Origin of the sequence: Streptomyces sp. NPDC003456 (assembly GCF_042878735.1) — a bacterium.
Taxonomy (GTDB): Bacteria; Actinomycetota; Actinomycetes; order Streptomycetales; family Streptomycetaceae; genus Streptomyces.
This window is the reverse complement of the sequence record NZ_JBIAOK010000003.1, coordinates 572,558-687,067: the sequence shown is the minus strand read 5'-3', so window position 1 is coordinate 687,067 and position 114,510 is coordinate 572,558. Positions and strand designations below refer to the sequence as shown.

Annotated in this window: 97 protein-coding genes, 3 tRNA genes and 2 pseudogenes (2 of these 102 only partly in view); 67 read left to right on the top strand and 35 right to left on the bottom strand. The window is 73.9% G+C overall.

What is annotated here, in order from left to right:
* The 4 genes from ACFYWG_RS14040 to ACFYWG_RS14025 all read right to left on the bottom strand — a co-directional run.
* A protein-coding gene (locus ACFYWG_RS14040; RefSeq protein WP_376323303.1) for a TerD family protein crosses the window boundary here: on the bottom strand, positions 1-316 show its 5' portion. It extends 260 nt beyond the left edge of the window; only the first 316 of its 576 coding nucleotides appear in the window; the start codon lies at positions 314-316; its stop codon lies off the left edge, out of view.
* Between the two features lie 119 nt (positions 317-435).
* Positions 436-1,011 carry a calcium homeostasis/redox stress adaptation protein gene (locus ACFYWG_RS14035; protein WP_094058092.1) on the bottom strand — a complete coding sequence of 192 codons (576 nt, stop codon included), beginning with the start codon at positions 1,009-1,011 and terminating at the stop codon, positions 436-438.
* 154 nt (positions 1,012-1,165) lie between these two features.
* Positions 1,166-1,624 carry a peroxiredoxin gene (locus ACFYWG_RS14030; RefSeq protein WP_376323301.1) on the bottom strand — a complete coding sequence of 153 codons (459 nt, stop codon included), beginning with the start codon at positions 1,622-1,624 and terminating at the stop codon, positions 1,166-1,168.
* A gap of 107 nt (positions 1,625-1,731) precedes the next feature.
* Positions 1,732-2,169, bottom strand: coding sequence for a DUF3052 domain-containing protein (locus tag ACFYWG_RS14025; protein WP_333930781.1), 438 nt, complete (start codon positions 2,167-2,169; stop codon positions 1,732-1,734).
* Between the two features lie 414 nt (positions 2,170-2,583).
* Between ACFYWG_RS14025 and aceE the strand changes: the two genes are divergently transcribed.
* Together aceE and ACFYWG_RS14015 are read left to right on the top strand one after the other, a co-directional pair.
* Positions 2,584-5,331 carry a pyruvate dehydrogenase (acetyl-transferring), homodimeric type gene (aceE, locus tag ACFYWG_RS14020; RefSeq protein WP_383503426.1) on the top strand — a complete coding sequence of 916 codons (2,748 nt, stop codon included), beginning with the start codon at positions 2,584-2,586 and terminating at the stop codon, positions 5,329-5,331.
* An 86-nt stretch (positions 5,332-5,417) separates the two neighbouring features.
* Positions 5,418-6,152 carry a potassium channel family protein gene (locus ACFYWG_RS14015; protein WP_389201371.1) on the top strand — a complete coding sequence of 245 codons (735 nt, stop codon included), beginning with the start codon at positions 5,418-5,420 and terminating at the stop codon, positions 6,150-6,152.
* A 109-nt stretch (positions 6,153-6,261) separates the two neighbouring features.
* Here the strand turns inward: ACFYWG_RS14015 and ACFYWG_RS14010 are convergent, their stop codons facing one another.
* Together ACFYWG_RS14010 and ACFYWG_RS14005 are read right to left on the bottom strand one after the other, a co-directional pair.
* The gene (locus ACFYWG_RS14010) at positions 6,262-6,570 is read right to left on the bottom strand and encodes a small hydrophobic protein (protein ID WP_383503422.1); all 309 of its coding nucleotides are present in this window, start codon (positions 6,568-6,570) and stop codon (positions 6,262-6,264) included.
* A 264-nt stretch (positions 6,571-6,834) separates the two neighbouring features.
* Complete coding sequence (locus tag ACFYWG_RS14005) at positions 6,835-8,457, bottom strand: MFS transporter (RefSeq protein ID WP_383503420.1); 1,623 nt, start codon at positions 8,455-8,457, stop codon at positions 6,835-6,837.
* 117 nt (positions 8,458-8,574) lie between these two features.
* On the opposite strand from ACFYWG_RS14005, the gene ACFYWG_RS14000 reads away from it, so the two are divergent.
* From ACFYWG_RS14000 to ACFYWG_RS13990, 3 genes are all read left to right on the top strand, one after another.
* On the top strand, positions 8,575-9,207 hold the full coding sequence (locus tag ACFYWG_RS14000; protein WP_376323292.1) for a TetR family transcriptional regulator: 633 nt from the start codon (positions 8,575-8,577) through the stop codon (positions 9,205-9,207).
* Between the two features lie 73 nt (positions 9,208-9,280).
* Positions 9,281-10,489, top strand: coding sequence for an alpha/beta hydrolase (locus ACFYWG_RS13995; RefSeq protein ID WP_389201368.1), 1,209 nt, complete (start codon positions 9,281-9,283; stop codon positions 10,487-10,489).
* A gap of 66 nt (positions 10,490-10,555) precedes the next feature.
* On the top strand, positions 10,556-11,410 hold the full coding sequence (locus tag ACFYWG_RS13990) for a DUF4429 domain-containing protein (RefSeq protein ID WP_376323902.1): 855 nt from the start codon (positions 10,556-10,558) through the stop codon (positions 11,408-11,410).
* Between the two features lie 80 nt (positions 11,411-11,490).
* Here ACFYWG_RS13990 and ACFYWG_RS13985 read toward each other — a convergent pair whose 3' ends face one another.
* The gene (locus tag ACFYWG_RS13985; RefSeq protein WP_389201366.1) at positions 11,491-12,504 is read right to left on the bottom strand and encodes an aldo/keto reductase; all 1,014 of its coding nucleotides are present in this window, start codon (positions 12,502-12,504) and stop codon (positions 11,491-11,493) included.
* Positions 12,501-12,965 carry a MerR family transcriptional regulator gene (locus ACFYWG_RS13980; RefSeq protein ID WP_385413195.1) on the bottom strand — a complete coding sequence of 155 codons (465 nt, stop codon included), beginning with the start codon at positions 12,963-12,965 and terminating at the stop codon, positions 12,501-12,503. The genes ACFYWG_RS13985 and ACFYWG_RS13980 overlap by 4 nt, the downstream gene beginning before the upstream one ends.
* Positions 12,966-13,163: 198 nt before the next feature.
* On the opposite strand from ACFYWG_RS13980, the gene ACFYWG_RS13975 reads away from it, so the two are divergent.
* Positions 13,164-13,979, top strand: a complete 816-nt coding sequence (locus ACFYWG_RS13975) for a serine hydrolase domain-containing protein (RefSeq protein ID WP_383503411.1) — start codon at positions 13,164-13,166, stop codon at positions 13,977-13,979.
* Here ACFYWG_RS13975 and ACFYWG_RS13970 read toward each other — a convergent pair.
* Entirely contained in the window at positions 13,976-14,647 is a 672-nt protein-coding gene (locus ACFYWG_RS13970; protein WP_389201816.1) for a pirin family protein, read from the bottom strand. The two genes, ACFYWG_RS13975 and ACFYWG_RS13970, sit on opposite strands and share 4 nt — an antisense overlap.
* 62 nt (positions 14,648-14,709) lie before the next feature.
* Between ACFYWG_RS13970 and fasR the strand changes: the two genes are divergently transcribed.
* The 5 genes from fasR to fabF all read left to right on the top strand — a co-directional run bounded on the left by fasR (position 14,710) and on the right by fabF (position 19,639).
* Positions 14,710-15,915 (top strand): fatty acid biosynthesis transcriptional regulator FasR, encoded by a 1,206-nt coding sequence (gene fasR, locus ACFYWG_RS13965; RefSeq protein WP_376323282.1) that lies wholly within the window; start codon positions 14,710-14,712, stop codon positions 15,913-15,915.
* Between the two features lie 89 nt (positions 15,916-16,004).
* Positions 16,005-16,934 carry an ACP S-malonyltransferase gene (locus tag ACFYWG_RS13960; protein WP_389201363.1) on the top strand — a complete coding sequence of 310 codons (930 nt, stop codon included), beginning with the start codon at positions 16,005-16,007 and terminating at the stop codon, positions 16,932-16,934.
* Between the two features lie 15 nt (positions 16,935-16,949).
* A complete protein-coding gene (locus ACFYWG_RS13955) occupies positions 16,950-17,951 on the top strand; it encodes a ketoacyl-ACP synthase III (protein ID WP_376323279.1) in 1,002 nt (333 codons plus the stop codon).
* A gap of 81 nt (positions 17,952-18,032) precedes the next feature.
* Positions 18,033-18,281, top strand: a complete 249-nt coding sequence (locus ACFYWG_RS13950) for an acyl carrier protein (RefSeq protein ID WP_030341284.1) — start codon at positions 18,033-18,035, stop codon at positions 18,279-18,281.
* 86 nt (positions 18,282-18,367) lie between these two features.
* Complete coding sequence (gene fabF, locus ACFYWG_RS13945; protein WP_383503405.1) at positions 18,368-19,639, top strand: beta-ketoacyl-ACP synthase II; 1,272 nt, start codon at positions 18,368-18,370, stop codon at positions 19,637-19,639.
* Between the two features lie 140 nt (positions 19,640-19,779).
* Here fabF and ACFYWG_RS13940 read toward each other — a convergent pair whose 3' ends face one another.
* A complete protein-coding gene (locus tag ACFYWG_RS13940; protein ID WP_376323275.1) occupies positions 19,780-20,274 on the bottom strand; it encodes a DUF3145 domain-containing protein in 495 nt (164 codons plus the stop codon).
* A 257-nt stretch (positions 20,275-20,531) separates the two neighbouring features.
* Between ACFYWG_RS13940 and ACFYWG_RS13935 the strand changes: the two genes are divergently transcribed.
* From ACFYWG_RS13935 to ACFYWG_RS13925, 3 genes are all read left to right on the top strand, one after another.
* Positions 20,532-21,425 (top strand): SGNH/GDSL hydrolase family protein, encoded by an 894-nt coding sequence (locus ACFYWG_RS13935; protein WP_389201360.1) that lies wholly within the window; start codon positions 20,532-20,534, stop codon positions 21,423-21,425.
* A 28-nt stretch (positions 21,426-21,453) separates the two neighbouring features.
* The gene (locus tag ACFYWG_RS13930) at positions 21,454-22,428 is read left to right on the top strand and encodes an aldose epimerase family protein (RefSeq protein WP_389201358.1); all 975 of its coding nucleotides are present in this window, start codon (positions 21,454-21,456) and stop codon (positions 22,426-22,428) included.
* Positions 22,429-22,725: 297 nt separating this feature from the next.
* On the top strand, positions 22,726-23,958 hold the full coding sequence (locus ACFYWG_RS13925) for a pyroglutamyl peptidase (RefSeq protein WP_389201356.1): 1,233 nt from the start codon (positions 22,726-22,728) through the stop codon (positions 23,956-23,958).
* On the opposite strand, the gene ACFYWG_RS13920 is transcribed toward ACFYWG_RS13925, so the two are convergent.
* Complete coding sequence (locus ACFYWG_RS13920; RefSeq protein WP_383503396.1) at positions 23,909-24,736, bottom strand: EI24 domain-containing protein; 828 nt, start codon at positions 24,734-24,736, stop codon at positions 23,909-23,911. The genes ACFYWG_RS13925 and ACFYWG_RS13920 overlap by 50 nt on opposite strands.
* 262 nt (positions 24,737-24,998) lie before the next feature.
* Here ACFYWG_RS13920 and ACFYWG_RS13915 point away from each other — a divergent pair, with 262 nt between their 5' ends.
* Complete coding sequence (locus ACFYWG_RS13915) at positions 24,999-26,144, top strand: serine hydrolase domain-containing protein (protein WP_389201354.1); 1,146 nt, start codon at positions 24,999-25,001, stop codon at positions 26,142-26,144.
* Positions 26,145-26,272: 128 nt separating this feature from the next.
* Here ACFYWG_RS13915 and ACFYWG_RS13910 read toward each other — a convergent pair whose 3' ends face one another.
* Together ACFYWG_RS13910 and ACFYWG_RS13905 are read right to left on the bottom strand one after the other, a co-directional pair.
* Entirely contained in the window at positions 26,273-26,692 is a 420-nt protein-coding gene (locus ACFYWG_RS13910) for an organic hydroperoxide resistance protein (protein WP_376323263.1), read from the bottom strand.
* Positions 26,693-26,788: 96 nt separating this feature from the next.
* On the bottom strand, positions 26,789-27,811 hold the full coding sequence (locus ACFYWG_RS13905; RefSeq protein WP_376323261.1) for an NADP-dependent oxidoreductase: 1,023 nt from the start codon (positions 27,809-27,811) through the stop codon (positions 26,789-26,791).
* Between the two features lie 101 nt (positions 27,812-27,912).
* On the opposite strand from ACFYWG_RS13905, the gene ACFYWG_RS13900 reads away from it, so the two are divergent.
* Positions 27,913-28,362, top strand: coding sequence for a MarR family winged helix-turn-helix transcriptional regulator (locus ACFYWG_RS13900; protein ID WP_376323259.1), 450 nt, complete (start codon positions 27,913-27,915; stop codon positions 28,360-28,362).
* A 559-nt stretch (positions 28,363-28,921) separates the two neighbouring features.
* Here the strand turns inward: ACFYWG_RS13900 and ACFYWG_RS13895 are convergent.
* Complete coding sequence (locus ACFYWG_RS13895; RefSeq protein WP_389201350.1) at positions 28,922-29,836, bottom strand: hypothetical protein; 915 nt, start codon at positions 29,834-29,836, stop codon at positions 28,922-28,924.
* 247 nt (positions 29,837-30,083) lie between these two features.
* Between ACFYWG_RS13895 and ACFYWG_RS13890 the strand changes: the two genes are divergently transcribed.
* The 11 genes from ACFYWG_RS13890 (at position 30,084) to ACFYWG_RS13840 (ending at position 43,499) form a co-directional block, all read left to right on the top strand.
* A complete protein-coding gene (locus ACFYWG_RS13890; RefSeq protein WP_389201347.1) occupies positions 30,084-31,247 on the top strand; it encodes a mandelate racemase/muconate lactonizing enzyme family protein in 1,164 nt (387 codons plus the stop codon).
* Between the two features lie 61 nt (positions 31,248-31,308).
* A complete protein-coding gene (locus ACFYWG_RS13885) occupies positions 31,309-32,313 on the top strand; it encodes a zinc-binding dehydrogenase (RefSeq protein ID WP_376323253.1) in 1,005 nt (334 codons plus the stop codon).
* 162 nt (positions 32,314-32,475) lie between these two features.
* Positions 32,476-33,444 (top strand): hypothetical protein, encoded by a 969-nt coding sequence (locus ACFYWG_RS13880; protein ID WP_389201343.1) that lies wholly within the window; start codon positions 32,476-32,478, stop codon positions 33,442-33,444.
* Positions 33,445-33,585: 141 nt separating this feature from the next.
* A complete protein-coding gene (chvE, locus tag ACFYWG_RS13875) occupies positions 33,586-34,704 on the top strand; it encodes a multiple monosaccharide ABC transporter substrate-binding protein (RefSeq protein WP_383503385.1) in 1,119 nt (372 codons plus the stop codon).
* Between the two features lie 46 nt (positions 34,705-34,750).
* The gene (mmsA, locus tag ACFYWG_RS13870; protein ID WP_383503383.1) at positions 34,751-36,301 is read left to right on the top strand and encodes a multiple monosaccharide ABC transporter ATP-binding protein; all 1,551 of its coding nucleotides are present in this window, start codon (positions 34,751-34,753) and stop codon (positions 36,299-36,301) included.
* Positions 36,298-37,539, top strand: a complete 1,242-nt coding sequence (gene mmsB, locus ACFYWG_RS13865; RefSeq protein WP_383503381.1) for a multiple monosaccharide ABC transporter permease — start codon at positions 36,298-36,300, stop codon at positions 37,537-37,539. Before mmsA ends, mmsB begins: the two co-directional genes overlap by 4 nt.
* Before the next feature lie 56 nt (positions 37,540-37,595).
* Positions 37,596-38,744: an aldose epimerase family protein gene (locus tag ACFYWG_RS13860; RefSeq protein ID WP_389201339.1), complete on the top strand. Its 1,149-nt coding sequence runs from the start codon at positions 37,596-37,598 to the stop codon at positions 38,742-38,744.
* Positions 38,745-38,943: 199 nt separating this feature from the next.
* On the top strand, positions 38,944-40,725 hold the full coding sequence (locus ACFYWG_RS13855; protein ID WP_383503377.1) for a pyridoxal phosphate-dependent aminotransferase: 1,782 nt from the start codon (positions 38,944-38,946) through the stop codon (positions 40,723-40,725).
* A 339-nt stretch (positions 40,726-41,064) separates the two neighbouring features.
* Complete coding sequence (locus tag ACFYWG_RS13850) at positions 41,065-41,733, top strand: DUF4097 family beta strand repeat-containing protein (RefSeq protein ID WP_383503375.1); 669 nt, start codon at positions 41,065-41,067, stop codon at positions 41,731-41,733.
* Positions 41,734-41,745: 12 nt separating this feature from the next.
* On the top strand, positions 41,746-42,711 hold the full coding sequence (locus ACFYWG_RS13845; RefSeq protein WP_389201337.1) for an ATP-binding cassette domain-containing protein: 966 nt from the start codon (positions 41,746-41,748) through the stop codon (positions 42,709-42,711).
* A complete protein-coding gene (locus tag ACFYWG_RS13840; protein WP_389201335.1) occupies positions 42,708-43,499 on the top strand; it encodes an ABC transporter permease in 792 nt (263 codons plus the stop codon). The genes ACFYWG_RS13845 and ACFYWG_RS13840 overlap by 4 nt, the downstream gene beginning before the upstream one ends.
* An 86-nt stretch (positions 43,500-43,585) precedes the next feature.
* Here the strand turns inward: ACFYWG_RS13840 and ACFYWG_RS13835 are convergent, their stop codons facing one another.
* The 3 genes from ACFYWG_RS13835 to ACFYWG_RS13825 form a co-directional block, all read right to left on the bottom strand.
* A complete protein-coding gene (locus ACFYWG_RS13835; RefSeq protein WP_383686012.1) occupies positions 43,586-44,137 on the bottom strand; it encodes a YciI family protein in 552 nt (183 codons plus the stop codon).
* 179 nt (positions 44,138-44,316) lie between these two features.
* Entirely contained in the window at positions 44,317-44,976 is a 660-nt protein-coding gene (locus ACFYWG_RS13830; RefSeq protein WP_376323233.1) for a DUF4360 domain-containing protein, read from the bottom strand.
* A gap of 448 nt (positions 44,977-45,424) precedes the next feature.
* The gene (locus tag ACFYWG_RS13825; RefSeq protein WP_389201332.1) at positions 45,425-45,883 is read right to left on the bottom strand and encodes an RrF2 family transcriptional regulator; all 459 of its coding nucleotides are present in this window, start codon (positions 45,881-45,883) and stop codon (positions 45,425-45,427) included.
* Positions 45,884-46,010: 127 nt separating this feature from the next.
* Here ACFYWG_RS13825 and ACFYWG_RS13820 point away from each other — a divergent pair, with 127 nt between their 5' ends.
* The gene (locus tag ACFYWG_RS13820) at positions 46,011-48,899 is read left to right on the top strand and encodes a beta-galactosidase (RefSeq protein ID WP_389201330.1); all 2,889 of its coding nucleotides are present in this window, start codon (positions 46,011-46,013) and stop codon (positions 48,897-48,899) included.
* Between the two features lie 36 nt (positions 48,900-48,935).
* On the opposite strand, the gene ACFYWG_RS13815 is transcribed toward ACFYWG_RS13820, so the two are convergent.
* Positions 48,936-50,450, bottom strand: coding sequence for an alpha-N-arabinofuranosidase (locus ACFYWG_RS13815; protein ID WP_389201328.1), 1,515 nt, complete (start codon positions 50,448-50,450; stop codon positions 48,936-48,938).
* Positions 50,451-50,797: 347 nt separating this feature from the next.
* On the opposite strand from ACFYWG_RS13815, the gene ACFYWG_RS13810 reads away from it, so the two are divergent.
* The 3 genes from ACFYWG_RS13810 to ACFYWG_RS13800 all read left to right on the top strand — a co-directional run bounded on the left by ACFYWG_RS13810 (position 50,798) and on the right by ACFYWG_RS13800 (position 54,227).
* On the top strand, positions 50,798-51,409 hold the full coding sequence (locus tag ACFYWG_RS13810; protein WP_389201326.1) for a toxin-antitoxin system, toxin component family protein: 612 nt from the start codon (positions 50,798-50,800) through the stop codon (positions 51,407-51,409).
* Positions 51,406-52,635 carry an MAB_1171c family putative transporter gene (locus ACFYWG_RS13805; protein ID WP_383502671.1) on the top strand — a complete coding sequence of 410 codons (1,230 nt, stop codon included), beginning with the start codon at positions 51,406-51,408 and terminating at the stop codon, positions 52,633-52,635. The genes ACFYWG_RS13810 and ACFYWG_RS13805 overlap by 4 nt, the downstream gene beginning before the upstream one ends.
* 191 nt (positions 52,636-52,826) lie before the next feature.
* Complete coding sequence (locus tag ACFYWG_RS13800; protein ID WP_376323221.1) at positions 52,827-54,227, top strand: NAD(P)/FAD-dependent oxidoreductase; 1,401 nt, start codon at positions 52,827-52,829, stop codon at positions 54,225-54,227.
* 66 nt (positions 54,228-54,293) lie between these two features.
* Here ACFYWG_RS13800 and ACFYWG_RS13795 read toward each other — a convergent pair whose 3' ends face one another.
* The 4 genes from ACFYWG_RS13795 to ACFYWG_RS13780 form a co-directional block, all read right to left on the bottom strand.
* Positions 54,294-55,157, bottom strand: a complete 864-nt coding sequence (locus ACFYWG_RS13795; protein ID WP_385413250.1) for an SMP-30/gluconolactonase/LRE family protein — start codon at positions 55,155-55,157, stop codon at positions 54,294-54,296.
* Complete coding sequence (locus ACFYWG_RS13790) at positions 55,154-55,927, bottom strand: IclR family transcriptional regulator (protein ID WP_376323217.1); 774 nt, start codon at positions 55,925-55,927, stop codon at positions 55,154-55,156. Before ACFYWG_RS13790 ends, ACFYWG_RS13795 begins: the two co-directional genes overlap by 4 nt.
* A gap of 150 nt (positions 55,928-56,077) precedes the next feature.
* Complete coding sequence (locus ACFYWG_RS13785) at positions 56,078-57,322, bottom strand: helix-turn-helix domain-containing protein (RefSeq protein WP_376323215.1); 1,245 nt, start codon at positions 57,320-57,322, stop codon at positions 56,078-56,080.
* A 3-nt stretch (positions 57,323-57,325) separates the two neighbouring features.
* A complete protein-coding gene (locus tag ACFYWG_RS13780; RefSeq protein WP_376323213.1) occupies positions 57,326-57,478 on the bottom strand; it encodes a hypothetical protein in 153 nt (50 codons plus the stop codon).
* A gap of 214 nt (positions 57,479-57,692) precedes the next feature.
* Between ACFYWG_RS13780 and ACFYWG_RS13775 the strand changes: the two genes are divergently transcribed.
* The 10 genes from ACFYWG_RS13775 to ACFYWG_RS13730 all read left to right on the top strand — a co-directional run bounded on the left by ACFYWG_RS13775 (position 57,693) and on the right by ACFYWG_RS13730 (position 69,606).
* A complete protein-coding gene (locus ACFYWG_RS13775; protein WP_389201321.1) occupies positions 57,693-58,688 on the top strand; it encodes a DUF3068 domain-containing protein in 996 nt (331 codons plus the stop codon).
* Between the two features lie 258 nt (positions 58,689-58,946).
* Positions 58,947-60,098: a glycosyltransferase family 4 protein gene (locus ACFYWG_RS13770; protein ID WP_376323209.1), complete on the top strand. Its 1,152-nt coding sequence runs from the start codon at positions 58,947-58,949 to the stop codon at positions 60,096-60,098.
* A gap of 113 nt (positions 60,099-60,211) precedes the next feature.
* The gene (locus tag ACFYWG_RS13765) at positions 60,212-60,922 is read left to right on the top strand and encodes a class I SAM-dependent methyltransferase (RefSeq protein WP_389201812.1); all 711 of its coding nucleotides are present in this window, start codon (positions 60,212-60,214) and stop codon (positions 60,920-60,922) included.
* Positions 60,919-65,088: an alpha-(1->3)-arabinofuranosyltransferase family protein gene (locus tag ACFYWG_RS13760; protein ID WP_389201318.1), complete on the top strand. Its 4,170-nt coding sequence runs from the start codon at positions 60,919-60,921 to the stop codon at positions 65,086-65,088. The genes ACFYWG_RS13765 and ACFYWG_RS13760 overlap by 4 nt, the downstream gene beginning before the upstream one ends.
* Entirely contained in the window at positions 65,085-66,332 is a 1,248-nt protein-coding gene (locus ACFYWG_RS13755; RefSeq protein ID WP_389201316.1) for a condensation protein, read from the top strand. Before ACFYWG_RS13760 ends, ACFYWG_RS13755 begins: the two co-directional genes overlap by 4 nt.
* Positions 66,329-67,069 (top strand): class I SAM-dependent methyltransferase, encoded by a 741-nt coding sequence (locus tag ACFYWG_RS13750; protein ID WP_389201313.1) that lies wholly within the window; start codon positions 66,329-66,331, stop codon positions 67,067-67,069. The genes ACFYWG_RS13755 and ACFYWG_RS13750 overlap by 4 nt, the downstream gene beginning before the upstream one ends.
* A 15-nt stretch (positions 67,070-67,084) precedes the next feature.
* The gene (locus tag ACFYWG_RS13745; protein WP_389201810.1) at positions 67,085-67,990 is read left to right on the top strand and encodes a hypothetical protein; all 906 of its coding nucleotides are present in this window, start codon (positions 67,085-67,087) and stop codon (positions 67,988-67,990) included.
* Entirely contained in the window at positions 67,987-68,208 is a 222-nt protein-coding gene (locus ACFYWG_RS13740; RefSeq protein ID WP_376323201.1) for a Trm112 family protein, read from the top strand. Before ACFYWG_RS13745 ends, ACFYWG_RS13740 begins: the two co-directional genes overlap by 4 nt.
* On the top strand, positions 68,205-69,032 hold the full coding sequence (locus ACFYWG_RS13735) for an FkbM family methyltransferase (RefSeq protein WP_385413263.1): 828 nt from the start codon (positions 68,205-68,207) through the stop codon (positions 69,030-69,032). Before ACFYWG_RS13740 ends, ACFYWG_RS13735 begins: the two co-directional genes overlap by 4 nt.
* Positions 68,998-69,606, top strand: coding sequence for a hypothetical protein (locus tag ACFYWG_RS13730; RefSeq protein ID WP_383502648.1), 609 nt, complete (start codon positions 68,998-69,000; stop codon positions 69,604-69,606). The genes ACFYWG_RS13735 and ACFYWG_RS13730 overlap by 35 nt, the downstream gene beginning before the upstream one ends.
* 58 nt (positions 69,607-69,664) lie before the next feature.
* Here ACFYWG_RS13730 and ACFYWG_RS13725 read toward each other — a convergent pair whose 3' ends face one another.
* Positions 69,665-71,035 carry an MFS transporter gene (locus ACFYWG_RS13725; RefSeq protein ID WP_389201309.1) on the bottom strand — a complete coding sequence of 457 codons (1,371 nt, stop codon included), beginning with the start codon at positions 71,033-71,035 and terminating at the stop codon, positions 69,665-69,667.
* 49 nt (positions 71,036-71,084) lie between these two features.
* A complete protein-coding gene (locus ACFYWG_RS13720; protein ID WP_389201307.1) occupies positions 71,085-71,981 on the bottom strand; it encodes a RimK family alpha-L-glutamate ligase in 897 nt (298 codons plus the stop codon).
* Between the two features lie 277 nt (positions 71,982-72,258).
* On the opposite strand from ACFYWG_RS13720, the gene ACFYWG_RS13715 reads away from it, so the two are divergent.
* The 13 genes and pseudogenes from ACFYWG_RS13715 to uppS all read left to right on the top strand — a co-directional run bounded on the left by ACFYWG_RS13715 (position 72,259) and on the right by uppS (position 89,867).
* The gene (locus ACFYWG_RS13715; protein WP_389201305.1) at positions 72,259-73,704 is read left to right on the top strand and encodes an acyl-CoA synthetase; all 1,446 of its coding nucleotides are present in this window, start codon (positions 72,259-72,261) and stop codon (positions 73,702-73,704) included.
* Positions 73,697-75,037 carry a carboxyl transferase domain-containing protein gene (locus tag ACFYWG_RS13710; protein WP_383502641.1) on the top strand — a complete coding sequence of 447 codons (1,341 nt, stop codon included), beginning with the start codon at positions 73,697-73,699 and terminating at the stop codon, positions 75,035-75,037. The genes ACFYWG_RS13715 and ACFYWG_RS13710 overlap by 8 nt, the downstream gene beginning before the upstream one ends.
* Positions 75,038-75,096: 59 nt before the next feature.
* Positions 75,097-75,591, top strand: a complete 495-nt coding sequence (locus tag ACFYWG_RS13705) for a CU044_2847 family protein (RefSeq protein WP_383502638.1) — start codon at positions 75,097-75,099, stop codon at positions 75,589-75,591.
* Positions 75,588-77,318 (top strand): trypsin-like peptidase domain-containing protein, encoded by a 1,731-nt coding sequence (locus ACFYWG_RS13700; RefSeq protein WP_389201302.1) that lies wholly within the window; start codon positions 75,588-75,590, stop codon positions 77,316-77,318. The genes ACFYWG_RS13705 and ACFYWG_RS13700 overlap by 4 nt, the downstream gene beginning before the upstream one ends.
* A 70-nt stretch (positions 77,319-77,388) precedes the next feature.
* Positions 77,389-78,396 (top strand): AAA family ATPase, encoded by a 1,008-nt coding sequence (locus tag ACFYWG_RS13695; RefSeq protein WP_383502632.1) that lies wholly within the window; start codon positions 77,389-77,391, stop codon positions 78,394-78,396.
* Positions 78,386-82,798, top strand: coding sequence for an SAV_2336 N-terminal domain-related protein (locus ACFYWG_RS13690; RefSeq protein ID WP_389201300.1), 4,413 nt, complete (start codon positions 78,386-78,388; stop codon positions 82,796-82,798). Before ACFYWG_RS13695 ends, ACFYWG_RS13690 begins: the two co-directional genes overlap by 11 nt.
* Positions 82,799-82,967: 169 nt before the next feature.
* Positions 82,968-84,005, top strand: coding sequence for a rod shape-determining protein (locus ACFYWG_RS13685; RefSeq protein ID WP_376323187.1), 1,038 nt, complete (start codon positions 82,968-82,970; stop codon positions 84,003-84,005).
* A gap of 273 nt (positions 84,006-84,278) precedes the next feature.
* Positions 84,279-84,983 (top strand): ANTAR domain-containing protein, encoded by a 705-nt coding sequence (locus ACFYWG_RS13680; protein WP_383502625.1) that lies wholly within the window; start codon positions 84,279-84,281, stop codon positions 84,981-84,983.
* A 100-nt stretch (positions 84,984-85,083) separates the two neighbouring features.
* A pseudogene (locus ACFYWG_RS13675) lies at positions 85,084-86,287 on the top strand (hypothetical protein).
* A gap of 1 nt (position 86,288) precedes the next feature.
* On the top strand, positions 86,289-86,858 hold the full coding sequence (locus tag ACFYWG_RS13670; RefSeq protein WP_385413289.1) for a hemerythrin domain-containing protein: 570 nt from the start codon (positions 86,289-86,291) through the stop codon (positions 86,856-86,858).
* 163 nt (positions 86,859-87,021) lie between these two features.
* Positions 87,022-87,786, top strand: a complete 765-nt coding sequence (locus tag ACFYWG_RS13665; protein WP_389201296.1) for a cytochrome c oxidase assembly protein — start codon at positions 87,022-87,024, stop codon at positions 87,784-87,786.
* 10 nt (positions 87,787-87,796) lie between these two features.
* Positions 87,797-87,943 carry a hypothetical protein gene (locus ACFYWG_RS13660; protein ID WP_389201293.1) on the top strand — a complete coding sequence of 49 codons (147 nt, stop codon included), beginning with the start codon at positions 87,797-87,799 and terminating at the stop codon, positions 87,941-87,943.
* 163 nt (positions 87,944-88,106) lie between these two features.
* Positions 88,107-89,867: a polyprenyl diphosphate synthase gene (uppS, locus tag ACFYWG_RS13655; RefSeq protein ID WP_383502611.1), complete on the top strand. Its 1,761-nt coding sequence runs from the start codon at positions 88,107-88,109 to the stop codon at positions 89,865-89,867.
* Positions 89,868-89,980: 113 nt separating this feature from the next.
* Here uppS and ACFYWG_RS13650 read toward each other — a convergent pair.
* From ACFYWG_RS13650 to ACFYWG_RS13640, 3 genes are all read right to left on the bottom strand, one after another.
* Positions 89,981-90,057 (bottom strand) — tRNA-Ile (locus tag ACFYWG_RS13650).
* A gap of 189 nt (positions 90,058-90,246) precedes the next feature.
* Positions 90,247-90,319 (bottom strand) — tRNA-Asn (locus ACFYWG_RS13645).
* A 5-nt stretch (positions 90,320-90,324) separates the two neighbouring features.
* Positions 90,325-90,397, bottom strand: a tRNA-Asn gene (locus tag ACFYWG_RS13640).
* Between the two features lie 159 nt (positions 90,398-90,556).
* Here ACFYWG_RS13640 and ACFYWG_RS13635 point away from each other — a divergent pair.
* The 4 genes from ACFYWG_RS13635 (at position 90,557) to ACFYWG_RS13620 (ending at position 96,274) form a co-directional block, all read left to right on the top strand.
* Positions 90,557-90,862, top strand: coding sequence for a YtxH domain-containing protein (locus ACFYWG_RS13635; RefSeq protein ID WP_376323175.1), 306 nt, complete (start codon positions 90,557-90,559; stop codon positions 90,860-90,862).
* Positions 90,863-91,011: 149 nt separating this feature from the next.
* Positions 91,012-92,466 (top strand): FGGY family carbohydrate kinase, encoded by a 1,455-nt coding sequence (locus ACFYWG_RS13630; protein WP_389201289.1) that lies wholly within the window; start codon positions 91,012-91,014, stop codon positions 92,464-92,466.
* A 146-nt stretch (positions 92,467-92,612) separates the two neighbouring features.
* Positions 92,613-94,346, top strand: a complete 1,734-nt coding sequence (locus ACFYWG_RS13625) for an ABC transporter ATP-binding protein (protein WP_376323171.1) — start codon at positions 92,613-92,615, stop codon at positions 94,344-94,346.
* Positions 94,346-96,274, top strand: coding sequence for an ABC transporter ATP-binding protein (locus ACFYWG_RS13620; RefSeq protein ID WP_376323169.1), 1,929 nt, complete (start codon positions 94,346-94,348; stop codon positions 96,272-96,274). Before ACFYWG_RS13625 ends, ACFYWG_RS13620 begins: the two co-directional genes overlap by 1 nt.
* 103 nt (positions 96,275-96,377) lie before the next feature.
* On the opposite strand, the pseudogene ACFYWG_RS13615 reads toward ACFYWG_RS13620, so the two are convergent.
* Positions 96,378-97,717, bottom strand: a pseudogene (locus ACFYWG_RS13615) (RNA polymerase sigma factor).
* A gap of 103 nt (positions 97,718-97,820) precedes the next feature.
* On the opposite strand from ACFYWG_RS13615, the gene ACFYWG_RS13610 reads away from it, so the two are divergent.
* Both ACFYWG_RS13610 and ACFYWG_RS13605 read left to right on the top strand, forming a co-directional pair.
* Positions 97,821-98,474 carry a hypothetical protein gene (locus tag ACFYWG_RS13610; RefSeq protein WP_389201286.1) on the top strand — a complete coding sequence of 218 codons (654 nt, stop codon included), beginning with the start codon at positions 97,821-97,823 and terminating at the stop codon, positions 98,472-98,474.
* The gene (locus ACFYWG_RS13605; RefSeq protein WP_389201284.1) at positions 98,471-99,463 is read left to right on the top strand and encodes a nucleotidyl transferase AbiEii/AbiGii toxin family protein; all 993 of its coding nucleotides are present in this window, start codon (positions 98,471-98,473) and stop codon (positions 99,461-99,463) included. The genes ACFYWG_RS13610 and ACFYWG_RS13605 overlap by 4 nt, the downstream gene beginning before the upstream one ends.
* Before the next feature lie 5 nt (positions 99,464-99,468).
* On the opposite strand, the gene dnaG is transcribed toward ACFYWG_RS13605, so the two are convergent.
* The 4 genes from dnaG to ACFYWG_RS13585 form a co-directional block, all read right to left on the bottom strand.
* Complete coding sequence (gene dnaG, locus ACFYWG_RS13600) at positions 99,469-101,382, bottom strand: DNA primase (protein WP_383502598.1); 1,914 nt, start codon at positions 101,380-101,382, stop codon at positions 99,469-99,471.
* A 29-nt stretch (positions 101,383-101,411) separates the two neighbouring features.
* A complete protein-coding gene (locus ACFYWG_RS13595) occupies positions 101,412-102,677 on the bottom strand; it encodes an NAD(P)/FAD-dependent oxidoreductase (protein ID WP_385413301.1) in 1,266 nt (421 codons plus the stop codon).
* A 133-nt stretch (positions 102,678-102,810) separates the two neighbouring features.
* Positions 102,811-104,088, bottom strand: coding sequence for a deoxyguanosinetriphosphate triphosphohydrolase (locus ACFYWG_RS13590; protein WP_376323159.1), 1,278 nt, complete (start codon positions 104,086-104,088; stop codon positions 102,811-102,813).
* A 226-nt stretch (positions 104,089-104,314) separates the two neighbouring features.
* Positions 104,315-105,070 (bottom strand): sirohydrochlorin chelatase, encoded by a 756-nt coding sequence (locus ACFYWG_RS13585; protein ID WP_383502592.1) that lies wholly within the window; start codon positions 105,068-105,070, stop codon positions 104,315-104,317.
* 216 nt (positions 105,071-105,286) lie between these two features.
* On the opposite strand from ACFYWG_RS13585, the gene ACFYWG_RS13580 reads away from it, so the two are divergent.
* The 3 genes from ACFYWG_RS13580 (at position 105,287) to ACFYWG_RS13570 (ending at position 108,883) form a co-directional block, all read left to right on the top strand.
* A complete protein-coding gene (locus ACFYWG_RS13580) occupies positions 105,287-105,997 on the top strand; it encodes a vancomycin high temperature exclusion protein (RefSeq protein ID WP_383502589.1) in 711 nt (236 codons plus the stop codon).
* A gap of 135 nt (positions 105,998-106,132) precedes the next feature.
* Entirely contained in the window at positions 106,133-108,361 is a 2,229-nt protein-coding gene (locus tag ACFYWG_RS13575; RefSeq protein ID WP_389201280.1) for a molybdopterin oxidoreductase family protein, read from the top strand.
* Positions 108,362-108,466: 105 nt separating this feature from the next.
* On the top strand, positions 108,467-108,883 hold the full coding sequence (locus ACFYWG_RS13570; RefSeq protein WP_389201278.1) for a gamma-glutamylcyclotransferase family protein: 417 nt from the start codon (positions 108,467-108,469) through the stop codon (positions 108,881-108,883).
* 131 nt (positions 108,884-109,014) lie between these two features.
* Here ACFYWG_RS13570 and ACFYWG_RS13565 read toward each other — a convergent pair whose 3' ends face one another.
* Positions 109,015-109,629 carry an NADPH-dependent FMN reductase gene (locus ACFYWG_RS13565; protein WP_383502580.1) on the bottom strand — a complete coding sequence of 205 codons (615 nt, stop codon included), beginning with the start codon at positions 109,627-109,629 and terminating at the stop codon, positions 109,015-109,017.
* A 269-nt stretch (positions 109,630-109,898) separates the two neighbouring features.
* Here ACFYWG_RS13565 and ACFYWG_RS13560 point away from each other — a divergent pair, with 269 nt between their 5' ends.
* Positions 109,899-110,417, top strand: a complete 519-nt coding sequence (locus ACFYWG_RS13560; protein WP_376323147.1) for a hypothetical protein — start codon at positions 109,899-109,901, stop codon at positions 110,415-110,417.
* 129 nt (positions 110,418-110,546) lie between these two features.
* Complete coding sequence (locus ACFYWG_RS13555; RefSeq protein WP_383502577.1) at positions 110,547-111,203, top strand: class F sortase; 657 nt, start codon at positions 110,547-110,549, stop codon at positions 111,201-111,203.
* On the opposite strand, the gene ACFYWG_RS13550 is transcribed toward ACFYWG_RS13555, so the two are convergent.
* A complete protein-coding gene (locus ACFYWG_RS13550) occupies positions 111,141-111,533 on the bottom strand; it encodes a winged helix-turn-helix transcriptional regulator (protein WP_385413312.1) in 393 nt (130 codons plus the stop codon). The genes ACFYWG_RS13555 and ACFYWG_RS13550 overlap by 63 nt on opposite strands.
* Positions 111,534-111,637: 104 nt before the next feature.
* Between ACFYWG_RS13550 and ACFYWG_RS13545 the strand changes: the two genes are divergently transcribed.
* Positions 111,638-112,540: an NAD(P)-dependent oxidoreductase gene (locus ACFYWG_RS13545; RefSeq protein ID WP_385413315.1), complete on the top strand. Its 903-nt coding sequence runs from the start codon at positions 111,638-111,640 to the stop codon at positions 112,538-112,540.
* Between the two features lie 182 nt (positions 112,541-112,722).
* Here the strand turns inward: ACFYWG_RS13545 and ACFYWG_RS13540 are convergent, their stop codons facing one another.
* Positions 112,723-113,505 (bottom strand): sulfite exporter TauE/SafE family protein, encoded by a 783-nt coding sequence (locus tag ACFYWG_RS13540; RefSeq protein WP_383502566.1) that lies wholly within the window; start codon positions 113,503-113,505, stop codon positions 112,723-112,725.
* A 158-nt stretch (positions 113,506-113,663) separates the two neighbouring features.
* On the opposite strand from ACFYWG_RS13540, the gene ACFYWG_RS13535 reads away from it, so the two are divergent.
* Positions 113,664-114,510: the 5' portion of an NAD(P)/FAD-dependent oxidoreductase gene (locus ACFYWG_RS13535; RefSeq protein ID WP_389201275.1), read on the top strand. It continues 371 nt past the right edge of the window; the window shows 847 of its 1,218 coding nt (coding positions 1-847); its start codon is at positions 113,664-113,666; its stop codon lies off the right edge, out of view.

Genomic DNA, 114,510 nt, shown 5'->3' with positions numbered 1-114,510 from the left:
AGACGATCTTGTCGCACTGCGGCGGCACCTTGGCGAGGTCGATGAGCAGCGACTCGTCGTCGCCGTCGCCCTCGCCGGTGAGGTTGTCGCCGGTGTGCTCGACCGAGCCGTCCGGGCTCTTGAGCTGGTTGTAGAAGACGAACCACTCGTCCCCGAGCACGCGACCGCCGCTGCACATCAGGGCGCTGGCGTCGAGGTCGAAAGGCGCTCCCGTGGTGGAGCGCGCGTCCCAGCCGAGACCGATCATCACGTGTGTGAGGTTCGGTGCGGCCTTGGACAGGGAGACGTTGCCCCCCTTGGCAAGCGTGACGCCCATGATGCTGTCCCTCCCCGAAGGATGTGTCCCAGGTGGTCCTGCACGTCCGGCGCCGCACGTAAACCGTGCGGCGCCGGACGGGAGGATGCGGGGCCCCGGTGCCGGGGCCGCCGGGTGGCTCAGACGTTCACGCCGAAGTCCTGCGCGATGCCGCGCAGGCCGGAGGCGTAGCCCTGGCCGATGGCGCGGAACTTCCACTCCGCGCCGTGCCGGTAGAGCTCACCGAAGACCATGGCGGTCTCGGTGGAGGCGTCCTCGCTCAGGTCGTACCGGGCGATCTCCGCGCCGCCGGCCTGGTTGACGACGCGGATGAACGCGTTGCGGACCTGGCCGAAGGACTGCTGGCGGGTCTCGGCGTCGTAGATCGAGACCGGGAAGACGATCTTCTCGACGTCGGCCGGGACGCCGGCGAGGTCGACCTTGATCTGCTCGTCGTCGCCCTCGCCCTCACCGGTGAGGTTGTCACCGGTGTGCTCCACCGAGCCGTCCGGGCTCTTGAGGTTGTTGAAGAAGATGAAGTGCGCGTCGCTCGCGACCTTGCCGGAGCTGTTCAGCAGCAGCGCGCTGGCGTCCAGGTCGAAGTCGGTACCGGTCGTGGTGCGGACGTCCCACCCCAGACCGATGATGACCGCGGTCAGGCCCGGCGCCTCCTTGGTCAGCGATACGTTGCCGCCCTTGCTGAGGCTGACTCCCACGAGTCCTCCATTGGTGTCCAGGGGCGGGAAGCCCCGTTGTGCTCGGATGTCGGATCAACGAGTCGATCCTAGTGACGGGTTCCCGCGCCCCGCAGGCCCTGGAGCCGACATTCGCGCGGGTGTCGGTGCCGGGCGCGCAGCCGCCCGGCCGGCGTCACAGGGAGTCGAGCGCCTTCACGTAGTCGTTCAGGTCGCGCGCGTCCGGCAGGCCGTTGACCACGGTCCACCGCACGACGCCCTCCTTGTCGATGACGAAGGTGCCGCGCACGGCGCAGCCCTTGTCCTCGTCGAAGACGCCGTAGGCGCGCGAGACGTTGCCGTGCGGCCAGAAGTCGGACAGCAGCGGGTACTCCAGCTGCTCCTGCTCGCCGAAGACGCGCAGGGTGTGGATGGAGTCGTTGGAGACGGCGAGCAGCTGGGTGTCGCGGTCGGTGAACTGCGGCAGGTGGTCACGCAGCTCGCACAGCTCGCCGGTGCACACGCCGGTGAAGGCGAAGGGGTAGAAGAGCAGGACCACGTTCTTGGAGCCGCGGAAGTCGGACAGCTTCACCGCAGCGCCGTGGTTGTCCCTGAGCTCGAAGTCGGGGGCCTTGTCGCCGATCTGGATCGCCATCGTCGTGGGTGTCCCTTCCTCATCGTGTGCCGGGAGGGACCACCCTACGCAGGGGCCCGGGCACGCCGACGGGCGGGCCGCCGGCGCGGCCCGCCCCGGCGGTACGACTACCGCTTGGACTTGGCGGCCTTCGGCGTCGCCAGCCGGCTGCCGCTCCAGTCCTTGCCGACGCTGACGCTCTTGGACGCCGTCAGACCCGCCGTGGTGGCGGCTTCCGAGATGTCACTCGGCTCCACGTACCCCGCACGGCCGGTCTTCGGCGTCAGGAGCAGGATGGCGCCGCCCTCTTCGATGTACGTGGTGGCATCCACCAGCGCATCCGTCAGGTCGCCGTCGTCGTCACGGAACCACAGCACAACGGCGTCGGCCACGTCGTCGTAGTCCTCGTCCATCAGGTCGCCCTCGATGACGCCCTCGATGGTCTCGCGGAGCTCCTGGTCCACGTCGTCGTCGTAGCCGATCTCCTGGACCACCTGCCCGGGCTGGAACCCCAGCCTGGCGGCAGGGTTCGTCCGCTCCTCCGCGTGGTCCGCGGTCGCGCTCACGGGTTGCCTCCTGATCATGTCTTGGGAAATATCTCAGCCACGCGCGTGCGCGAAGCATTGGCCGTAGTCCACACGGGCGGGACCGATCGCGCAAGTACCCGGCCGTGCAGACCGCCGAAACGGTGACGATCCCGGCGGTGTCACCGCAACTCCAGGCACACCATCATGGCCCGAGGTGATGCACACCACACCTTTCTGCCCTGTTTGGGCGTTTGGGAATCGTCTGTGGGTACGAGACTCGAAGGTATTCGCCCCAGGTGCCACGGAGCCGGTCTCCGCTCGGGTTACCGCGCGGTAGAGATGACGTTTCACGGCCCCGAGGTGGACCATGGGGAGCGGCGCGCCCCCCAGCGACGACGCCCTGCGACAGCGAAACAGCGGCCCTCGCAGGCCCTCTGACAGGTAAGGAACAGCGTGGCTTCCGCATCCGATCGCAACCCGATCATCATTGGCGGCCTTCCGAGTCAGGTTCCTGACTTCGATCCCGAAGAGACGCAGGAGTGGCTCGACTCCCTGGACGCCGCCGTCGACGAGCGCGGCCGGGAGCGCGCCCGCTACCTGATGCTGCGGCTGATCGAGCGGGCCCGCGAGAGGCGCGTGGCCGTGCCGGAGATGCGCAGCACGGACTACGTCAACACCATCCCGACCAAGAGCGAGCCGTTCTTCCCGGGCAACGAGGAGATCGAGCGCAGGGTCCTGAACGCCACCCGCTGGAACGCGGCGGTGATGGTCTCGCGGGCACAGCGCCCCGGCATCGGCGTCGGCGGCCACATCGCCACCTTCGCCTCCTCCGCCTCGCTCTACGACGTCGGCTTCAACCACTTCTTCCGCGGCAAGGACGAGGGCGACGGCGGCGACCAGGTCTTCTTCCAGGGGCACGCCTCCCCCGGCATCTACGCCCGCGCCTTCCTGCTGGACCGGCTGAGCGAGCAGCACCTGGACGGCTTCCGCCAGGAGAAGTCCAAGGCCCCGCACGCGCTGTCGTCGTACCCGCACCCGCGCTCGATGCCCGACTTCTGGGAGTTCCCGACGGTGTCGATGGGCCTCGGCCCGATCGGCGCGATCTACCAGGCGCGGATGAACCGCTACATGGAGGCGCGCGGCATCGCCGACACCTCCAGGTCGCACGTGTGGGCCTTCCTCGGCGACGGCGAGATGGACGAGCCGGAGTCGCTGGGCCAGCTGTCCATCGCCGCCCGCGAGGGCCTGGACAACCTCACGTTCGTCGTCAACTGCAACCTCCAGCGGCTCGACGGCCCGGTGCGCGGCAACGGCAAGATCATCCAGGAGCTGGAGTCGATCTTCCGCGGCGCCGGCTGGAACGTGATCAAGCTGGTCTGGGACCGCACCTGGGACCCGCTGCTCGCCCAGGACCGCGACGGCGTGCTGGTCAACAAGATGAACACCACGCCGGACGGACAGTTCCAGACGTACGCCACGGAGACCGGCGCGTACATCCGCGACCACTTCTTCGGCGACGACCACCGGCTGCGCGCGATGGTCGAGAACATGACCGACGACCAGATCCTGCACCTGGGCCGCGGCGGTCACGACCACCGCAAGATCTTCGCGGCGTACAAGGCGGCCGTGGAGCACAAGGGCCAGCCGACGGTGATCCTGGCCAAGACGATCAAGGGCTGGACGCTGGGCCCGAACTTCGAGGGCCGCAACGCCACGCACCAGATGAAGAAGCTGACGGTCGACGACCTCAAGCGCTTCCGCGACCGCCTGCACCTGCCGATCTCGGACAAGGAGCTGGAGTCCGGCGTCCCGCCGTACTACCACCCGGGCCGCGACTCGGAGGAGATCCAGTACATGCACGACCGCCGCCGGTCGCTCGGCGGTTACGTGCCCACGCGTGTCGTCCGTTCCAAGCCGCTGGCGCTGCCCGAGGACAAGACGTACGCGACCGTGAAGAAGGGGTCGGGTCACCAGTCCATCGCGACGACGATGGCGTTCGTCCGGCTGCTGAAGGACCTCATGCGGGACAAGGAGATCGGCAAGCGGTTCGTGCTGATCGCGCCGGACGAGTACCGCACGTTCGGCATGGACTCGTTCTTCCCGAGCGCGAAGATCTACAACCCGCTCGGGCAGCAGTACGAGTCGGTCGACCGCGAACTGCTGCTCGCCTACAAGGAGGCGCCGAACGGGCAGATGCTGCACGACGGCATCTCCGAGGCCGGCTGCACGGCCTCGCTGATCGCCGCCGGCTCGGCCTACGCCACCCACGGCGAGCCGCTGATCCCGGTCTACGTCTTCTACTCGATGTTCGGTTTCCAGCGCACCGGCGACCAGTTCTGGCAGATGGCCGACCAGCTGTCGCGCGGTTTCGTCCTGGGCGCGACCGCCGGACGCACGACCCTGACCGGTGAGGGCCTGCAGCACGCCGACGGCCACTCCCAGCTGCTCGCCTCGACGAATCCGGGCTGCGTGGCCTACGACCCGGCGTTCGGCTTCGAGATCGCGCACATCGTGCAGGACGGCCTGCGCCGGATGTACGGCTCCTCCGCGGAGCACCCGCACGGCGAGGACGTCTTCTACTACCTGACCGTCTACAACGAGCCGATCCAGCACCCGGCCGAGCCGGAGAACGTGGACGTGGAGGGCATCCTCCAGGGCCTGTACCGGTTCAGCGAGGGCACGGGCGGCTCGGTCCCGGCCCAGATCCTGGCCTCGGGCGTGGCGGTGCCGTGGGCGGTCGAGGCGCAGAGGCTCCTCGCCGAGGAGTGGGGCGTCAAGGCGGACGTCTGGTCGGCGACCTCCTGGAACGAGCTGCGGCGCGAGGCCGTGGACTGCGAGGAGCACAACCTGCTGCACCCCGAGGAGGAGCAGCGGGTGCCGTACGTGACGCGCAAGCTCGCGGACGCGCAGGGCCCGGTCGTGGCGGTGTCGGACTGGATGCGCTCGGTCCCGGACCAGATCGCGCGCTGGGTGCCGCAGACGTACCAGTCGCTCGGCGCGGACGGCTTCGGCTTCGCCGACACCCGCGGCGCGGCCCGCCGCTTCTTCCACATCGACGCCCAGTCGATCGTGGTGGCGGTGCTGACCGAGCTGGCGCGCGAGGGCAAGGTCGACCGGTCGGTGCTCAAGCAGGCCATCGACCGGTATCAGCTGCTGGACGTGTCGGCGGCGGACCCGGGGGCCGCGGGCGGCGACGCGTAGCACACGGGAGCTCCGTCTCCCCGGGGTGGCGAGCCTCACGGGCGCACCGTGGGCCCGCCACCCTCCGGCTTTCCTACGATGCCGCCATGCAGCAGCAGACGGCCCAGCTCCGCTGGGAGCAGCGCACCCAGCGCCCCCTGTTCGCCCTGGCCCTCGCGTTCGCCGTCGCGTACGCCGTGCCGATCGTCCGGCCGGACGCGGACCGCACGGTGGTGCAGGCGTGCGCGGCGGTCGAGTGGGTGGTGTGGGTGGCCTTCGTCCTCGACTACGTCGTGCGCCTGGCGCTCGCCCCGCACCGGGGGTCCTTCGTGCGGACGCACTGGCTCGACCTGGCCGCGGTGGTGCTGCCGCTGCTCCAGCCGCTGCGGCTGCTGCGGCTGGTGTCGACCCTGCTGCTCGTCGGGCAGCGGGCGCGCATGGCCTCCCAGATCCGGCTGACCACGTACGTCGCCGGGGCCGTGGTCGGGCTGCTGATGTTCGGCTCGCTGGCGGTGCTGTCCGTGGAGCGCGACGCGCCGGACGGGAACATCCGCACCCTGGGTGACGCGGTGTGGTGGTCCTTCACGACGATGACGACCGTGGGGTACGGGGACCACGCCCCGACGACCGGCCTGGGGCGCATGCTCGCGGTCGGGCTGATGCTGTCGGGGATCGCCCTGCTCGGTGTGGTGACGGCGAACATCGCGGCCTGGTTCATCGCGCGGTTCGAGAAGGACGACGTGGAGGAGCGGCTGCAGACGGAGGCGATCCGGGAACTGGCGGAGGAGGTACGGGCGCTGCGCGCGGAGGTGGCGGCGCTCAAGAGGACGTCCGTCGAGTGAGAGCCGGGTCGGCGGGGACGCCCACGGCCGGGTGCGTCCGCCGGCCCGGTCCGCGCACGGGCGGGGCCCCCGGCCGAACCGCCGGAGGCCCGTGCTCACTTCACCCGGTTCAGTACAGGCCCAGGCCCGGTGTCATGGCTCCGGACAGCCACAACAGGGCCAGGAGCGTGTCGATGGCGCCCAGGACGAGGGCCACCACGGCCGCGGCCGGGCGGGAGCCCGACCAGGTGCGGCCCATGGCGAGCCAGCCGCAGACGATCGCGGCGGGGCCGAGGACGATCCCCAGCACGAAGAAGCCCGCGACCGCGCAGATGACTCCGACGAGTCCGAGCGTCGCGCGATCCGTCCCGGTCCGTGACCACGTCCGGCCACGTGAGCGGGGGTGCCCGCGCGTACCGCGTCCAAAGCTCGCCATCATCAACTCCCGTGATCCCTCAGCCGGTTGGGGCTCAACTCGGGTATGACACGGCGGGTACCCCGCGAACGCCCGGCAATGCACCGCTGCCTGCGCGCCACCCCCCTCCGGCAGCGCGCCGCAGCGTCCACCCTCCATGTCCTGCGGAGGACTTGACCCACTGTGACCTGAGAGGCGGGTCCGGCGGGAGGCTTCGCGGCCCTCGTTCACCCTGAAGAGCGAACGCCCCCGGGATGTGCTTCCCCGGGGGCGTTCGTCGGCGGTCCGTCAGATGTGGGCGGCGCCCGCACCGGCGCCGGCGTTCTCGCCGCGCTTGGTCAGGAACGCCACCAGCACCGCCACCGCGGCGACGCCCGCCGCGACGAGCGAGGCCGCGCTCATGCCGGCGATGAAGGTGTCGTGCGCGACCCCCGTGATCTTCGCGGCGATCGCGTCCGGCGTCCCCGGCGCGAGCGGCGGGACGCCGACCTGGACCGCCTCGGAGGCCTGGTGCTCCTGCTCCGGGGTGAGCGGCGGAAGGCCCGCCTGCTGCCAGTTGCCCGCCAGGTCGCTGTTGACCTTCGACGCCATGACGGCACCGAGGACGGCCGTGCCGAGGCTGCCGCCGATCTGCATGGCGGCCTGCTGAAGACCGCCCGCGACACCCGACAGCTCCATCGGGGCGTTGCCCACGATGACCTCCGTCGCGCCGACCATGACCGGCGCGAGACCGAGGCCGAGCAGGGCGAACCAGAGCGACATGACGCCGCTGCCGGTGTCCGTCTCCAGGGTCGACATGCCGTACATGGCGATCGCGGTGAGCGCCATGCCGCCCGCGAGCGGCACCCGGGGGCCGAACTTGGTGATCATCGCGCCGGCCAGCGGGGAGCCGACGATCATCATGCCGGTGAGCGGCAGCAGGTGCAGGCCCGCGTCGACCGGGCTCATGCCGTGCACGTTCTGCAGGTAGAACGTGACGAAGAACAGGCCGCCCATGAACGCGATGGCCATGAGGATCATCAGCACGACACCCGCGGACAACGCCACGGAACGGAACAGCCCGAGCGGGATCAGCGGCTCCCTGACCTTCGTCTCCCAGACGGCGAAGACCACGAAGCCCAGCACGGAGGCGCCGAGGAAGCCGAGCGTCCTGGCGTCGCCCCAGCCCCACTCGGACGGCGGGGCCTTGATGAGCGCCCACACCAGGCAGAAGACCGAGGTCGACAGCAGGGCGATGCCCGGCAGGTCGAAGGAGCGCGGGGCGTTCTCGGCGCGGTGGTCGAGCAGGATCCACGCGCCGAGGACGACGGCGAGGACGCCGACCGGCACGTTGATGAAGAACACCGACTGCCAGCTGACGTGCTCGACGAGCACACCGCCGAGGATCGGGCCGCCGGCGGTGGACGCGCCGATGACCATGCCCCAGATGCCGATGGCCATGTTCAGCTTCTCGGCGGGGAAGGTGGCCCGCAGCAGGCCGAGCGCGGCCGGCATCAGCAGCGCGCCGAACAGGCCCTGCAGGACACGGAAGACCACGACCAGCGCGATGCTGTCGGACAGACCGATGGCGCCCGACGCGGCGGCGAAGCCGACGACGCCGATGAGGAAGGTCTGCCGGTGCCCGAAGCGGTCGCCGAGCTTGCCCGCGGTGATCAGGGAGACGGCGAGGGCGAGGAAGTACCCGTTGGTGATCCACTGCACCTCGGCGAACGTGGCGCCGAGGTCCTTCTGGATCGCCGGGTTCGCGATGGCCACGATGGTGCCGTCCAGGGCGACCATCATGACCCCCACGGCGACGGTGATGAGGGTGAGCCAGGGGTGCCCGCGCAACCCCTTGCCCGGCGTCGCGTCCACCGCGCCCGGCACCTTGCCCCCCGACCCCGACGTGTCGATGGCGGTCTGACTAGTCATACGTTCGAGGCTAGTGACAGTCACTGACAAAAGACAATCCGATTCCGGCGCCGGTAACCGGCACGACATCTGCGGCTAGCCTGAACTGGGAGAACACGGCGTACGAGAGGACCTCGGGTGAACTTGCGCGAGCGCAAGAAGCAGCGCACGCGGGACGCGCTGCTGCGGGCCGCCCTGGAGCTGTTCGCCACACGCGGGTACGAGGAGACGACCGTCGACGACATCGCCGCCGCCGTCGACGTGTCGCAGCGCACCTTCTTCCGCTACTTCGCCGGCAAGGAGGAGACGGCCCTGTTCGTGCCGCGCCTGGCGGAGGCCGTCGTCGTCGACGCCCTGCGGGCCCGCCCGCCCTCCGAGCCGCCCCTGGAGGCCCTGCGCCGCGCCGTCCTGGAGAGCTGGGACACGATCCACGAGGCCGTGGCGGAGCTGGTCCCGATCGACCTGCACCTGCGCGTGTACCGGGTGATCGAGTCGACACCGGCGCTGCTGGCCGTCCATCTGCGGCGGGCGGCCGAACTGGAGGAGCGGCTGGCCGCCGTCATCGCCGAGCGCGAGGGGCTCGACGTGGACGCCGACCCCCGGCCCAGGATCGTCGTGGCCCTCTTCGGCGGGGTGATCCGTGTCACCGAACGGTTGTGGTCCGCCGGGGACGACCTCACGGTGGAGGGGCTGCGCGAACTCACCGCCGCCTACCTGGACGAGGTGGGTCCGGCACTGGCCGGGAACTGGCGTCCGGGGCGGTCCCCCTGACGGCCCGACCAAAACGTGATACCGGTCACTTGGTTAACGCGAGACCCTCTCGTTCTCCTAGTGTGTCCATTCAGTGACTTCCTTCGACACCTCCCCGCAACTGAACGTCTGGCGCGCACTGCTCGCTCTGGCCGTGGTGTTCGTGATGCTGGCGACCACCGGCTGGACGGCGATGCGCAACCAGCGGGGCGACACGCCGCTCCATGCCTCCCTCTCCGCGTGGGAGCACGGCAGCATCGGCGGTCACCGGCTGCCCGACCCGCAGTCCGCCCCGGGGAAGCTGGCCCGCTTCTTCGCCTCGCTCGGCGAGGCGGAGCGCGCGGGCCTGGCCCGCAGGTACCCGCTCGCCGTCGGCAACATGAACGGCGCCCCCGTCGAGCTGCGCTACCGCGCCAACCGGATCGCGCTCGCCAAGGAACGCGAGATCGAGCGGGAGCGCCTGCACGACGACCGCCTCACGCCGGCCGGGCAGCACGACGCCGGGCGCCGCATGGACCGCCTCGACGACCTGCTGGAGAAGGACCGCCGCATCCTGGCCTTCGACCCGGAGGGGTCCGGCCGGGTCGCCGAGGTCTTCGGCGACCTGAACCGGGCGGACCGGGTCTCGGTCGTCGTGCCCGGCGTGGACACGAACCTGCTCACCTTCCAGCGCACCGAGCGCTCGTACGCGGCACCGGTCGGCATGGCCCGGTCCCTGTACGACGCCGAGCGGAAGGCGAGCCCCTCGACCCGCACCGCCGTGATCGCCTGGGCCGACTACACCGCGCCCAGCGGGCTCGGCATCGACTCGGCGACGGCGATGCGCGCCCGGGACGGAGCGGTCCGGCTGGACGCGATGGTGCGGGCACTGCCCGGCCGGGCGCCCGTCTCGCTGTTCTGCCACAGCTACGGCTCGGTGGTGTGCGGTGTCGCCGCGCACCGGCTGCCGGACCGGGTGTCCGACATCGCGGTCGCCGGCAGCCCCGGCATGCGGGTGGAGAACGCCGCGCAACTGCGCACCGGGGCCCGGGTGTGGGCGATGCGGGACGCCGACGACTGGATCCAGGACGTGCCCTACCTGGAGCTGGGCGGACTGGGCCACGGGGCCGACCCGGTGTCCTCCGGGTTCGGCGCGCGGGTGCTGTCGGCGGCGGGCGCGAAGGGGCACGCCGGCTACTTCGAGCCGGGAACGGCAAGTCTGTTCAATTTCGCAGAGATCGGCGTCGGCGCATACCGCTCGGTGCACTGCGCGCACGAAGACGGCGTCTGCCGTACCGGTTTGTCCGGCACGGCGGCGGCCTGACGCGCGTAGAGGCGAAGGAATCGCGGTGTGCTCGGGAGGGGGACGGAGGAGCGCGTGCCGCATACGATGAGCCGCATGGGTGACGTACTGGCCGGATTTCATGCCGCCTGGGAGTTCGAGTCCGACTCCGTACGCATCCGTTACGCACGGGGGATCCGGACACCCCGGCTCTTCCAGGCGCTCGGGGAGCGCCGGGTGCCCCTGGAGGCGATCGCCGGGGTGTCGCTGACGCGCGGCAAGCGCGGCACGGTGGTGCTGCGCATCGAGCCGCGCCCCGGGGCCGACCCGTTGATGGAGGCGGCCGCCGGACAGCTGAAGGAGAGCTGCGACCCCTACCGGCTGGTGCTGCCCGCCGAGCGCGAGACGCTCGCGGAGTACTACGCCGACGAGCTGAAGCCGCTGCTGCCGGACGCCGGGCCCGCGGACCGGTTCCTCGTGGAGCCGCCGCAGGGGCCGTCGTCGTTCAAGGCGTACGACGGGAAGGCGGCCTTCGACGGGCGGACCGTCAGTTTCCGCTGGTTCTGGACCGGCGCGTCGTCGGCGAAGTGGAAGGCCGGGGACCAGAGCTTCCCGGTGGGCGAGCTGAGCGGGGTCGAGTGGCGCTCGCCGGAGGTGTTCGAGGGTCATCTGCGGCTGCTGCGGCGGGACGGGGCGACCGTCACCCCCGCGCAGGCCGACCAGGACCCCGCCGCGGTGGTGTTCGGGCTGGGGTACGGGCCCGTGCACGAGTCGCTGCCGTTCGCGGCGGCGGTGCTGGCGGCGGTGCGGACGTCGAGTCCGGTGGCCGCGGTGCCCGCGCCGCGGCGCGATCCGGCGGACATCGCCGAACGGATCCGTCACCTGGGTGAGCTGCATCAGGCCGGTCTGGTGACGGATGAGGAGTTCTCGGTCAAGAAGGCCGAGTTGCTGGCGGAGCTCTAGCGTGTGTCCTCTCTCACCGTCGGTGGGCGCGGGTGCGCGCGGGGTGCGCGCGCGGTTCCCCGCGCCCCCGGGGGGTCGTCCTACTCCCGGCCGGCCGAGGTGAACGCCATGTCCGCGTAGCGGTCGCCCGTCACCTGGGCCGCTATGCCGTCCAGGATCTCCAGTTGCTCGTCCGTCAGATCGATCCCGGTCGCCGCCGTGTTCTCCTCCACCCGCGACGGTGTGCGGGTGCCGGGGATGGGGACGACGGGCAGGCCGTGGACCTCGGCCCGCCGGTGCGCCCACGCCAGGGCGATCTGGCCGAGCGTGGCGTCGTGGGCCTTCGCGACCGCGCGGATCAGTTCCAGCAGGGTGGCGTTGGCGGTCGCGTTGCGGCCCGTGAAGCGGGGCTGCCGGCGGCGGAAGTCGTCGGCCGACAGGTCCTCGGCGCGGGCGAAGGAGCCGGTGAGGAAACCGCGGCCGAGGGGCGAGTACGCCACGAGCGCCGCGCCCACTTCGCGGACGGCGGGGACGACGTGTGCCTCGATGTCCCGGCTGAACAGGGACCACTCCGACTGCACGGCGGCGATGGGGTGGACGGCGTGCGCGGCGCGCAGCTCGCCCGCCGTCACCTCGCTGAGGCCGAGATGCCGGACCTTGCCCTCGCGGACCAGGTCGGCCATCGTGCCGACGCTCTCCTCGATCGGCACGTCCACATCGCGCCGGTGCATGTAGTAGAGGTCGATGACGTCGACGTCCAGGCGCTTCAGGCTCGCCTCGACGGCCCGGCGGATGTAGGGCGGGTCGTTGCGGATGATGCGCCGGGACGGGTCGTCCGGCGGTATCGACAGGCCGAACTTGGTCGCGATGACGACCTCGTCGCGGTGCGCCTTGAGGAAGGGCGCGAGGAACCGCTCGTTCTCGCCGGCGCCGTACGCGTCGGCCGTGTCGTAGAGGGTGACGCCCCGTTCGAGGGCGCGTTCCAGGGTGGCGCGCGAGGCGTCCGCGTCCGCGGGGCCGTAGCCGAAGCTCATGCCCATGCAGCCGAGGCCCTGCACGCCCACCTCGGGGCCGTCCGCGCCGAGTTTCGCCGTCGTGATCCTGCCGTCCGTCATCGAGACCCCTCCGACGCCGGGGACCGCCCGGCGTCCGCGTAGAAACTGATCTTCCGGTCCAGCACGGCCAGAGTGCCCCGCAGTTCGTCGATCCTTGCCAGGACGTCCTCGCGGGTGGCCCTCAGCAGCTCGAAGCGCTCGCCGTAGGTGTGGTCGCCCGCACGCACCAGTTCCGCGTACCGGACCATGTCCGCCACCGGCATGCCCGTCAGCCGGAGTTTGCCGACGAGGTCGAGCCAGTCGAGGTCGCGGTTGGTGTAGCGGCGCTGGCCGGTGTGGGAGCGGTCGATGTGCGGCATCAGGCCGATGCGCTCGTACCAGCGCAGCGTGTGGGCCGTCAGGCCGGTCAGGTTGACGACCTCGCTGATCGTGTAGCGGTCCTGGCCGTCCGGGCGCCGGTTCTGCTGCGGCGGACCGGCGCAGAGGTCGGTCCCGGTTCCCGTGGTCTCCATCACCGTCATGGCCCCACGCTAGAACCTTGGAGTGCGCTCCAAGCAAGCGCCGGCGGAAAGAATGCGGCAGGAGGCGGGCCGGCCCGGGCGACCGCACGCGCCGATGCGGACTCCCCCGGCTGCGGGGCCGACCGTCGGAGGTCTCCCCGGGCCTGCGGGGGCGACCCCTTGGTGGGGCTGTCGCGGCCGGCGCATAGGCTCGCAGGCATGTCGCTCAAGAGCCTCACGTTGATCGAGAACTGGCCGGTTCCCACCGCCGCCGCCGGTGTCGTCCGGGCGGACGGCACCGTCCTCGGCACCCACGGCCCGGCCGGGCAGCGGTTCCCCCTGGCATCGGTGACCAAGCCGCTGGCCGCCTACGCGGTGCTCGTCGCCTACGAGGAGGGCGCGATCGAGTTCGACGAGCCCGCGGGTCCCCCCGGGGCGACGGTCCGGCACCTGCTCGCGCACACCTCGGGCCTGGCCTTCGACGAGCACAAGGTCACGGCACCGCCCGGGGACCGGCGGCTGTACTCCAACGCCGGTTTCGAGCAGCTCGGCGACCATCTCGCCGAGGCGACCGACATCCCCTTCGCCGAGTACCTGCGCCAAGCGGTGCTGGAGCCGCTGGGCATGACCTCCACGTCGCTGGAGGGCTCCCCGGCCAAGGATGCGGTGTCCACCGTGGAGGACCTGCTGCGGTTCGCCGCCGAACTGCAGGCGCCGCGGCTGCTGGACCCCCGCACGGTCGCGGAGGCGATGAGCGTGCAGTACCCGGGCACCAAGGGCGTCCTGCCGGGCTACGGCCACCAGAACCCCAACGACTGGGGGCTGGGCTTCGAGATCCGCGACTCCAAGTCGCCGCACTGGACGGGCTCGTCGTCCTCCCCGCGCACCTTCGGGCATTTCGGCCAGTCCGGTACGTTCCTGTGGGTCGACCCCGACGCGGGTGCCGCGTGCGTGGCGCTGACGGACCGCGCGTTCGGCCCCTGGGCGATCGAGGCGTGGCCGGCGTTCACGGACGCGGTCCGCGCCGAGCTCTAGGGACGGGCGGGAGCGGCGTCCGCCATCTCCCAGATCAGCAGCTCGGCCCCGGTGACGCCGTCGGCCCCCAGCCCCTCGGCGCCGGTGATGCGCGCCGCGTCCCCGGCGCCGAGCTCCTCGCCGTCCAGGCGCACGGTGCCGCGCACCACGTGCACGTAGAGGAAGGCCCCGTCCGGCACCGCCGTCCGCTCCCCCGCGCCGAGCCGGCGCACGTGCAGCACCGCCCCGGCCCCGGGCAGCGCGTACGGCGTGGAGTCGGCGATGCCTCGGACGACCTCGTAGGACGGCTCGCCGCCGGGCCGCAGCGGGGCCAGCCACATCTGCACGAAGGTCAGCGGCCCGGCGCCGTCGTTGCGCTCCACGTGGCGCACCCCGCCCGCCGAGCTGAGCCGCTGCACGTCCCCGGGCCGCACGACGGTCTGGTGCCCGGCGGAGTCCCGGTGCGTCAGCTCGCCCTCCACCACCCAGGTCACGATCTCCGTGTGGCTGTGCGGGTGCTCGTCGAACCCGGCGCCCGGCGCCAGCCGCTCCTCGTTGCACGCGAGCAGCGCGCCGAACCGGAGGTTGTCCGGGTCGTAGTGGGGGCCGAAGGAGAAGGCGTGCCGGCTCTCGATGCCGGCGGCCGCGTCCCCTCCCTGGTAGCGCCCGTCGGCGCGCCTGACGTCCATCACGCCGTCCACGGTAGACCCGGCGGCGCACCCGCCCGTCCGGATGAGGCAGTCTTGTCCCCGTGCCCGAACCCGAAACCGGTAAGAACCCGTCCGCAGCGCCCGACCTCCACCCGCATTCCGCCACACTGAAGCGGCTGGAGAAGTCGTCAGGGTCGCTCGCCGCGCAAGCCATCGCGCGGATGGACGAGACGCTGCCCTGGTACCGGGCCATGCCCCCGGAGAACCGTTCCTGGATCGGTCTGGTCGCGCAGGCGGGCATCGCCGCGTTCACCGAGTGGTTCCGCCGCCCGGACGCCCCCCAGGCGATCTCCACCGACGTGTTCGGCACCGCGCCGCGCGAGCTGACCCGGGCGATCACGCTGCGCCAGACCGTGGAGATGGTGCGCACCACCATCGAGGTCATGGAGTCCGCGATCGACGAGGTCGCGGCCCCGGGCGACGAGAGCGTGCTGCGCGAGGCGCTGCTCGTCTACGCCCGCGAGATCGCCTTCGCCACGGCCCAGGTGTACGCGCAGGCCGCCGAGGCACGCGGTGCCTGGGACGCCCGCCTGGAGTCCCTGGTGGTGAACGCCGTGCTCAGCGGGGAGGCCGACGAGGGCGCCGTGTCGCGCGCCGCCGCCCTCGGCTGGAACTCGCCCGAGCACGTGTGCGTGGTGCTCGGCACCGCGCCCGACGGGGACAGCGAGCTGACGGTCGAGGCCATACGGCGGGCCTCCCGGCACGCCAAGCTCCAGGTGCTGACCGGCGTGCTCGGCGACCGGCTGGTCGTCATCGCGGGCGGCAGCGACAACCCGCTGGCCGTGGCCAAGTCGCTCATCGGACCGTTCGCGGCCGGACCGGTCGTGGCCGGGCCGGTGGTACCCGACCTGCAGGCCGCGACCCGGTCCGCGCAGGCCGCCGCGGCGGGCCTGAAGGCGTGTTCCGCCTGGCAGGACGCCCCGCGCCCGGTCCTGGCCGACGACCTGCTCCCGGAGCGGGCCATCGCCGGCGATCCTTCCGCCCGCGAGCAGCTGGTGGAGGAGATCTACAGACCGCTGGAGGAGGCCGGCGCCGCGCTCCTGGAGACGCTCAGCGTCTATCTCGAACAGGCGAGCAGTCTCGAAGGCGCCGCCCGGATGCTGTTCGTGCATCCCAACACCGTCCGCTACCGGCTTCGACGTGTGACTGACGTCACCGGCTGGTCGCCTTCCGATGTACGCTCTGCCTTCACGCTGCGGATCGCGCTGATCCTGGGGCGTCTGGTCGATGGAGATCTGCAGCCCTAAGGTTTTGTCGGGGCTCGACAAAACCCCCTCGTGTTCTTCGTCCCTGTCCCCACGGGCGGCCGTGCCCGTACCCAAGAGAGAGTGTGAGAGTGCTCGTACTCGTCGCTCCCGGCCAGGGCGCCCAGACGCCCGGCTTCCTGACTGCATGGCTCGACTTCCCCGGTGTCCGCGGTGCCCTCGAGGCCTGGTCGGACGCCGCGGGGCTCGACCTGATCCGCTACGGCACCGAGGCCGACGCGGAGGAGATCCGCGACACCGCGGTGGCGCAGCCGCTGCTCGTCGCGGCCGGACTGGCCTCCGCCTCGCTGCTGTTCGAGGACCCGGCGGACCTGCCCCGCAAGGTCGGTGCCATCGCCGGGCACAGCGTCGGCGAGATCACCGCGGCCGCGCTGGCCGGGGTGCTCCCGCACGAGGAGGCGCTCCGCCTGGTCCGCACCCGGGGCCTGGCGATGGCCGAGGCGGCCGCCGTCACCGAGACCGGCATGGCCGCCCTGCTGGGTGGCGACCCGGACGTGACGCTCCCGCACCTGGAGAAGCTGGGCCTGACGCCGGCGAACATCAACGGCGCGGGCCAGATCGTCGCGGCCGGCACCCGGGAGCAGCTCGCGGCCCTGGAGGCGGACAAGCCCGAGGGCGTGCGCAAGGTCGTGGCCCTGAAGGTCGCCGGCGCGTTCCACACGCACCACATGGCCTCCGCGGTCGACGCGCTGGCGAAGGCCGCCGAGGCCCTGACGCCGGCCGACCCCGCGCTCGCCTACGTCTCCAACAAGGACGGGCGGACCGTCGCCGCCGGCACCGAGGTGCTGGAGCGCCTGGTCGGCCAGGTCGCCAACCCGGTCCGCTGGGACCTGTGCATGGGGACCTTCAAGGAGCTCGGTGTCACGGCCCTGATCGAGGTGTGCCCCGGCGGCACGCTGACCGGTCTGGCCAAGCGCGCCCTGCCCGGTGTGAAGACGCTGGCCCTGAAGACCCCCGCCGACCTGGACGCTGCTCGCGAGCTCATCGCCGAGCACGCCTGACAAGGAGCCCGGAGCATGGCGAAGATCAAGCCCAGCAAGGGCGCCCCGTACGCCCGGATCCTCGGTGTCGGCGGGTACCGGCCGACGCGGGTCGTGCCGAACGAGGTGATCCTGGAGACGATCGAGTCCTCCGACGAGTGGATCCGCTCGCGCTCCGGCATCGAGACGCGGCACTGGGCCTCCGACGAGGAGACCGTCGCGCAGATGTCGATCGAGGCGTCCGGCAAGGCCGTCGCGGACGCCGGCATCTCCGTCGAGCAGATCGGCGCTGTGATCGTCTCGACGGTCTCGCACTTCAAGCAGACCCCGGCCGTCGCCACCGAGATCGCCGACAGGCTCGGCACCGACAAGGCCGCCGCCTTCGACATCTCGGCCGGCTGCGCGGGCTTCGGCTACGGCCTCACCCTCGCCAAGGGCATGATCGTCGAGGGCTCCGCGGAGTACGTCCTGGTGATCGGTGTGGAGCGGCTGAGCGACCTGACCGACCTGGAGGACCGCGCGACGGCCTTCCTGTTCGGCGACGGCGCGGGCGCGGTCGTGGTCGGCCCGGCCCAGGAGCCCGCGATCGGCCCGACCGTGTGGGGCTCCGAGGGCGACAAGTCCGAGACCATCAAGCAGACCGTGCCGTGGACGGACTACCGCGACGGGACGGTCGAGAAGTTCCCCGCGATCACCCAGGAGGGCCAGGCGGTGTTCCGCTGGGCCGTGTTCGAGATGGCGAAGGTCGCCCAGCAGGCGCTGGACGCGGCCGGGATCACCGCGGACGACCTGGACGTCTTCATCCCGCACCAGGCCAACGTGCGGATCATCGACTCGATGGTGAAGACGCTGAAACTGCCGGAGCACGTCACGGTCGCCCGTGACATCCGCACCACCGGCAACACCTCGGCCGCCTCGATCCCGCTCGCGATGGAGCGGCTCCTGGCGACCGGCGAGGCGAAGAGCGGCGACACCGCGCTCGTCATCGGCTTCGGGGCGGGTCTCGTCTACGCAGCGACTGTCGTTACCCTCCCCTAGGCACTCCGTGCCGGATCATGCGGTCCGGGACGGTGCGTACCACCTGCCACACCCTCTGGATATCTACGAAGGAGCGCCAACATGGCCGCCACTCAGGAAGAGATCGTCGCCGGTCTCGCCGAGATCGTGAACGAGATCGCCGGCATCCCGGTTGAGGACGTCCAGCTGGACAAGTCCTTCACCGACGACCTGGACGTCGACTCGCTGTCCATGGTCGAGGTCGTCGTCGCCGCCGAAGAGCGCTTCGACGTCAAGATCCCGGACGAGGACGTCAAGAACCTCAAGACCGTCGGCGACGCGACCGACTACATCCTCAAGCACCAGGCCTGATCGACCGATCAGGTCCCTGGGCTGACTGCCCCGCCACCCGGCGGTGGCGCCGCTTAATCCTCGGATCCGTTGGAGAAAGAATTCCCGTGAGCTCGACCAATCGCACCGTGGTCGTCACCGGTATCGGCGCAACCACACCGCTGGGTGGCGACGCAGCCTCTACCTGGGAGGGCCTCATCGCCGGCAGGTCCGGCGTGAAGCCCCTGGAGCAGGAGTGGGCGGCCGACCAGGCCGTCAAGATCGCGGCCCCGGTGGCCGTGGAGCCGACCGAGGTCATCCCGCGGCCGCAGGCCCGCAGGCTGGACCGCTCCGCGCAGTTCGCGCTGGTAGCGGCCCAGGAGGCGTGGAAGGACGCCGGCTTCGAGGCGAAGGCCGGCGAGGACCCGAACGTCGACCCCGACCGGCTCGGCGCGGTCATCGCCTCCGGCATCGGCGGCGTGACGACCCTGCTCGACCAGTACGACGTGCTGAAGGAGAAGGGCGTCCGCCGCGTCTCCCCGCACACCGTGCCCATGCTGATGCCCAACGGCCCGTCGGCCAACGTGGGCCTGGCCGTGGGCGCCCGGGCGGGCGTGCACACGCCGGTCTCCGCCTGCGCGTCCGGCGCCGAGGCCATCGGCTACGCCATCGAGATGATCCGCACCGGCCGCGCCGACGTCGTGGTCGCGGGCGGCACGGAGGCGGCGATCCACCCGCTGCCCATCGCCGCGTTCGGCAACATGATGGCGATGTCCAAGAACAACGACGACCCGCAGGGCGCCTCGCGCCCCTACGACGTCGCCCGCGACGGTTTCGTCCTCGGTGAGGGCGCCGGTGTCGTGGTCCTGGAGTCCGCCGAGCACGCCGCCAGGCGCGGGGCACGGGTGTACGCCGAGGCGGTCGGCCAGGGCATCTCCGCCGACGCGCACGACATCGTGCAGCCGGAGCCGGAGGGCCGGGGCATCTCGCACGCCCTGCAGAACCTGCTGGAGCGCACCGACCTGGACCCGGCCGAGATCGTGCACGTCAACGCGCACGCGACGTCGACGCCGGCCGGCGACATCGCCGAGCTGAAGGCGCTGCGCAAGGTGTTCGGCGACGACACCGACCACATCGCGGTGTCCGCGACGAAGTCCATGACCGGGCACCTGCTCGGTGGCGCGGGCGGTGTCGAGACGGTGGCGACGGTGCTCGCGCTGTACCACCGGGTGGCTCCGCCGACGATCAACGTGGAGAACCTGGACCCGGAGGCCGAGGCGCACGCCGACGTGGTCCGCGGTGAGGCCCGCAAGCTGCCGGTCGACGGGCGGATCGCCGCGCTGAACGACTCGTTCGGGTTCGGCGGGCACAACGTGGTGCTGGCGTTCCGGACGGTGTGATCCTGAGCGGCGATCGGCCCGGACTCCTCAAGCGGAGTCCGGGCCGATCGCCGTTGTGGTGACGTCGTGTGCCGGGTGCGGATCGCCCTCGGCCGGTCGCGCGGTTCCCCGCGTCCCGGAGGGCTCGCCCCCGGAGACGTTCACACCACCTGGTGGAGCCAGCGGACCGGGGCGCCTTCGCCCGCGTAGCGGAAGGGTTCCAACTCGTCGTCCCAGGGCTTGCCCAGGAGCTTGTCGAGTTCGGCTTCCAGGTCGGTCTCGCCCTGCCGGCTGCGCTGGAGGGCCGCTCTGAGCCGGTCCTCGGGGATCAGGATGTCGCCGTGGATGCCGGTGACGGCGTGGTAGATGCCCAGGTCGGGGGTGCAGCTGTAGCGTTCGCCCTCGGCGGTGGGGCAGGGTTCCGCGGTGACCTCGAAGCGCAGCAGGTGCCAGCCGCGCAGCGCGGAGGCCAGCTTGGACGCCGTGCCCGCCTGGCCCTGCCAGGAGAACTCCGAGCGCCAGGTGCCCGGTGCGGCGGGCTGCCGGATCCAGTCCAGGCTGACGCGTGTGCCGAGCACCCCGGCGACGGCCCACTCGACGTGCGGGCACAGCGCGCGCGGCGCGGAGTGCACGTACAGAACTCCACGTGTCGTCACCGGAACCTCCGGGCAGAGCGGGACATCTTGCGAACGGGCGGAACGGCTGTGACCGGGCGGGTCACGTTGAGGGCGAGGCTACCGTGCGTCGGCGCAAGGAGTGTGACGTACGGTCGGTCCCGAGGCCGGGAAACTCCCGCCATTCACCCAGGGGGACGCTTGTGCGGGTGCGAGCCGTTGCACCCGGCGGGGCCGGGAACCCCCGTGCGTTGTCATGGGTGGGGGCAGGAACCGCTCGGCGAGGAGATGGAGCAGGGATGCGGATGCGAGGCCACCGCACGCGGGGCGTGCTGGCCGTGGTCGTGGCCGCCGTGATCGGTGCGGCCGGGTGTGACGCCGTGGGGGGCGACGCCGCCGCCCCCTCCCGCAGCGCACGCCCGTCCCCGCGGCCGACACCCCTGTGGGACCCCAGCCCGCGTTCCGTCGCGGCCGTCGGGGACTCCATCACACGGGGGTTCGACGCGTGCGACGTGCTGTCGGACTGCCCGGAGGTGTCCTGGGCGACCGGTGGGAGTGCCGCCGTCGACTCGCTCGCCGTGCGGCTGCTGGGCCGTACCGGTGCGGCCCAGCGGAGCTGGAACTACGCCGTGACGGGGGCGCGGATGGCCGACCTGCCCGGTCAGATGGCCCGGGCGGTGCGGCGGAAACCGCAGCTGGTGACGGTGCTGGTCGGGGCGAACGACGCCTGCCGGGCCACGCCTTCGGCGATGACCCCGGTCTCCGCCTTCCGCGCCGACTTCGAGGACGCGCTGCGCAGTCTGCGCAAGGCCCTGCCGAAGGCCCAGGTGTTCGTGGCGAGCGTGCCGGACCTGAAGCGGCTGTGGTCCGAGGGCCGCACCAGCCCGGTGGGCAAGCAGGTGTGGAAGCTGGGCATCTGCCCGTCGATGCTGGGCGAGGCGGACCGGCTGGACGCGGAGGCCGATCTGCGGCGCGACACGGTGTCCCAGCGCGTCGCGGACTACAACAAGGTCCTGGCGGAGGTGTGCGCCGAGGACGAGCGGTGCCGTCACGACGGGGGCGCGGTCCACGACTACCGCTTCGGGACGGCCCAGTTGAGCCGCTGGGACTACTTCCACCCGAGTGTGGACGGGCAGGCGCGGCTCGCGGAGATCGCCTACCGCACGGTCACGGCGAAACGCCCCCGGACCTGAGCTTCCGCACTGGCCTAAGATTTCGCACATGAACGAACTCTTCGGCACACTTTCCGACGGCACCGAGGTGTACCGCTGGACGCTGGAGCGCGCCGGTGTGCGGGTGCGGGTCCTGACGTACGGCGGGATCGTGCAGTCCGTGGAGGTGCCGGACCGGGACGGGCACACCGGGGACGTGGTGCTGGGGTTCGGGGACCTCGACGGCTATCTGGCCCATCCGGAGCCCTATCTGGGTGCCCTGATCGGGCGGTACGCCAACCGGATCGCCGGCGGGCGCTTCGCCCTGGACGGCCGGGCGTACGCGCTGGAGCCGAACAACGGGCCGAACTCGCTGCACGGCGGCGCGCGGGGCTTCGACCGGCGGGTGTGGGACGCGCGGGCGGACGGGCGGCACGGGGTGCGGCTGTCCCGGGTCAGCCCGCACGGCGAGGAGGGGTTCCCCGGGCGGCTGGAGGTCTCGGCGACGTACACGCTCGACGGGGGCGGGGCGCTGCGGATCTCCTACCAGGCGGTGACGGACGCGCCGACCGTGGTGAACCTGACGAACCACAGCTACTTCGCCCTGGCCGGCTCCGGTCCCGCGAGCGGGCACGAACTGCGGCTGGCCGCCTCCCGGTACACGCCCGTCGACGCGGAGCTGATCCCGGCCGGGGACCCGGCGGAGGTGGCGGGCACGCGCTTCGACTTCCGTGAGGGGCGCGGCACCGGCACCGGCTACGACCACAACTTCGTGCTGGACAAGGGCGTGACGGACGCTCCGGTCGAGGTGGCGGAGCTGTACCACCCGGTGTCCGGGCGGGTGCTGACGGTCGCGACGACCGAGCCGGGCCTCCAGCTGTACACCGGCGATCAGCTGAGCGGGCCGTTCCGGCCGGGCGACGGTCTCGCGCTGGAGACGCAGCACTTCCCCGACTCCCCGAACCGGCCGGAGTTCCCCTCGACCGTGCTGCGGCCGGGCGGGGTGTTCCGCTCGGAGACCGTGTACCGCTTCGGCGTGCGGTAGGACCTGCGGCCGGGCACCCGCCCCGGTCCCGAGGTCAGGTCCCGGACCGGGGCTGCCGGGTGGGGAACGCGTCCCGTACCCGACGGTAATCCCCGCGGTGACCCGGCGGCCGGTGATCGGGGCCCGGGCCCGGATACCGTACGAACCCTTCACAACCCCAGGTCGCCGGTCCCGAGCCGGTCACCGCGCGGTGCGGACCGGCCCGGGATCCGGGTTTCGCCCCATGGCGTGGACCACACCCGTCACGCGATACTGCGGCCGTCCGTACCCCCACCACGACGGAAGGCCCGAACCCCCTTGACTGCCCTACGCGTTCGCCTCGGCGTCCTCGGCCTCGCCCTGCTGACCGGCCTCACCGTTCCCACCGGTGCGAGCGCCGCCGGGACGGCCCCCTCCCCCACCGTCGAGGAGCAGCGACTCGACCGGGCGGCCCCGCAGGAGATACTGCGCCGCTCGGGCTTCGGCACGGCCGCCCCGCGGCTGGCCCGGGCGCTGGAGTCGGCCCGCTCCTACGCGCAGGCCCGGCGGGCCGTCACCCGTGAGGGCACGCAGCTGTGGCGGCGGGCCGTGGACCGGGCGCAGGGGCGCGGTCCGGCGGGCGGGGACCTGAGCCGGGACGACGACCGGCCGCTGTACTGGGCGCGGCTGGGGATGACGCGCGAAGTGCGCACCTGGGCGCCGGACTTCGCGCTGACCGACGGTCGGCGCGCCGCGCTGCTGGAGGAGCTGGAGCGCACCTCGCGGGGCCAGGCGTCCGTCCGGTATCCGCACGGCCAGGGGCTGAAGCGGATCCTGCTGACCGGCTTCGACCCGTTCACCCTGGACCGGGACGTCCGCATCTCCAATCCGTCGGGTGCCACCGCGCTCGCCCTCGACGGCACGGTCGTCGAGACGGCGGACGGGCCGGCCCGGATCGAGGCGGCCGTGTTCCCGGTGCGCTGGCGGGACTTCACCGAGGGCGCGGTGGAGCGGGCGCTGCGGCCGCACCTGCCGGAGGTCGACCTGTTCACGACCGTGAGCCAGGGCCGCGTGGGGCGGTTCGACATCGAGCGGACCAACGGGGCCTGGCGCGGCGGCTTCGGCGACAACGAGAACGTGGGCCGCACCGAGACCGTGCCCGTGAGCGACCCCGCCTCGCAGCCGCAGTGGACGACGACGACCCTGCCGTACACGGCGATCACGGCCGCTCAGACGGGGCGGTTCCCGGTGTACGACAACACGACGGTCACGGAGATCCCGGCGGGCGGCACCGGACCGGTCGTGCGCCCCGGCGGGCCCACGGCGGGCTCGACCGCCCGTGCGGGCGGCGGCGGGGACTACCTCTCCAACGAGATCGCCTACCGGGCGACGCTGCTGCGGGACCGGCTCGGGCTGCACGACCGGCTGCCGGGCGGGCACGTGCACACCCCGGTGCTGCAGTTCGGCGCCGGGAACACCAGCGAGGTCACCGACCCGGAGTTCGTGCGCAACCGGCTGGACATCATCGCCCAGGTGCGGAGGATCCTGACGGTGGCAGCGGAGAACTCGTAGCGGCCCGGCCGTCCTTGCCGCCACCCTCGGTGATCTCCTCGCCCAGCAGGTCACGCGCCATGAGGGTGGCGCCCGCGACCGCGCCCGGCATCAGGAACACCGCGACGAACGGCACCAGGAAGGAGACGGCCAGCGGCGTGCCGAAGCCCCAGACCAGGGTCCTGCGCCCGCGCAGCAGCCCGAGCCGGGCGCGCAGTTCGACGCCGCGGCGCTGGAGGGCGACGGCGGTGAGCTCCTCGGTGAGGAAGAACCCGGTGACGAAGAACCCGATCACGGGGACGGCCGTCTGCCCGACGACGGGGATGAATCCGCAGGCGAACAGCAGCACGCCCCACAGGGCGGCCCGTACGACGATCCGCAGGCTGTCCCGGGCGGAGATCCACAGCTCCCGCCACAGCGGCAGGCCCGACTCGGGCGCGTGCCCGTCCGGGGAGACGTCGCGGTCGACCTTCTCGGAGAGGTTCTCGTAGAAGGGCTGGCCGATGAGCAGGGTCACGGCGGTGAACGTCACGACGGCGAGGAGGAGGGCGAGGGCGAACAGCACGCCGGTGAGCAGACCGCGGAAGAGGCCGCGCCACGGGCTCGACCAGTCCTCGGCGAAGGGCGTCGCCCAGCCCACCGCGTCCTCGCCCCACAGCGCCAGCGCCACCAGCGCCGCCGCGTACAGGACGAGGGTGATCAGGCCCGGGAGCAGCCCGAAGCCGTACTGCCTGCCGTGCCGGGCCACCCATCGCTGGCCCTTGAGCAGGTACCGGAATCCCGTCCCCAGATCGCGCATGGACACGACCTTATCCGGGCCGCTGTCGCGCTCTTGACGCGCTCCGGTCACACCGGTGTCACGGACCGCCGAGGACCGGGCGGGGCGCGGTGCCCGGGGGTGTGCGGGTCAGGCCGGCGCGCGGTCCGCAAGGGTGCGCGGGACCGGCGCGCGCCGCTTCCCGTTGAGTCGGATCCGGGCGGTTCGCCGTACCGATCGGCGGGAGCCCCGGAGAGGTTCGCGTGCGCACCACGGGACACGGCGGTTCCGTCGAGGAGAGCGGATGACGCGGCAGATCCACGGCACGGTGGCCGAAGGTTTCGAAGGGGTCCGCGAGGCGTTCGCCGCGTTCGCGGCCGGGGAGCGGGACGACTACGAGGGTCAGGTGTGCGCCTACGTCCACGGCCGGAAGGTCGTCGACCTGTGGGTGGGCACCGACGCGGACGCCCTCTACGGCGTGTTGTCGTCCACGAAGGGCGCGGCCCACCTGGTCGCGGCCCTCTTGGTGCAGGACGGCACGCTCGAACTCGACCGGAGGGTGGCCTACTACTGGCCGGAGTTCGCGGCCGAGGGCAAGGGCGCCCTGACCCTGCGCGAGCTGCTGGCGCACCGGGCCGGGGTGGTCGGCACGGACACCGGTTTCACCCTGGCCGAGCTGGCCGACGACCGTCAGCTCGCCGAACGCCTCGCCGACCAGCGGCCGTTCTGGCGCCCGGGCTCCGCCTTCGGCCACCACGCGCTGGTCGGGGGCGCCCTGGTGGGCGAGGTGGTCCGCCGCGCCACGGGCCGCACGCTCCAGGACGTCTACCGGGAGCGGATCCGGATCCCCTACGCCCTGGACCTCCATCTCGGGCTGCCCGCGTCGGCCGAGCCCCGCTTCCGCACCGTCCTGCCGATGGCCCCGACCCCGAAACAGCGGGCCCTGCTGGACTCCGTGCCCACCGGCCCGCACACCCTCGCCTCGATCGCCCTCAACCGCAACGCCCCCGAGCCGACCGATCCGGCCGCGCTCGCGAACGCGCCGCTGATCCGCGCCCGGGGGCCGGCCTCGGTGGGCGGGGTGGCGTCCGCGCGGGGCCTGGCCGGGCTGTACGCGGCGGCGATCAGCGGGGTGGACGGGCGGGCGCCGCTGCTGAAGCCGGACACGGTGGCGGAGTTCGGCCAGGTCCACTCGGCCGGTCACGACCTGGTGACCCGGGCCCACGCGTCGTTCGGGCTGGGCTTCGAGGCGACCGCTGACACGTGGCACCCGTTCCTCGGCGCCGGGACGATCGGGCACAGCGGCGAGGGCGGCACCCAGGCCTTCGCGGACCCCTTCAGCGGCCTCGCGTACGGCTACACGCGCCGCCGCTTCACCTGCCCGGGCGGGGTGGCCCCGGAGAACGACCGGCTGGTGCGGGCCGTCCACACGGCGGCACTGGGCCGCTAGGACCTGTCCTCCGGATCAGGGCCCCGCGTCCGCGTCGTGATCCACGCGACCGGCCCCAGGCCGCTAACACGGGCGGAGGCCGCACCCCACGTCCAAGGGTGCGGCCTCCGCGTACGCAACGAGCGTGCTCACACGAGCGTCACGGTGATGTTCCCGCGCGTCGCCTTCGAGTACGGGCACACCTCGTGCGCCTTCTCGATCAGCGCCCGCGCGGTGTCCCGGTCGGCGTGGGGGATGTCCGCCGAGATCTCGACGATGATCCCGAACCCGTCCCCGTTCTTGCCCAGGCCGACCTTCGCGGTGACGGTCGAACCGGTGAGGTCGGCGCCCTCCTGGCGGGCCACCACGCCGAGCGCGCCCTGGAAGCAGGCGCTGTAGCCGGCGGCGAACAGCTGCTCCGGGTTGGTCCCGGCGCCGCTGCCGCCCATCTCCTTCGGCGGGTTGACGACGACGTCGAGCGTGCCGTCGTCGGTGGCCACCCGCCCGTCGCGCCCGTTCTCGGCGGTGGCGACGGCGGTGTAGAGGACGTCGGACTGCTGGATCGGCATGCGGTTGTGTTCCTTCGGTCGTCCGCCGCGGCTCGCGCCCGGGCCGGGACGGATTCGGAAACAAGTTACCGCATACCGGAATCCTGCCGAAAGACGTCAGAGCTTGACGATCATCTTCCCGGTGTTGTCGCCGCGCAGGACGCCCAGGAACGCCTCGAGGTTGTTCTCGATGCCCTCGACGACGGTCTCCCGGTACTTCAGCTCACCGGAGGCGACCCAGGGGGCGACCTCCTGGACGAACTGGGGCTGGAGGTCGTAGTGGTCCCCGACCAGGAAGCCCTCGATACGGCCGCGGGTCTGGATGAGGCGGGCGAGGTTGCGGGGGCCCGGGGCGGGCTCGGTGTTGTTGTAGACGGAGATCATGCCGCAGACGGCGATCCGGCCGCCCTGGTTGAGCGAGCCGATCGCGGCCTCCAGGTGGTCGCCGCCGACGTTGTCGAAGTAGACGTCGATCCCGTCGGGGGCGGCGGCGCGCAGCTGCTCGCTCACCGGCCCGTCCTTGTAGTTGAAGGCGGCGTCGAAGCCGTACTCCTCGACCAGGAGCTTCACCTTTTCCGCGGACCCGGCGGAGCCGATGACGCGCGAGGCGCCCTTCAGCCTGGCGATCTGGCCGACCTGGCCGCCCACGGCTCCGGCCGCGCCGGACACGAAGACGGCGTCGCCCTCCTTGAAGGCGGCGGTGCGCAGCAGGCCCGCGTAGGCGGTGAGGCCCGTCATGCCCAGCACGCCCAGGTACGTCGACAGCGGCGCCGCGTCGGCGTCCACCTTCACGGCGTTCTTGCCGGCCACGACGGCGTACTCGCGCCAGCCGAAGAAGTGCAGCACGTGGTCGCCGACGGACAGGCCCTCGGCGTTCGAGGCCACGACCTCACCCACGGCACCGCCCTGCATGACCTTGCCCAGCTCGAACGGGGCGACGTACGACTTCGCCGCGCTCATCCGGCCGCGCATGTACGGGTCCACGGAGAGGTACGTGTTCCGGACGAGGACCTGGCCCTCACCGGGCTGCGGGACCTCCGCCTCGACCAGGGCGAAGTCCTCCGGCTTCGGCCAGCCGACCGGACGGCTCAGCAGGTGCCACTCGCGGCTGACGGCGGGGAGGGTGGGGGTGTCGGTCATGGTGCGCCTGTCCTCACTGCGGGAAGCGAACGTTTCAGTACCTGAAACAACCATGCGCCTGAATATTTCAGGTTGTCAAACATCCGGGTACCCTGAACGCCATGGCCTCCCCCACGACGACCCCCAGGAATTCCGCCGGCCGGCCCGACCCGCTGACCCTCGAGGTCGTCGAGCTGATCGGCGAGGTGGTGGCGCGCTTCCACGAGGACTACGAGTCGGCGGCGGCGGAGCACGCCCTGACGGGCGCGCAGGCAAGGCTGCTGAGCCTGCTGTGCCTGGAGCCGCTGCCGATGCGGCGGCTGGCTCAGCGGCTGAAGTGCGAGCCGTCCAACGTCACCGGCATCGTGGACCGGCTGGAGGCGCGGGGCCTGGTGGAGCGGCGGCCGGATCCGGGCGACCGCCGGGTGAAGGTCGCGGCCGCGACGCCGGAGGGCCGGCAGGTGGCCAGGAGCCTGCGCGAGTCCCTGCGGTTCGCCCGCGAGCCGCTGGCGGGACTCTCCGAGGACGAGCGGGTGGCGCTGCGCGACGCGCTGCGGGGCATGCTGGGCTGAGCCCGGACGGTTCCACCACGGACCGTCCGCGCCGGGAGCCGAACGGCGGGCGCCAAGGGGCCGGCGGAGCGGGCTTGCGGGGGGCGGGACAGCACAGCCGCGCGCCCGCGCCCTGCTTCGGTGGCGGCGGTCCGGCCCCGGCCGCCGGGGCGCGGCGGGTCGGGGACCGCCGAAGCGAGGCCGGACCGTTGGGGCGGCGGATCGTGCCGTCGGGACGGCAGGTCGGTGGCCGGCGGGGCGGCTGGTCGGACCGCCGTCGAAGCGGCAGGTTCGTAGCCGTCGGACGGCGGGTCGGTGACCGTCGGGGCGGCTGACCGGGCCGTTGAAGCGGCAGTTCGGTAGCCGCCGGGCGGCGGGTCGGTGACCGTCGGGGCGGTGGATCAGGGACCAGTGGGGCGGCAGGTCAGCCCGTCGGGACGGCAGGTCGGTGACCGTCGGGGCGGTGGATCGGTGACCGCCGGAGCGGCCGGGTGGCCGGCGGGCGGTCGATCGGCAGCGCCGTCGGAGCGGCCGGTCGGTGGCCGGCGCGGGCGCCGGCGCTAAGACAGGACGGCAGACGCTAGGTGCACCACCACAGGAACCGTTCGCACGGCTGTGACGGGGAGGGTTCCGGGTCCGGGGCCTTGGTGGTGGGGCCCGACGAGGGGCTCGGTACCGGGGCGGGCGGGGCCGCCGTGTCACCGGACGCCGGACTGCTGGGGGCGCTGCCCGCCGGCCCCGTCTGGGCCTCCTTCGGCGGCTCGGCGCCGGGGGTCTTCGACGCCTCGTCCTTCGCGGACGGCGACGGCGAAGCCGAGCCGGACGGATCCGCGGAGGCGGAGGCCGACGCTTCCGCCGCTGCCGCCGTGGCGTCCGGGCGGCCGCTACCCTCACCCGGCTTCCCGGCCTCCGCCGACGCGCCGCCGTCCGCCGACGCCCCGCCCGCTGCCGCCGGCCTCGGGGTCGAGTCGGGGGCGTCCATGCCCAGTTCGGCGAGGCTCAGTCCGCCCGCCGCGAGCACGAACCCGGTGACGACGAACAGGGTCCGGCGCCGCCGTCGCCGGTGCGCCGCGGCCTTCCGGTCCCTTCGGCTGGCACCGCCCGGGCCGTCCGCGTCGGATCCGGCGCCGCGCCCGCGCCGCCGGGCGGCCCGGCCGGAGGGGCGGTGAGCGTCCTCGTCGACGCCGTCGCCGCCCTCGTCGTACGCGCCTTCCCGGTCGTGCGCTTCCTCCCGGTCGTCGTACGCGTCTCGCCGGTCGTCGTCGTGCGGCTCGGGGTGCTCGTCGCCGCTCTCGCTGTCGACGGGGTCGGTCAACACCCCTTGATGCGAGAGGGGTTGAGTGTGAAGCGCGTGTGCGGCGGCGAGGGGCGGGGTGGGGGCGTGTGCCGCGGCCGGTTGCGGCTCGTGCCGCCGCAGCGCTTGGGCCGGGGCGCCGCACCCCGGGCAGGCCAGCGCGCCGTTGAGGTGCCGTCGGCACGGGTCGCAGTAGTCCATGACGCGGGAAGGTTAAGTTCCGCATGGGTCACGTTCCTAGATCCAGCTGTGAAGGTTCTGTACGGACACCCCCTCCCCCGGGTTTCGAAACTGCCGAAACCGTTATGCGCGCGACCCATTGACACCCCCACCGCACCGTCCTTACTGTCACGCCAACATTTCGAACGTGTGCCGAAATATCGAACGCCTCGGTGCGCGGGGGAAACTGACGGAAACCGAGCCGACGAAGCAGCGAGGGGCAACCGCCGTGCGCATCACCGGAATCAGCACACACGTGGTCGGGACGCCGTGGCGCAACCTGACGTACGTCCAGGTGCACACCGACGAGGGGATCACCGGAGTCGGCGAGACCCGGATGCTGGGACACACCGACGCCCTCCTCGGCTACCTGCGGGAGGCCGAGGCCAACCACATCCTGGGCTCGGACCCGTTCGCGGTCGAGGACCTCGTCAAGCGCATGAAGTACGGCGACTACGGCCGTGCGGGCGAGATCGTGATGTCCGGCATCGCGGTCGTGGAGATGGCCTGCTGGGACATCAAGGGCAAGGCCCTGGGCGTCCCCGTATGGCAGCTGCTGGGCGGCCAGGTCACCGACAAGGTCAAGGCGTACGCCAACGGCTGGTACACCACCGAGCGGACCCCGGAGGCGTACCACAAGGCTGCCCGGGGGGTGATGGAGCGCGGGTACCGGGCGCTGAAGATCGACCCCTTCGGCACGGGCCACTTCGAGCTGGACCACCAGCAGACCCTCTACGCCGTCTCCCTGATCGAGGCCGTCCGGGACGCCATCGGCCCCGAGGCCGAGCTGATGCTGGAGATGCACGGCCGCTTCTCCCCGGCCACGGCCGTGCGCCTGGCCAGGGAGCTGGCGCCGTTCAACCCGGCGTGGCTGGAGGAGCCGGTGCCGCCGGAGAACCTCAAGGCGCTGGAGAAGGTCGCCGCCAAGGTCGACATGCCGGTCGCCACCGGTGAGCGCATCCACGACCGGATCGAGTTCCGGGAGCTGTTCGAGAGCCAGGCCGTCGACATCATCCAGCCGGACGTCGGCCACATCGGCGGGATCTGGGAGACCCGCAAGCTGGCCGCGACGGCGGAGACCCACTACATGCTGGTGGCCCCGCACAACGTGGGCGGCTCGGTGCTGACCGCCGCCTCCCTCCAGGTCGGCTTCACCTCACCGAACTTCAAGATCCTGGAGCACTTCAACGACTTCGCGGACGCGGAGATCAAGAAGGTGGTCAAGGGCGCCCCGCAGGTGAACCCGGAGGACGGCTGCTTCCACCTCTCCCACGCCCCGGGTCTGGGCGTGGAGCTGGACGTGGACGCCGCCGCCGAGTTCCCGCAGCAGCAGGCCCGTTTCGACCTCTGGGCCGAGGGCTGGGAGCAGCGCAAGCCGAAGGGCACCCAGTGACCGTCCGGCCCCCGGCGCTCCGGTGCCGGCCCCCGAGACCTTCGACGACCAAAGGAGCCAGGTGAGCACCGCGGTAGTGATCGACGCCCCGGGCGAGCACCGCCTCGTCCCGCACGAGCCCCGGCGGCCCGGGGCCGGTGAGGCGCTGGTGCGCGTCCACGCCTGCGGGATCTGCGGCAGCGACCGGGAGGTCCACCAGGGCAACCGCCCCGAGGGCTACGTGCGCTATCCGCTGGTCCCGGGCCACGAGTGGTCCGGGACGGTGGAGGCCGTGGGCGCGGACGTGCCCGCCTCCCTGGTCGGCCGCAAGGTCGTCGGGGAAGGCTTTCGCAACTGCCAGGTCTGCGACCGCTGCCATGCCGGGGAGACGACCCTGTGCTCGGCCGGCTACGAGGAGACCGGGTTCACGCAGCCGGGTGCGATGGCGGCGACCCTGACCCTCCCGGCGCGCCTGCTGCACGTGCTGCCGGACGACTGCGACCTCACGGCGGCGGCCCTGCTGGAGCCGGCGGCGTGCATCGCGGCGGCCGCGCTCAAGGCGAACGCCCGGCCCGGGGAGCGCGTGGCGGTGGTCGGCACCGGCACGCTCGGGATGTTCGCCGTGCAGTTCCTCGCGGCGACCTCGCCCGGGGAGCTGCTGGTGGTGGGCACCCGCCGGGACCGGGAGGCGCTGTCGCGGCAGTACGGGGCGACGGACTTCCGCACCAAGGACCAGGACCTCCCGGACGACATCGACGTGGTGATCGAGACGGCCGGGTCGGCGGACGCCGCCCGGATCTCCGCCGGCCTGCTGCGGCGCGGCGGCCGGCTGGTCCTGACCGGCATCCCGGCGCCCGGGGCCGGCGGCCTGGACCCGACCGGCCTCGTCGTGCGGCAGCTGGAGGTGCACACCGTCTTCGGTGCGCCGCCGGAGGCGTGGGCGCACACGGTGCGGGTGTTCGGCGCGGGACTGCTCGACCCGCTGCCGCTGGTGACGCACGAGGTGCCGCTCGCCGAGTTCCCGCACGCCATCGAGCTGGTCGGGTCGGGCGACCCGAAGGTGGGCAAGGTGCTGCTCCGCCCGTAGCCGTACGCCGGTACGGGGGCGACCTGACGGTCTCCGTACCGGCGTACACCAGCCGCGCCGCCGGGACCCGTCCCGGGTCCCCGGGGCCGCCGTGTCCGGCGTCGGCGCGCCGTACCCAGAGCCGCGAACCTTGTCCGATATATCGAACCAGAAGGACTTCCTGTGACCGACGCTTCCGCCCCGGCCGTCCGCAGGCCCGGTGAGCAGGTGCTCACCGCGCTGGGCCTGAACGCGCCCGCCCCCGACCCCGCCGACGCCTCGCCGCACACCTTTCCCGGCGGCGGCCGGTGGCGCACCGAGATCCCCTCCTGCGAGGGCCCGGAGGCGCTGGCGGTGGTGCTGAAGGAGGCCTCCCGGCTGGACGTGCCGATCCACCGGATCAGCCAGGGCAGCGGCGTGTGGATGCTGACCGACGCCGAGATCACCGAGATGGTGGAGGCGACGGCCGAACGCGACATCGAGCTCTGCCTGTTCACGGGCCCGCGCGGCACCTGGGACATCGGCGGCTCCACGCGCACCGACTCGCGCGGCGCCGGGCTGCGCGCCCGCGGCCACGACGCCGTCGCCGGCTGCGTCGAGGACGCGGTGCGGGCCACGGAGCTGGGTGTGAAGTGCCTGCTGGTCGCCGACGAGGGCGTGCTGTGGACGCTGCACCGGGCGCGGGTCGCCGGGATCCTGCCCGCCGACACCACCCTGAAGGTGAGCGCACTCATCGGCCCGGTCAACCCGGCCGCGTACGCGGTCCACGAGCGGCTCGGGGCCGACTCGGTCAACGTGCCGAGCGATCTGACGCTGGATCACCTGACGGAGATCCGGCGGGTGTCGGCCGCCCCGATGGACATGTACATCGAGGCCCCCGACGACCTCGGCGGCTACGTCCGCATGTACGAGGTGGCCGAACTCATCCGGCGGGGCGCCCCGTTGTACCTGAAGTTCGGCCTGTCCAAGGCTCCCGGCCTCTACCCGTACGGGCACCACATGCGGGAGCTCACGCTGGCCACGGCGAAGGAACGCGTGCGGCGCGGCCGGCTCGCCCTGGACCTCCTGGCCCGGCACGGCGCGGACGGCGACATGGCGCCGCTCGGCTCACGCCTGCCCGGCACGCTGCATCGGTTCGAAACCTCGCCATAACGTTCCGGAAACTCACCTTACAAAACACGACACAGACGACCACAATCCCACACACGCTTTCTCGGTCTTTCCGGCACGACCACCCGGAGCGACTTCGCGCCTCCCAGACCGAGCCCTGCACACAGATCAAGGATGATGATCATGCGTAACCGCAGAGCCGCTCTCGCCGCCGTAGCCGGAGCCGCGTCCCTCGCCCTGACCCTGTCCGCCTGCGGCCAGGACAGCGAGGGCGGCAGCAAGCAGGGCGAAGGGGACGCCAAGGGCGCCACCATCGGCATCGCGATGCCGACCAAGTCCTCCGAGCGCTGGATCGCCGACGGGAACAACGTCGTCAGGGACCTCGAGTCCAAGGGCTACAAGACCAAGCTGGTCTACGGCGAGGACGACCCCGACCAGCAGGTCTCCCAGGTCGAGAACCTGATCACGCAGGGCGTCAAGGCCCTGATCATCGCGGCCATCGACAACAAGTCGATGAACAACGTGCTGCAGCAGGCCAAGGACGCGAACATCCCGGTCATCTCCTACGACCGCCTGATCCTTGGCACGCAGAACGTCGACTACTACGCCTCCTTCGACAACGAGAAGGTCGGCGAGCTGCAGGGCACCTACATCGTCGACAAGCTCGGCCTGAAGGACGGCTCCGGCGCGTCGAAGGGCCCGTTCAACATCGAGCTGTTCGCCGGCTCCAACGACGACAACAACACCCGCTACTTCTTCCAGGGCGCGATGAAGGTCCTGCAGCCCTACATCGACAAGAAGCAGCTCGTCGTCCGCTCCGGCCAGACCGAGCTCAACCAGGTCACCACCCTGCGCTGGGACGGCGGCACCGCGCAGAAGCGCATGGACGACATCCTCACCTCGGCCTACAAGAGCGAGCGCGTCGACGCCGTCCTGTCCCCCTACGACGGCATCTCCATCGGCATCCTGTCGGCACTGAAGTCGGACGACTACGGCTCCAAGAGCAAGCCGCTGCCGGTCGTCACGGGCCAGGACGCCGAGGTCGCCTCGGTGAAGTCGATCATCGCCGGCCAGCAGTCCATGACCGTCTACAAGGACACCCGCGAACTGGCCAAGGTGTCCTCGAACATGGTCGACGCGCTGCTGAACGACAAGAAGCCCGAGGTCAACGACACCAAGACCTATGACAACGGTGCCAAGGTCGTCCCGGCCTACCTGCTGGAGCCGGTCGCCGTCGACAAGGGCAACTACCGGAAGGAGGTCGTCGACTCCGGCTACATCAAGGAGAGCGACCTCAAGTAGTCCCCGCCACCCACCGACGATTCACCACTGATTGGAAGGCACGACCATGGCGGGACCCGTCCTGGAAATGCGCTCGATCGTCAAGACCTTTCCCGGCGTCAAGGCGCTGTCGGACGTCACGCTGACCGTCCGGCAGGGCGAGGTCCACGCCATCTGCGGGGAGAACGGCGCCGGCAAGTCGACCCTGATGAAGGTCCTCTCCGGCGTCCACCCGCACGGCACCTACGAGGGCGACATCCTCTTCGAGGGAGAGGTCTGCCGGTTCAAGGACATCCGGGCCAGCGAGGAACGCGGCATCGTGATCATCCACCAGGAACTGGCCCTGGTGCCCTATCTCTCCCTGGCGGAGAACATCTTCCTCGGCAACGAGCACGCCACCCGCGGGATCATCAGCTGGACCGAGACCCTGCGGCACGCCACCGAACTGCTGCGCAGGGTGGGCCTGTCGGACCACCCGGACACCCGGGTCGCCGACATCGGCGTCGGCAAGCAGCAGCTCGTGGAGATCGCCAAGGCCCTGTCCAAGAAGGTGAAGCTGCTCATCCTGGACGAGCCGACCGCCGCCCTGAACGACGAGGACAGCGGCAAACTCCTGGACCTCATCCTGGAGTTGAAGAAGCAGGGCATCACCTCGATCATCATCTCCCACAAGCTGAACGAGATCCGCAAGGTCGCCGACTCGGTGACGATCCTGCGCGACGGCCGGACCATCGAGACCCTCGACGTGAAGGCGCCGGAGACCACCGAGGACCGCATCATCAGCGGGATGGTCGGGCGCGACCTGGAGCACCGGTTCCCCGAGCGGTCGCCGCACGAGCCCGAGGAGGGCGCGGCACCGGCCCTGGAGATCCGCAACTGGACGGTGCACCACCCGATCGACCAGCAGCGCAAGGTGTGCGACGACGTGTCGCTGCACGTGCGGCGCGGGGAGATCGTCGGCATCGCCGGCCTCATGGGCGCCGGGCGCACCGAACTCGCGATGAGTGTCTTCGGGCGCACCTACGGCCGGTACGCGGGCGGCACGGTCCTGAAGGACGGCACGGAGATCCGTACGAAGTCCGTCCCGGAGGCGGTCGAGCACGGCATCGCCTACGTCACCGAGGACCGCAAGCACTACGGCCTGAACCTCATCGACACCATCAACCGCAACATCTCGCTGAGCGCCCTGGGCAAGGTCGCCAAGCGCGGTGTGGTCGACGAGCACGAGGAGCGGCAGGTCGCCGAGGGCTTCCGGACGTCCATGAACATCAAGGCGCCGACCGTCTTCGAGCCGGTGGGCAAGCTGTCCGGCGGCAACCAGCAGAAGGTCGTCCTCAGCAAGTGGATCTTCTCGGGTCCGGACGTGCTGATCCTGGACGAGCCGACCCGCGGGATCGACGTCGGCGCCAAGTACGAGATCTACACGGTCATCGACCAGCTGGCCGCCCAGGGCAAGGCGGTCGTCTTCATCTCCTCCGAGCTGCCCGAACTGCTCGGCATGTGCGACCGCATCTACACGATGGCCGCGGGGCGGCTGACGGGTGAGTTCTCGCGGGCCGAGGCCTCCCAGGAATCGCTGATGCGTCAGATGACGAAGGACAAAGAGGTAACCCGATGAGCACGGACGTGACCGCCAAGAGCCCGGCCCCCGCGCCGCCGGGCCGCGAAGGGGCCGCGGGCGACGGCCTGTTGCAGCTGGTGCTGGACGGCATGCGCCGCAACATGCGGCAGTACGGCATGCTGATCGCGCTGGGCCTGATCGTGGTGCTGTTCGCCGTGTGGACCGACGGCGACCTGCTGCTGCCGCGCAACGTCTCCAACCTGGTGCTGCAGAACAGCTACATCCTGATCCTGGCCATCGGCATGATGCTGGTGATCATCGCGGGCCACATCGACCTGTCGGTCGGCTCGCTGACGGCGTTCGTCGGCTCGATGGCCGCCGTCTTCATGGTCAAACAGGACATGCCGTGGCCGCTCGCCGTGGTGCTGTGCCTGGCCGTGGGCGCGGTCGCGGGCGCCGTGCAGGGCTTCTTCATCGCGTACGGCGGCATACCGTCGTTCATCGTGACCCTGGCGGGCATGCTGATCTTCCGCGGTCTGACGGAGATCTTCCTGGAGGGCCAGACGCTCGGCCCGTTCCCGGACGGGCTGCAGAAGGTCGCCAACGGCTTCCTGCCCGAGGTCGGCCCGGACACCAACTACCACAACCTGACGCTGCTGCTGGGCCTCGCGATGATCGCCTTCGTGGTCTTCCAGGAGGTCCGCGACCGCAAGCGGCAGCAGGAGTTCGCCCTGGAGGTCCCGCCGGCCAAGCTGTTCCTGCTGAAGCTGGTCGCGATCGGCGCCGCCATCCTCACCCTGACGATGCTGCTGGCCAGCTACAAGGGCGCCCCGATCGTGCTGCTGATCCTCGGTGTGCTGCTGGTGGGCTTCGGCTACGTCATGCGCAACGCGATCATCGGCCGCCACATCTACGCCATCGGCGGCAACCTCCCGGCGGCCAAGCTGTCGGGCGTGAAGGACAAGAAGGTCACCTTCCTGGTCTTCCTGAACATGGGCATGCTCGCGGCCCTGGCGGGTCTGGTCTTCGCCGCCCGCTTCAACGCGGCCTCTCCCAAGGCCGGTCTCAACTTCGAGCTGGAGGCGATCGCGGCCTCGTTCATCGGCGGCGCGTCGATGAGCGGCGGCGTCGGCACCGTCCTCGGCGCGATCATCGGCGGCCTGGTCCTGGGCGTGCTGAACAACGGCATGAACCTCGTCGGCATCGGCACCGACTGGCAGCAGGTCATCAAGGGCCTGGTGCTCCTCGCCGCCGTCGGGTTCGACGTGTGGAACAAGCGCAAGGTCGGTTCGTAAGTCAGATCGGGGCCCCGCCGCCACGGCGGGGCCCTCTCCTCATACGGGAGCCGCACATGGAACTGAACAGACGCACGGTCATCGCGGGAGCCGCGGCGGCGGGCATCGCCGCCACCACGCTCGGCGGCACGGCGCACGCCACGGGAGGCGGCAAGCCGGTGAAGACGCTCTTCGGCAGGCTCGCCGACGGCACGAAGGTCCACCTCTGGTCGCTGGAGAACGGCGGCACCCGCCTGAAGGTCCTCTCCTACGGCGGCATCGTGCAGTCCCTGGAGATCCCCGACCGCCGCGGCCGCTACGCCAACGTCTCCGCCGGCTTCGACAACCTCGAGGACTACGTCGCCCAGAGCCCGTACTTCGGCGCCCTGATCGGCCGGTACGGCAACCGCATAGGCCAGGGCAGGTTCACGCTCGACGGCAAGAGCCACCAGCTGTCCGTCAACGACGGTGAGCAGAGCCTGCACGGCGGCGCCCAGGGCTTCGACAAGCGCGTCTGGGACGTGGAGCCGTTCGTGAAGGGCTCCGACGTCGGCCTGCACCTGTCCTACACGAGCGTCGACGGGGAGATGGGCTACCCGGGCACGCTGAAGACGAAGGTGACGTACACCCTCACCCGGCACGGCGACTGGCGCATCGACTACGAGGCCACCACCGACAAGGCCACCGTGGTCAACCTGACCAGCCACGTCTACTGGAACCTGGCCGGCGAGGGCAGCGGCACCATCGAGGACCACGAGCTGCGCATCGCCGCCTCCCGCTACACGCCCACCGACGCGGGCCTGATCCCCACGGGCGAGCTGGCCGAGGTCGCGGGCACCCCGTTCGACTTCCGCAAGGCCAAGCCGATCGGCCGGGACATCCGCGTCTCCCACCCGCAGCTGGTGACCGCCAAGGGCTTCGACCACAACTGGGTCCTCGACAAGGGCATCACCGCCCGGCCCGAGCACGTGGCCACCCTGCGCGACCCGTCCTCCGGGCGCACCCTGCGGATCGCCACGAACGAGCCGGGGCTGCAGTTCTACTCCGGCAACTTCCTCGACGGCACGCTGACCGGCCCGACGGGGCGCACCTACCGGCAGGGCGACGCGCTGTGCCTGGAGACGCAGCACTTCCCGGACTCGCCGAACAAGCCGAGGTTCCCCTCGACGGTGCTGCGCCCCGGCCAGGTCTACCGCACCACGACGGTCCACACCTTCGGCCGGTGAGGCGCCGGCAACCTAGTGGGGCCGCCGGGAACACCGGCGCCTCTTCACCGCAGCGGCACGATTCCCGACCGGTTTCCCGACGGTTGAACGGCGTCCGTGTGGTCTCCGTATGACAAGGCGGCCCGTGCTCCCCGCGCGGGCCGCCCGCGCACGCCGGGTCCGGCCGCCCCCCGACGGACCCGCCTCACACGGAGGTTCCATGGCCGACAAGGTCACGTCGCTGTTCCGCAGCACCGCGGCACACAGCCCCTCGATGGCGGCGCTGACGCGCGAGGGCGGCGACGGAGCCGGACCGGTGGACTTCTGCATCCCCTGCAACCCCTACTTCCCCACCCCGGCCATGTTCGAGGACATGGCCGCCAGGCTGCGCGACATCATCACGTACTACCCGAGCAGCGCGGACACCATCACCGCCGAGCTGTGCAGCCTGCTGCAACTGCCGCCGCAGTGCGTGGCGATGGGCAACGGCTCGACCGAGCTGATCACCTGGATCGACCACCTCCTGGTGCGCGAGTCCCTCGCCGTCCCCGTCCCCACGTTCGGCCGCTGGACCGACCAGCCCATGGAGACCGGCAAGCGGGTCGACATGTTCCCGCTCCAGGAGTCCAGCGGCTTCGCCCTCGACCTCGCCCAGTACGCCGAGTTCATCCGCGCCCGGGGCACCCGGGTCGCCGTCATCTGCAACCCCAACAACCCCGACGGCGGCTTCCTGCACAAGCACTCCGTCGTGCAGTTCATGGACGCGATGGCCGACCTCGACCTGATCGTCGTCGACGAGTCGTTCCTGGAGTTCGCCGACGCCGAGGCGGAGCCGTCCGTCGTCCAGGAGGCGATGCTGCGGCCCAACGTGGTCGTCCTGCGCAGCCTCGGCAAGAACTTCGGCCTGCACGGCATCCGCTTCGGCTACCTCGTCGCCAACCCGGCGCTGGCCGGCCGCGTCCGCTCCATGCTGCCCAAGTGGAACCTCAACTCCTTCGCCGAGCACGTGGTGTTCATGCTGAAGGAGCACGGCGCCGAGTACGCGCAGAGCCTGCACCAGGTGCGCCGGGACCGGCTGGACATGGCGTCCCAGCTCTCGTCCCTGCCGGGGCTGACGGTCTACCCCTCGCAGGGCAACTTCCTCTTCGTGCGCCTGCCCGTGGGCGCCGAGGGCACCGTGGTCCGCGACCGGATGCTCACCGAGCACCGGATCCTGGTCCGCGAGTGCGGCAACAAGATCGGTTCGTCCAGCCGCTTCCTGCGTCTCGTGGTGCGCCCCCAGGTGGACGTGCGTCGCCTGGTGTCCGGCCTGGAACAGGTGCTCTACGGGACGTCCAGGAGGGGAGCCGCCGTACCCGAGCCGGGCAACGGGACCAGCTACAGCTCGGGTACGGCGGCGGTGGACCGGCTGGTGAGCGAGACGAACGGGTCCGGGATGCCGGGGCTGGCGGCCCAGATCGCGGCTGCCGGGCCCGGCGGCCCCGGCCCGTCCGGCGCCGGTGTGCCGCTCCCCGCCGCGGCGTCCGCGCTGCCGGCGGGCCACGACGGCGGGACACCGATGGCGGCCGCTCCCCAGCCGATGGCCGCCCCCCAGCCCGTCCCGGTGCCCCAGCCCGCTCCCCTGCCCACGCCGCAGCCCGTCCCCCAGCCGGCGCCGCAGCCGGCGCCTCAGCCGCAGCCCGGCGTGGGGCAGCCGCTCGCGCCCGCGGCCGCGCCGTTCCCTGCCCAGCCGCTCGCTCCGGCGCAGCCGCTAGCCCCCGCTCAGCCGCTCGCCCCGGCCCAACCGCTCGTTCCTGCCCAGCCGTTCGCCCCTGCGGCGCAGGTTCCGGCTCCCGCGCCGATGCCCATGGCCACCGGCCCCACCCCGCCCGGGGTGCCCGCCCGCGGTGGCCTCACGGCCGCCCAGGTCCGCGGCACGAACGGCCTGACGCCGGCCCCGGCCACCGGCTGGCCGGCGGCGCAGAACTGGCCCAACGCGGCGGGCATGGGCCAGGCAGGCTAGGGCCTGTCGGCCGGCCCACCCTGCCCCCTCCTCACGCTCTTCCTGTTCCTCTCGCCCTTCCCGCCCCCGATGCGCCGCGACCGCCTCGGGGGCGGGCTTCGTGCTGCCCGCACGCGCCGGCGCTCCCGCAGATCGCCCCGCGACGTCCGGCAGTAGCGTTCACCTCCCTTCATTGCAACACTGAGCCCGCGTGCATTGCGTTCCCTTCTGAGCTGTTGCAATGATTTGTGGGCTCTGAGCTGCGCAAACAAATCCTGCATGCAACAGACTTGTTGCCGGGTCCGCGAATGCAACGTAGCGTTTCTCTTGCCGGAAAGAGCGGTCCGAAGGAGAGACGTCATGCAGCAGTTCCCGACCCCCAAGCCCGTCACCACCTTTCTCGACGTCCCCGCGGGCCGCATCCGCTTCATCGCCGCCGACCGGGCCGACACCACCGTCGAGGTCCTCCCGGCCGATGCGTCCAAGAGCCGCGACGTGAAGGCCGCGGAACACATCTCGGTGGCCTACGCCGACGGCGTCCTGCGCATCACGGCCCCCCCGCCGAAGAACCGGCTCCTCGGTTCGTCCGGGGCCGTCGAGGTGACCGTCCAGCTCCCCAGCGGCTCCCACGTCGAGGCCAGGACGGCCGCCGGCGAGCTGCGGGGCGTCGGGCGGCTCGGCGACGTGACCTTCGAGGGCTCCCTGGGACCGGTCAAGCTCGACGAGACCGCCGCCGCCCGGATCGGCGTCCAGGCCGGCGACATCTCGGTCGGACGCCTCGGCGGCCCCGCCGAGGTCAGCGTCCAGAAGGGCGACATCCGGATCGCCGAGGCCGTGCGCGGCGCGTTCACCCTGCGCACCCAGCACGGCGACATCTCGGTCGGCGCCGCCCACGGCGTCTCGGCCTCCCTGGACGCCGGCACCACCTACGGCCGGATCCACAACTCTTTGAAGAACGCCGGCGGCACCGCCGGACTGACCATCCACGCCACCACCGCCTACGGCGACGTCACCGCCCGCAGCCTGTAGAGGAGACCATCCATGACCACCCCGGCGATCGCGGCGAACGGGCTGCGCAAGTCCTACGGCGACAAGACCGTCCTGGACGGTGTCGACTTCACCGTCCCCGAGGGGACGATCTTCTCCCTGCTCGGCCCGAACGGGGCCGGCAAGACCACCGCCGTCAAGATCCTCTCCACGCTCGTCCGGGCCGACGGCGGCCGGGCCAGCGTCGCGGGCCACGACCTCGCCGGCGAGGCGCAGGCCGTCCGGGCCGCGATCGGCGTCACCGGCCAGTTCTCGGCCGTCGACGGCCTGATCACCGGCGAGGAGAACATGCTCCTCATGGCCGACCTGCACCACCTGCCCAAGGCGCAAGGGCGGCGCGTGATCGCCGAGTTGCTGGAGCGCTTCGACCTGACCGAGGCCGCGCGCAAGCCGGCCTCCACCTACTCCGGCGGCATGAAGCGCCGGCTCGACATCGCCATGACCCTGGTCGGCTCACCGCGCGTGATCTTCCTCGACGAACCCACCACGGGCCTGGACCCCCGCTCCCGGCACACCATGTGGCAGATCATCCGGGAACTGGTGTCCGGCGGCGTCACCGTCTTCCTCACCACCCAGTACCTGGAGGAGGCCGACGAACTCGCCGACCGCATCGCGGTCCTGCACGACGGCCGCATCGCGGCCGAGGGCACCGCCGAGCAGCTGAAGCGGATCGTCCCGGGCGGACACGTCCGCCTCCGCTTCACCGACCCGGGCGCCTACCGGTCCGCGGCGGCGGTCCTGGGCGAGGCAGCCCAGGACGACGAGGCCCTGGCCCTGCGGATCCCCAGCGACGGCAGCCAGCGCGCGCTGCGCCTGGTCCTCGACCGGCTCGACACCGCCGGCGTCGAGGCCGACGAACTGACCGTGCACACCCCCGACCTCGACGACGTCTTCTTCGCCCTGACCGGCGACGCCCGCGTCCCGCACCAGACGAACCAGCCCGAGGAGGCTGCCCGATGAGCTCGCTCACCCTCGCCGTCCGCGACTCCACCACGATGCTGCGCCGCAACCTCCTGCACGCGCGGCGCTACCCCTCGCTCACGCTGAACCTGCTGCTGACCCCGATCATGCTGCTGCTGCTGTTCGTCTACATCTTCGGCGACACCATGAGCGCGGGCATCGGCGGCGGGGCTCCGGACCGGTCCGTGTACATCGCCTACATCGTGCCGGGCGTTCTGCTCATGACCATCGGCAGCACCACGATCGGCACCGCCGTCTCCGTCTCCAACGACATGTCCGAGGGCATCATCGCCCGGTTCCGCACGATGGCCATCCACCGCGGCTCGGTGCTCGTCGGGCACGTCGTCGGCAGCGTGCTGCAGTCGGTCGCCAGTGTGGTCCTCGTGGGAGCGGTGGGCGTGGCCATCGGCTTCCGCTCCACCGACGCCACGGTCCTGGAGTGGCTCGCGGCGTTCGGGCTCCTGGTGCTCTTCGCCCTGGCGTTCACCTGGATCGCGGTCGGCATGGGCCTGGTCAGCCCCAACGCCGAGGCCGCCAGCAACAACGCGATGCCGCTGATCCTGCTGCCCCTGCTGTCCAGCGCGTTCGTCCCGCTCGACTCGATGCCCGGCTGGTTCCGGCCGTTCGCGGAGTACCAGCCGTTCACGCCGGCCATCGAGACCCTGCGCGGGCTGCTGCTGGGCAGCGAGATCGGGAACAACGGCTGGCTCGCCGTCGGCTGGTGCGTGGCGCTGGCCGTCCTCGGCTACTTCTGGGCCGCGGCCAAGTTCGGCGACGACCCGAAGTAGCGGGCGCGACGGCACGAGACCCGCACCCCCGGGAGGGCGGCGCACACCGGCGACGGCCGGTGCGCGCCGCCCTCCCGGGTTCTGGGTCAGCGGCGCCCGCCGCACTCCCAGTCGTGCACCTCGACGGCGTCGTACCGGTCCGGGGTCAGGACGGCACGCGCGCTCCCCGGGTCCGGCGCCCGCACCAGGGCCGCCGTGCCCAGCCACAGGGCGCCGTCGTCGGACAGCAGCGGCCCGTACGCGATCAGCTCGTCCCGCAGGGAGGGCGGCACCTCCAGGTCGGCGCCGCCGCCCGAGCCCAGCCCGAGGACGAGGTACCGCCTGCCGCCGGTGGGCCCGCCGGGGAACCGGGCCATCGTCCGCCCCAGCAGGTTGCGCCACCGCCGGATCAGGACGTCGCGGTACACCCCGGCCTGCTGGTTGGGCTCGTCGAAGGCGAACGCCCGGGCCGCGCAGGGGTCCGGGAGGTCGACGATGTGGACGCTGCCGGTGGGTGTCTCCCCGTCCTCGGCGAAGGTCGGTCCCCGCGCGATCAGTTCGGCCTCGAAGCGGTCCATGTAGGCCCAGTGCGCCTCGCCGAGTTCCCGGCGCAGCGGCAGGGAGCCGGGCCGGTCGCGGTGGTAGCAGAAGAACTCCATGGTTCATCCAACTCCACCGGCCGGGCTCGTGTCGCGGTCGCCGCCGCCGGACAACCTGCCGGCGGCCCCACGGGCCGTACGGGTGTGGTCATGAGGCCGGCCGGGGCGCACCCGGGCGCGCGGGCGGTGTCCGTCCCGCGCGCCCGGCAGCCGGCGGGCCGCGAAGTCCCCTCAGGCGGTCAGGACTTCTTCTTCTCCGGACACTCCTTCCACGCCATGTGGTAGACGGTGCTGATGTCCCCGTCGGTCGAGTCCATGGTCATGAAGCTGACCTTGTCGGGCGACTGCGTACCGGCGTTGACGCGGATCTCGGTGTTGATGTTGAAGTTGCGCTGCACTCCGCAGGGCGCCCAGACCAGTTGGGCCCAGTCCGTCTCGTCCGTGGCCTGCCAGTTGTCGTTGTAGGGGCCGGTGAAGGGGTGGTTGCGGTAGGCCGTGCTCGGCGAGCCCTGGAAGTAGTACGAGGCCCGCTGGGTCGCGCTCGCCCCGCGCTGGAGTGCGGCGAAGCCGCGGTAGTCCGCGCTGGCGATGGCGTACGTGAAGCCCGAGGGGACGTGGACGATCAGGTTGAGCTGGCAGTTCCTGCGGAAGGCGGTCGGGTCGGAGTTGCCCCCGGCCTGGGCCAGGTAGTCGCTGTAGGTCACCGTGAACGCCGTGTTGTCCTCGGAGACGGCCACCGCGGCGGTGCCCTGCGGGCAGCCGGAGCCGTTCACCGTGGCGACCTTGATGACGATCTTGTCCGGGGGCGGGTCGACGAACCCGGAGGAGGGCGGTTGCGCGGGCAGTGCGCTGGTGAGCAGCGCGGCGATCGCGCCGCTCAGGAGCAGGCCACCGGCCATGGTTCTCCCATCCGTGCGTGGGGGGTGGAATCGTGACGGAACGTGCGGCACAGCTGAACATGCGCATGACAAAGTGACAGGCGCATGTGCCCCCGGTTGTGACCGTTCCGTGGAGGAGCCGTGAAGGCCGGGGGCGGTCGCATCGTACGCAGGGCCGCGGACACGGGCCAGGGCGCTGTCCGGCCATTCACACTGGCGGAAAGGCCACCGGCCCGGGTGAGGCACGGCGGCCGGCCGCCCGGCGCGGCGTCCGCGCCGCGGACGGGCTCCCGGCGGGAGCCTCCCCTGACGGGACCCCGGCACGGGCCGTGCCCCAGGGCGCATAGGGTGCGTTGCACACGTGCGTCGGGATGCGCGGACCGCACACCGGCGCCGACCGCGTCAGAGCGAGGACATCCCGGGGACGGACATGAGGATCACGCACCGCGCGGCGGACAGCCGCCGCCCGTCAGGGGTTCTCCCAGGCCGCCGGCTCCGCCGCCAGCCGCTCCACCGGCTCGGGCAGGGCCCCGGCCGCCAGGTCGGCGATCGTCACGCCCTCCAGGATCCGGCGCACGTTGGCCCGCAGGGCGATCCACAGCGGCAGCAGCGGCTTGGCGGTGCCGGAGTAGGCGAGGCCGGTCGGCCGTTCCCCGCGGACCGAGACGATCGGTCCGTCCACGGCCCGGATCACGTCCGCGACACTGATCCGGTCCGCCTCCCGGGCCAGCCGGTAGCCGCCGCCCCCGCCCCGGCGGCTGTCGACGACGCCGCCGCGCCGCAGGTCGCCGAGGATCCCCTCGAGGAACTTGTGGGGGATGTCCTGCGCGGTGGCCACGGCCTCCGCCTTGACCGGCCCCTCATCCTGCCGGGCGGCCAGTTCCACGACCGCTCGTACCGCGTAGTCCGCACGTGCCGAGATCCTCATAGGACCATTGTCGCGGTCACCCTGTAGACATGGACGCACCACCGCCCCCCGGGCCGCCGCGGGCGGCCCCGCGGCAGCAGCGGAAGACCGGCACCACGCAAGGCATGGCACAACAGGAGGCGCTCCCTTGGAGCTCAGCAGGCGCACCTTTCACGCTCTCGCGGGCACGGCGGCGCTCGGCTTCGCGCTGACCGGCAGCGGGTCGCCCAGCTCCGCGACCTCGGGCCGGCCCGTGCGCACCGGCCCGCCGCCGCCGGTGCCGAGTGCCGACGGCGAACCGCACGAGATCCGCTTCGACCGGCACTCGCTGCTGGTCGACGGCCGGCGGCTGGTGCTGTGGGCGGGCGAGATGCACCCCTTCCGGCTGCCGAGCCCCTCCCTGTGGCGGGACGTGCTGCAGAAGATGCGCGCCCACGGCCACAACGCCGTGACCGCGTGCGTCGCCTGGAACGTCCACTCCCCCGCGCCGGGACGGTACGACTTCTCGGGCGTGCGCGACCTGGACCGGTTCCTGCGCACGGCCGCCGAGACCGGCCTGTACGTGGTGCTGCGGCCCGGCCCCCACCTCGGCGCCGACGTCGACGCGGGCGGTTTCCCGGGCTGGCTGACCGCCACCGGGGGCCGGGCCCGGACCGCCGACCCCGCCTACCTCCGGTACGCCGACGAGTGGCTGACGGCCGTCGACGGCGTGGTCGCCAAGCACCTGTTCACCCGGGGCACGGGCACGGTCCTGCTGTACCGGCTCGAAGACGCCCCCGGCACCGCCGCGGACGACCCGTCCTGGCGTGCCCACCTGTCCCACCTGTACGAGAAGGTCCGCGCCGACGGCATCGACGTACCGCTGTTCCACACCACCGGGGCGGGCCGGCCGTCCAGGACGGGTGAAGTCGCCCCCGCCCGGGGGCAGTTCCTCGGCAAGGGGGCCGAGCCCCTGGGGCGGGCCCCCGCGTTCCTGGCCGAGGCGGGCGGCGGCCGGTCCGACGCCTGGGGCGGCGCGGCCCTCGACGGCAAGGGGTACGCCGAGGCCCGCCGGACCCGGGACGCCGCCTGGCAGCGTCGCACCCACCTCGCCGACCTCGCCGACGGCGTCACGCTGCACAACGTCGGCATGACGTACGGCGGGACGTCCTGGGGCTGGCTGCCCGCACCGTCCGTCTACACCTCCTACGACTACGGCGCCGTCTTCGACGAGGCCCGCAACGCCACCCCCGGCCTCGCCTCGGTGCACGGGATCGGGCAGCTGCTGCGGTCCGTGCCCGACCTCGCCCGGCTGAACCCGGGCCGGAAGGTCCGGGCCGCCGACGAGCGGATCGAGGTCCGGCACCTGACCAACCCGGACACCGGCGCCCACGTCTACGTGCTGAGCAACGACACCGACGAGCCGGTCTCCGCCACGCTCCCCGACGCCGGCATCGACGTGCCGGTCACCGTCCCGGCCCGGGACGCCAAGCTGATCGCCGCCGGACTGCGGCTCGGCCGGCGGACGATGGTGTACTGCTCCGTGCAGCCCATGCTGAGCCTGACCGCGGGCCGGCAGGACATCGCCGTGTTCGCCGGGCGGCACGGCGACCTCGCCCAGGTGGTGCTGGACTGCGCGGACGAGCCGACGCCCATGCGGCTGGACGCCGAACCGGCCTGGGCGTACAACCTGGGCAAGCTGAACGTCTCCGTCCCGCTGGGCGCCGGCGGACTGAGCCGCGTGCGGGTCGAGGGCGACGGCGTCGACACCCCGATGCTGCTGCTGTTCGCCGACGACGCCACGGCCCTGCGGCTGTGGCCCCACGAGACGCCGTCCGGCCACCTGCTGGTCTACGGCCCGGCCCTGCTGCGCTCGGCCGTCCTGCGCGGCTCCACGGTCCACCTCACCGGCGACACCGTCGGCGCGACCGGCCTGGAGGTCTGGGGGCCGCGCGGGATCACCCACGTCACCTGGAACGGGCGCCCGGTGCCCACCCGCGTCTCCAACTCCGGCAGCCTGCTCGCGCTGCGCCCGCTGCCCGGCGTGACCCGCCCGGCCCTGCCCGCCCTGACCGGCTGGCGGCGGCGCACCGAGAACCCGGAGGCCGAACCCGGCTTCGACGACGCGGACTGGACGAAGGCCGACCGCACGACGTCCTTCAGCACCACGCCCGTACCCGACGGGCAGCCCGTGCTGTTCGCCGACGACTACGGCTTCCACTACGGCGACGTCTGGTACCGGGGCGAGTGGACGGGCGGCGGCGGCGCCGAGTCCGTCTCCCTGTCCTTCAGCACCGGCACGCAGGGGCTGCTGATGGCCTGGCTGGACGGGGAGCCGCTGGGCACGCACCGCATGCCCGTGCCGGACGAGGAGCGCACCGGGCAGGGCACGTGGACGGCGAAGGCCGTCTTCGACCTGCCGGAGGACCTGCGCGCACGGCTGCGCGAGGAGCCCCGGGCACGGCACGTGCTGTCCGTGCTCGTCCGGCCGATGCAGCACGACACCGACGAGGGGGCGCGCGACACGCACAAGGCCGCCCGCGGGCTCACGGCCGTGACCTTCCGGGGCGCCTCCCCGGAGGTGACCTGGCGCATCCAGGGCGCCGCCGTACCCGACCCCGTGCGCGGGGCGCTGAACAACGGCGGCCTGTACGGCGAGCGGGAGGGCTGGCACCTGCCGGACCACGACGACCGGGACTGGAAGGAGGCCGAACTGCCGCGCGCGGACCGGCGGCAGGGCGTCACCTGGTACCGCACCCGCTTCCGGCTGGACGTCGACCCGGGCGTGGACGCCTCGGTCGGCCTGGTCCTGGACGACGACCCGGAGCGGGCCTACCGCGTGCAGGTCTTCCTCAACGGCTGGAATCTGGGCCAGTACATCAACGACGTAGGGCCGCAGCACACCTTCGTGCTGCCGAACGGGATCCTGCGCACACGTGGTGCCAACACACTGGCGCTGGCGGTGCTGTCCGACGGGACCTCCCCGTCCGGGCCGGGCGAGGTGCGGCTGGCCCTGCTGGGCGCCGCGGCCGGAGGCGTGCCCGTCGAGCCGGTGTGACCGGCCCGTGCGCCGGGCGCGGGCCGGGGCGCCCCGTCACGCCAGGCGGATGACGTTCCAGGACAGCGGCTCCAGGACGGCGTCGAGCGTGCCGGCGCGCAGGACCGTGCCGTCGACCGGGTGCGGGGCGACCCGCTCCGGGTCGTCGAGGGTGTTGCGGGCGTCGGGGTCGGGGTCCGCGAGGGCGCTGTGCTCGACCACCGACGACAGCCCGAGGGCGCCGAGGGCGACCTCCAGCGGCAGCGCCTCGGTCCGGCAGCGGTTGACGGCGAACACGGTGACCGATCCGTCCTCGCCGCGCACGGCGGTGGCGTGCAGCAGGTCCGTCTCGCCGTACTTGGCCGTCTCGTGGGTCGGGGAGTCCACCCGGACGTCGAGGACCTCGCCGCGGCCGTACCGCGACGCCTGCGCGAACGGGAAGAACGTGGTCTGCCGCCAGGCCGGGCCGCCCGGCTCGGTCATGATCGGGGCGATGACGTTGACGAGCTGGGCGAGGCAGGCGACGGTGACGCGGTCGGCGTGCCGCAGCAGGGCGATGAGCAGCGAGCCGAGGACGACGGCGTCGGTGACGCTGTAGCTGTCCTCCAGCAGGCGCGGCGCCTCGGGCCAGTCGTGCTGCGCGAAGGTCTTGGCGCGGGCCTCCCACTCGGGCAGGTACCAGACGTTCCACTCGTCGAAGGACAGATCGATCCTCTTCTTCGACTTGAGTTTCGCGCCCACGTGGTCGGCGGTGGCGACCACGTCCTCGATGAAGGACTCCATGTCGGCGGCGGAGGCGAGGAAGGAGTCGAGGTCGCCGTCCTCGGGCCAGTAGTAGGCGTGCAGGGACACGTGGTCGACGAGGTCGTACGTCTCCTCCAGGACCGTCGCCTCCCACGCGGCGAAGGTCGGCATGGACCGGCTGGAGGAGCCGCAGGCGACCAGCTCGACGCCGGGGTCCTGCTGCCGCATGGCCCGGGCGGTCTCGGCGGCGAGACGGCCGTACTCCGCGGCCGTCTTGTGGCCGGTCTGCCAGGGGCCGTCCATCTCGTTGCCCAGGCACCACAGGCGGATGCCGAAGGGGTCCTTGTCGCCGTGGGAGACGCGCAGGTCGGACAGGGCGGTACCGCCGGCGTGGTTGGCGTACTCCTGGAGCTCCAGGGCCTCGGCGACACCGCGGGTGCCGAGGTTGACGGCCAGCATCGGCTCGGCCTGCGGGCCGATCGCGCGCAGGAAGCCCATGTACTCGGACAGGCCGAAGCGGTTCGTCTCGGTCGAGTGCCAGGCCAGGTCGAGGCGGCGGGGCCGGTCTCCGGCCGGGCCGACCGAGTCCTCCCACCGGTGGCCCGAGACGAAGTTGCCGCCCGGGTAGCGGACGGCGGTGACGCCGAGTTCGCGGACCAGGTCCAGGACGTCCCGGCGCAGGCCCTTGTCGTCGGCGGCGGGATGGCCGGGTTCGAAGATGCCGGTGTACACGCAGCGGCCGAGATGCTCCACGAAGGAGCCGAAGAGGCGGGGGTTCACGTCGCCGACGGTGAACGCGGGGTCCAGGGTGAAGCGGGCGGCTCGCATGGTCGCCTTTCGGGTCGGGGAGTCGGGCGGGTCGGGGGGTCCGAGGCGGTGGCGGCGGGAGGCGGCGACGAGGAGGTGTTCGATATATCGGCCGACGGTCGCTTTTCCGAACGGGACCGTAGGTTCGAAGCCCGGGCGCGTCAATGGGTCCGGCACGGGCCGCCCTCCGGGCCACCGCGGCCGGGGCGCACCGGGCGGAGACCGATCGCCGGTGCCGGGGCGCGCCGGGCGGGAACCGGTCGGCGCGCGGTGCACTTCGGGCGCGCGATCGCATGACGCGCGCACTTTCGGGCGCGTACCCTCGGACGGGCTGCCCAGCCGTCGGCCGGGGGTGAGAAGGGGGAGCGATGGACATCGCGGGCGCGCGGACGATGGCCGCCCGAGTCACCGCCGCACTCGGGCGTTCCCGCGGCGGTTCCGCCATGCGCGGCCTGGCCGCCGAACTCACCGCCGCGGTCCGCAGGAGACCCGAAGTGCCCTCCGACGTACGGGAGTTGTGCCGGGCGTTGTGCGAGGAGATGAGTGCGCGGCGGGACGGCCGTCCCGTGCAGCTGCGGTTCGAGCGGTTCCCGGACGAGATCGAAGTGACCGGCCTGTGGGTCGAGTTCCAGGACTTCGACCTGGTCATCGTCGAGGAACGGGCCGAGGCGGTGCAGCAACTGGTGATCCTGGGACACGAGTTGTGGCACCTGCACGCCGGGCACGGCCACCACCACGGCGTGGGCACGGCGGCCGCCCACGCGTTCGCCGACCGGCCCGGCTGGCAGGACGTCGCCCTGGCGGTGGCGGCCCGCAACGGCTCCCGGGAGCGCGACGAGGCGGAGGCCGACGTGTTCGGCCACCGGCTGGCGGCGGGATGCCGGGCGCTGCTGCCCGGAGGGCGCGGCCCGGACGTCCCCCTCGAACCCGTGCAGCGGTCGCTGGGCTACCGGGGGCCGCGGGGAGGGACGGCACGGTGACGACGGTGGCGCTGACGCCGGTCGAGTTCGTCAACCAGTTCTACCCGAACTTCTGGTGGATCCCCGCCGGGATCCTGGCCGCCGCCCTGGCCATCAAGCTGCCCAGCATCATCCGGCTGTGGAAGGACCCGCTGCTGCGCGCGGTCGGCGGTCTGCTGCTGCTCGCCTGCGCGGTGTTCGTCTTCGTGGCCCCGTCGACGATCGCCCGGGTCAACCGGCTGACCGGGGTGGCGAACTTCTCCGGCCCGTGGGTCTACTCGCTGCTCACCGCGTTCTGCGCGTCCTGCCTGCTGCTGATCATCACCTGGCGCAACGGCCTGGCCGACCGCTCGGACCGCACCCGGCGCGCGATGCACGGGGTGGTGGTCGTCTACTCGTGCGTGATCGTCGCGATGTGGGTGCTGTTCGCTCTCGCGGACGTGCCGGAGGAGCGGCTGCGCGATCTCGACACGTACTACGCCAACACCCCGTACATGCGCGAAGTGATCGTGCTCTACCTGCTCGCGCACACCGTGGCGGCGGTGGTCACCAACGGGCTGATCTGGAACTGGATCCGCACCGACGGGCTCGACTCGCTGCTGCGCTGGGGGCTGAAGTTCCTCGGTGTGGGCTACGCGGCGCAGTTGTTCTTCGACGCCGCCAAACTGACCGCCGTGGCGGCCCGTTGGGCCGGGCGCGACCTGGACTGGCTGAGCACGGCCGTCGCCCCGCCGCTCGCCTGCCTGTCCGCCGTGCTGATAGCGATCGGCTTCATCATCCCGCACGCCGGGCAGTACCTGCACGGCCGCTGGCACGTCCGGCTCGCCCACCACGAACTGCGGCCGCTGTACCAGCTGATGAAGACGGTCGACGGCGACGGTGTCCCGTTCCTGCTGCGCGCCACCCCGGAGTTGCGGCTGGTCCGCAGGGAGACGTTCATCCGCGACTGCCTGCTGCCGCTCGCCCGGTACATCGACGAGGACCGGCGCGGGCGGTACCACGACGCCGCCCTCGCCCTCGGGCACCCGCCCGACCGGGCCAAGGCACTGGCCTCGACCGCGGCGATCCTGGACGCCGTGGAGGCCAGGAGCCGGACCCGGGAGGACGACGGCGCCGGTGCGCGGGACACCACGGACCTGCTGCGCGAGATCGGCGCCGTGTCGCGGGCCCTGCGCCGCACGGACGACCTGCGGGCGATCCGCGCCCGGGTGCCCGACCCCGCCGACGGCAGATCGCTCACGGGCTGACGGCGCTCGTCCCGCACCGGGGGGTCGCGGACGCGATACGTGAAGGTACGGTGAGAGCCGTCCGGAACAGGAGCCTGCATGGCTCGAAACCGTTGCCCACGCACGGTGTTGTGCGTCGCGCGGCCGGGGGCCGGGCGCCGGGGAAAGCCCTCAGGGCGGGGGAGCCGTCATGGCTGAGTGCGAGGAGTCGCATGTCGCGTAGAGCTGTCGTCATCGGTGCGGGACTGGCCGGCATGCTGGCCGCGGCGGCCCTGTCCGCCGTCGCGGACGAGGTGGTCGTGCTCGACCGCGACGACCTGCCCGAGGGGCCGGAGCACCGCCGGGGCCTGCCGCAGGGACGTCACGCGCACCTGCTCCTGGCGGGCGGCCTCGCCCCGATGGAGGACCTGGTGCCGGGTGTGAGCATGCGCAAGCACCTGCTCGCCGCCGGCGCCCACGAGATACCCCTCGGGTCGGGCATGGTCGTGCTCACCCCCGAGGGCTGGTTCCGCCGCTGGCGCCACCCCGGGCCGCGGATGCTGACCTGCACCCGCGCGCTGCTCGACTGGGCGGTGCGGGCCGCCGTACTGGACAACACGGGGGTGGTGATCCGCAAGGCGCAGGTGCGGGAGCTGACCGGATCGCGGCAGCGGGTCACGGGGGTCCTGCTGTCGACGGCCGCCGGCGAGGAGCGGCTCGACGCCGACTTCGTGGTCGACGCCAGCGGGCGGGGCTCGCGGATCGTGACCTGGCTGGCGCGGCTGGGCGTCGACGACGTGCGGGAGAAGACGGTCGACGCCGGCCTGGTCAACGCCACCCGCCTCTACCGCACCCCCGAGGGCGCCGAGCGCTTCCCGCTGACCATGGTGCAGGCCGATCCGTACCGGGGGCGGCCCGGCCGCAGCGGCATGGTGCTGCCGATCGAGGGCGGCCGCTGGATGGTGAGCCTCGCCGGCACCCGCGGCGGCGGTGAACCGCCCTCCGACCCCGACGCGTTCCTCCGGTACACGCTGGACCTGCCCGATCCCGTCGTGGGCCGGCTGATCTCCGGCGCGGAGCCGCTCACCGACGTGCACGTCAGCCGCAGCACCAGCAACCACCGCCGGTTCCTGGAGAAGGTCCGCTCCTGGCCCGAGCGCCTCGTCGTCCTCGGCGACGCGCTGGCCACGTTCAACCCCGCCTACGGGCAGGGCATGTCGGTGGCCGCGCTCGAAGTCCGGGAGCTGGAGCGGGAGGTGCGGCGGGCGGGCCTGGAGGACCCCGGCCTCGCCCGGCGGGTGCAGCGGCGGGCGGCCCGCCCGGTCCAGGCCGCCTGGACGATGGCGGTCAGCCAGGACGTCTGGTTCCCCGGGACGCGAGGCGGCTCGCCGGGCCTCGCCGACCGCCTGGTCACGGCGTACACCCGCCGCATGATCCGCACGGCGACCGGTTCGTACACCGCGGCGTCGGCGGTCTGGGACGTGATGAGCATGACGACCGGCCCGGAGCGGCTGCTGCGGCCCTCGACCGTGCTGGCGACGCTGAGCGGTCCGCCGCTGCCGCCGGCGGTGGGCGCGCCGCTGACCGAGGAGGAACGAGCCGTCCTGCGCCGGCTGGACAGGACGGGACGCTGACACGGGGCGGGAAGGAACGTTACGGCGGCCGCGGCCGCCCTCCTCCCCCGCCCCGTACGGCCCCTCTCAGCCGGCGAACACCGGCTGGGGCAGGCCCCGGCCCGCGCCCGGCACCACGAACAGCGACCCCGCCAGGGCGGGCGGGCCGGTGAGGCCGGTGCGCGCGGTCGTGACGTACAGATCGCTCAGCCCGGCCCCGCCGAACGCGCAGGCCGTCACCAGCGGCACGGGCAGGGCGACCACCCGGTCCAGCCGTCCGTCCGGGGTGTAGCGCCGGACCGCCGAGCCCTGCCACAGCGCGACCCACACGCACCCGTCGGCGTCCACGGTCAGCCCGTCGGGCAAGCCCGCGCCCTCCTCGATCACGGCGAGCGTCCGGCGCCCGGACACCCGCCCGTCCGCGTGGTCGAAGACGTCGACGCGCCGGGTGGGGGTGTCGATGTAGTACATGAGCCGCCCGTCGGGGCTCCACCCGGTGCCGTTGCTGACGGTGACGTCGTCCAGCACGGTCTCGGCCGAGCCGTCGCCGGTGAGGCGGGACAGCGTCCCTCCGCCGGGCGCCTCGTCGTAGCGCATGGTCCCGGCCCACAGGGAGCCGTCGGGCGCGACGGCGGCGTCGTTGGCCCGGCGGCCGGGGACGGGCTCGTGGCGCAGCCAGCGGAAGCCGCCGCCGGCGTCGCCGTCCTCGGGGTCGAGCAGGCCGACCCCGTCCCGGAGGTTCAGCACCAGCCCGCCGCCGGCGCGGGGCCTGACCGCGCCGACGTGCTGCTCGGTGCGGCGGGTCGTACGCCGTCCGGTGGCCGGGTCGTACGTGTGCACGCGGCAGCCGAGGATGTCGATCCACAGCAGCCGGCCGGCCGCGGCGTCCCAGGCCGGGCCCTCGCCCAGCTCGGCCTCCGCGCGTACGGCGACCTCGTACGGCGTCCTCATACCGCGCTCCGGTGCCCGAGGTGCTCGGACAGCTCGGCGGCGCCCTTCGCGGCCAGCTGCTCCAGCTCCTCCCGGCGCTCCTCGCTCCAGCGGATCATCGGCACGGAGATCGACAGGGCGGCGACCACCTGCCCGGTGCGGTCGCGGACCGGCGCGGCCACGCAGGAGACGTCCGGGTTGGACTCGCGGCTCTCCACCGCGATGCCCCGCTCCCGGATCCCGGCGAGGGCCTCGCGCAGCGCCGCGGGGTCGGTGATGCTGTTGGGGGTCATCGCGGCCAGCTCGGCGCCGTCGGGGATGCGCGCGGCGAGCTCCGCCTCGGGGAGGGAGGCCAGCAGCATCTTGCCGACGGAGGTGCAGTGCGCGGGCAGGCGGCGGCCGGCCGCCGACACCATCCGCACGGCGTGCGTGGAGTCCACCTTGGCGATGTAGATGACGTCGGTGTCCTCCAGGATCGCCACGTGCACGGTCTCGTCGCAGGTCTCGGCGACGGACCGGGCGACCTGCTGCCCCTCGGCGGCCAGGTCGAGCTGCTCGGCGTAGCGGGCACCGAGCTGGTACGGGCGCACGCCGAGCCGGTAGCGTCCCGGCTGGCCGGGCACGGGGACGATGTACTTGCGCGCGGCGAGCGTGGTGACCAGCTCGTGCACGGTGGTGCGCGGCAGTTGCAGCCTGCGCACGATGTCGGGGGCGGAGAGCGTCCCGTCCCCGTCGAGGAAGAGCTCCAGAATGTCGAGAGCCCGGGTCACGGCTGGTACGAGGCGTCCCACGACCGGCCCCTCCCTGTTCATCAGCGCCCGCGTTCGAGATTTCAACAGGCGATCGGCATGACGAACACAGGCTAGTCATTGCGGTGGGGCCGGGCAATGGGCGGCGGCCCGGAAGCGGAATCAGCAGAGCCGGGGCGGCCGGAACCCCGGTCACCGTCGCCCCCGGGGACCCCCCAGTTCTCCCCTCAGTCGCTGGGCGCGCAGGACCAGTTCGAGTTCGAAGCGGCGGTCCGGGTCGTCTATCTCGTCGCCCCACAGTTCGCGGATCTGGCGCAGGCGGTAGCGGACCGTCTGGGGGTGGACGCCCAGGCGGGCCGCGACCTCGGGGGCGCCGCCGCGGGTCTCCAGCCAGGCCAGCAGCGTCTCGGCGAGGCGGCGGCCGTGGGTGGGGCCGCAGTGGGCCAGGGGGGCCAGGCAGCGCAGGGCCAGGTCGTCGATCAGTTCCTCCGGCTGGAGGAGGACCAGCGCCTCGGTGTGCTCGGTGCAGTGGAGGACCTCGCCGGAGGGGAGCAGGTCGCGTTCCATGAGGCGGACCGCCGCCTCCGCCCAGCGCAGCGACTTCGCGGCGTCGGCCGGCGGGACCGGCGGGCCGATCGCGCCGGACCAGCCGGCCAGGGCCCGGTGCAGCAGTTCGTGGCGGCCGGCCGCGTCCGGCTCGGGGACGACCATGCGGGGCTGCTCGTACTCCATGTCGAGCAGGACGCCCTGGCCCACGGCGGGGGCCATCGCCTCGCGGGCCGGGCGCAGCAGCACGCCGACCGCGACCTTCTCCGGCACGGGCCAGCCGATGCGGGCGGCCCGTTCGGTGAAGGCCTCGGTCGGGTCGCCCCGGTGGTGCTCGGCCAGCAGGAGCTCCATGAGGCGGCGCTGAAGCCGCAGGCGTTCACCGGCCTGGCGGGCCGCCGCCTCGGCGTAGCCGCGCACGGACTGGTCGACCAGGCCGTCGAGGTACTCGTAGCCGGCGTCGACGAGTTCGTACATCGCCGGGGGCGGGATCTGCACGCGCTGGCCGATGTCGGCGAAGCGGCGCCAGGCCATGCGGACGCCCATGCGGTAGATGGCCTGGAGGGAGTCCAGGGAGCGCCCGTTGAGGCCCTCGCCGCGGCCGAAGTCCTGGAAGACGCCGGGCGGGACGGTCGGGCGGCCCTCGGAGTGCTCCAGGTGCTGCACGAAGACCTCGATGGCGCGGCGGATGCCGACCAGGGCCATCGGCTCGCCGGAGTCGTCGAGGACGACCGGCAGGTGCGGGTACTCGCGCTGGATCTCGCGGAGGATCTCCTCGGCGAGCCCGGGCGCCTCGGCCATGACGGTCGCGGCGAACCGCCGCACCTGCAGGCGCGGTACGTCGTGCCAGGCGGAGCGGGTGGTGACGGTTCCGGTGCGGGCGGCCGTCATCGGTCAACTCCCCTGCCCGGACCGCTCGTACGTGATCAGGGGCGTGTTCGGCTGGTCGGGCGTGGCGTCGAGCAGCGCGACCACGCCCAGCGCGGCCCCCACGGCGAGGGCGGCGGCGAGCGCCACGGTCAGCGCGGCAGCGAGCAGTCTGGACATCGCAGGGTCAGCCTCTCTGTCCCGGATTCGCCCGGAATGCGTCCGGAGGTCGCCCCACCCCGGCGCCCCGTCCCTGCTGTCGCGCCCAGTCTCGACAAGCATTGACACCCCGTCAAGAGCGGCCTACGGTTCCCGGCCCAGCCGCACGTGCGCTTTCCGCCGCCGTGCCGGTCCTCTCGTACGTCGAGCCGTCCCAAGCCACTGGAGTGCCCGGATGCGCCGTACAACCTCCCCGTTTTCCCTGGTCCTGCTGGGTCTCGGCACGTTCCTGCTGGTGCTGGCGCCCCTGCTCGCCTGGTACGTGCAGCCGCGTGCCGCGGTGAACCCGATCGACATCGACACGACCGCCGTCTACGTAGGCCGGGGCAGCGTCTTCGACACCGACCGGATCGAGACGGTGCCCGACCGGAAGATCACCGTGACCCAGCGGGTGCGGGGCGACGTCGAGGACAGCGAGCGCAGCGGCAACGCCGTCTGGGACGTGACGACCACGGTCGACACCGACGCGTCGCTGCCGGCCGCCGATCCGCACGACGCGCTGGACTTCGTGCCGCACCGCTGGGTGATGGACCGCAGGACCACCCGGCCCGTGCACTGCTGCGGGGAGAAGCCCCACATCGAGGGCGAGGCCTATCTGAAGTTCCCCTTCGACGTGCAGAAACGCTCCTACCAGTGGTGGGACAACACCCTGCGGGGCACGGTCGAGCTGCGCTACCGCGGCACCGAGAAGGTGCAGGGCTACACGGGCTACCGGTTCACCGGCTCCGTGCCGCCGACCAGGACCGGCACCCGCATGGTGCCCGGCAGCCTCGTCGACCAGCCGCGGCGCCCCCAGGTCCTGGCCGAGGAGTGGTACTCCAACCACGGGTTCGTGCTGGTCGTCGACCAGGCCACCGGACGCGTGCTGTACGCGCAGACCGGGCCGCGGCGCACCCTGCGGGCGCCGGGCGCGGAGAAGGACGCGGCGGTGCTGCTGGACAGCGAGAAGGTCGCCTTCACGCCCGCCACGCAGCGGGAGGCCGTACGGCAGGCCAAGCGGGACAGCGGGCAACTCCGCCTCGTGGGGACGACGCTGCCGATCGGCGCCGGGATCGCCGGTCTGCTGCTCGCGGTGGCGGGAGGCGTTCTGGTGGCGCGTGGGCGGAAGGAGCCGGAGCGGCCTGTTCCGTCCGATACGCCCCCTTCGCCCCAGCCCTCTCTCACAAAGTGATGTGACGTCAGCGTCGACAAGGGCGGAAATTGTCACGCCGGTGAGTAGCCGTGGCGAACGTCCGGGCGAAAACTGTCCAACCCCACCCCGAGCACGAACCGTCCACACTCCCCTCCTGGAAAGCGCCCAGGCCCCTCACCGGCCCACCCCCCTGGGACCGGCCGGCTCCCCGCACCGCCCCCTCACCCCACCACCCCGCCACGACCCCCACGTCTTCCCCACGCTGAGTTCCGCACCCCGAGACGAGTTGGAGCGTCCATGCCCCAGCACGTACCGTCCCAGCTGCGCACCGCGCCCTCCGGGGCGCCGCAGCACCTTCCGGCGCTCCCCCCACAACCGCGCCGGATCGTCTTCCTCGCCCACCGCGACCTGGACAATCCCTCGGCCGGCGGCTCCGAGCTGCTGGTCGACCGGCTCGCCGACGGCCTGACCCGCCTGGGCCACCAGGTGACCCTGCTGTGCGGCGGCCCTGCCTCCTTCCGCGACTACCGGGTCGTGTCGGCGGGCGGCCCCTACGGCCACTACCTGCGGGCCCGTTCGGCCTTCGCCCGGCAGGTCGGCGACTGCGACCTGCTGGTCGAGGTCTGCAACGGCATGCCGTACCTGGCCCCGCTGTGGCACCGCGGGCCGACCCTGACCCTGGTCAACCACGTCCACACCGACCTGTGGGGCATGCGCTTCGGCGGGCCGCTGGCCCCGGCGGCGCGCCTCGGCCGAAGACTGGAGCACTGGGCGCTGGCCGGGCCGTGCCGGCGCAACCTGCTGGTGGCGGTGTCGTCCTCCACGGCGCACGCGCTGCGGGGGATCGGGGTCGCGCGGGAGCGGATCCGGGTCGTGCACAACGGCGTCGAGGAACCGGGGCCCGAGGCCGGGCGTTCACCGGAGCCGCTGTTCGTCGCCGTCGGGCGCCTGGTCGAGTACAAGCGGATCGACCTGCTGCTGCGCCTGTGGGAACGGGTGCGGCCGGTGACCGGCGGCCGGCTGGTGATCGTCGGCGACGGCCCGGAGCGGGAGCGGCTGGAGCGGCTCGCCGGGCCCGGCGTGGAGTTCACCGGGTACGTCTCCGAGGCCGAGAAGCACCGGCTGCTGTGCGCGGCCTGGCTGCTGCTGCACCCCTCCGCCGTGGAGGGCTGGGGGCTGGTCGTGACGGAGGCGGCCGCCCGGCGGACACCGAGCGTGGCCTTCGACGTGCCCGGCCTGAAGGACTCCGTGGTCGACGGCGAGACCGGGGTCCTCGCCCGGGGCGAGTCGTCGTTCGCCGCGGCCTGGTGCGCGCTGGCCCTGTCGGCGGAGCGGCGGGAGCTGATGGGCAAGGCCGCCCGGGAGCGGGCCGCGCAGTTCCGGTGGGACCGGACGGTACGGCAGTTCCGGGTGGTGGCCGCGGAGGCGGTGCGGAGCTGGGCCCCGTGACGTCGCCCCTGCGCCGCGTCGGTGACGCGGTGTCACGTGTACGCGCCGGGCACGGCCGGCCGCGTCCCCGCGACCCCGCCGCACCGGGCGCGGCCCCCTGGAAGGACCCCTCGCTGCGCCGTTCCCTCGCCCTCTTCCGCGCCTTCCTGCACGAGCAGGACGACCCGGCGGCCTGCTACACGCTGCTCGCCCGGGACGCGGCCGACCAGGTCGAGGCGTACGACGGGCCGGTCGCCGGGCGGACCGTGGTGGACGTGGGCGGCGGCAGCGGCTACTTCACCGAGGAGTTCCGGCGGCGCGGGGCGCACGCGTTCCTCTTCGAGCCGGACCTGGCCGAACTGGGCGAGGAGCCGCCCGGCCGGGCCGTCGTCGCCGACGGGTACCTGCTGCCGCTGCGCGACGGCGTCGCGGACGTCACCTTCTCCTCCAACGTGCTGGAGCACGTCGCCGACCCGGGGACGTTCCTCAGCGAGCTGGCCCGGGTGACGCGCCCCGGCGGGCTGATCTACGTGTCGTTCACCAACTGGCTGTCGCCGTGGGGCGGGCACGAGTGGGCCCCGTGGCACTACCTGGGTGCCGGGCGGGCCCGGGCCCGCTACCTGAGGCGCACCGGCAGGCCCGCCAAGCACACGCTCGGCGAGAACCTCTTCGCGGTGCACATCGGCTCCACCCTGCGGCAGGTGCGGGGCCGCGACGACGTCACCGTCGTCGCGGCGCGCTCCCGCTACTGGCCCTTTCTCGCGGAGGCCGTCGTCAAGGCGCCCGGGATCCGCGAGTTCGCCACCTGGAACCTCCTTCTCATTCTGCGGCGGTGTCCTACATGACGACCACGGTCCAGGCTCCTCCCCCGGCAGCCGTCCCCCGCCCCGCGGCCGCGGCCCGGCCCCCCGAGGGCCCCCGGTCGCGGCGCTGGCTGCTGGGCTTCTGGGCCGTGGCGTTCGCGCTGTTCCTCCTGGTGCGGCCCGGGCGGCAGACCTTCGACACCAAGCTCGGGGTGACGACCGACCCGGGCCGGTTCCTCGGCGACCTCGGGCAGCTGTGGCACGACCGGGCCGGGTTCGGCGGCATCCAGGACCAGTACGTCGGCTACCTGTGGCCGATGCTGCCGTTCCACTGGCTGTGCGACCTGGTGCGGCTGCCGGTGTGGCTGGCCGAGCGGCTGTGGATGTCGCTGATCGTCTCGGTGGCGTTCTGGGGCGCGCTGCGGCTGGCCGAACGGCTGCGCGTGGGCAGCGGGGTGTCCCGGCTGCTCGCGGCCGCGGCGTACGCGCTGTGGCCGGTGTTCACCACCGTCGTCGGCTCGACGTCGGCCGCCGCGCTGCCCGGGGCGGTCCTGCCGTGGGTGCTGCTGCCGCTGGCGGACCAGCGGTACACGGCCCGGGTCGCGGCCCTGCGCTCGGCGCTTTTCGTGCCGTTCATGGGCGGGGTGAACGCGTCGGCGACGCTGGCCTCGCTGCTGCCCGCCGGGCTGTACCTGCTGTCCCGTCCGCCGGGGCCCCGGCAGCGCAAGCTGATCGCCTGGTGGACCCCGGCGGTGATCGTGGTGACCGCCTGGTGGTGGGTGCCCCTGCTGCTGCTGGGCGTCCACGGCGAGAACTTCCTCCCCTACATCGAGACCTCGCGGACGACGACGGACACCATGTCGGCCACCGAGGCGGTGCGCGGGGCCGGGAACTGGGTGGCCTATCTGCACCTCGGTGAAGCCTGGCTGCCGGCCGGCTGGACCGTGGCCTCCTCCGTGCCGGTGATCCTCTGCTCGGCCCTGGCCGCCGGGCTGGGCCTGGCCGGACTCGCCCGGCGCGACATGCCCGAGCGCCGCTGGCTGGTGCTGACGGTGCTCGTGACGGCGCTGGTGCTGCTCGCCGGCTACGGCGGGGCGTTCGGGGCGCCGTTCCACGGGGTGGTGCAGGACTGGCTGGACGGATGGCTGTCGCCCTTCCGCAACGTCTACAAGTTCCAGACCGGCCTGGCCCTGGCGCTGGTGCTGGGCCTGGCCCATCTGGTCGGGGTGGCGGCACAGCCGCACGGGGCCCGACGGGTGCGCGGCCGGCGCTTCGCCCCGCTCGTCGCCGCCGTGCTGGTCCTGCCGGGGCTGCTGTGGCCGTACCTCAACGGCTCGATCCTCAACCCGGGTTCGTTCCCGAAGCTCCCCGCCTACTGGCAGGCCACGGCCGACTGGCTGGAGAAGTACTCCCCCGACTCGCGGGCCCTGGTGGTCCCGGCGACCGCGCACGGCGTCTACACCTGGGGTTCGCCCATCGACCAGCCGCTCGACGTCCTCGCCGACTCGCGGTGGGCGCAGCGCGACTACGTCCCGTTCGGCACGCCCGGCAACCGGCGGGCGATGGACGCCGTCGAGCAGGCGCTGACGACCGGCGCCCAGGTGCCGGGGCTGGCCGACTACCTGAGCCGGGCCGGGCTGTACTACGTCGTCGTGCGCAACGACCTCGACCCCGACCAGATCGGCTACGTGCCGACCGCGACCGTCAAACGCACCCTGGAGCAGTCCGGGTACGAGCGGGTGACGGGGCTCGGGCCGGTGATGACCGGCGGCCGCATCGCGCAGGACGCGCCGCTCCAGGTGGAGGGGCTGTACCCGAGGCAGCGGGCCGTGGAGATCTACCGCCCGGCCGGCCCGGACGTGACCCGGCCCGGGCAGGCCGGGCTCGCCCCGGTCGCCGGCACGGTCGCGGTGTCCGGCGGGCCGGAGGCGCTGCTGCCGCTGGCCCAGCGACTGCGCGGGCGGGCCGCCGTCCTCACCGGCGACGGGCACCCCGGGCTCGGGACACCGGCCGTGCAGGTGGTGGGCGACGGGATGCGGCGGGCCGACACCCGGTTCGGGCTGGTCAACGCGAACACCTCGTACACGTACACCCGAGACGAGCGCAACGCGCCCGGCGCCCTGCAGGACCCGGGCGAGGAACCGCGCCAGATCCTGCCCACCGAGGGCGTGCGGCACCAGACGGTGGCCGAACTGCGCGGTGCCGCCTCGGTGTCGGCGTCCTCGTACGGCAACTGGCTGTTCCACCTGCCGCAGTACGACCCGGTCAACGCCTTCGACGGCGACCCCGGCACCGCGTGGGCGGAGGGCGCGCCGGACACCCCGGACGGGCAGTGGCTGCGCATCGGGTTCACCGGCCCCTACGCCATGCCGTCCTCCTTCCGGGTCACGCCGCTGCCGCAGCAGGGCGTGCGGGCGGCGGCCACGAAGGTGCGGGTGGAGACGGCCGCGGGCGAGCGGACCAGCTTCCTGCGGCCGAACGGCGAGCCGCAGCGGATCAAGGCGCCCCGGGGCGCCACGACGTGGATGAAGCTGACGATCCTGGACTCGGCGGAGCGCCGGCCCGGGCTGACCGGCGCGGGCTTCTCCGAGATCACGCTGCCCGACGTGCGGGTGACCCGGCTGCTGCGGCTGCCGGCCGACGCCGACCGGGCCCGCGCGGACGCCACGGTCGTCTCCCTGCACCGCGCCCCCGACCCGACGGGCCTGTCCCCGACCGGCACCGAGACCGGCTTGCACCGCCGCTTCACCGCCCAGGCCGGGACGTACGAGGTCCGGGCGGACGCGGTCCCCGTCCCGGGCGCGGCGCTGGACGAGCTGCTGTACGAGGTGGCGCCCGGGCAGCGGGCCCGGATCGTCGCCACCGCCGACTCCACGGCCCGTCTGGGGGCGGGTGTCGCGGCCCGCAACCTCACCGACGGTGATCTGACGACGGCGTGGATCGCGGGCGACCGGCCGACGATCCATCTGCGCTGGCCGGGCAAGCAGCCGGTCGGCGAGCTGGTCCTGGCCCCCGCGGGCGGCCTGTCCAGCCGCGCGACGAAGGTGGAGATCAGCTCGCCCGACGGCGCCGCGATCGCCGGCGTCGACGAGAACGGCTGGGTCCGTTTCCCGGCCGTCACCACCGACCGGCTGGACATCACGGTCACCGAGACGGCCCCGCTGACCCTGCACAACCCGGTGGCCGACGAGAAGCTGCGCCTGCCGGTGGGCCTCACCGAGGCGTACATCCCCTCCCTCGACGAGTACCGCACCCCGCAGCCCGACGGCACCCGGGCCTTCTCCCTGCCGTGCGGCAAGGGCCCGGAGGTGGCGCTGGACGACGAGCTGTACCCGACCGCGGTCGAGGGCACCGTGCGGGACCTGGTGGAGCGGCGGGGCGTCCGGGTGACCCTCTGCCAGAAGGGCCGCGCGGACGGGAAGGTGCGGCTGGCGGCGGGCGAGCACCGGCTGGAGGGCTCGGACGCCGGCCCGCTCGCGCTGACGGACGTGACCCTGACCCGCGGCACGGTCGACGAGCCGGCGTCCGCCGGGCGCGACCTGCGCATCCGGGACTGGCTGGGCGACCGGCGCGAGGTGACGGTCGGTTCCGGCGCCGCCTCGTACCTGACCACGTACGAGAACGCCAACGACGGCTGGCGGGCCACGCTGGACGGCGAGGAGCTGACCCCGGTCCGGCTGGACGGCTGGCAGCAGGGCTGGCGGATCCCGGCCGGCGCGGGCGGCACGGTCGAGCTGTCCTACGAGCCGGCCACGACCTACGACATCGGGCTGATCGGCAGCGGGGTGGGCATCGCCGCCGTCGTGGGCCTGGCCCTGTGGCGCCGCCGCGACCCCGACCCCGACGCGCCCGGGCCCGACGCGCCACCGCCCGGGCTGTGGCTCGGCACGGTGGCCCTGACCCTGGTCGCGGTGGTGATCGCCGGGTGGCTGGCGCTGCTGGTCCCGGCCCTGGCGCTGCTCGCCGCGCGGCGGCACGCGCTGCTGGTGCCGATCGCCTTCGCCGCCCTGGCCGGGGCGGGGATCGCCGCCGCGTTCGAGGCGGGGGAACCGGTCGGCGCGGGCGCGGGGGCCTTCGGGCACCTGGCCCAACTGCTGGCGCTGACCGGCTTGTTCGCCGCCGTGGTGAGCCTGCCCGAGCGGCCGCCCGCCGAGGCGCCGACCCGGCCCCTGCCGAGGACGGGCGCGAGGGAGGGCACGCAGGCATGACGGCACCGGTGCGCATCCCGTTCCCGGTGGTGGACGAGGTCTCCCGGCACTGCCTGCAGCAGGAGGAGCCGGAGACCGTCCACATCGAGGTCCACCTGCCGGGCCCGCTGGACGGGCCGCGCCTGCGCAAGGCGTTCCTGGAGGCCCTGCACCGCCACCCGCGGGTGCTGATGCGGGAGGCACGCGGGCCGTGGTACCGGCGCCGCTACGAATGGGAGCTGACGCGCGAACCGGACACGGAGGCGGTGACCTTCACCCCGCCCGGGCCGCACGCGCTGCGGGACGCGCGGGCACGGGCGCTGTCCGAGGCGCCGCCGCTGTCGCTGTCCCCGCCGGTCCGGCTCGAGGTGGTCGGCTCGGTGCTGCTGCTGACCGTCAACCACACCGCCCTGGACGGCCCGGCCTGCCTGCGCGTCCTCGCGACGGCCGCGGAGCTGTACGGCGGCAGGGACAACGCCCCCGCCGCGCCCCCGGTCCGCCCCGCCGAACCCCCGCAGCCCGTCCCGGCCGGCCGGGCCGGGCTCGCGCCCCCGGCACGGGTGGCCCCGGGCACGCCCGACCGGTCCGGCGGCAACGGCCTGCTCGTGACCGAACTGCCGCTGCCGCACCGCCCCGAGGGATCGCCCTGGACCGTCAACGACCAGCTCATGGCCGCCACCGCCCTGACCGTCGCGCACTGGAACCGGGAGCACGGTGCCCGCCCCCGCGCGCTGCGCATCACCATGCCCGTGGACGACCGCCCCCGCGACGCCTCCATGCCGATCGGCAACGGCACCCGCCTGGTCGAGGTGCCCTTCGCCCCGGCGGAACTGGACGGCACCGCGATGCCCGCCCTGCTGCGCCGCACCGCCGGGCGCACCCGCGCCCTGAAGGCGCAGCCGCGCCCCCAGCTCGGTCACGGGGCCGCCCTGCTCACCGCGCCCTGGGCCCCGGTGGCCGCCCGGGCCGTCCTCACCCGGGGCCTGCGCCGGGCGGCCGCGCCCTGGACGTCCACGACCCTGCTCAGCAACATCGGCCGCATCCCCTACCCCCTGGACTTCGGCGCGGAGGCGGGCCGCGCCCGCGCCGTCTGGTTCTCCGCGCCCGCCCGCATGCCCCGCGGCCTGACCGTCACCACGGCCTCCACGGGGGGCCGTCTGCACCTGGCGCTGCGCTGGTCGAAGGCGCTGCTCGGGGACGGCGACGGCGACCGGCTGCGCGCCCTGTTCGCGCACTACCTGCACACCACGGAGGTGACCGAGTGACGACGACCACCGGACCCCCGCCGCGCGAGCTGCGCGACTTCTACGAGAACCCCGCCGTCCCCGTGGCCTCCGGCGCCCCGCGCAGTCTCCGGCAGGCCCGCATGCTGGCCAGGGCCCTCGGCCCGGCCGCCACCCGGGGGGCGCGGACCGTCCTGGACATCGGCTGCGGCGACGGCACCGCCGCGGCCACCGCCACCCCGCTCCTGCCCGGCCACCGCGTCATCGGCGTCGACTGGTCCCAGGACGCCCTGCGGCGCGCCCGCACCCGCATCCCGTACGCCGTGCGCGGGGAACTGACCGGCGGAGGGCTGCCGTTCGCGTCGGGGTCGGCGGACGCCGTGCTGTTCAGCGAGGTCGTCGAGCACCTCGTCGACCCGGACGCGGCGCTGGACGAGATCCGCCGGGTCCTGCGCCCCGGCGGCCATCTGATGCTGTCCACCCCCAATCTGGCCGCCTGGTACAACCGGGGCCTGCTGCTGGCCGGGGTGCAGCCGGTCTTCTCGGAGGTCAGCCTGCGCCGCATCCACGGCCGCCCGGGCACGGAGGTCGTGGGCCACCTGCGGCTGTACACCCCGCGCGCGCTGCGGGAGTTCGTCGCCGCCGCCGGGTTCGACGTGGTCCGGCTGGAGGGCGCCCCCTTCCACGGCGTGCCGCGCCCGCTGCGCCCGCTGGACCGGCTGGCGTGCCTGCGGCCGCAGCTCGCGTCGATCCTGCTGCTGCACGCGCGAAGGACGTAGCCCGTGTGGTGGGGAGTGGCCGCGGCCCTGCTGGCGAACACCCTGTACAGCCTGGGCTTCGTGCTGGAGAAGCGGGCGCTGACCTCGCTGCCGGAGGTGAGCGTCCGCCGCCCGGCGCGGCTGCTGCGCCTCGTCCTCGGCAGCCCCCTGTGGATCGGCGGCTCCCTCGCGCTCGCCGCCGGGTTCGCCGCCCAGCTCGTGGTGTACCGCACCCTGCCGATCGCCGCCGCCCAGGGCATCTTCGTCTCGGGCCTGGTGCTGCTGGTGCTGCTGTCGTCCCGGCTGCTCGGGGAGGAGACGACCGGCCGGGAACGGTACGCGCTGGGCGGGATCCTGCTCGCGCTGCTGATGGTGGTGCTGTCGCTGCGGCAGGACACGGACACCGTGGGCCGGGACGCCCCCTACCCGCTGATCCTGCTGGTGTGCGTGCCGTCGCTGGCGGCCGGGGTGTGGCTGTACGGCTCCGCCGAGCGGCGCGCCCGCAACCGGCACCGGCGCCCCGCCACCGGCATCGAGTACGGCGTGGCCGTGGGACTGCTCTACGGCGTCAGCTCCCTGGCCATCAAGGGCGTCTCCGGCCGGCTGACGGCCGACGGGGCGGGCGGCGCGGTCCTGGCCCTGCTCGGCTCCCCGTACCCGTACCTCCTGCTGTTCACCGGGGCGTTCGGCCTGGTGATGTCGCAGGCGGCCCTCCAGCGCTGCCGGGCCTCCCTGATCGTGCCGGTGTGCACCACCGTGACCAGCCTGTTCACGGCCGTGCTCGGCACGCTGTCGTTCGGTGAGGCCCTCCCGCACGATCCGCTCCGGCTCGCCCTGCGCGTGACGGGCACGGCCCTGGCGGTGGGTGTGCTGCTGACCATGCCGAAGCACGACTCCGCTCCCCGACCCCACGAACCGGCCAAGGAGTTGGCATCACCGTGAAGCCCGACGACCCGCTGCTGAAGATCCTGGCCTGCCCGCTCGACAAGGGCCCGCTGCACCTGCTGCCCGCCCGGGCCGGACAGCCGGAGGCGCTGTACAACCCGCGCCTGCACCGCCGCTACCCGGTCGTGGACGGCATCCCGCAGCTGCTGCCGTCCTCCGGCGAGCAGGTGCCGGACGACGAGCACGAGGCGCTGCTGCGGAGGATGGCGCCGTGACCGGCGTCGCGGCCCGGCTCGCGCCCCTGCTGCCCCCGCGCCTGGTGGCCGCGACGGCCCGGGCGCTGTACCCCCGGTTCGAACCGGAGCTGGCCCGGCTGGCGGAGCTGTGCCCGCCGGGCTGCCGCACGGCGGTGGACGTCGGCGGCTGGTACGGGCCGTGGACGCACCGGCTGGCCGCCCGCGCCGAGCACGTGGTGGCGATCGAGCCGGTGCCCCGGCTGGCCCGGCTGCTGACCGCGGCGGCCCCGCCGAACGTCCGGGTGATCCGGGCCGCGGCGTCCGACCGGCCCGGCATCGCCCGCCTGTGGCTGCCCGCGGACGACGCGGGCGACCGGGGGGTGTCGTCCCTGGTCCGGCGGGACATCCACGGCCGGGCCCTGGACGTGCCCTGCGTGACGCTGGACGAACTGGGCCTGCGGGACGTCGGCTTCGTCAAGATCGACGTGGACGGCAACGAGCCGGCGGTCCTGCGCGGCGCGACGGGCCTGCTGGCCCGCGACCGCCCGGCCCTGTTCGTGGAGCTGGAAGCCCGCATCCAGCCGATCGCGCCGGTGGTGACGTACCTGAGCCTGCTGGGCTACGACGGCTGGGTGCTGCCCGGCGACACCTGGGTGCCGCTGGCCGCGTTCCCGCTGGAGGAGCACCAGGAGGCCGCCTCCTACGTGGTCTCCCACGGTCTGCTGCGCCGGGTCCTGCCCTCGTCCCTGCTGCGGGGGCCGCGGTACGTCAACTCCGTGCTGTTCCTGCCCGACGGCCGCCGTCCCGCCGGGGCCCCGGTGGGCGACGATGGGTCCCATGCCCTCCGGAACACACGCCGCTAGCCCCTTCACCCCGCTCGACTTCCAGCTGGTGCTGCTGCGCCGCATGGCCGACCACCATCCCGGCCTGGTGGAGGAGGCCCGCCACGAGCTCGGCGTCTCCGTCGCGGACATGCGCGAGGCCAACAGGCGCTGGCAGGCGATGGTCCGCTCCCCGCGCTCCCGTGCGCCCCTGTCCCGCTACCGCGGGGTGCTGGGCGAGCCGGAGTCCCGGACGGCCCGCCGGATCGGCGACCTCGACTGCGAGGCCCACCTGTGGCCGGTGCCGCTGTGGCCGTCGCTGCGCTTCGAGGTGCTGACCGCCCCGAACGGCGCGGTGTGGAACGAGTGGCTGGTCCGCGCCCCGGGCGCGCCGGGGCCCGTGCTGCGCACCCTGGAGGATCTGGCTCCCTGGTCCTGCACGGTCGACGAGGCGGCCCGGGCCTTCGCCCCGGCCCGTCCCCTGGAGGGCACGGCACCGACCCGCTGGGGTCTGATGTTCACCGCCCCGGACGCCGGGGGCGTACCGCGGCGAGTGGTCGCCGAGTTCACCTGGGGGCTGCTCCAGCGGGTGGCCGTCGACGGCGCGCGGCCCTGAGGGGCGCCGCCGGGCGGACGGGTCCCGGCCGGGGCCGGGCGGCCGTCGTCCCGTGCGTTCAGGCCCGGGCGGCCTGCCGTGCCTTGGGGGGCACGCACCACCAGGCCAGGAGGGCCGCGGTGAGGTAGGCCAGGGCTCCGGCCAGCATGCTGGTGCGCACGCCGGTGCCGTACGTGGTGGCGGAGGCGAGCAGGCTGCCGCCGAGGGCGACACCGGTGGCGCTGCCGATCTGCCGGGTGGTGTTGAACAGGGCGGAGGCGGCCCCGGCGTGGGCCGCGGGCGCGGCGCCCATGACGGTGGCGGTGGAACCGGTGAGGGCGAAGGACGTGCCGAAGCCGGCGGCCATCATCGGGACGACCAGCACGGCGTACGCGGGCTGGGCCCCGGCGGCGGCCCAGCCCGCCAGGCCGAGCCCGGCCAGGAGCATGCCGGCGACCACCAGCGGGCGGTCTCCGGTGCGGCGGGTCAGCCGGCCGGACAGCACGGAGGCGAACATGGTCATCGCCACCGCCGGGAACAGCGCCAGCCCGGTGCCGAGGGCGCTGTAGCCGCGCTCGTGCTGGAACTCCAGGCTGGCGGTGAACACCATGCCGTAGAAGCCGAAGTTGAACAGCAGGCCGATCAGGGCCCCGCCGCCCATCGCCCGGGAGCGCAGCAGGTTCAGCGGCAGCAGCGGGGTGCGGGCGAGCCGCTCGCGCAGGGCGAAGGCCGCCGCGGCCGAGGCGGCCAGGCCCAGTCCGGCGAGGACGGCCGGATCGGACCAGCCGCGCCGCCCGGCCTCGTTGAGGGCGCCCGTCAGCAGGGCCACCGCCGCCACGACCGCGGCCTGCGCCGGCAGGTCCAGGGGCCGGTCGGGGCGGCGGGGCGAGCGGGCCACGTGCCGCAGGGTCAGCGCGACACAGGCCGCCCCGACCGGCAGGTTGATCAGGAACACCCAGCGCCAGCCCGCCGCGGAGACCAGCAGCCCGCCCAGCAGCGGCCCGGCCGAGGCGGCGATCCCGGCCATCGCGCCCCACAGGCCGAACGCCCGGGAGCGCTCCTCCGGCTCCGGGTAGGCCTGCTGGAGCAGCGCCAGCGAGCCCGGCACGATCAGCGCGGCGCCCAGCCCCTCCACCAGCCGGGCCGCGACGAGGAAGGCGGTGCCGGGCGCGAGCGCGCAGGCGGCCGAGGCGAGGGTGAAGACGGTGACGCCCGCGCAGAAGACGCGCCGGTTGCCCAGCCGGTCCCCCAGGGCGCCGCCCGTGAGCAGGAACCCGGCGAAGACCAGGGTGTAGCCGTCGGTGATCCACTGGATGCCGGTCAGCGACGCGGACAGCTCGCGGCCGATCACCGGTACGGCGACGTTGATGATCGTGACGTCGAGGATCACCATGAAGTATCCGGCGCACACCGCCAGCAGCGGTGCCCGGGACCGGCGCGCGGTGGGCATGCCCCACCACTACACCAAAAGCCGCATCAGGGAATGAACCGCACGCCTTTCAGGCGCGCCCGGCGGCGGCGAGGACCGCCTCGACGACCCGGGGCACGGACTCCGGGTGCAGGTCGAGGAACAGGTTCGGCTCGATCAGCTCCAGCTCCATCACGCACGGCTGCCCGTCCGGGCCGGTCACCAGGTCCACGCGCGCGTACAGCAGCCCGGGGCCGCCGGGCACGGCCGCCAGGGCCCGCTCGGCGACGGCCAGTTCGGCGTCCGCCGGCCGCCAGGGCCGCAGGCGGGGATGGGCGACCTTGTCGGCGTCGTACGGTGTGCCCGGCGTGAGGACGGCGCCCTTGACGCTGGCGTGCAGCAGCCGGCCGCCGAAAAACTGCAGGGCCCGCTCGCCCTCGGTGTCGACGGCGGCCAGATACGGCTGCACCATCACGGTGAACCCCTCGGCGTGCATGCGCTCCACCTGCCGAAGGGCGGCGGCGCGCTCCCCGGCCGGGTAGCGGCCGGCGTAGCGGGCACCGGCCCCCGAGGCGGGCTTGACGACGTACTCGTGGCCGGTGGGCAGGTCGGCGGGGACTCCGGGCGCGGCGTACCGGGTGGGCACGGTGGGCACCCCCGCGTCGGCGAGCCGGCCGAGGTAGCGCTTGTCGGCGTTCCACCGCACGACGCCGACCGGGTTGAGCAGCCGTGTCGCCGCCGCGCAGGACTCGGCCCAGGCGGTGAACTCCCCGGCACGCCAGCTGTAGTCCCAGGTGGAGCGGATGAGGGCGAGGTCGAACCCGGCCCAGTCGACCGTCGGGTCGTCCCAGGCGACGGCCCGGGCGTCGGCACCGCCCGCCCGCAGCGCCGCCACGAGCACCGGCAGGTCCCGGTCCTTGTGCTCCTCGGCGCCGGGGTCGTAGGTGACGAGCGCGATGCGGGGGCTGCCGGCCACGGGCGACTCCATCTCGTACGGGTGATCGATCCGCTTTCCCGCCGCAGGCTAACAACCTCCCGCGCGACGCCGGCGGCGCGAGGGGCCTCCCCCGTGGGGCCCCGGCACCGGTGGCGGGACGCGGCGGCGCGTGCGGGCGTGTTTCTCCGCGCCGCTGTTGGTGTACGGAGGGAGCGTGGGGGCCGTCGTCCCGGCGGTGGTGGGCCCGGTGGCGGGCGTGCGGGCCGGGACGGGCCTTCGCGAGCCCCGTCGCGACCGGCGGGCAACCGACAGCAAGGAGACGTCGAGCGTGACCCCTCTCTTCCCGGCCCTCACCCGCGATCCGGCCGACCGGCCCGCCCTCCGGTTCGGTGAACGGTCCCTGACCTACGCGCAGCTCGCCGCCGCGGCCGGAGCGCTGGCGGGCCGTATCGGCGGGGCCTCGCGGGTCGCCGTCCGGGCGACGCCCACGCTGGAGACGGCGGTCGCCGTCGTCGCCGCCCTGCTGGCCGGCGTGCCCGCCGTGCCGCTCAACCCGAAGTCCGGCGACCGGGAGCTGGCGCACATCCTGTCCGACAGCACGCCCGGCCTGCTGCTCACGGCCCCGGACGACCGGCTCCCCGCGCCGCTGCGGGATCTGCCCCGCGTGGACGTCGACGTGCGCGCCGCCGGCCCGGTCCCCGCGGACGACCACGCCGGGAAGGCCCCGGCCCTGATCGTCTACACCTCCGGCACCACCGGCCCGCCCAAGGGCGCCGTCCTGTCCCGCCGGGCGCTCGCCGCCAGCCTGGACGCGCTCGCCGACGCCTGGCAGTGGACCGGCGAGGACGTCCTGGTGCACGCCCTGCCGCTGTTCCACGTGCACGGCCTGGTGCTGGGTGTCCTCGGCCCGCTGCGCCGCGGCGGCTCGGTGCGGCACTTGGGCCGGTTCAGCACCCAGGGCGTGGCCCGCGAGCTGAACGCGGGCGCCACCATGCTGTTCGGCGTGCCGACGATGTACCACCGCATCGCCGAGGCCGTGACCGGCGACCCGGAGCTGGTGAAGGCGCTGACCGGGGCGCGGCTGCTGGTCTCGGGGTCCGCCGCGCTGCCCGTGCACGACCACGGCCGGATCGCGACGGCGACCGGCCGCCGGGTGATCGAGCGGTACGGCATGACGGAGACGCTGATGAACACCAGCGTCCGCGCCGACGGCGAGGCCCGCCCGGGGACGGTCGGCGTGCCGCTGCCGGGCGTGGAGCTGCGCCTGGTCGAGGAGGACGGCACGGAGATCACCGCGTGGGACGGGCAGGCCGTCGGCGAGATCCAGGTGCGCGGCCCGAACCTGTTCTCCGGCTACCTAGGCCGTCCCGACGCGAGTGCCGCCGCCTTCACCGCCGACGGCTTCTTCCGCACCGGCGACATGGCGGTGCGCGACCCCGACGGCTGCGTCCGGATCGTCGGCCGCAAGGCCACCGACCTGATCAAGAGCGGCGGGCACAAGATCGGGGCCGGTGAGATCGAGAACGCGCTCCTGGAACACCCGGGCGTGCGCGAGGCGGCCGTCACCGGGGAGCCCGACGCCGACCTCGGGGAGCGGATCGTGGCCTGGATCGTGCCGGCGGACCCCCAGTCACCGCCGTCCCTGGAGGAGTTGGCCGGACACGTGGCCGAGCGCCTGGCGCCGCACAAGCGGCCCCGGGTCCTCCGGCACCTCGACGCCCTGCCCCGCAACGACATGGGGAAGATCATGAAGCGGGCCCTGACCGATGGCTGAGCGCCTGTCGGCCCGCGGTGTCCTGGCCGCCCTCGCCGACGACTCCACCTTCGACGAACTCCCCTCCCCCGCCCGGCCGTCCCGGCCCGACGGCCCGCTCGGCTGGCCGGGCTACGACGCCTCGCGCGCACGCGCCGCCGAACGCACCGGCGAGGAGGAGTCGGTGGTGTGCGGCATCGCCCGCGTCGGCGGCACCCGGGCCGTGCTGATCGCGTTCGAGTTCGGCTTCCTCGGCGGCTCCCTGGGCGAGCGCACCGGCGACCGGCTGGAGGCGGCGTACGCCTGCGCCCGCGAGCGGCGGCTGCCGGTCGTGCCGCTGGTCGCCACCGGCGGCAGCCGGATGCAGGAGGGCATGCTCGCGCTGACCCAGCTCCAGCGCGTGGCGCGCCAGTCGGCCCTCACCCGCGAGGCCGGCCTCGCGCAGGTCGCGGTGGTGCGCGACCCGACCACCGGGGGCGGCTGGGCGACCCTGGGCGCGGGCGCCGACGTGGTGCTGGCGCTGCCCGGCGCCCAGGTCGGCTTCGCCGGCTCCCGGGTGCGCCCGGCGGACGCGGACCCGTCGGCGTACACGGCCGAGGCGCAGCTCGCGGCGGGCGCGGTGGACGCCGTGGTCCGGCCGGAGGAGCTGCGCGGGACGCTCGCGCGGTGGCTGCGGCTGCTGACGCGGCCGTCCCGGGTGCCCGCCCCGCCGCCCGGCGCGCTGGGCGGGGCGGACGGGCTGCCCGCCACGGGCTGGGACGCCGTGCGCCGCGCCCGCTCCGCCCGGCGCCCGCGCGCCGCCGCCTACCTGGACGCCTGGTTCACGCACCGGGTCGCGATCAGCGGCGACCGCTGCGGCGGCACTGACCCGGACGGCATGCTGTGCGGCTTCGGCGAGCACGAGGGCCGCACCGTCGCCTACGCGGCGCAGACCGGGACCGCGACCCGCCCCGCCGGGTACCGCACGGCGACCCGGCTGATCCGGCTGGCGGACCGGCTGGGCATCCCGGTGCTCACCCTCGTCGACACCCCGGGCGCGGCCAACGACGCCGAGGCGGAGCGGCAGGGCGCGGGCCCGGCGATCGCCGAGCTGTTCGGCGCGGTGGCCACCGCACGCACCCCCGTGACCACGCTGGTCGTCGGCGAGGGCGGCTCCGGCGGCGCGCTCGCCCTGGCCGCGCCCGGCAACACCTGGGCCACGCCCGACAGCTACTTCTCGGTGATCGCCCCGGAACTCGCGGCGGCGATCCTCAAGCTCCCGCCGCGCGAGGTGGAGCGGACGGCGGACCGGCTCCGCATCCGCCCGCAGGACCTGGTGGAACTCGGCGTGATCCGGGGAACGGTCGGGCCCTGAAGTGCCGTGCACGCCTCACACCCCATCAAGTACCGTCCGTCACACGGGGAACGACCGATGTGAGGGACGACGGGGGTGCCGTGGACGGGGTGGTCGAGTTCAGGACCGGTGACGGTGCGGTGGTCGCGGTGGAGGCGGTGCGGGAGCGGCCCGGCTCCCGCCTGGTCGCCCGCGGCGACGGCACGGTGCAGGCGGCCCGCACCTTCGAGGGCGCCCTGGACGGGGTACGCGCTGCGGCGGAGTCCGCGCTGCGGGTCTTCCGGGACGGCTCCCTCCGGCCCGACGGCGTGGAGATCGAGTTCGGGGTGAAGCTGTCGGCGGAGGCGGGCGCGATCATCGCCAAGGGCACCGCGGAGGGCCACCTCGTGGTCAGGCTGACGTGGTCGCCGGGCGCACAGGATCCCGCGCCCGCCGCGCGCACGGGGCGGGTGCCGGAGACCGGGTCCGCGCCGCAGACCTCGGCCGCCCCCTCCACGCCCGGGCCCGCACCCACCGGCGTGACACCGCCCGCGCCCGGCGCCGCCTCCACCCCGGAGGCCGGCGGCGTCGCATGAGCACGGCCGTGGACAGCGCGCTCGTGAGCGCGCCGGGCAGCGCCGAGTGGCACGCCCGGATCGAGTTACGCGGCGAGGTGACCGGCGCCGGTTTCCTCGTCACCCCGAGTACGGTCCTGACGTGCGCCCACGTCGTCGGCGACGGCGAGGACCTGGCGGTGGTCTTCACCGAGCTGCCCGGCACCGAGCCCGTGCGGGCCCGGGTCGTCGCCCACGGCGGCTGGGCGGGCGGCCCCACCGACCCCGGCGACCTCGCCGTGCTGGAACTCGACACGGAGGTGCCCGTCGCCCCGGCCGCGCTGGCCCCCGCCGGATCGGCGCACGGCCCGGCGCCCCGCAAGCTCGTCGTCTACGGCTTCCCGGCCGGGTACGACGAGGGCGTCCTCACCGAACTCCGCCTCACCGCACCGCAGTTGATCCGCCGCGAGTGGTTCCAGCTGGAGGCCTGGCACCTGGGCGGCCAGCCCCTGGCCCCCGGGTTCAGCGGTGCCGCGGTCACCCTGGCCGGCACCGGCGAGGTCGTCGGCATGGTCACGGCCGACGCCGGCTCCGCGGACGTCCGCACCGGCCGGATGATGCCGACCGAGGTCATGGCCCGCTACTGGCCCGGTCTGCGGGGCCTGGTCCCCGCCCCCGACCACGCCAGCGCCGACCGCGCCCGGCTGCGCGCCCTGGTGGAGGAGGCCGCGCGGGCGGGTGTCGTCTGCGACCCGGTGCGGCTGTACACGGCGGCGGCCGGCCCGTTCGATCCCCCGCCGCCCGAGGAGGGGTTCGGCTCCCTGTGGTCCGCGGCCCTGTTCGTGCTGTGCGAACTGGACGGCCCGGATGCCCCGCAGACCCTCACCCGGTTCGCCGCCCTGCTGCGGGACCTGCTGCGCACCCCGGCCGCCGGGCCGCCGCCGCAGGAGGCCCCCGACTGGTCGCCGATCCTGGTCGAACTCGGGCACAGCGGAGCAGGCGACGGCCTGATCCGCGTCGAGGTGTCCGCGTACAGCGGGGGACACCGGCACCCGGTGGACTCCGCCACGGTCGAGCGGCACCGGCTGCCCGTCTGGGTCCGGGACCGGATCGAAGCGGCCTTCCGCCACCTGACCCCGGGCGCCGACGAACTGGTCGCCTTCGCGCTCCCCCGGGACTGGCTGGACTGGCCCGTGGACCGCTGGGCCAGCGCCCCCGACGACGACACCCCGCTCGGCTGCGTCTATCCGCTGGTCGTCACCGACCAGGCGCGCCGCAAGGCGAGCACCCGGCACGTGCTGACCCGGGCCTGGAAGCGTCTGGACGCGCTGCCGGGCGCGCGCATGCACCGCGTGGAGTGCGGGGGGCCGGAGGAACCCGGGCGGCTGCGGATGCGGCTGCGGCAGCCCGACGCGTGCCTGGCCGGCTTCGGCGCGGCCCCGGCCGCCGCCCGTACCCGGCGGCAGTTCGAGGTGTCGCTGACGGCGCCGGCCCCGCTGATCGTCTGGCCGCGCGGGGGCTGCGGCTCCGGCGCCGAGGAGTGCGCGGGCGCGGACGGCTGCACCGGCAAGGCGTTCCTCGACGCCCTCGGCGCCTGCGTGGCGGGTGTGCCGCCCGCCGAACTCCCCCGCCACGTCCTGGCGCTGCGCGAGGAGGCCCTGGCGGAGGAGGACCACTGGGCGCACGGCATCCAGCTGCTGTGGGACGACCCGCGGGTCTTCACCGACCCGCACGCCGCCGCCGCGCACGCGGGGTCGCCGGTGGCCTGACCCGCCCGCACGCACCCGGCGCACCCGCCGCGCACACCCGCACGACAACGGAGAGCGGAGACCACGTTCCATGCCGCACTGGTCCGTCTACACCGGCACGAGCACGCCGCACGACGGCATCGACCACCTTCCCGACCCGCCGCCCTGGCGGGCCTTCGACGGGGGGCCCGCCCTGCCCGCGCCCCACGACGGGGACGACGCGACGGCCGTCTCGCCCGACCGGGTGCACCGGGCGAAGTCGTACGTGGCCACGCCGGAGAGCGTCCGGCTCGTCAACGCCGCGCTGTGCCTGCGCCGCCCCCTGCTGGTCACCGGCCCGCCCGGCACCGGCAAGTCCTCACTGGCCTACGCCGTGGCCCGGGAGCTGCGGCTCGGCCCGGTCCTGCGCTGGAACATCACCAGCCGCAGCACGCTCGCCGACGGCCTCTACCAGTACGACCCGCTGTCCCGGCTGTACGCGGCCCGCCACGGCCAGGACAGGCCCGGCAGCGTCGAGGACCATCTGCGCCTCGGCCCGCTCGGCACGGCCCTGCTCCCCTACGACCGCCCCCGCGCCCTGCTCGTCGACGAGATCGACAAGAGCGACCTCGACCTGCCCAACGACCTGCTGAACGTGCTGGAGGAGGGCCAGTACGAGATCCCGGAACTGGTGCGGGCGGCCCGCCACTCGGACGACGGCACCGCCGAGGTCCTCGCCGACGGCACGGACACACCGGTGCCGGTCCGCCGGGGCCGGGTGCGCTGCCGCGCCTTCCCGTTCGTGGTGCTGACCAGCAACGGCGAACGCGAGTTCCCGCCCGCGTTCCTGCGCCGCTGTGTCCGGCTGAAGCTGCGCCGGCCGGGCCGCGAGCAGCTCACCGACATCGTCCGCGCCCACCTCGACACCCCGGACGAGGCGGCCGACCGGCTGATCGCCCGGTTCCTGGAACGGGCCTCCGGCGGCGAACTGGCCACCGACCAGCTGCTGAACGCCCTCTACCTCACCGGGGTCGCCGGACTGGACGCCGACTCCCGCGACGACCTCGCCGAGCAGCTCATGCCGTACCTCAGTACGACGGCCGACGGCGATGGCTTCTGACGCCGGCCCGTCCCCGGTGGCCCGGCTCGCGGACGTCCTGTCGGCCGCGGGCGGGTCACCGACCCCCCGGGAGATCGCCGAACTGCTCTGGCTCGCCGGCCGGCTGGAGCCGCCGCCGGACAGGGGCGGCGGGACTCCCGCCGCCGCGCCCGACGCTCCCCCCACCGGGGACCCGCAGCACTCCGGGCCCCCGGCCGCGCCCGCACCCGCACCCGCGCCACCCGCACCCGCACCCGCACCCGCCGAGGCCACCGAGCCCGCGCGGCTGCCGCCGCCGTCCGGCCGGGTCCCGCTGCGGCTGCCCGCTCCCCGGACGCCGCACCGCGCCGCCGGGCAGCCGGGCGGCGGCTCCGGCGTGCTCGCGCCCGCGCCGCCGATGCTGCCGCACCCGCTGGCGCTGCAACGGGCCCTGCGTCCGCTGCAGCGGAAGGTGCCCTCCCCGCATGTGCGGCTGCTGGACGAGCGGGCGACGGCCGACCGGATCGCGCGGCTCGGCGCCCGTCCCGACGTGTGGTTCCCCGTCCTGCGCCCGGCCCCCGACCGCTGGCTGCGCCTGAACCTCGTCCACGACACCGGCCCCACCATGCCGGTGTGGCGTCCCCTGGTGGGCGAACTGCACGCGGCCCTCGCGCAGTCCGGCATCTTCCGCTCCGTCACCCTGCACGCCGCGACCCCGGACGGCCGGGCCCCCGGGGTCCCGGTCCTGGACGACGGCCGCACGGTCACGCTGGTCGTCAGCGACTGCGCGGGCCCCCAGTGGCGCCCGGGCGGGGCGGGCGAACGCTGGTACCGCACGCTGCGCCACTGGGCGCACCGCACGCCCCTCGCCGTGGTCCAGCCCCTGCCCGAACGGCTGTGGTCCACGACGGCGCTGCCCGCCGAGCCGGGCCTGCTGACGTCCCCGTCGACGGCGGCGCCCTCCGCTTCCCTTGCCTTCACCCCCTACGACGCCGCGCCCCGCCCGCCGCACTGCCTGCCCGTGCCCGTGCTGGAGCCCGGCGCGCCCTGGCTCGCCCACTGGGCGGCACTGGTGGCCGACCCGGGCGGGGCACGGATCCCGGGAGCGGCGGCCTGGCTGCCGCCCGCACCGGCGCCGCCCGCCGAAGCCGCCCCGGACCCGGCGGCGTCCTCGCCGGAGGAACTGGTCCTGCGCTTCCGGGCCACCGCGTCCCCCGAGGCGTTCCGCCTGGCCGGGCACCTCGCGCTGGCGGTCCCCTCGGTGCCGGTGATGCGCCTCGTCCAGCGCGTCGTGGACCGGGACCCGCACCCGCGGCACCTCGCCGAGGTCATCCTCAGCGGCATGCTCACCACCGTCCCCGGGCCGCCCGGCTCCTACGCGTTCCGCCCCGGGGTGCGGGAGCTGCTGCTGCGCACCCTGCCGCGCTCGGCGCGCAGCCGGACCCGGGAGTTCCTGGAACGGGTGGGCGGCCTGATCGACGAGCGGGCCGGTCTCACCGCCGGCGCGTTCCGGGCCGAGACGGACGGGGCGGGCGACGGGCAGGGCCCGGCGTTCGCCACCGTCAGCGAGGAGACCGTACGGCGCCTGGGGGCGCAGGAGCTGTTCGCCGGGCGGTACCGGCTGGGGCGGCACACCGGTGACGGGCGGGTGTCGCGGGCCGTGGACGTCCGCACCGGCCGGCGGGTGGTCGTCCGCCGGTACCGCGACCAGCCCGCGCCCCAGGAGCGGTTCCGGCGGGAGGCGGCCGCCCTGGCCGCCCTCGACGACCCGCATCTGGTGCGGGTCGTCGACCACGGGGTACGGGACGGCGAGCCCTACCTCGTCACCGAGTGCGTGGACGGCCTGACCCTGCCCGAGGTGCTGCCCGGCATCGAGTTCCGCACCTTCACCCGCCTGGTCGCCCAGGGCACGGCCGGGCTGCGGGCCCTGCACGCGCACGGCCTGGTGCGCGGGGAGCGCGGACCCGGGGGGCTGCTGGTGCGGCCGGACGGCACCGTGCTGGTCAGCCGGTTCGCCCTGGGCGAGGAGTCGCGGGGCAAGGACGCGCAGTCGGATCTCGCCGAGTTCCGCCGGCTGCTCAAGCAACTCGGTCCGGCTGCCGGGGTGCCCGAGGAGCACCGGGGCCTGCTCGACCTGATCGACCAGCACAGGCTGCCCGAGGCCGCCGAGTACGCGGCCCGCCTGGACGCCACCGGCCCCTGGCCGCCGTCGTGCTCCTTCACCCTGCTCGGCCCACCGCGCCTCGGCGGCCTTCCGCAGGACGCCGAACCCCTGACGCCCTTCGCGCAGGCGCTGCTGTGCATGCTCCTGCTGCGCCCGGGCCGCCGCGTGAGCCACGCGGAACTCGCCGCGGGCCTGTGGGGCGCCCACCCGCCCGGGGGCGCAGCCGACAGCCCCCGCAAGACGCCCCTGCCGCGGGGCGAGACCACCGAGCACCGGGGCGAGACCACCGAACACCGGAGGGAGGGCGAGGCCACCGGATCCTGGCCGGAGGGTGAGGCCGCTGCCCGCCTGGAACCGCTCGCGGCGCAGATCCGGCGGGTGCTGCCGCCCGACCGTCTCCTGTCCTTCACCAGCTCCTACGCCCTGCACCTGCCGGACGCGTACCTGGACGTGCCGCACTGCGAGAGCCTCCTCGCCGAGGACCCCGGGCGCGCGCTCGCCCTGTTCCGCGGCGAACCGCTCGACGGTGTCCCCGGCCCGGCCGCCGCGGCGGCCCGGGAGCGGCTGCACGCGCTGCGCCGCGAGATCCTCACGGCGCTGGCGCGCGCCGAGGAGGCGTCCGCCGCGCCCACGATCCTGTTCGCCGCGGACGACCTGACCGGCCGTCCCGAGGCCCGGATCACCCTGGAGTACGCGGTGCACGAGATGCTCTCCCGCGGCGCCCTGGCCCCCCACGACTACGAGGTACGGGTCCGCCCCGACGGCTACGAGGTGAGCACCGGGCCCGGCACCTTCCTGCTGCCCGTCCTGGTCGCGGTCCTGCGCGGACTGCCCGACGTGCTGACCGGTCCGGCGGACCCGCCGCCGCTGACCGTCACCTTCTGGGACCGCCCCGCCCCGCCCCCCGACGCACCGCTCGTGGCGGCCGGCGTCCAGGTGGTGCTCTCGCCGGCCGTGTACGAGCAGTTCGCCGCCAGTTCGGCGGCCCGGGGGCCGCGGCGTTTCCAGCCCCTGTACCGGGGCGGCGCCACCGGCACCCCCGTCGCGTGGCACTGCCCCCTGACCCCCTCGGCGCAGCCCGGCCCGGAGGCCCGCGACCTGGTGAGCGGTCCCCGCATCACGCACGATCTGCGGCGCCTGGGCGTCCCGGCCCCGGGCCGCACGGCCGTGGTCCACGCCCAGCCCGACGGCCCGCTCACCCTGCTGGACCCCGCCCGGCCGCTGGGCGACGGGCCACCCCGGCTCGTGACGTACTACGAGGTGGACCTCACCACCCACCAGGCCCACCACCGGATCTCGCTGCCGAGCTCCGGGAAGGGCGTCTTCGCCGCGGCGGTGGACCTGTCCTGGCACGTCGACGACCCGGTCGCCTTCGTGCGTGCCGACGTGAGCCGGGTGGCGCAGCCGCTGCTCGACCACGTGCTGCGGGAGGCCGCCCGGATCACCCGGCGGCATCCGCTGCGCCGGGCGGGCGCGGCCCAGCGCGCCGTCAACGCCGGGCTGCGCCGCTGGCCCGTGCCGGGCCTGTCGGTGGCCGCGACGGTGCAGCTGGCCCCGGAGGGGGCGCCCCTGCCCGGACCGCGGGGGCCGGCCGGGCCCGTGCGCTCGCTGCCGGAGCTGCTCGGCGCCACCGAGACCGTGCTGATCGGCTTCGACGGCCCCGTGGCCCGGCTGTTCTCGGCGACCACCGCCCGGGAGGCGGTGCGCGATCTCCTCGCGCTCGTCGCCGGACACCGCGACCCGCGGGACACCGCGGCCGGGGCCGGACCGGACGCGTTCGCCCATCCGCTGGACGTCCTGCGGGCCTTCGCGCGCGACCCGCTCGCACCCCTGCTGCGCGAGCGCCTCGACGCCCTGGAACTGACGGCCGTGCCGCACGCGCCGGCCACGCACAACTCGGCGGCGCTGATCCGCGCGCTGCACGCCGCCGGCCGCCGTGTCCGCGTGGTCACCGACGCCTGCCCCGACGCCGTGCACCGCTACCTGCGCCCCTACGGCGGACTCCCCCTGGCCGGGATCCACGGCCGCGGCGGCGACCCGGCCCTGCTCACCCCGCACCCCGACTGCCTGCTGCGCGCCCTGGACGCCGAAGGGGGTACGGCGGCCACCGGGCTGGTCGTCGGCTCCACGGTCGCCGAGCTGGCCGCCGCCCAGCGGGCCGGGCTGCGGTTCGTGGGGCTCGCCCGCAACGCCACGACCGCGCGCGAGCTGCGAGAGGCCGGCTGCGAGAGTGCCGTGACCTCCCTCGCTCCGCTGCTGGAGGCCGCCAGGTCGCTGTGACGGGGCGCGATACCCCCGTTCGGCGGCGCCCCGCCCGGCCCCCTTGGGAAGGCGCGCCGGTGCCCTCACCCGCACGATGCGAAAGAGGGACGCCGTTCGGCGGCCCGACGTCCAGCGAGGCCCGCCACCTGGCGGCCCCCCACGGTCTGTGCTCTCGGGAGGACCTGCCATGACCGCCAGTCTGGAGCAGTTGCGACGCTGCCACTTCGCCGTCGACCTGGGAGCTGCCCGCACCCGCGTCTACGTCAAGGGCGCCGGTCTCGTCGTCGACCAGCCGTCCGCCGCCGCCGTGAACACGCGGACCGGGGCCCTGATCGCGGTCGGGGAGCTCGCGGAGAAGATGACGGGCCGCACCCCGCACTACATCCGGGTGGTCCGGCCGGTCTCCGGCGGCACGGTCGTCGACATCGAGATGGCCCAGCGCATGCTGCGCCACCTGCTCGGCGACAAGATGCGCCGCGCGCTGCGCCGCAAGCCGATCCTGCGGGCCGCGGCGTGCACCCCGCACGACGCCGACCCGCTCGCCCAGCGCGCCGCGATCGAGACGCTCGTCGGGCTCGGCGCCCGCCGGGTGGAACTGGTCGACACGCTGATCGCGGCCGCCGTCGGCTGCGGACTGCCCGTGGAGCAGCCCGAGGCCACCATGATCATGGTGTGCGGGGCGGCGGCCACCCAGGTGGCGGTGCTGTCCCTCGGCGCGATCGTCACCGCCGAGCGCGTCCCGGTGGGCGGCGACGCCGTCGACAACGCGATCGTGCAGCACCTGCGCCACCAGCACGAGCTGATGCTGCCGAGCCAGTCGGTCCGGCCGCTGCAGCTGGCCCTGTCGGGCAACGGCCTGACCCCGCAGGGGCCGGCGTCCACGGAGATCCACGGCCGGGACGTCGCCACGGGCCTGGCCCGTTCGGTCCACGTGGACACCGCCGCCGTGCGGGAGGCCATCCAGACCCCGCTCACCGCGATCCTCGACGGCATCGGCAAGGTCCTGCGGGCCTGCCCGCCCGACCTGGTCGCCGACCTGGCCGACCGGGGCATCATGATGGTCGGCGGCAGCGCCCTGCTGCCGGGCCTGGACCAGATGCTGCGGCAGGCGACCGGCATGCCGGTGCACATCGCGGAACGGCCCGACGTGTGCGCCGTGCAGGGTCTCGGCGCGATGCTGGAGGGGCGGATCGAGCCGCTCGCCCTGGACCCGCTCGGCACCTGAGCCGCGCCGCACCGGCCCACCGCGCCGCAACCGGCGTCCGGGCCGCCCCCGCGGCACCCGTACCCACCCGCACCCCGCCGTGACCGCGGCGGGGTGCGCTCGTGCGCGCACCACCCGCGCTCGTACCCGCCCGGGCCGGTGTCATTCCCGGCCCCGTGTGTACTCCGTCGTACGGCGGGCAGGCGCACCTGACACGGGGCGTCCACGGGGCGAGCGGCGTCGTGCAGTCCGGCCGGGGCGGCCACGACCGACGAGGACCGACAAGGCGGTGACATGACCTCAGCGGCATCATCACACCTCACGGGAGGACTGAGCACCCTGGTCGTCCGTGGCCGCGTGGACGCGGACCACGCCCGGCTCACCCCCCGCGGCGAGCTGGTCCACGGCTGCGCCGACACGCTCGCGAAGGCCCTGGCCGACCTCCCGGACGGTGTCACCCGCGTCGATCTGGACATGGGGGACGTGCACTTCATGGACACCGCCGGGCTGCAGTTCCTGGAGGTGCTGAGGGACTGCGCGCGGCAGCGGGAGGTGCGGGTCACGGCCACGAACTGGAACGGCCAGCCGAGGAGGATCCTGGAGCTGGCGGGTCTGGACACCGCCGACCCGGTGTCCGGCACCGCCGACGCCGGCACCGCCCCCGCCGCCCAGGCCCCGCCGCCCGTGCCCGCGGCCTCGGCGGTCGCCCTGGAGCGCGCCGAGCGCCTGCGGGTGCTCCAGGCGGAGGTCGAGCAGCTCCGCCGGGCCATCGCCTCCCGCCCGGTCATCGACCAGGCCCGCGGCATCCTGATGGCCACGCACGGCTGCACCTCCGACGAGGCGTGGCACGTCCTGCGCGAGGCCTCCCAGCTGTCGAACACCAAGCTCCGCGACGTGGCGGCGGCGGTGACGGCGAGCGCGGACGGGGACGGCCCGCCCCCGCCGCCCGGACTGCGCTCGGCCCTGCAGCGGGCCCTCGCGAGGCGCCCCCGGACCTGACGGCGCGGCGCCCGACTCTCCCGCCGCCGGGCCGGTTTCGCGCCGCTGGGGCTCGGGTACCCGGCGGCGGCCCGCTCCGCCCTCCGGCGAGGAGAACCCCATGGGTTTCAACCCCCTCGAGCACCAAGGCATCCCCCTCGACCGCCAGCTGCGCAGCTGGCGGGAGCTGGACGTCGAGCCGATCGACCCCGACCACGCCGATCCGTACACCCGCTGCCGCATCATCACCATGAACGGCATCGAGGTCGAGGCGATCATGTTCAGTCACCAGTTCGCCCGCCGCTGTCCCGACCCCGAGGTCAAACGGCAGCTCGCGCAGATCCGTTACATCGAGGCGCAGCAGCAGAAGGCCGTCAACTGGCTCCTGCCCGGCCTGTCCTCGGTCCTGGAGACGACCATCGCCTACGAGCAGGTGGCCGTCGACCTGACCGGCTGGGGTGGCCCGCCACGAACCCGACCCGTACCTGAAGCAGGCCTACGAGTTCGGCGTGCTGGAGGACTTCGACCACCTGTACCGGTACGCCAACCTCTACGAGATGATCGAGCACCGCAAGGCGGAGTCGATCGTCGACGGGCTGACCGAGGTCATGCCGGGCCGGCCCACGAAGTACCACCACCGCGACCCGGTCGACAACGTCCGCGAGCCGTACGACCGTTCCACCACGAACCCGCTGTCGAAGCTGCACGCGCTGACGATCCTGTCGGCGGAGCAGCAGACCATGAACTTCTACATGAACGTCGGCCCCCAGTACATGGAGCCGATCGCGCGCCGGCTCTACCAGGAGATCGGCCTGATCGAGGAGGAGCACGTCACCCACTACGAGTCCCTGGTCGACCCGGGCGAGACGTGGTGGGAGCAGCTCGTCAACCACGAGTACAACGAGTGCTACCTCTACCACTCCTTCATGGAGCAGGAGCCGGACCCGAAGGTGCGGGCCGTCTGGGAGCTGCACCTGAACATGGAGCTGGAGCACCTGCGCATCGCCTGCGACCTGATGCGCCGCCACGACGGCCGCGAACCGGCGGAGATCCTCGCCCCCGAGCTGCCGAACGTCCTGACGTTCGAGGAGAACAAGACGTTCGTGCGCACCCTGCTCGACACGCAGATCGACCTGACCACGCTCGGCACCGGCTACGTCCGCGACGCGCACGAGCGGTTCGAGAAGCTGCAGGAGGGGATCCACGGCGGCGATGAGCCGCCGAGCGAGCAGGTGATGGCCCGGCACGACGAGATGTTCGGCCGGGAGTACCGCATCGAGACCGACGGCGAGCACCCCGACCCCGCGCTCCGGGAAGGGCACTGACATGGCAGGGATCGCAGCGAGCGACGACGACGTCGTGGCGATGCTGATGCGCCAGCACGGCGACATCCGCAACCTCTTCGACGAGGTGGAGCGGACCACCGGTGACGAGCGCCGCGCCGCGTTCCGGAACCTGGTCCAGCTCCTGGCCGTGCACGAGACGGCCGAGGAGGAGGTCGTGCACCCCTTCACCCGCTCGACCGGCCCGGACGGCGAGAAGGTGGTGGAAGACCGGCTGCGGGAGGAGCGGGAGGCCAAGGAGCTGCTGTCGCGGCTCGACGGCATGGACACCGACGACCCGAAGTTCCTCACCGAACTCCTCACGCTGCGGCTGGACGTGATGGCCCACGCCCGCGCCGAGGAGCGCTACGAGTTCCTCCACATCCGCCGCCGCGCCGACCCGGAGCGGCTGGCCTCCATGGCCTCGGCCGTGAAGGCCGCCGAGGCGATGGCCCCGACCCGCCCCCACCCCGGTACGGAGTCCGCGGCGAAGAACCTGGCCCTCGGCCCGCTCGCGGCCGTGGCCGACCGCACGCGGGACGCCGTCCGCAAGGCCCTGGGCAAGGACGGGTGACCCACCTCCGCTCCCCCGCCGCCGCGTCCACGGACGCGGCCGGCTCCCCCCGGCCGCCCCACCGGCACCGGCCGTACGACGGGTCCCGCGGCGGTGCCCCCGCCGGTCCGTACGGCCGCGGCGGTGACACCGGCCCCGGGGACCGGCCGCCCGGGGCCGGACGATGACGACGCCGGCACCGCTGCCCGTGCTCGCCGTGCTGTGCTGCGTGCTCTACACGGTGTGCGCGGCGCGGCTGCGCCGCCGCGGCGACCGCTGGCCGGTACGCCGTGACGCCGGCTTCTGGCTGGGCGGCGGACTGCTGGTGGCGGCGTTCGCCGTGCCGTGGGAGGCGTGGCTGGCGCCGTTCACCGCGCACATGGCCGCCCATCTGACCGCGGGCATGGTGGCGCCGGTCCCCCTGGTCCTCGCCCGCCCGGTCACCCTGGCCCTGCGCACCCTCCCGCCGCCCGGCCGGCGCGCCCTGGTCCGGATCACCCGCTCCCGCCCGGTCGCCGCGCTGGTCCTCCCGCCGGTGGCCGCGGCCGTGGACATCGGCGGTCTGTGGCTGCTGTACCGGGCCCCGGTCCCGTCCGCCTGGCACCACAGCCCCCTGCTCACCCTGCACCTCTTCGCCGCAGGGGTCCTGTTCACCTTCGCCCTGCTGGCCGTGGACCCGATCCGCCACCGGCCGGGCACGGCCGTGCGCGGCGGCACCCTGCTGGCGGCCGCCGCGGGCCACGCGGTCCTGGCCAGGAGCCTGTGGGCCTCAGGCCCGCCCGGCACCGCCCACGCCCCGGCCGACCTGCACTCCGCCGCGCAGCTCATGTACTACGGCGGCGACGCCGTGGAAGTCGCCCTGGCCCTGGTGCTGGCGTCCCAGTGGTACCGCGCACAGGGGCGATCGTTGCGGGCCCACCGGGGTACCCGGCAGGCCGCCACCGCGTAAGGAGAGTCACATGAGCGAGCAGACCCCGTCCCAGGCCGAGGGCGACCGCGACGACGAGCCGGACACCACCCCCACCCCCACCCCCACCCCCACCCCGTCCCAGGCCGAGGGCGACCGGGACGAGCCGGGCACGGACGACGACGACAGCACCGCGTGACAGCACCACCCGGCGGACATGTGGAAGAGGAGGACGAGATGGGTGAGAGCGCCGGGCGGCCGGCCCGCGGGGACGGGCCGGCCGCCGGGAGGGCGGGCCGCGGCGACGCGGCACCGGCCCACCTGCACGGGACGCCGCACGGCGGGGACGTAGTGTCCTGGTTGTGAGCGATCTGCCTGCCGACCCGGCCCTGCGGGCGGCCTACCGACTGTGCCGGCGCCGGACGAGGGAACAGGACCCGGCGGAGTACGCCCTGATCCAGCTGGCCCCCGCCCTCCTGCGCCCCTCCCTCCACGCCCTGTGGGCCGCCGCCAACGCGCTGGACGACCTGGGCGACGACCGCACCGCCCCCGCGGCGGAGCGGGCCACCCGGGTCGCGGCGTGGATCAGCGCCCTGCACCGCGAACTCCCCGCCGGCACCAGCCCGGACCCGATCCGCCGCGCCCTGGTCGACACCGCGCACCGCTGGCACCTGGACCTGAGCGAGCTGCACGCCGCCATGACCCAGGTGCAGGACGACACCGGCGGCCGGCGCTTCGCCGACTGGGCCGAGTGGCGCACCTGGGGCCGGGACAACCTGCTGCCGTGGTTCGGCCAGGTCCGCGCGATCTTCGACCGCGCGGGCGTGCCCGTCGCCCTCCGCCTGGACTCCCGCGAGGCCTACGAGGAGTTCCTCGACGGCGTCCGGCTCACCGACATCCTCACCGACCTGTCGGCCGACCTGGCCCAGGGCGACCTGCTGCTGCCCGACGAGGCACTGGACCGCCACCCGGGCTCGGCACGGGACCTGACGCACCGCCGCTGGAGCCCCGCCGTGGCCGCCCTGGTGACGGAGCTGACCGGGCTGGCCCGCCGCTGGGTGACGCAGCCCGGCCTCACCCGCGGCATGCACCCGGGGCCGGCCACGGTGCTGGACACCATGGCGGCGCTGCTGCGCGCCCAGTTGGACGCCGTGGACGCGGCGGGCGCGGCGGTCCTGCGTGCCCGGCCCGGCCCGTCCCTGCGCACCCGGCTCCGCATCCTCGCCCCCGCCCGCACCCGGGCGGCCCTGGCCTGGACCCTGACCCCGCTCACGCCCCCGTCCCCGCACCGCCCCGCCGAGCAGGGGCCCGTCACCCCCGCGCAGGCACCGCCCGCGGCGGCCTTCCGCCGCCCGCCGCCGCACCCCACCGGGGAGCAGCCGCCGCCCGTCCCCGCCGCGCACCTGCCGGCCCACGTGGCGGTGATCATGGACGGCAACGGCCGCTGGGCCCAGCAGCGCGGCCTGCCCCGGTACGAGGGCCACCGCGCCGGCGCCGCGGCGGTGCGCGAGATGGTGCACGGGGCACTGGAGATCGGCCTGCGCCACCTGACGCTGTACACCTTCTCCACCGAGAACTGGAGCCGGGACACGGAGGAGGTCGGGGCGATCCTCGGCCTGCTGCGCGACGAGGTGGCCGACGACCCGTTCCGGGACCTGGACGTCCGGCTGCGCTGGCACGGCCGCGCCGGCCGCCTCCCCCCGGACCTGGTCGACCTTCTCCACCTGAGGGAGCGCACCACCCGCTCGCGCACCGGCCTGACCGTGACGATGTGCATCGACTACGGCGGCCGCGACGAGATCACCCGTACCGCCGCCGCCCTGGCCCGCCGGGCCAGGGCCGGGCATGTGGACCCGGACCTGGTCTCGGAGGACGTGTTCGCCCGGCACCTGCCCCAGCCGGACATGCCGGACGTGGACCTGCTCTGGCGCACCGGCGGCGAGCAGCGCACCTCCAACTTCCTGCCGTGGCACGCCGCCTACGCCGAGCTGCACTTCACACCGGAGCTGTGGCCCGACACCGACCGCCGCGACCTCTGGCAGGCCGTCACCGCGTACACCCACCGCCAGCGGCGTCTGGGGGCCACCCCGGCCGCCACGGGCCCGGCGGGGCACGCCGGCTGACAGGTCGTCGCGGAAGCGGCGAGGAGCGCCGCGGAAACGGCGAAGGGCGCCGCCTCGAAGCGGCGCCCTGGTCGGTCGACCCGGGGCAGAAACGGTTCTGCGCGGGTGGCGCGTGGTGGGGCGGGTGGGACTCGAACCCACGGCCGACGGATTATGAGTCCGCTGCTCTAACCGGCTGAGCTACCGCCCCATAGCGGCGTGTCGCGTACACGTGTGCGCGCCGTCTGCCGCAGCATAGCCGCTCATACGATCTCCTGCCTCGGATGGTCGGCTTCGCCACGGCCCTCGTGACCATGAGGACCGCACCGGCTGCCGCACGGTTCCCGAAGATCGCAGCGGACATGAAAAAGGACCCCTGCGAGGGGTCCTCGTCCATCTGCTCCCCCGACTGGACTCGAACCAGTAACCTGCCGGTTAACAGCCGGCTGCTCTGCCAATTGAGCTACGGAGGACCGAGCTCCCCGGACTGGACTCGAACCAGTAACCTGCCGGTTAACAGCCGGCTGCTCTGCCAATTGAGCTACCGAGGAAGGTCTCGTCTGCATCGAACGCACCTACCTGGGTATTCGCCAGGGGGCGCGCGCTCGCTGCGACACATACATTAGCGCAAGCAGGGGGGTGCTCCGCCAATCGGTACTCCCCGGCGTCCGCGCCGCACCGGAGACCTCTGCAGAAGAAGGGTGGCAGCCATGCGTTACCGGCTCACGTTCGTCGCCGGAGTCGTTCTGGGTTACGTGCTGGGCACGAGGGCCGGACGCGAGCGCTACGAACAGCTCAAGAAGTCGGCCCGGCAGTTCGCTCAGAACCCGGCCGTGCGGAACACCGCGGAGACGGCGGCCCACCAGGGCCGCGAGTTCGCGGGCAAGGCGTACCACGCGGTCAGCGACAAGGTCGGCGACCGCGTGCCCGAGTCGGTGGCCGACCGGGTCCGGCACCTGCGGGACCGCGCCACCCACAACGGCGGCCAGGACGACTGGGGCACGAGCAACACCTGAACTGCTCCTCCTGACGCCGGGTGCGGTCCCGCCCCTAAGGCGCGCGGGCAACCGCGCGACCAGCCACGACGGGTCCGCGCCCGGCCGCTGGAGGACCCCTGCGGCGCCCGTGGCCCGGCCCGGCGCATCCGTACGGCAGAATTTTGGCCATGGGGATAGTCGCCGGGTTGGACAGTTCGCCCGATTTCACTCGTATCGTCGTCTGTGACTCGGATACCGGAGCCGTGCTCAGGCAGGGATATGCACCGCATCCGGTGGAGAGCCCCGAGGGCGGCGGCCGGCCGTCCGACGTCGACCCGCAGGCCTGGCTGCTGTCCCTGGGCGAGGCCGCGGGCGGCGGCCTGCTGGAGGGCGTGCAGGCGATCGGCGTCTCGGCCCAGCAGAACGCCGTCGTGCCGCTGGACGCACAGGGCAACACCGTGCGCCCGGCCCTGGTCGGCGGGGACAAGCGCACGCAGGTCGCCGCGGCCGACCTGGTCGACGCGCTCGGCGGACGCGAGGCGTGGGCGCAGGCCGTGGGCTGTGTGCCGCAGGCCGCGCAGCCGGTGACGAAGCTGCGCTGGCTGGCCCGTACCGAGCCGGAGAACGCGCGGCGCACGGCCGTCCTGATGCAGGCGCACGACTGGCTGGTGTGGCAGCTGCTGGGCCGGCCGGTGCGCCGGACCACCGACCGGGGCGGAGCGTCCGGCACCGGGTACTGGTCGGCGGCGACCGGCGGCTACCGGCCCGACCTCGTGGAGCTGGCGCTTGGGCACCAGGCGATGCTCCCGGAGGTGATCGGCCCCGCGGAGGCCGCCGGGACGACGCCGGAGGGCCTGCTGATCTCCGTGGGGACCGGCGAGACGATGGCGGCGGCGTTCGGCCTCGGTATCGGTCTCGGTGACGCGGTGGTGTCGCTGGGCGCGTCCGGGTCCGTCATGGCCGTCCACCCCGAGGCGCTGGTCGACGGCTCCGGGATGATCACCGCGCTCGCGGACGCCACCGGCATGCACCTGCCGGTCGTCACCACCCTCAACGCCGTGCGGGCGCTGCGCGGGACCGCCGAACTGCTGGGCCTGCCCGACCTGGAGAGCCTGTCGGACCTGGCGATGAAGTCCACGCCCGGCTCGCACGGGCTGGTGCTGCTGCCCTATCTGGAGGGCGAGCGGACGCCCAGCCTGCCGCACGTCGCGGGCACCCTGGCCGGGCTCAGGCGGGAGTCGATGAAGGCGGAGCACCTGGCGCGGGCCGCGTTCGAGGGCATGCTGTGCGGGCTCGCGGACGCACTGGACGTGCTGCGGGCCCGGGGCGTGGAGGTGCGGCGGGTGTTCCTGCTCGGGCCGGCCGCGGAGCTGCCCGCCGTGCAGGCCGCCGCGCCGATGCTGTTCGGGACGCAGGTCGTGGTGCCGCAGCCGGCGGACTACGCGGCGATCGGCGCCGCCCGCCAGGCGGCCTGGGCGCTCGGGGCGTCGCAGGGCACGCTCGACGTGCGCACCCCGCCGCTCTGGCAGGGCGCGGTCGCGCAGGTGCTGGAGCCCGGGGAGGAACTGGCCGTGGGGCAGGCGGTGCGGCAGCAGTTCGTGGCGGTGCGGGAGCAGACGCATCCGGGGGCGCTGCGGCTGTAGCGGGCCCGAAGGTGAGAAGTCGGTGAGAGCTCGGCGGCAGGGACCGCTCGTCGGGCTAATTCGGTTGAGGTAACGCGGGTGGAGTGTCCGACGATAGGGGCCAGGGGCAACCACCCGCCCCCGTCGACCACTCCGAGAGAAGCAGCGTGCTCATACGACTCCTGCGGACCCACCTCAGGCCCTACAAGAGACCCATCGCCCTGCTGGTGCTGCTGCAGTTCCTGCAGACCTGCGCCACGCTCTACCTGCCCACGCTGAACGCCGACATCATCGACCGGGGCGTCGTCAACGGCGACACCGGCTACATCATGGCCTACGGCGCGCTGATGATCGGCATCTCGCTGGTCCAGGTCGTGTGCAACATCGGGGCCGTGTACTACGGCGCCCGTACCGCCTCCGCGCTGGGACGGGACGTGCGCGGGGCCGTGTTCGACCGGGTGCAGTCGTTCTCCGCGCGTGAGGTGGGGCACTTCGGGGCGCCGTCGCTGATCACCCGGACGACGAACGACGTCCAGCAGGTGCAGATGCTGGCGCTGATGACGTTCACGCTGATGGTGTCGGCGCCGATCATGTGCGTCGGCGGCATCGTGCTGGCGCTCGGTCTGGACGTGCCGCTGTCCGGGGTGCTGGTGGCGGTCGTGCCGGTGCTGGGCATCTCCGTGACGCTGATCGTGCGGCGGCTGCGGCCGCTGTTCCGCTCCATGCAGGAGCGGCTGGACACCGTCAACCGGGTGCTGCGCGAGCAGATCAGCGGCAACCGCGTGATCCGTGCCTTCGTCCGGGACGCGTACGAGCAGCAGCGCTTCCGCGAGGCCAACACCGACCTCACCCGGTTCGCGCTGGGCACCGGCAACCTGCTCGCGCTGATGTTCCCGATCGTCATGACGGTGGTGAACCTGTCGTCGATCGCCGTGGTGTGGTTCGGCGCGCACCGCATCGACAGCGGCGGGATGCAGATCGGCGACCTGACCGCGTTCCTCGCCTATCTGATGCAGATCGTCATGGCCGTGATGATGGCCACCTTCATGTTCATGATGGTGCCGCGCGCGGAGGTGTGCGCCGAGCGGATCCAGGAGGTGCTCGACACCTCCTCCAGCGTGGTGCCGCCCTCGGCGCCGGTGCGCGCCCTGCGCCGGCACGGGCACCTGGAGATCCGCGGGGCCGGTTTCCGCTATCCGGGTGCCGAGGAGCCGGTGCTGCGCGCCGTCGACCTGGTGGCCAGGCCGGGCGAGACGACCGCCGTCATCGGCTCGACCGGCAGCGGCAAGTCGACTCTGCTCGGGCTGGTCCCGCGCCTGTTCGACGCGACCGAGGGCCAGGTCCTCGTCGACGGGGTGGACGTCGCGGAGCTCGATCCGCGGCTGCTGGCGCGCACGGTCGGGCTGGTGCCGCAGAAGCCGTACCTGTTCGCCGGCACGGTGGCGACCAATCTGCGCTACGGCAACCCGGACGCCACCGACGAGGAGCTGTGGCACGCGCTGGAGGTGGCGCAGGGCAAGGAGTTCGTCGAGCGGCTGGAGGGCGGGCTGGACGCGCCGATCGCGCAGGGCGGCACGAACGTCTCCGGCGGGCAGCGGCAGCGGCTCGCCATCGCCCGGACGCTGGTGCAGCGGCCCGAGATCTACCTGTTCGACGACTCCTTCTCCGCGCTCGACTACGCCACGGACGCCGCCCTGCGGGCCGCGCTCGCGCGGGAGACGGCCGAGGCGACCGTGGTGATCGTCGCCCAGCGGGTGGCGACCATCCGGGACGCGGACCGGATCGTCGTGCTGGACGAGGGCCGGGTGGTCGGCACCGGCCGGCACCGCGAGCTGATGGCGGACAACGAGACCTACCGGGAGATCGTGCTCTCCCAGCTCACGGAAGCGGAGGCGGCCTGATGGCGGGGCCCATGGGGCGGATGATGGCCGGGGGCGGCCCCGACCAGCGCTCGCTGGACTTCACGGGATCGGGCAAGCGGCTGGTCGCCCGGTTCCGGCCCGAGCGCGCGACCATCTGCGTCCTGCTGGCCTGCGTGGTGCTCAGCGTCGCGCTCAGCGTCAGCGGGCCGAAGATCCTCGGCCGGGCGACCGACCTGGTCTTCGCGGGCATCGTCGGGCGCGGCATGCCCGAGGGGGCGTCCAAGGAGCAGGTCCTGCAGCAGATGCGGCAGCGCGGGGACGGTGACGTCGCCGACATGCTGCGCGGCACCGACTTCACCCCGGGCGAGGGCATCGACTTCACCGCCGTCGGGCACGTGCTGCTGCTCGCGCTGGCGGTGTTCACGGTGGCCGGGCTGCTGATGGCGGTGGCGACCCGGCTGGTGAACCGCGCCGTCAACCGCACGATGTTCCGGCTGCGCGAGGACGTGCAGACGAAGCTGTCGCGGCTGCCGCTGTCGTACTTCGACCAGCGCCGGCGCGGCGAGGTGCTGTCGCGGGCGACGAACGACATCGACAACATCGGGCAGACGCTGCAGCAGTCGATGGGGCAGCTCATCAACTCGGTGCTGACCGTGATCGGCGTGCTCGCGATGATGTTCTGGGTCTCGTGGATCCTGGCGCTGGTCGCACTGGTGACCGTGCCGCTGTCGTTCGTCGTCGCCACACGCGTGGGCAAGCGCTCGCAGCCGCACTTCGTGCAGCAGTGGCGCTCCACCGGCACCCTGAACGCCCACATCGAGGAGATGTACACCGGGCACACCCTGGTGAAGGTGTTCGGGCGGCAGGAGGAGTCGGCGCAGCAGTTCGCCGAGCAGAACGAGGCGCTGTACGAGGCCGGGTTCCGGGCGCAGTTCAACAGCGGGGTCATGCAGCCGCTGATGATGTTCGTGTCGAACCTCAACTACGTCCTGGTCGCGGTCGTCGGCGGGCTGCGGGTGGCCTCCGGCTCGCTGTCCATCGGTGACGTGCAGGCGTTCATCCAGTACTCGCGGCAGTTCTCCATGCCGCTGACCCAGGTGGCGTCGATGGCCAACCTGGTGCAGTCGGGGGTCGCCTCGGCGGAGCGGGTCTTCGAACTGCTCGACGCCGAGGAGCAGGTCGCCGACCCGGTGCCGGGCGTGCGGCCGGAGGAGCTGCGCGGGCGGGTGGCGCTGGAGCACGTGTCGTTCCGCTACGACCCCGACAAGCCGCTCATCGAGGACCTGTCGCTGACGGTGGAGCCGGGGCAGACGGTGGCCATCGTCGGCCCGACCGGCGCGGGCAAGACGACGCTGGTGAACCTGCTGATGCGGTTCTACGACGTCACCGGCGGCCGGATCACCCTCGACGGCGTGGACATCGCGCGGATGTCCCGGGACGAACTGCGGGCCGGGATCGGCATGGTGCTGCAGGACACCTGGCTGTTCGGCGGCACGATCGCGGAGAACATCGCCTACGGGGCGTCCCGGAAGGTGACCCGCGGGGAGATCGAGGAGGCCGCCCGGGCGGCGCACGCGGACCGGTTCGTCCGGACGCTGCCGGACGGGTACGACACCGTGATCGACGACGAGGGCACGGGGGTGAGCGCGGGCGAGAAGCAACTCGTCACCATCGCGCGGGCGTTCCTGTCCGACCCGGTGATCCTGGTGCTGGACGAGGCGACGAGCTCGGTCGACACGCGCACGGAGGTGCTCATCCAGAAGGCGATGGCCAAACTGGCGCACGGGCGGACCTCGTTCGTCATCGCGCACCGGCTGTCCACGATCAGGGACGCGGACACGATCCTCGTCATGGAGAACGGGGCGATCGTGGAGCAGGGCGCACACGAGGAGCTGCTGGCGGCCGGTGGGGCTTACGCGCGGCTGTATCAGGCGCAGTTCGCGCAGGCGGTGGCGGAGGTGGACTGAGTCGCGGTCCGGCGGTGCCGAGGGGGGTCGCGGGGCGGTCGCGGGCCGGTGGGGGCCGGTCGCGCGGTTCCCCGCGCCCCTGACGGGGCGCAGGGGGGCGGCGTCAGTCCAGATAGCCCCGCAGCTGGTCCGCGAAAGCGTGGTCCCGCAGTTTGTTGAGGGTCTTGGACTCGATCTGCCGTATGCGCTCGCGCGTCACGCCGAAGATCCGGCCGATCTCCTCCAGCGTGCGCGGGCGGCCGTCGGCCAGGCCGTAGCGGAGCTGGACGACCTTCCGCTCCCGCTCCCCCAGGGTCGACAGGACGGCCTCCAGGTGCTCCCGGAGCAGCAGGAACGCCGCCGATTCGACCGGGGAGGCCGCGTCGCCGTCCTCGATGAGGTCACCGAGGGCGACGTCGTCCTCCTCGCCGACGGGCGCGTGCAGCGACACCGGCTCCTGGGCCAGGCGCAGCACCTCGCCGACCCGCTCGGGCGGGAGGTCCAGCTGGGCCGCGACCTCCTGGGGTGTCGGCTCGTACCCCCGCTCCTGGAGCATGCGGCGCTGCACCCGCACGACCCGGTTGATGAGCTCCACGACGTGGACGGGGACGCGTATCGTGCGGGCCTGGTCGGCCAAGGCGCGGGACATGGCCTGGCGGATCCACCAGGTGGCGTACGTGGAGAACTTGTAGCCGCGGGCGTAGTCGAACTTCTCCACCGCGCGGATGAGGCCGAGGTTGCCCTCCTGGACGAGGTCCAGCATGGTCAGGCCGCGGCCGACGTAGCGCTTGGCGACGGAGACGACCAGGCGCAGATTGGCCTCGATGAGGCGGCGTTTGGCGACGCGGCCCATCACGACGAGCCGGTCGAGGTCCATGGCCAGCCGGCTGTCCAGGTCAGGGGTGAGGCGCAGCTTCTCCTCGGCGAACAGGCCGGCCTCGACGCGGCGGGCGAGTTCCACCTCCTCGGCGGCGGTCAGCAGCGGGACGCGGCCGATCTCCCGCAGGTACTGGCGGAACAGGTCCGAGGAGGGGCTGCCCGTCTCCGTGCGCACGGGCGGCGGTTCGACGGCCCCGGCGGCCTCGGCCGTCTCGGGGGCCTCGGCGGTCTCGACGGCCTCGGCGGGCGGTTCCCCGGGCTCCGGCTCCGTTTCCGCTTCCGCTTCCGTCCGGGGGTGCTGCGCGGCGCGGCTCCGCGCCGGGACCCCGGACAGGGCGTCGGCCTCCGCGTCGGGCGCCCGTGCGCCTGCGCGGCGGGCCGAGGCGGCTTCGGTCTGGGTCAGGGTCCGGGTCTGCACGGGGGCGACCTCCAGGATGATCGCTGCCGCTGCCGGGGGCTGGGCAGCGGTACGTCGGGAGCGGAGTCGGCGGCCTCGCCGCTTTCCGTTCCGTACGCGAGGGGCGGGACCGCGGGGGTCCACGACCCGTCGGTGACGGATCGGCCGCGCTCCGGGGACTCAGGCACCGCACACCAGTGTGGGGTACGACACATCACCGCCACGAGGGGCGTGCGGTGACTTTTTGCTTCCGGTCCGTGACCGGACGGTCGCCCGCGGTGGAAAACCCGGATGCCCCGGGCCTTCCCGGTCTGCGACGATCGCCCGGTGTCCGCTTCTCTGTACGCATCGCATGTCACGGTCCGTTGCGCGGACCCCGAGGAGTCCGCGCGGCTGCGCCGCTGGGCCGCGGCGGGCGGGTTCAAGCTGACGCACATCGTGCTGGCCAGGGGCCGGATGCGCGATCAGCCGATGCTCACCCAGTCGGGTTCGCCGACGTACGCCACCGAGGCGGCCCGGGTGCGGGAGGTGGTGGCGCGGTTGCGGGCGGACGGCTTCGACCCGGTCCGGGTGAAGACGGAGTCGTCTCCGTGGGCGGCCGAGGTGCCCCGCGAACCCTGCGGCGACGGACGGTACTTCGAGCACCACGTCAAGCTGCGGCTCCCGGCGGACACGGACCTGGGCGCGCTCGCGGCCCGGGTGGTGCCGCACGGCGCCCACCTGTCGTGGAACGCCCGGAGGGTGCGCGGCGAGTGGCACGAGCGGTTCGTCACCCAGCGCTGCCACCGGGTGGACGCCGAGGGCGCGGGCCGCGCCCTGGACCGGCTCCTGGCCGAGCTGCGCGACGGTGACGTGCTCGGCGTGGAGCGGGAGTTCGTGCTGCACGACAGCGACATGACGGTGGACGACGGATGGCTCCAGGAGCCGGCGGGGGTGCGGGCATGAGCGGGACGGCGTGGGAGGGGTTCGACTGGCGGAGCACCGAGATCCCCCGGGAACCGCTGAACGAGGCCACCCGCAGGGCCGGGCACCTGCCGAGGACGCTGCGGCCGGTGCCGGGGGACGACGTGGTGCAGCTCCCCGTCTTCGACCCGGCCCTGAAGCAGCACCGCAACGCCTACCGGGCCACCGACCCGCGCTTCGCCGACCCGGAGCGGGGCGAGGCGTGGCGGGCGGCTCGCCGGCAGGCCCTGGATCTGGTGCCGGCCGCGATCGCGGAGACCGAGTGGGTCGAGGCGCTGGTGCTGCGGGGCAGCGTGCTGATGTCGTCCTGGTTCGGTGCGGCCGCCCGCGAGCCCGGCGACCTGGACTTCGTCGTCGTGCCGCACACCTGGCGGATGGAGGACGGCCGCACGGACCGGATGCTCTCCGGGATCGCGGGGGCGGCCCAGGCGCTGGCCGACGCTCGGGGCAGCGGCGTCGGCATCTCGGCGCGCGGTGCGGTCGTCGAGGACATCTGGACCTACGAGCGGGTACCGGGCCGGCGCATGCTGCTGCCCTGGGGCGCGCGCGGGCTGCCCGGCGGCCACGTCCAGCTGGACTTCGTGTTCGGCGAGCGGCTGCCCGAGGAGCCGGAGCTGGTGGAGCTGGCCGGCGGTGCGGTCGTCCGGGCGGCGACGCCGCAGCTGTCACTGGCCTGGAAGCTGATGTGGGTGATCAACGACGCGCATGTGCAGGGCAAGGACCTGTACGACGCGGTCCTGCTGGCCGAGCGGCACCCGCTGCGCCGTGAGCTGCTGCACGAGGTGTTCCGGCTGTCCGGCGAGTGGCCCTACCCGTACCAGGAGGAGATCCTGCTGGAGCACGTGGTGGAGGCCGTCGGGTACGTGGAGTGGAACCACTTCGTCACCGAGTACCCGCGCTTCCGGGACGCCGAGCGGGAGTTCGCCGAGCGGCTGGTGCGGGCGGTGGCGCCCGCCTTCGAGGGGGCCTGACCGCGTCAGAGTGCGGCGGCGCCGTGTGCCCGCAGGGCCTGGTCGTACTGCTGGAGGACCCACAGTTCGTTCTGCACGGCGGCCAGTTCGGCCGGGTCTCCGTGGGTGCCGAGGCGGGTGAGGCGGCCGGTGATGTCGCGGATGCGGCGCTCCACGGCGCGGCGGCGGACGGTGACCAGCTGGGCCCCGGCGTACGTCTCGTCGACGCCCTTCACGCCCCGGTGCAGCATGATCGCCTCGACGGCCAGCTCCGTGACCATCGCGCGGACCGCGTCGTCGGGGGCGGCCTCGCGGACCCTGACCAGGTAGCCCTGGGGGTCGGCGACGCCCGGTTCGGCGCCGCCCGCGTCCAGGATGGCCTGGCGCACGGCGGCGTAGGGCGGGGCGGTGAACTCGTCCACGCCGTAGGCGTCGAAGGCCGGGGAGACCAGCTCGGGGCGCTGCAGGGCGAGTTTGAGCAGCTCGCGCTCGGTGGCGTAGACGGGGTTGCGGAGGTTGAGGGCCGGGCCGCGGGGGGCCGCGGGCGCCTGGGCCGGGTACTGCTGGGGCGCGTGCCGGTCGGGGGCGGGGCCCTTGCCGCCGCGCTCGCGGGCCCAGCGGGCCAGTTGTGCCACGCGCTTGACGACGAACTGGGTGTCGAGGATGCCGAGCATGCCGGCGAGCTGCACGGCGACCTCGTGCTGGGCGCCGCTGTTCTTGATGCGGGCGACGATCGGGGCGGCCTCGTCCAGCGCGGCGGCGCGGCCCGCGGGGGTGTCGAGGTCGTAGCGGGCCACGATCTGGCGCAGGGCGAACTCGAAGAGGGGGGTGCGGGGTTCGACCAGGTCGGCGACGGCCTCGTCGCCCTTGGCCAGGCGCAGGTCGCAGGGGTCCATGCCGTCGGGGGCGATGGCGATGTAGGTCTCGGCGGCGAACTTCTGGTCGTCCTCGAAGGCCCGCAGGGCGGCCTTCTGCCCGGCGGCGTCGCCGTCGAAGGTGAAGATGACCCGCGCCGAGCCGTTGTCCATCAGCAGGCGGCGCAGGATCTTGATGTGGTCGCCGCCGAAGGCGGTGCCGCAGGTGGCGATGGCGGTGGTGACCCCGGCGAGGTGGCAGGCCATGACGTCGGTGTAGCCCTCGACGACGACCGCGCGGGAGGCCTTGGCGATGTCCTTCTTGGCGAGGTCGATGCCGTAGAGGACCTGGGACTTCTTGTAGATCGCCGTGTCGGGCGTGTTGAGGTACTTGGGGCCGTTGTCCGCTTCGTAGAGCTTGCGGGCGCCGAAGCCGACCACGTCGCCGCCGATGTCGCGGATGGGCCACATCAGCCGGCCGCGGAAGCGGTCGATGGGGCCGCGGCGGCCCTCCTGGGAGAGGCCGGAGAGCAGCAGCTCCTTGTCGGTGAAGCCCTTGCCGCGCAGGTAGCGCGTGAGGTGGTCCCAGCCCTGCGGGCTGTAGCCGACGCCGAAGTGGACGGCGGCGGCCTGGTCGAAGCCGCGCTCGGCGAGGAAGGCCCGGCCGGTGTCGGCCTCGGGCGAGGCCGCGAGCTGCTCCGCGTACCACTCGGCGGCGATCTTGTGCGCCTCGACCAGGCGGATCCGCTCGCCGCGCTGGTGGGAGGGGTTGTAGCCGCCCTCCTCGTAGCGCAGCGTGATGCCCGCCTGGCCGGCCAGGCGCTCGACCGCCTCCGAGAAGGAGAGGTGGTCGATCTTCATCACGAACGTGAGGGTGTCGCCGCCCTCCTGGCAGCCGAAGCAGTGGAACAGCCCCTTGGCGGGGCTGACCTGGAAGGAGGGCGACTTCTCGTCGTGGAACGGGCACAGCCCCTTGAGGTTGCCGCCGCCCGCGTTGCGCAGCTGGAGGTACTCGGACACCACGGCGTCGATCGGGACCGCGTCCCGTACCGCCTTCACGTCCTCGTCGTTGATCCGTCCTGCCACGCGTGAATTCTACGGGTGCGCTGTGACACTCACGGGGCGAGGCTTTCGAGCGGAACGTGCGGATCCGCCAGATTGTCCGTGTTCACCTGGGCCCGGCTGCGCACCAGGTGCTGGATCTTGTCCGTGACGTTCCACACGTTCACGTTCATCCCGGCCAGCACCCGGCCGTCCTTCACCCAGAACGCGATGAACTCGCGCTTGCCCGCGTCGCCCCGCACGACCACCTGGTCGTAGGCGCCGGGCGGTGCCCAGCCTGAGTACTCCATGCCCAGGTCGTACTGGTCGGAGAAGAAGTACGGCACGCGGTCGTACGTCACGTCCCGGCCCAGCATGGAGCGCGCGGCGGCCGGGCCGCCGTTGAGGGCGTTGGCCCAGTGCTCGACGCGCATGCGGGTGTCGAACAGAGCGTGCGGGAAGGAGACGACGTCACCGGCCGCGTACACGTCCGGGTCGGAGGTGCGCAGGCGCTCGTCGACGACGATGCCGCCGCCGAGGGCGGGGTCGGCCACTTCCAGCCCGGCCGCCTCCGCGAGGTGGGTGCGCGGGGCCGCGCCGATGGCCGCCAGGACGTCGTGCGCCGGGTGCTCCTCGCCGTCGTCGGTGCGGGCCGCGAGGACCATGCCGTCCTGGCCGACGATCTCGGTCAGCCGGGCGCCGAAGTGGAAGCGGACGCCGTGGTCGCGGTGCAGCTCGGCGAAGAGCCCTCCGAGCTCCGGGCCGAGCACGCCGTGCAGCGGGGTCGGACCGTGCTCGACGACCGTGACCTCGGCGCCGTACTCGCGGGCCGCCGCCGCGACCTCCAGGCCGATCCAGCCGCCCCCGGCGATCACCAGGTGGCCGTTGTCGCGGCCGAGGTGGGCCAGGACGTGCTTGAGGCGTTCGGCGTGGGCCAGGCGCCGCAGGTGGTGCACGCCCGCCAGGTCCGTGCCCGGGATGTCGAGGCGGCGGGGCTCCGCGCCGGTCGCCAGGAGCAGCTTGTCGTAGCGCACCGCGGTGCCGTCGTCGCCGAAGCGGACCGTCCTGGCCGTGCGGTCGATCGCGACGACGGTCTGGCCGAGGTGCAGCTCGATGTCGTTCGCCGCGTACCAGGCCGCTTCGTGGACGAAGACGCTGTCGCGTTCCTCCTTGCCGAGCAGGTAGCCCTTGGACAGGGCCGGGCGCTCGTAGGGGTGGTCGCGTTCGTCGCAGATCAGTATCACGCGGCCGGTGAAGCCCTCCGCGCGGAGCGTCTCGGCCGCCTTGGCGCCCGCCAGTCCGCCTCCGACGATGACGAATGTCTGATCCGCGTCGACCACTTGATGCCTCCTCGTCAGGGTGTAGCCACGTGCGAGCCTCCCGCACGGAGCGTGATGCGGGAAGAGGGTGTGACCCGATCAGGCCACGCAGGGTCACCTTCGGTGTGCTCGTGTCCCGCCGGTCGCACCCGTCTCACGCGTGCCCCGTCAGCCGGGCGTGCAGCGACCGGGCCGAGGTGTCGGTGAGGGACGCGATCTGGTCGACGACGACCCGCTTGCGGGCGCGGTCGTCGGGCGCCCGGTCGAACAGGGCCCGGAACTGCGGGTCCAGGCCGTCCGGCGCCCGCGCGGTGAGCGCCTCGGCGAGTTCGGCGACGACGATCCGCTGGTCGGCGCGCAGGCGCTCCTGCTCGGCGCGCTGCATCACGTAGAGGTCGGCGACGGCCTTGAGCACCGCGCACTCCATCCGCGTCCCGCGCGGGACGACGAGTTCGGCGGCGTACCGGGTCAGTCGCCCCGGCCCGTACCGGGCCCGGGTCGCGGCCTCGGCCGCCAGGCAGAAGCGGCCGATGAGCTGGCTGGTGGCGTCCTTGAGGCGGGCCTGGGCGGCGGCGGTGCCGTCGTAGCCGTGCGGCCACCACTCCTGGGCGAGGAGCCGGTCGAGGGCCTCGGCGAGTTCGGCCGGGTCGGTGCCCGGGGGCACGTAGCGGCCGAGGGCGACCCGGAAGACGTCGTGGCGTTCGGGGTCGGCGTGCAGGCAGTTGGGGTCGATGTGGCCGGCGTGCAGGCCGTCCTCGACGTCGTGCACCGAGTAGGCCACGTCGTCGGACCAGTCCATGACCTGCGCCTCGAAGCAGGTGCGGGTGCCGGGGGCGTCCTTGCGGAACCAGTCGAAGACGGGCCGGTCGTCCTCGTAGACGCCGAACTTGGGCGAGTCCGGGTCGGTGGGGTGGCCGCCGCGGGGCCAGGGGTACTTGGTGGCCGCGTCGAGGGTGGCCCGGGTGAGGTTGAGGCCGACGGACCCCTCCGGGGTGAACCGCTTGGGCTCGATGCGGGTGAGGAGCCGGAGCGACTGGGCGTTGCCCTCGAAGCCGCCGCAGTCCGCGGCGAATTCGTTGAGGGCCTGTTCGCCGTTGTGGCCGAAGGGCGGGTGGCCGAGGTCGTGGGAGAGGCAGGCCGCTTCGACGAGGTCGGGGTCGCAGCCCAGGGCCGCGCCCAGCTCCCGGCCGACCTGGGCGCACTCCAGGGAGTGGGTGAGGCGGGTGCGGGGGCTGGCGTCCCAGGCGGGTCCGAGCGTGCCGGGGGTGACCACCTGGGTCTTGCCGGCGAGGCGGCGCAGGGCGGCGGAGTGGAGGACCCGGGCGCGGTCGCGCTGGAAGGCCGTGCGGCCGGGGCGCTTGTCGGGTTCGGGGGCCCAGCGGTCGACCGACGTCGGGTCGTAGGCCGGGGAGTTCTGTGTGGTGCCTGCCATGCGTCGACAGTACGGGCACGGGTGTGCTGTGCGCCGTCCGGTGTGACGAGTCCGGCGGTGTGGCGTGCGCGGGTCCGGCGTGGTGGGGCGCGTCCGCGCGGCGAAGGGGGGTGCCGCCACCGTCCCGCGCTCCTCGGCTGCTCGACTCCCCGGCTCCCCGGTTCCCCGGTTCCTCGGCTCCCGGCTCCTCGGCTCCCGGCTCCTCGGCTCCCGGCCTCTCAGGGCATCAGGCCGAGACCGGTTCCCGGGCCGCCGCCGGCCTCGCCCGTGCCTCGTCGTAGCGGTGCAGCAGGAGCCGGGCCAGGGCGGGGTGCGCGCCGAGGGGGGCCGCCGCGATCCACGGTGCCTGCCGGGCGCACTCGGTGGCGAAGCGGCCGGGGGCCGTGAAGCAGGAGGCGAGGGCGATGTGGTGGCGGCCCCTGGCCAGGAGGGTGCGCACGGCCTCCGGGACCGTGGGGGCCGCCGCCGAGGCGTAGGCCGGGACGACGGGCACGCCGAGGCGGGCCGCCAGGAGGTGGGCCGTGCGGGCGGTGTCCGCCCGGGCGTCCGGGTCGCGGGAGCCCGCCGCGGCGAGGACCACCGCGCTGGTGCGGCGGGGTGTCCCGCCCCAGCCGGCCTCCGTCAGGCGGTCCTGGAGGACGTCCACCAGGAGGGGGTGGGGGCCCAGCGGCGGCGCGAGGCGGGTGCGGGCCCGGGAGGCGGCGGCCGCCGCGGGGATGTCGTGCTTGACGTGGTGTCCGCGGGCCAGGAGCAGCGGGACGAGGACCGCCTCCCGGTCGCCGAGCGCGGCGAGCGTCCCGGGGAGCAGCGGGGCGTTCAGCTCGATGTGGCCGAGGTGCACCGGCACGTCGGGGCGCAGCGCCCGGACCCGGTCCAGGAGCGCACTCACCGTGCTCAGCGCACGGGGGTCGCGGCTGCCGTGGGCCACGGCCACGAGGGCGGGCGGGGCGGGCTGCGGGAGGGGGCGGGGCCTGCTGGACATACCTCCATGGTCGCCGGGGCGTGTGTCCGTCCCGTTGCGCGGGGGGTCACGGGGCTTTTCGGCCGGCTCACGTCCCGGGGCAGGCGCGCTGTGAGCCGCTGTGAGCTGCGGGTTTCGTCCGGCGGCGTGAAGCTCGTCACGGGGGCGGGGGTGAACCGCGCGGTCCGGTGGGGCGTCCCACAGGGTCGAGGGGCCGACCTGGGGAGGGACCGTCCGATGCGTCCAGTGACGTTGCGCAGACCGCGGCTGCCGCGCACCCGGCGGGGGCGGCGGCGCCTGGTGCAGGCGGTGATGGCCGGGTGCGTGCTCGCCCTGCTGCCCGCGACCTGGATGCACCTGGTGGCGGACGGGCGGCTGCGGTCGGCGGCGGACGTCCCGCGCACCGACGTGGCCGTGGTGTTCGGGGCCGGGCTGTGGGGCGGGGAGCCCTCGCCCTACCTCGCCCACCGGCTGGACGCGGCGGCCGGGCTGTACCGGGAGGGGAAGGTGCGGGTGGTGCTCGTCACCGGGGACAACAGCCGGGAGGACTACGACGAGCCGGACGCCATGCGCGCCTATCTGACCCGGCACGGGGTGCCCGACGGGCGGATCGTCAGCGACTACGCGGGGTTCGACACCTGGGACTCCTGCGTGCGCGCGAAGAAGATCTTCGGGGTGGACGAGGCGGTGCTGATCAGCCAGGGCTTCCACATCCGGCGGGCGGTGGCGCTGTGCCGGGCCGCCGGCGTGGAGTCCTACGGGGTCGGGGTGGACGCGGTGCACGACGCCACCTGGTACTACGGCGGCGCACGGGAGATCCTCGCGGCCGGGAAGGCCGCCGCGGACGCGGTGTTCCGCCCGGACCCGCGCTTCCTCGGGCCCCGCGAGCCGGGAGTGGACCGGGCGCTGGCCGCGGGCGGAGGACCGCCGCGGCCCGGCAGGCGTTGACAACGCTCGTGATCCATACGGCCAGGTCGTGTCCGGGCACCTCACGCGGGCGGGGCCGCGGCGGGGAGGTTGCCGTCCCGGCCGCGTAACAGGGGCCCGGCCCGGGCGTAACACGGCCGGCGCACGCTGGTCGGCATGCAGAGCACCGTGACGCCCACGCACTGCCCGTACTGCGCCCTGCAGTGCGGGATGAACCTCACGCCCGCGCCGGACGGGGGCGTCGCCGTGAGCGAGCGGGCGGACTTCCCGGTGAACCGGGGCGCGCTGTGCGGCAAGGGCCGTACCGCGCCGGCGCTGCTCGCGCGGGACGTCCGGCTGACCTCGCCGCTGGTGCGCGGCGGGGACGGCACGCTGGTGCCGGCCTCCTGGGACGAGGCGCTGGACCGGATCGCGGCGGGGCTTCGCCGCACGCGCGCCGCGTACGGCCCGGACGCGGTCGGGGTGTTCGGCGGCGGCGGGCTGACGAACGAGAAGGCGTACAGCCTCGGCAAGTTCGCACGGGTCGTGCTCGGCACCTCGCAGATCGACTACAACGGACGGTTCTGCATGTCTTCGGCCGCGGCGGCCGGGATCAGGGCGTTCGGGCTGGACCGCGGGCTGCCGTTCCCGCTGGAGGACGTCCCGGAGTCGGGGTGCGTGATCCTCGTCGGGTCGAACCCGGCGGAGACCATGCCGCCGTCGCTGCGGTACTTCACGCAGCTGCGGGACAACGGCGGCACCCTGATCGTCGTCGACCCGCGGCGGACCAGGACGGCCGAGCAGGCCGATCTGCACCTGGCGCCGCGGCCGGGCACCGACCTGGCCCTCGCCCTGGGGCTGCTGCACCTGGTGATCGCCGAGGGCCGGGTGGACGAGGAGTACGTCGCCGGCCGGACCACCGGCTGGGAGGAGGCCCGGGCCGCCGCCATGGCGCACTGGCCCGAGTACGTGGAGCGGATCACGGGGGTGTCCGTTCCCCGGCTGCGGGAGACCGTACGGCTGTTCTGCGAGCCCGAGTCGGCGATGGTGCTCACCGCGCGCGGGCCCGAGCAGCAGTCCAAGGGCACGGACACCGTGGGCGCCTGGATCAACCTGTGCCTGGCGACCGGCCGGCCGGGGCGCCCCCGGTCCGGGTACGGCTGTCTGACGGGGCAGGGCAACGGCCAGGGCGGGCGCGAACACGGGCAGAAGGCCGACCAGTTGCCGGGCTATCGCAAGCTCGACGACCCGGCGGCCCGGGCCCATGTCGCCGGGGTGTGGGGTGTGGACCCGGACAGCCTTCCGGGGCCGGGGCGCAGCGCGTACGAGCTGCTGGACGCGCTGGGCACCGACATCAGGTCGCTGCTGCTGATGGCGTCCAACCCGGTGGTGTCGGCGCCCCGGGCCGCGCACGTGGAGGAGCGGATCCGGTCGCTGGACTTCCTGGCGGTCTGCGACGTGGTGCTGTCGGAGACGGCGGCCCTCGCGGACGTGGTGCTGCCGGTCACGCAGTGGGCGGAGGAGACGGGCACGACGACGAACCTGGAGGGCCGGGTCCTGCTGCGCCGCCGGGCCGTCACGCCGCCGGAGGGCGTCCGCAGCGATCTGGAGGTCCTCGGCGAACTGGCCGCGCGGCTGGGCGTGGAGAAGGGTTTCCCGGCGGATCCGGAGGAGGTCTTCGAGGAGCTGCGGCGGGCGAGCGCGGGCGGGCCCGCGGACTACTCGGGGATCACGTACCGCAGGCTGGCCGAGGAGAACGGGGTCTTCTGGCCGTGCCCGGCCGAACCGCCGGCGCCGGACGGGACCGGCGGCACCGCGCCCGGCACGCCGAGGCCGCCCGACGGCCCCACCGGACGGGCGGCGGGCCCGCACCCGGCCACGCCGACCGGAGAGACGGCGGCCCCCCACTCCGGCACGCCGGGCGGAGAGGACGCGGGCGTGCACCCCGGCACCCCGCGGTTGTTCCTCGAGCGCTTCGCCACCGCCGACGGCCGGGCCCGGTTCGTGCCCGTCTCGCACCGGCCGATCGCCGAGGAACCGGACGAGGAGTACCCGCTGCTGCTCACCACCGGCCGGGTCGTGGCCCAGTACCAGTCCGGGGCGCAGACCCGCCGGGTGGCGGAGCTGAACGCCGCCGCGCCCGGGCCGTTCGTGGAACTGCATCCGCGGCTGGCGGCGCGGCTCGGCACGGCCGAGGGCGACCCGGTGGCGGTGGTGTCCCGTCGGGGCCGGGCCGTGGCCCCGGCGAGGATCACCGACACCATCCGTCCCGACACGGTCTTCATGCCCTTCCACTGGCCGGGCGAGGGCCGGGCGAACACCCTCACCAACCCCGCGCTCGACCCGACGTCGCGGATGCCGGAGTTCAAGGCGTGCGCGGTGCGGCTGGAGGCCGTCGAGCGGTAGCGGCGGGAGACGGCGAGGGCCTTCCGACCCGCACCGCGTCTCCCGGCACAGCCGAGGACCTCTCCGGCGCCGGCAGCACGCAGCAGGAGGTGCAGAATCGGTCCTGTGACCCTGCCCTTCTTCGTCTACGGCACCCTCCGCCCCGGGGAGGCCAACCACCGCCTCTTCCTGCACGGCCGCACCCGTTCCGAGGAGCCGGCCCGGCTGGCGGACACCGTGCTCTACGAGGGCCCGGGGTATCCGTACGCCGTCGAGGAGCCGGACGGCGGCGTGGTGCGCGGGGAGCTGGTGACCGCCCGGCCGGAGGCGTACGGGGAGCTGCTGGCGGAGCTGGACCGGCTGGAGGAGTACGTGCCGGGCGATCCGCTGAGCCTGTACGTGCGCGTGGAGCGGGAGGTCGTCCGCGACACGGACGGGGCGGGCGTCCGGGCCTGGGTCTATGTGGCGGGCCGGGGGGTGGCCGCGAGGCTGCGGGCCGCCGGACGGCGGGTCGAGGGCGGGGAGTGGCGGGGGCGCGGGTAGCGGCGGAGCCGGGAAGAGGAACACGGGCGAAGGCGGAGACCCCGGCGGGACGGATGCGGCCGTGGCCCCTGGGGGCCGGCCGTGGCCCCTCGCGCGGTTCCCCGCGCCCCCGGCGGGCGCCGCCCGACGGGTCAGGCCGCGTACGGGCGTTGAGCCCTGGCCTCGCGCAACGCCAGGCCCCACCAGACCAGTTGGTCCAGCATGGTCGCGGCCGCGGCGTCCGGGCCCGCGGGGTCGCGCAGGGCGCCCCGGTCGTCGAAGGACGCGCCGGCGTTGTGGAAGGACACGGTGTCGCGGACCGTCACGGCGTGCAGCTCGGCGAAGACCTGCCGCAGGTGCTCCGCGGCGCGCAGGCCCCCGGCCAGGCCGCCGTAGGAGACGAGGGCGACGGGCTTGGCCCGCCACTCGCCGTAGTGCCAGTCGACGAGGTTCTTCAGGCCCGCCGGGAAGGAGTGGTTGTACTCGGGGGTGAGGACCACGAAGGCGTCCGCCCGGGCCAGCTTCGGGGTGACGCCGGACAGGGCGGCCCGCGCCTCGGGGGTCGGTTCGAGGGACGTCGGCAGGGCGGCCTCGGCGACGTCGACGACCTCGGCGACCAGGTCGTCGCGGCCCCGCAGCCGGGCGAGGAGCCAGTCGGCGACCACGGGGCCGAAGCGGCCGTGGCGGTTGCTGCCGACGACGAGGGTCACCCGGAGCGGCTCGGCGGCGGCCGGGTGGACGGCGGTGTGCGCGGTGTTCGTGTTCATGCGGCACAGCCTGATACCTCAACCTTCGTCGAGGTCAAGCCCGGCCGCGCCACGGCGGGTCACCCGTTCACCCCCGCCCCGCGGGCATTTCCGCCCCGCGCCCGGCGCACGCGCCTGACCAGCCGAAACGCTCCTGACGGGCCGTCGGGGACCGGTGTGCACGACACCCGTTCACCCCAATTCTGACGCCCACTCAGAAAGCGGGCCGGCCGGGCACCCCGTTACCTCGGAAGGGCAGGCGCCCGACCGAACCGCTCGAAGGAGCACCGATGCGACGTACCGCCCGTCCGCTGACCGGCACCGCGCTCGTCGTGGCCGCCGCGGCCCTGGCCGCCGCCCCCGCGTACGGCGCGCAGACCGGTGAGCTGGAGCTGTCGCCGGCGTCGGTGGTCCCCGGCGGGCAGGTCGGCGTACGGACGGCGGCCTGCGGCACCGGGGGTACGGCGACGGGTGACGCCGGTGCGGTCGGCGCCGGGGTCCTGCACCTCGCGGCGGAGCGCGGGCAGGACGCGACCGGGCGGTTCCGGGTGCCGCCGGGTGCGCAGCCCGGCACGTACGAGATCGTCGCGACGTGCGCCGGGAGCGGGCGGCGGGTCACCGGCGACCTGGTGGTCACGCTGACCCCGGCGCGCGAGCAGGTGCACCCGCGAGGAAGTGTCAAGACGGGGGTCGGCGGCGCTCTGGGCCCCGACCCCGTGCAGACCGCGGCCGGGGTGACGGCGCTCGCCGTCGCCGCCGCGGGCGGTACCTGGCTCCTGCATCGCCGGGCGAGAGGCGACGGGATCTGACGGACATCCTCCGCTGTCCGTCGCCGGTACCGCATGTCCCTCCCCCTCCGGGTCCGACGCCCCTCGCGGCCCGGAGGGGGATCGGGGCCGACTCCCCCGCCGCGTCCGGGGGCCGAGGAAGGGGTGGGTATGCGCGGGTTCCCCCGGACCGGCGGTCCCGTCGACGCCGCCCTGACGGCCGTGACGCTGTTCGCCCTGTGCTCCGGGGCCTGGCTGCTGCGCGACGGCGCCGCGGCGCCCGGTCCGCCCCAGCCCTCCGCGGCGCAGGCCGGGGCCGGGCAGGACGGCAGGGGCGCCCGGGAGAGCCCGGGTTCCGCCGTGCCGGCGCTGCCGCCCTCACCGCCGCGGCGCATCCGCGTCCCGGCGATCCGGGTGGACGCCCCGCTGACCGGGCTGGGGCTGACCCGGGCCGGCAGCCTCGACGTACCGCCCGCGGCGCGCCCGGAGCTCGCCGGGTGGTACGAGGCCGGCACCACGCCCGGGGAACGGGGTACCGCGATCGTGGCCGGCCACGTCGACAACGCCGAGGGCCCGGCCGTCTTCTACCGCCTGGGCTCCCTGGCCAAGGGGAGCACCATCGAGGTGGACCGCCGGGACGGACGGGTCGCGGTGTTCACCGTGGACGCCGTCGAGGTGTACGACGCGCGGGACTTCCCCGACGCGAAGGTCTACGGCCCCGCCCGCCGGCCCGAGTTGCGGGTCATCACCTGCGGCGGCGGCTGGTCACGCGGCACCGGGTACCGGGGGAACGTCGTCGTCTTCGCGCACCTCACCGGCAGCCGGTGATCCGCCGAGGACGTGGAGCCTGCCCCACGCGCCCAGCGGTTCCAGCGCGGCGTTGAGGGAGACGCCCCGCGGGGTCAGCGAGTACTCCACGCGCGGCGGCACCTCGTCGTACGCCTCACGGTGCACCAGCCCGTCGGCCTCCATCTCGCGCAGCTGCGCGGCGAGCACCTTCTCGGTGACGCCCGGCAGTTCCCGGCGCAGCTCGCCGAAGCGGTGCGGCCGCTCGTGCAGCGCCCAGAGGACCAGCACCTTCCACTTGCCGCCGATGACGTCCATCGCCGCGTCGATCCCGCACACGTACGCCCCCGGCCTGCGCCCCGCCGTCCCCATGCCCGCGCTCCTCCCTGCCGCTGCCAGGATGCTTCCCGCGAGGTAACCACCCACTTCCGAGTGCGTACTTGAGCAGGCGATTCCCCCCGACGAGCCTAGACGCCATGACCGACACCGCAGTTGCTCCCCGTACTCCCGTCACCCTGCTCGGCACCGGCGCCATGGGCACCGCACTGGCCCGGGCCTGGCTCGCCGCCGGGCACCCGGTGACCGTCTGGAACCGCACGCCCGCCCGGGCCGAGGCCCTGGCCGCCGAGGGCGCGGTCGTCGCGCCGAGCGCCGCCGCCGCGGTCGCGGCCAACCGCCTGGTGATCGTCTGCCTGCTGGACGACGCCTCCGTCGGCGAGGCCCTCGACGCGGCCGGTCTCGCCGGGCGCGACCTGGTGAACCTCACCACCGGCACGCCCGGCGAGGCCCGTGCGCGCGGCGCCTGGGCCGAGGCGCGCGGCGCCCGGTTCCTGGACGGCGGGATCATGGCCGTACCGCCGATGATCGGCGCGCCCCGGTCCGGCGGCTACGTCTTCTACAGCGGCTCGCCCGCACTGTTCGAGGAGCACCGCGACACCCTGGCCGTCCCGGCCGCGACCCGTTACGTCGGCGCCGACCCGGGCTTCGCCGCGCTGCACGACGTGGCGCTGCTGAGCGCGATGACCGGCATGTTCGCGGGCATCACCCACGCCTTCGCGCTGATCCGCCCGGAGGACCTCGCGCCGCGGGAGTTCGCGCCGCTGCTCGCCGACTGGCTGACCGCGATGGCCCCGGCCGTGCACGGGACGGCCGAGCGGCTGGAGAGCGGTGACTACACCGGGGGCGTGGTCTCCCGCCTCGACATGCAGGTCGCGGGCAACGCCACCCTGCTGCGCACGGCCGGGGAGCAGCGGGTCAGCCCGGAGCTGCTGACGCCGTTCATGGCGCTGATGGAACGGCGGCTGGCCCAGGGCCACGGCGACGAGGACGGCACGGGGACGATCGAGCTGCTGGACCTGCGGAGCCGGGCGGACGTCTGAGGCCGGCTGCGCCGGGGCCCGGTCCGCGAGGCCGCCCGGTCACTGCTCGTCGACGCGCTCGCAGACGACGATCCGGCAGCAGCAGGCGTCGGCGCTGCGCCACCGCCCCGGCCCCGAGCCCCCCGGCCTCCGGCTGCTCAAGGGCGCGCAGCGCGCCCCGGGCGCGGGCGAGGCGCAGGGGGTCAGGCGAGCCACTGCTCGTAGGCGAGGTTCGCCACCAGGGCGAAGACCACCGTCAGCAGGACGATGCGGACGAAGCCGCTGCCCTTCTTCAGGGCGGTGCGGGCGCCCAGGGTGCCGCCCGCCAGGTTGAACACGGCCATCAGGGCGGCCAGCTGCCACAGGACCGTGCCCTGCCAGGCGAAGGTGGCGAGGGCCCCGGCGTTGGTGCAGCAGTTGACGATCTTGGCGGTGGCGGAGGCGGTGACGAGGTCGAGGTGGAGGACGGCGGTGAGCGTGAGGACCAGGAAGGTGCCGGTGCCGGGGCCGATGAGCCCGTCGTAGAAGCCGATGCCCAGGCCCGCGAGGCCGATCGCCGCGAGGATCCGGCGGGGTCCGGCCGGGCCGGGGGCGGGGGCCGTGCCGAAGGCGGGCCGCAGGATCACGAAGGCGGCCACCCCGAGCAGCACCACCATGATCACCGGCTTGAGCACCTCGGTGCTCATCCCGGCCGCGAAGAAGGCCCCGGCGGAGGACCCGGCCAGGGCGGCCAGCCCGATGCGGATCGCCGTCCGGACGTCGACCGGGGCCCTGCGGGCGTAGGTGACCGCCGCGCCGGTGGTGCCCACGATGGCGACGGCCTTGTTGGTGCCCAGCGCGTACGCGGCGGGCGTGTGCGACGGCAGCCCCAGCAGCAGCGCCGGCAGCAGCAGCAGGCCGCCCCCGCCGACCACGGCGTCGATCCACCCGGCGGCGAGGGCCGCGACGCAGAGCAGGACGACCACGGTCAGCGATATGTCGGGCACGACGGCGACCCTATGCGACGCCCCCGCGGCGCCTCACACCGGCCGTCCTCGCACGTCAGCAACCCTCACACGCGCCCGCCGCCGCCGCTGAGGGCAGCGTTCCCGGCGGGAAACAGCGGGGATGCGGCCGGGTAACACCGGCACCGCACGCTCGGGACATGACCTCGAACGAGCGTGTGGTGGTGATCGGCACCGGCCTGGCGGGCGTACGGCTCGCCCGGCGGCTCGGTGAGCTGGGCACGCCCGCACTGCTGATCGGCGAGGAGGAGCACCGGCCCTACAACCGGGTCCTGCTCGCCGAGGTGCTGGCCGGACGGTACAGCCCGGAGGTGATCGCCCTGCCGGCGCCCGCGGACCTGCTGCGCGCCCGGGTCACCGGGATCGACCGCGGGCGGCGGACCGTCGTCTGCGCGGACGGTTCGCAGATCGCCTACGGCCGGCTGGTCCTCGCCACCGGCTCCAACCCCGTCCTGCCGCCCCTGCGGGGGCTGTTCACCGGCGACGGCGAACTGCCCGAGGGCGTCCACGCGTTCCGCACCCTGGACGACTGCCTGGGCCTGTCGAAGGCGGTCCGGCCCGGGGTGCGGGCGGTCGTCGTCGGCGGGGGCCTGCTGGGGGTCTCCGCGGCCCGGGCCCTGGCCCTGCGCGGGGCCCAGGTGGTGCTCGCCCAGCAGTCCGAGCGGCTGATGGAGCGCCAGCTCGACCCGGCCGCGTCCGCGCTCGTCCGCCGGCACCTGACCGGGCTGGGCGTCGAGGTGCACACCGAGTGCCGCGTGCGGGACGTGCGCTGCGTCGCGGGCGCCGTCCGCTCGGTGGAGCTGGCCGACGGGTACGCGCTCGACGCCGACCTGGTCGTCGTCGCCTGCGGGGTCCGCCCCCGGGTCGGCCTCGCGCAGGCCGCCGGGCTCGACGTGCGCGAGGGCGTCGTCGTCGACGACGCCCTGCGCACCTCCGACCCGTACGTCCACGCCGTCGGCGACTGCGCCCGGCACGACGGCGTCCTGT

Coding starts and splice junctions, on each gene's coding strand:
- ACFYWG_RS13590 (WP_376323159.1), bottom strand. CDS start 104,088: ATGGCAGGCACCACACAGAACTCCCCGGCCTACGACCCGACGTCGGTC.
- ACFYWG_RS13605 (WP_389201284.1), top strand. CDS start 98,471: ATGAGCGGGACGGCGTGGGAGGGGTTCGACTGGCGGAGCACCGAGATC.
- ACFYWG_RS13730 (WP_383502648.1), top strand. CDS start 68,998: ATGGGTCCCATGCCCTCCGGAACACACGCCGCTAGCCCCTTCACCCCG.
- ACFYWG_RS13985 (WP_389201366.1), bottom strand. CDS start 12,504: ATGACGGACGGCAGGATCACGACGGCGAAACTCGGCGCGGACGGCCCC.
- ACFYWG_RS13975 (WP_383503411.1), top strand. CDS start 13,164: ATGTCGCTCAAGAGCCTCACGTTGATCGAGAACTGGCCGGTTCCCACC.
- ACFYWG_RS13580 (WP_383502589.1), top strand. CDS start 105,287: ATGCGTCCAGTGACGTTGCGCAGACCGCGGCTGCCGCGCACCCGGCGG.
- ACFYWG_RS14005 (WP_383503420.1), bottom strand. CDS start 8,457: ATGACTAGTCAGACCGCCATCGACACGTCGGGGTCGGGGGGCAAGGTG.
- ACFYWG_RS13935 (WP_389201360.1), top strand. CDS start 20,532: ATGCGGATGCGAGGCCACCGCACGCGGGGCGTGCTGGCCGTGGTCGTG.
- ACFYWG_RS13905 (WP_376323261.1), bottom strand. CDS start 27,811: ATGACCGACACCCCCACCCTCCCCGCCGTCAGCCGCGAGTGGCACCTG.
- ACFYWG_RS13825 (WP_389201332.1), bottom strand. CDS start 45,883: ATGAGGATCTCGGCACGTGCGGACTACGCGGTACGAGCGGTCGTGGAA.
- ACFYWG_RS13565 (WP_383502580.1), bottom strand. CDS start 109,629: ATGAACACGAACACCGCGCACACCGCCGTCCACCCGGCCGCCGCCGAG.
- ACFYWG_RS13665 (WP_389201296.1), top strand. CDS start 87,022: ATGACGACGCCGGCACCGCTGCCCGTGCTCGCCGTGCTGTGCTGCGTG.
- ACFYWG_RS13855 (WP_383503377.1), top strand. CDS start 38,944: ATGGCCGACAAGGTCACGTCGCTGTTCCGCAGCACCGCGGCACACAGC.
- ACFYWG_RS13990 (WP_376323902.1), top strand. CDS start 10,556: ATGAGCCGCATGGGTGACGTACTGGCCGGATTTCATGCCGCCTGGGAG.
- ACFYWG_RS13700 (WP_389201302.1), top strand. CDS start 75,588: ATGAGCACGGCCGTGGACAGCGCGCTCGTGAGCGCGCCGGGCAGCGCC.
- mmsA (WP_383503383.1), top strand. CDS start 34,751: ATGGCGGGACCCGTCCTGGAAATGCGCTCGATCGTCAAGACCTTTCCC.
- ACFYWG_RS13895 (WP_389201350.1), bottom strand. CDS start 29,836: ATGGACTACTGCGACCCGTGCCGACGGCACCTCAACGGCGCGCTGGCC.
- ACFYWG_RS13780 (WP_376323213.1), bottom strand. CDS start 57,478: ATGTCCAGACTGCTCGCTGCCGCGCTGACCGTGGCGCTCGCCGCCGCC.
- ACFYWG_RS13555 (WP_383502577.1), top strand. CDS start 110,547: ATGCGCGGGTTCCCCCGGACCGGCGGTCCCGTCGACGCCGCCCTGACG.
- ACFYWG_RS13845 (WP_389201337.1), top strand. CDS start 41,746: ATGACCACCCCGGCGATCGCGGCGAACGGGCTGCGCAAGTCCTACGGC.
- ACFYWG_RS13930 (WP_389201358.1), top strand. CDS start 21,454: ATGAACGAACTCTTCGGCACACTTTCCGACGGCACCGAGGTGTACCGC.
- ACFYWG_RS13755 (WP_389201316.1), top strand. CDS start 65,085: ATGACGGCACCGGTGCGCATCCCGTTCCCGGTGGTGGACGAGGTCTCC.
- ACFYWG_RS13830 (WP_376323233.1), bottom strand. CDS start 44,976: ATGGCCGGTGGCCTGCTCCTGAGCGGCGCGATCGCCGCGCTGCTCACC.
- ACFYWG_RS13575 (WP_389201280.1), top strand. CDS start 106,133: ATGCAGAGCACCGTGACGCCCACGCACTGCCCGTACTGCGCCCTGCAG.
- ACFYWG_RS13970 (WP_389201816.1), bottom strand. CDS start 14,647: ATGGACGTCAGGCGCGCCGACGGGCGCTACCAGGGAGGGGACGCGGCC.
- ACFYWG_RS13685 (WP_376323187.1), top strand. CDS start 82,968: ATGACCGCCAGTCTGGAGCAGTTGCGACGCTGCCACTTCGCCGTCGAC.
- ACFYWG_RS13760 (WP_389201318.1), top strand. CDS start 60,919: ATGACGACCACGGTCCAGGCTCCTCCCCCGGCAGCCGTCCCCCGCCCC.
- ACFYWG_RS13720 (WP_389201307.1), bottom strand. CDS start 71,981: ATGGAGTCGCCCGTGGCCGGCAGCCCCCGCATCGCGCTCGTCACCTAC.
- ACFYWG_RS13560 (WP_376323147.1), top strand. CDS start 109,899: ATGCGACGTACCGCCCGTCCGCTGACCGGCACCGCGCTCGTCGTGGCC.
- ACFYWG_RS13910 (WP_376323263.1), bottom strand. CDS start 26,692: ATGCCGATCCAGCAGTCCGACGTCCTCTACACCGCCGTCGCCACCGCC.
- ACFYWG_RS13610 (WP_389201286.1), top strand. CDS start 97,821: ATGCCCCGGGCCTTCCCGGTCTGCGACGATCGCCCGGTGTCCGCTTCT.
- ACFYWG_RS13900 (WP_376323259.1), top strand. CDS start 27,913: ATGGCCTCCCCCACGACGACCCCCAGGAATTCCGCCGGCCGGCCCGAC.
- ACFYWG_RS13630 (WP_389201289.1), top strand. CDS start 91,012: ATGGGGATAGTCGCCGGGTTGGACAGTTCGCCCGATTTCACTCGTATC.
- ACFYWG_RS13670 (WP_385413289.1), top strand. CDS start 86,289: ATGGCAGGGATCGCAGCGAGCGACGACGACGTCGTGGCGATGCTGATG.
- ACFYWG_RS13920 (WP_383503396.1), bottom strand. CDS start 24,736: ATGCGCGATCTGGGGACGGGATTCCGGTACCTGCTCAAGGGCCAGCGA.
- ACFYWG_RS13725 (WP_389201309.1), bottom strand. CDS start 71,035: ATGCCCACCGCGCGCCGGTCCCGGGCACCGCTGCTGGCGGTGTGCGCC.
- ACFYWG_RS13800 (WP_376323221.1), top strand. CDS start 52,827: ATGTCGCGTAGAGCTGTCGTCATCGGTGCGGGACTGGCCGGCATGCTG.
- ACFYWG_RS13775 (WP_389201321.1), top strand. CDS start 57,693: ATGCGCCGTACAACCTCCCCGTTTTCCCTGGTCCTGCTGGGTCTCGGC.
- ACFYWG_RS13860 (WP_389201339.1), top strand. CDS start 37,596: ATGGAACTGAACAGACGCACGGTCATCGCGGGAGCCGCGGCGGCGGGC.
- ACFYWG_RS13695 (WP_383502632.1), top strand. CDS start 77,389: ATGCCGCACTGGTCCGTCTACACCGGCACGAGCACGCCGCACGACGGC.
- ACFYWG_RS13835 (WP_383686012.1), bottom strand. CDS start 44,137: ATGGAGTTCTTCTGCTACCACCGCGACCGGCCCGGCTCCCTGCCGCTG.
- ACFYWG_RS13795 (WP_385413250.1), bottom strand. CDS start 55,157: ATGAGGACGCCGTACGAGGTCGCCGTACGCGCGGAGGCCGAGCTGGGC.
- ACFYWG_RS13955 (WP_376323279.1), top strand. CDS start 16,950: ATGGCGAAGATCAAGCCCAGCAAGGGCGCCCCGTACGCCCGGATCCTC.
- ACFYWG_RS13545 (WP_385413315.1), top strand. CDS start 111,638: ATGACCGACACCGCAGTTGCTCCCCGTACTCCCGTCACCCTGCTCGGC.
- ACFYWG_RS13980 (WP_385413195.1), bottom strand. CDS start 12,965: ATGACGGTGATGGAGACCACGGGAACCGGGACCGACCTCTGCGCCGGT.
- ACFYWG_RS14010 (WP_383503422.1), bottom strand. CDS start 6,570: ATGATGGCGAGCTTTGGACGCGGTACGCGCGGGCACCCCCGCTCACGT.
- ACFYWG_RS13840 (WP_389201335.1), top strand. CDS start 42,708: ATGAGCTCGCTCACCCTCGCCGTCCGCGACTCCACCACGATGCTGCGC.
- ACFYWG_RS13550 (WP_385413312.1), bottom strand. CDS start 111,533: ATGGGGACGGCGGGGCGCAGGCCGGGGGCGTACGTGTGCGGGATCGAC.
- ACFYWG_RS13785 (WP_376323215.1), bottom strand. CDS start 57,322: ATGACGGCCGCCCGCACCGGAACCGTCACCACCCGCTCCGCCTGGCAC.
- ACFYWG_RS13770 (WP_376323209.1), top strand. CDS start 58,947: ATGCCCCAGCACGTACCGTCCCAGCTGCGCACCGCGCCCTCCGGGGCG.
- ACFYWG_RS13635 (WP_376323175.1), top strand. CDS start 90,557: ATGCGTTACCGGCTCACGTTCGTCGCCGGAGTCGTTCTGGGTTACGTG.
- ACFYWG_RS13620 (WP_376323169.1), top strand. CDS start 94,346: ATGGCGGGGCCCATGGGGCGGATGATGGCCGGGGGCGGCCCCGACCAG.
- ACFYWG_RS13815 (WP_389201328.1), bottom strand. CDS start 50,450: ATGCGAGCCGCCCGCTTCACCCTGGACCCCGCGTTCACCGTCGGCGAC.
- ACFYWG_RS13850 (WP_383503375.1), top strand. CDS start 41,065: ATGCAGCAGTTCCCGACCCCCAAGCCCGTCACCACCTTTCTCGACGTC.
- ACFYWG_RS13690 (WP_389201300.1), top strand. CDS start 78,386: ATGGCTTCTGACGCCGGCCCGTCCCCGGTGGCCCGGCTCGCGGACGTC.
- ACFYWG_RS13915 (WP_389201354.1), top strand. CDS start 24,999: ATGACGCGGCAGATCCACGGCACGGTGGCCGAAGGTTTCGAAGGGGTC.
- ACFYWG_RS13710 (WP_383502641.1), top strand. CDS start 73,697: ATGGCTGAGCGCCTGTCGGCCCGCGGTGTCCTGGCCGCCCTCGCCGAC.
- chvE (WP_383503385.1), top strand. CDS start 33,586: ATGCGTAACCGCAGAGCCGCTCTCGCCGCCGTAGCCGGAGCCGCGTCC.
- ACFYWG_RS13680 (WP_383502625.1), top strand. CDS start 84,279: ATGACCTCAGCGGCATCATCACACCTCACGGGAGGACTGAGCACCCTG.
- ACFYWG_RS13950 (WP_030341284.1), top strand. CDS start 18,033: ATGGCCGCCACTCAGGAAGAGATCGTCGCCGGTCTCGCCGAGATCGTG.
- ACFYWG_RS13660 (WP_389201293.1), top strand. CDS start 87,797: ATGAGCGAGCAGACCCCGTCCCAGGCCGAGGGCGACCGCGACGACGAG.
- ACFYWG_RS14030 (WP_376323301.1), bottom strand. CDS start 1,624: ATGGCGATCCAGATCGGCGACAAGGCCCCCGACTTCGAGCTCAGGGAC.
- mmsB (WP_383503381.1), top strand. CDS start 36,298: ATGAGCACGGACGTGACCGCCAAGAGCCCGGCCCCCGCGCCGCCGGGC.
- ACFYWG_RS13810 (WP_389201326.1), top strand. CDS start 50,798: ATGGACATCGCGGGCGCGCGGACGATGGCCGCCCGAGTCACCGCCGCA.
- ACFYWG_RS14015 (WP_389201371.1), top strand. CDS start 5,418: ATGCAGCAGCAGACGGCCCAGCTCCGCTGGGAGCAGCGCACCCAGCGC.
- ACFYWG_RS13585 (WP_383502592.1), bottom strand. CDS start 105,070: ATGTCCAGCAGGCCCCGCCCCCTCCCGCAGCCCGCCCCGCCCGCCCTC.